We start from the raw sequence: 115,343 nt of genomic DNA on the forward strand, positions 1-115,343 counted from the left end.
ATCACGCCATTGAATAACCGCAACTTCCAATTCACTCGCAATGCATGGCGAAGTTGATCGCCCATCACTGCCCAGACGGCGACACAAGGCAGATTCAATAGCGCAAAACCGCTGACAATCAGCAAGGTGTGGCTGAGTGTCGCGCCTTCCCGTGGGGTGAATAAGATGGCGACATTCATAGCCATCAACCATGCTTTCGGATTGATGGCCTGAAACAGCGCTCCCTGAATAAACCCCATCGGCTGCTCGCCATCCCGTGAGTTGGGGCTACCGGCATGGTAAATCTTCCACGACAACCACAATAGATAGCCGCAACCCAGTGTCACCAGCGGCAGGCGAATCACTCCCACCCAACTGAGGATCAATGCCAGTAGTGTGGTCATTAGCGCACATTGCAATGCACAGCCAAAAGTAATCCCCAGCATCATTGGGAAGGTGCGGCGCAAGCCAAAATTAACGCCAGACGCGGCCAGCAGCAGGTTGTTCGGGCCGGGCGTGATCGACATGACGGTGACGTAACTGATAAAAGCGCTGTCTAACATAGTATGAACCCCGATTTTCTTATTTTTCAAAAAGCGTGTAGCCAAGAGATTCAGCATAAACAGCAATCCGTGATGGCGTCAGAAGCAGAAGTTATCTATTGTTACGGGTACAGTTTGAGTGTACCTAAACTGTACCCATTGATCCTGCGGAGAACTGTCACCATGTCCCTTGTTATGAATGAAATTCGCTACTTACAGGTGGCAGATAATTTAGCGCAAGCCATTAAGAACGGCAGTTTGCTGGCGGGGAGCCGCCTGCCCTCGGTGCGTGGCTATGCCCAAAGTCATCAGGTGAGCATCAATACGGTGGTGGCGGCGTATCGCACACTGGAAGATCGCGGCCTGATTGAGGCGCGTCCGCAGTCGGGGTTCTACGTCTGTAGCCCGTCAACGGCTGTGGTGCCGACGGCCACAGTGGGTAAGCCAGTCGATGAGGTGCTGGACTTAATTGATACGGTATTTGCCGCGCAACAAAATCCCAGTTTTACCAATATCTCGCTGGCCTGCCCGCAGACGGGCGATTTTTATCCGAGTGCTAAATTGGGGCGCATTATGGCCTCACTCCTGCGCCGCCAGCCGCAACTGATCAGCCAATATGCTTTGCCACCCGGCAGCCAGCGCCTGCGCCAGCAAATTGCCCGCCGCGCCATGACATTGGGAATGCTGGCCAATCCGGCGGAGATTACCATCACCCACGGCTGTATGGAGGCGCTGCAACTGGCGTTGCGAGTGACGACACGGCCGGGGGATTGTGTCGGGCTGGAGTCGCCCACCTATTTCTATCTGATGCCGCTGCTGGCGAGTCTCGGCTTGAAAGCGGTAGAGATTCCCACTGATCCGCAGCAGGGATTATCATTGGATGTGCTGGAGTTGCTGCTGAAAGAGGGGCGGTTGAATGCCCTGATCGCCATGCCCACGGTGCAAAATCCATTGGGCTATACCATGCCGCTGGCGGCGAAAAAGCGGTTGGCGCAGCTAATGAACCATCACCGAGTGCCCTTGATTGAAGATGGTTTATATGCCGAAATTCAATTTGGCTCGACCTTATCCCCGGCGGTCAAAGCCTTTGATCGCGACGGCTGGGTGCTGTTTTGCTCCAGTTTTACCAAAACGTTGGCACCGGATTTCCGTGTCGGCTGGATTGATGGTGGGCGCTTCGCTGAAGCCTTGCACAAGCTAAAAGCGGTCTCGTCGATGGCAGAATCGGCGCTGTTGTCGGAAACACTAGCGCTGTTCTTGGAGTCCGGTGGTTATGATCATCACCTGCGTAGCTTGCGCCGCCGCTATGCTCAGCAGGTACAGCAAGCCCAGCAACTGATTACCCGCAACTTCCCACAGGGCACCAAAGTGACCCAACCGGCGGGAGGGTTTGTATTCTGGGTTGAATTCCCAGAGACAGTTGATACTGTCGCGCTGTTCCATCAAATGCTGCAAGAACAGATTTGCCTGACGCCAGGGACGCTTTATTCGCCGAGCGGCCGCTATCGCAACGCCTTTCGCCTCTCATGTTGTTATCCATTCAATAGCCGCTATACCGGGGCATTGGAGCGGTTGGGGGCGGTGGCATGTGAAATCAGTGGCCTACCTGCGGGAATGCAGTGGCAGCCGGTAGAGGAGGTTGCTGCCGAAAGGCCAGCATCCTGATACACTATCTCTATCGATGCACAAATCAGTGCTATCCTATCTCCAACTTTAGCGAAATATCGTGCCCATCAGTGGCATGTACGGGCCAATACTATGAAAGAACATGCAGAAATCAAACGTCTAAGCGATTTGCTGGATGCGATGAACCACAAAGATCCTAGCGTTATCCAGCAGGGCAATGTGGATTTAATCGCGCAGCATATGAAAGAAAAAGAGAAATTGGCGGCTGAAATTCAGCGCTTGAAAGAAGTGCGGGTTAAAAACCTGAGCGTCGAAGCCCAGAAACTGGCGCAACTGCCCTTCAGCCGTGCGATTACCAAGAAAGAGCAGGCGGATATGGGCACCTTGAAGAAAGCGGTGCGCGGTATTATCGTCGTCCACCCAATGACGGCATTAGGCCGCGAAATGGGTCTGAAAGAAGTGACTGGCTACGCTAAAAAAGCTTTCTAATTACCTCGCCGAATCGATTTACCGTACCAAATAAATCCGGGTAGGAGGCATAGCCACCGCCCGGTTTTTTTATGGGTTTTATCAGTCAAAGAGTTCGGTGTGAGTCCCGATGCAGCCCCAGAAACCTATTTCATCCCCTTGACATATGCTAAGCATATGTTAGTGTTTTTGATAGCACTACTATCAGGAGAGAAAATATGAGAACTGTATCTATTTTTAAAAATGGGCAGAATCGGGCCATTCGTTTACCCAAAGATATGGATTTTGAAGGGGCCACAGAACTAGAAATAATTAAAGAAGGTGATAATATAATCTTACGCCCGATACGACCAACGTGGGTGTCATTTATGGATGAAGATAAAGCAGATGATGATTTTCTTGCCGAAAGACAAGATATTATCGAAGAGGGACGCTTCGAGTTATGATCAAAAAAATATATATGCTTGATACAAATATTTGTTCTTTTATTATGCGGGAACGCCCAGCTGAAATAATTATAAAATTACAACAATGTATTGAGCATCAGAATAAGATAGTTGTTTCAGCCATTACATATTCAGAAATGCGTTTTGGCGCGATTGGTAAGAAAGCCTCACCAAAACATACCTATCTAGTTGATGAGTTTGTGAAACGACTAGATGCTATTTTTCCGTGGGATGTTGCTGCTATTGATGCTACAACAAATATTAAAATAGATCTTGCAAAGCAAGGTACTCCAATAGGTGGGAATGATGCTGCAATAGCCGGACATGCTATTTCCACAGGCGCGATATTAGTGACTAATAATGTAAGAGAGTTTGAAAGAGTTAAAAAGTTGCGGATAGAAGATTGGGCTAACTGATCTTTATCCATAAGGTAAATGTATTCGGCAGGTAAAATATATTCGGAGTACTAATTGTCATCCTCTGGTGAGTGATTCTAGTCTTTTAGTCTAGATTGCCATCCTTGGCATTGGCCTCAATCGCCCTACTAGGATCTACTTTTTGGCATCATTATCATCAATGGTGTCAGCTAACTCTTCCCCAGCAAGCGGCGATTAAAATCCTCGATCTTCCCTTCGGTCATGCGCGTCAGCATGGTTTTGCTCCAACTGGCGGATAGCCCGGAAACCGCCAGCAAGCGGCGATACTGCTCTTCGTCGAACGGCATGTGCCACGCGATACCAATGGCCTCGGCGACGGAAATATCACTGGGGCGCGCCAGAAGTTCCAGCGGATGACTTTCGCTGACTTTGCCGGGTGAGATCACGCGATACAGCCAGCCGCAGTAACCAACTTGCTGCATCAGCACCGACATATCCTCGATAGCAAAATGGAAGTTGAGTTTGTAGCAAGGGGAACGGGGTTGGGTGACCTGAATAGTGGCCTCGCCCCAGCGGTAAATATCCCCCATGTAGACATTCTGTTCGGTCATGCCGAGGGTTGAGATATTTTCGCCGTAGGCTGGTGGCGAGAAGAGTTCGGCCTGCTCAGGAAATTGCTGCGTCCAGTAAGCATAATGCTCCCGTGGGTAGTGACATAACGCGCGATCCGGGCCGCCGTGAAAACGCTTTTCGGCTTGCTCATCCCCCTCCAATCCCAGTGAGGTGAGCATAATCCCACCCTCGACCTGACGTTTACCAATGGCGCTGGGGGAACTGCCGTCATAAGGCTCGATTTTACCGATGTAAACCTGTGGATACTTCATCTGCTCTCCTTGTCTGCGTTTGGAAGGGAGAGCCAGAATACCCTGCCTGATGGCAGGGTTCCAAGGTTTAGCGAATGACCAGAAGGTTCAGTGAGTGATCAGAAGGTTTCCCAGTTATCTTGCTGAGTCGCCTGATTGGCTTTGGGGGTTGACCGTGGTGTTGATGCGCTGGTCGCAGCAGGCTGATGCTGAACCGGTTGCGTCTCTGCTTCCGAGAGTCGGAACACCGCGACCGCTTGCGCCAGTAAGATAGCTTGCTCCGCCAGTGAATCCGCAGCGGCGGCAGACTCCTCCACCAAGGCGGCATTTTGTTGTGTGGTGCTGTCCATTTCGGCAATCGCCTGACTGACTTGCGTGATACCCCGGCTTTGCTCATCCGATGCTGAGGCGATCTCCGCCATAATATCGCGCACATGGGTCACTGACCGGACGATCTCCTCCATCGTCTGCCCAGCATTTTGCACCAGTGAGGTTCCGGCATTCACTTGGGAGACAGACTCGCCAATCAGCCCCTCAATCTCTTTCGCGGCTTGCGCACTGCGCTGTGCCAGATTGCGCACTTCGCTGGCGACTACCGCAAAGCCACGGCCTTGCTCACCTGCGCGAGCGGCTTCAACGGCGGCATTCAGCGCTAGAATATTGGTCTGGAAGGCGATGCTGTTAATCACAGAGGTGATTTCAGAAATCCGTTTAGAGCTGCCGGAGATATCATTCATGGTGCGCACCACATCGCTCACCAGCTTGCCACCCTGTTGCGCGGTTTGTGATGCCTCTGTCGCCAGTTGATTCGCGTGGTGAGCATTGTCGGCATTCTGTTTCACCGTGGCATTCAACTGCTCCATACTGGCGGCAGTCTCTTCTACGGCCGCCGCTTGTTCCTCAGTACGGGAGGACAAATCGGTATTGCCCGCCGCAATCTCGCCGGAGGCATGGGAGACCTGACTGACACCAATGCGGATTTCATCAATCATGGCGCGCAGGTTCTCATTCATCCGCGCCACGGCATTCATCAGCAAGCCTAACTCATCGGTACGATCGGAGGTGGCCGCTGCCGTTAAATCACCGGTGGCGATGCGCTCGGCCATCGCCAGTGTGGCACGTAATGGCACGGTAATTTGGCGAGTCATGCGCCATGAAATCAGCAAACCCAACAGCAGGGCGGCAACAGCGGCAATGGCTAACTGCAATTGCGCATTATTGATTTCGTCGTGGGTGCCTTGCAGCTCTTGGGTGAACAGGTGGGTTGCCAGTTTGTTCAGTTCATTGGCGCTGGTTTCCATCACTTTACCCACTTCCAGCTCTTGCTGATAAGCCGGTAAATAGGCCAGCACGTTGTCTTTATAGGTGCCTAGACTGGTGATAACCGGTGCCAACAGTCTTTGTTGATCTGGCGATAACACCGGCATAAAGGCATTTGCCGCGCTATTAGCGATATTGATGGAGGTAATCAGGGAGGATTCGGCCTCCTGATTGCGATCCAGCAACAAGCCCCGGGCGTTATAGCGCACGGTCATGAGCTTCTGATTCATCTCTGCGAGTAGAATTTGAGTGTTGGTGTCCGCGCCCTCATTGAGCAAACTTTGTTGTAACTCGTTGAGATTCTTCTGTGTTTCGGAGATATTCCAGCTTTTGCGCACATCGTCTTTATGTGCCACGGCATTAACAAAATTACTCTGCTGTTGCAGGTACTCTTCTACCACATCGGCGATGGCCCCGATGGTTTTGCGGTTACTTTCCGACCAGCTAAGAGTCTCGCTCTGGGTCAGCAGGTTTTTGATATTGTTGATGTGTTGCGAGTTTTCTTTGATGTATTGCAAATCATAGGTGCGCTCATATAGCGCACGATTGTATTTTGCCTGATTGGCTTCATCGTTAATTTTGTAGCTCAGATCGACTTTGTAAGCATGCTCTTCGATGACGGAGAAATGGTAAGCGGTGGTCCCAGCGATGATCCCAACCAACAGCAACATCAGGAAAAAACTTAATCCCAGCTTTTTACCGACTTTCACATTATCAAAATGACCCAAAATTTTGCTAAATCCTGCCATGTTATCTCCGTTATGCGGTGTCTCTGATGCAAATCAATCAGCGTAGGTGAGTGGGGTAGGTCTAATTATTAGAGGAATGAGGGCTGGACGCGGGGAGGCCTTGGCAAGAGTGCTTTTCCCAAACGTAATAACAGCTACATTCATAGATTTCGTCCATGAATGCCAGTCACCTTCTTGTACAATCTATCGGCAGGATTTGGCTAAACTTTAGCAATAAAAATGTCAGAAAATAGCAATAAAAAATGCCAGCAAAGAGAACCTTGCTGGCATCGATTGAGTCCCGTAGACATGCGTTTTAAGGCATGTGCGCGGTTTTGGCTAACTACTTAGCTTGAGCGAAACGCGCGGCTGCTTCGTCCCAGTTAACCACGTTCCAGAATGCTTTGATGTAGTCTGGGCGACGGTTTTGGAATTTCAGGTAGTAAGCGTGTTCCCACACATCCAGGCCCATAATTGGGAAGCCTGATGCACCAGCAACGGCTTCACCCATCAACGGGTTATCTTGGTTAGCAGTAGACACCACCGCCAATTTGCCGTCAGCTTTCAGTACCAGCCAAGCCCAGCCAGAACCGAAACGGGTGGCTGCCGCAGCTTCAAATGTGGCTTTGAAATCATCAACCGTTTTGAAGTCGCGCTCGATAGCAGCTTTCAGATCACCCGTCAGGGTGGTGCCCAGTTTCAGACCCTTCCAGAACAGGCTGTGGTTAGCGTGGCCGCCCGCATTGTTACGCATAAAGGTGCGTTTTTCAGCAGGAACTTTGTCCAGATCTTGGATCAGCTCTTCAACACTCAGTTTAGTCAGCTCAGGAAAGCTCTCCAACACCGTGTTTGCATTGTTAACATAGGTTTGGTGGTGTTTGGTGTGATGGATTTCCATCGTCTGCTTATCGAAGTGAGGTTCTAAAGCGTCATAAGCATAAGGCAGGGATGGCAGTGAGTAACTCATAATCATCGTCTCCATAGTGTAGGGCGGCACAAAAAAAGTAAGCACCGCGTAAGCGTTCGGATCATTATAGTTAATTAAATGATATTGAAAATGATTATCAATGCCTTGCTAATTATGTGGTCTTTCTACTCACGAATCCGCTGTGGATGAGTATACACCGTGGCTCTACCGGGTTTACTGAAGCCGACCAAGGTCAAATTGCAGCGCTCGGCGACTTCAACCGCTAAGGTTGTGGCAGCAGAAACAGCAAATAAAATTTCTGCGCCGCACATGGCGGTTTTCTGCACCATCTCATAGCTGGCGCGGCTAGAGACCAGCACCGCGCCTTGCTGCCACGGCTGTTTGGCCCGAATTCCCAGCAACTTATCCAGCGCCACATGGCGGCCAACATCTTCGCAGCCGCCCAATAATTCACCCTGTGGATTGATCCACGCGGCGGCATGGGTACACCCCGTCAACTGACCCACGGTTTGTACCTGTTTGAGTTGCGCTAGGGCGCGGTCCAACTGAGCCAGATTAAAGGTTTGCGTGAACGGCAGCGGGGTGATGGGGCGGAAGATATCCTCCAGTTGCTCGATGCCGCAGACACCACACCCCGTGCGGCCTGCCATCGCCCGACGGCGCTCTTTCAACCCGGCAAATCGGCGGCTCGATAACTCAATATTCACTTCGATGCCGTTGCAGTTGGGGGTGACCTCAATGGCATAGATCTCTTGCGGGGCGCTAATAATGCCTTCCGACAGCGAAAATCCCAGTGCGAAGGCCTCCAAATCCTTCGGCGTCGCCATCATCACCACATGGGAGATGCCGTTGTAGACCAGTGCTACCGGCACTTCTTCCGCCAGCCAATCCCATTGTGGTGCTGTCATTTGATGGCGCTGTAGCACGCTAAGTTGCTTGGCACCGCAGATTTCGGTGGAGAGGTCATTTCCTGAAGGTTTGATCTGGCTCACTATGCGGTCCCGAAAGTTATAACCCATAATCACAATGTGGTAACATTCACATTAAGAATAGTGTGGCTACATATCGTTATTTCAGAAATGTATCCCACACGGTAAAGCGTGATATCGCGTAAGCGATTTTAGCGCCTCCCGTTTTGTTGTGGGAAGCGCGAACTGAATTTTAAATTTCATACCCAAAATAATTCGAGTTGCAGGAAGGCGGCAAGCGAATGAATCCCGATGAGCTTACAGCGGTAAGTGATTCGGGTGAGTGAGCGCAGCCAACGCACATGTGGCTCGAAGTATGACGGGTAAAACAATGTGACAATGTAAGGAGAGACCCATGCAGGTCAGCAGAAGGCAGTTCTTTAAGATCTGCGCTGGCGGTATGGCGGGAACCACGGTCGCGGCACTCGGCTTTGCGCCGTCAGTGGCGCTTGCGGAGACGCGCAATTACAAATTGCTGCGTGCCCGTGAAACGCGGAATACCTGTACATACTGCTCTGTCGGTTGCGGGCTTTTGATGTATAGCCTCGGCGACGGCGCGAAAAACGCCAAAGAGAGCATTTTCCATATCGAAGGGGACCCGGACCATCCGGTCAACCGTGGCGCACTTTGCCCTAAAGGGGCTGGGCTAGTGGATTTCATCCACAGCGAAAGTCGGCTGAAATACCCTGAATACCGCGCGCCAGGTTCAGACAAATGGCAGCGAATCACTTGGGATGATGCTTTTGATCGCATTGCCAAGCTGATGAAAGAGGACCGGGATGCGAACTTTATTAAGACCAACGACGCGGGCGTGACCGTCAACCGTTGGCTGAGCACCGGTATGCTGTGTGCTTCCGCATCCAGCAACGAAACGGGTTATTTGACCCAGAAATTTAGTCGCGCTCTCGGCATGCTTGCCGTAGACAACCAAGCACGTGTCTGACACGGACCAACGGTAGCAAGTCTTGCTCCAACATTTGGTCGCGGTGCGATGACCAACCACTGGGTTGACATTAAGAACGCGAATTTGATTATCGTCATGGGCGGTAATGCGGCAGAAGCGCATCCGGTGGGGTTCCGCTGGGCGATGGAAGCCAAGATCCACAACAATGCCAAGCTGCTGGTGATAGACCCGCGCTTTACTCGTACGGCTTCGGTGGCTGATTTCTACACGCCAATCCGCTCCGGTACGGATATTGCGTTCCTGTCTGGCGTCTTGTTGTACCTGATGACCAACGAAAAAATTAACCGTGAGTACGTCGAAGCGTACACCAACGCCAGCTTGCTGGTGCGGGAAGACTTTGCCTTCGAAGACGGTTTGTTCAGTGGTTATGACGCCGAAAACCGCAAATACGACAAAACTAGCTGGAACTATCAGTTGGACGAGAACGGCTTTGCCAAACGGGACGTCACCCTGCAAGATCCGCGCTGCGTGTGGAACCTGCTGAAAGAGCACGTCAGCCGCTATACGCCTGATGTGGTATCCAACATTTGCGGCACGCCAAAAGAAGATTTCTTGCAGGTTTGCGAATATCTCGCCGAAACCAGCGTGTCCGATAAAACCGCCACATTCCTGTATGCCTTGGGCTGGACACAGCACTCGGTTGGCGCACAGAACATCCGCACCATGGCGATGATTCAGTTGCTACTGGGTAACATGGGGATGGCGGGCGGCGGTATTAACGCCTTGCGCGGTCACTCCAATATTCAGGGATTAACCGACCTTGGCTTGCTGTCACAGAGCTTACCGGGTTACCTGAATCTGCCATCAGAAAAGCAGCCGGATATTGAGACCTATCTGAAGGCCAACACGCCAAAAACGCTGCTGCCGGGCCAAGTGAACTACTGGAGCAATTACCCGAAATTCTTCGTCAGTTTGATGAAAAGTTTCTACGGTGATAAAGCCCAGAAGGAGAACGGCTGGGGCTATGACTGGTTGCCGAAGTGGGATAAAGGCTACGACGTCTTGCAGTATTTCGAGATGATGTCGCAGGGCAAAGTGAATGGCTATATCTGCCAAGGCTTTAACCCGCTGGCGTCGTTCCCGAATAAAAACAAAGTGGTCGCCTCACTGTCGAAACTGAAATTCTTGGTCACTATTGATCCGCTCAATACGGAAACCGCGAACTTCTGGCAAAACCACGGTGAATTTAACGATGTCGATCCATCGAAAATTCAAACAGAAGTGTTCCGCTTACCGTCTAGCTGCTTTGCTGAAGAGAACGGCTCGATCGTTAACTCCAGCCGCTGGCTGCAATGGCACTGGAAAGGCGCTGATGCACCGGGACAAGCGCTGAATGATGGCGCGATTCTGGCGGGCATCTTTATGCGTCTGCGTGAGCAGTACCGCCGGGAAGGGGGCGCGGTGCCAGAACAGGTGCTCAATATGACCTGGGATTACCTGACGCCAGACAATCCAGAGCCAGAAGAGGTGGCGCAGGAGAGTAATGGTCGTGCGCTGGCGGATATCACGGATGCCGATGGCAAAGTGCTGGTCAAAAAAGGCGAGCAGCTCAGCACCTTCGCGCACCTGCGTGATGACGGCACCACCGCCAGTGGCTGCTGGATCTTTGCCGGTAGCTGGACACCCACCGGCAACCAGATGGCCCGCCGCGATAATGCTGACCCATCGGGCCTCGGCAATACGCTGGGCTGGGCGTGGGCATGGCCGCTTAACCGCCGCATTCTGTACAACCGCGCCTCCGCTGACCCGCAAGGCAAGCCGTGGGATCCGAAACGTCAGTTGCTGGAGTGGGATGGAGCCAAGTGGGCGGGGATTGATATCCCAGACTACAGCGCCGCCGCACCGGGCAGTGATGTTGGGCCGTTTATCATGCAGCCTGAAGGGATGGGCCGCCTGTTTGCCATCGACAAAATGGCGGAAGGGCCATTCCCGGAACACTATGAGCCATTCGAAACGCCGTTGGGCACCAACCCGCTGCACCCGAATGTGATATCCAACCCGGCCGCTCGCGTCTTTAAAGACGATTTGGCCGCGATGGGGTCTCATGAGCAATTCCCGTATGTCGGCACCACTTATCGTCTGACCGAGCATTTCCACTACTGGACCAAACATGCGCTGCTTAATGCCATCGCACAGCCGGAACAGTTTGTGGAAATTGGCGAAAAACTGGCCGCGAAGAAGGGCATCAAGCAGGGAGATACCGTAAAAGTCAGCTCCAACCGAGGCTATATCAAAGCCAAGGCGGTGGTGACCAAACGTATTCGCACACTGAATGTCCACGGACAAGAAGTGGACACTATTGGTATCCCGATTCACTGGGGATTCGAGGGCGTCGCGAAAAAAGGCTTCCTGGCTAACACACTGACGCCGTTTGTCGGTGATGCCAATACGCAAACGCCAGAGTTTAAGGCGTTCTTGGTCAACGTGGAAAAGGTGTAACGGAGAGAACCTATGTCACTGCAAACTCAAGACATTATCCGGCGCTCCGGCACCAACTCCCTTACGCCGCCGCCACAGGATCGTAACCATCAGGAAGAGGTGGCGAAACTTATCGACGTCACCACCTGTATCGGCTGCAAAGCCTGTCAGGTGGCGTGCTCGGAGTGGAACGACATCCGCGATGAAGTGGGCCATAACGTCGGGGTGTACGATAACCCCGCCGACTTGACCGCCAAATCCTGGACGGTGATGCGCTTCTCTGAAGTTGAAGATGAAGAGAGCGGCAAGCTGGAGTGGCTGATCCGTAAGGATGGCTGTATGCACTGTGCTGATCCGGGCTGCCTGAAGGCTTGTCCGTCGGAGGGGGCTATCATTCAGTATGCGAATGGTATCGTCGATTTCCAGTCAGAACACTGTATCGGTTGTGGCTACTGCATCGCCGGTTGCCCGTTTGATGTGCCGCGTATGAACAAAGATGACAATCGGGTGTACAAATGTACCCTGTGCGTCGATCGTGTGGGTGTGGGTCAGGAACCGGCCTGCGTGAAAACCTGCCCAACGGGCGCGATTCATTTTGGCACCAAAGAGGCGATGAAAGAGGTGGCGGCTGGCCGCGTCGAGGAGCTGAAAACTCGTGGCTTCGATAACGCCGGGTTATATGACCCAGCGGGCGTGGGCGGTACTCACGTGATGTATGTGCTGCATCATGCGGATAAGCCTCAGCTCTATCATGGCTTGCCGGACAACCCGACTATCAGCCCGACAATCACCTTCTGGAAGGGCATCTGGAAACCGCTGGCGGCGATTGGCTTTGCCGCCACCTTTGCCGCCAGTATCTTCCACTACGTGGGGGTCGGCCCGAATCGGGTTGAGGAAGAGGAGGAAGAGGGCGATAAGCCGGATGCCACCCCTACCGAAACCACCGATAAGGCACCAGAGGCCACCACCGCTGAGCACTCAGACGACGGGGAGACGCGGAAATGAAAAAAGAGAAACGGATCCAGCGCTACAGTGCGCCGGAGCGCATCAACCACTGGATAGTGGCCTTCTGCTTTATGCTGGCGGCGATCAGTGGTTTGGGGTTCTTCTTCCCGTCATTTAACTGGCTGATGAATATTTTTGGTACGCCACAGCTGGCGCGCATCCTTCACCCCTTCGCCGGGGTGATTATGTTCGCCGCCTTCCTGATCATGTTTTTCCGTTACTGGAAACACAACCTGATTAACAAGGAAGATCTGGAGTGGGCTAAAAATATCCATAAAATCGCCATGAATGAGGAAGTGGGCGATACTGGACGCTATAATTTCGGACAGAAATGCGTGTTCTGGGCTGCTATTATCAGTCTAGTTCTGCTGCTGGCCAGCGGCGTGGTGATTTGGCGGCCTTACTTTGCGCCCTCTTTCCCCATTCCGCTGATTCGTCTGGCACTGCTGGTGCATTCGCTGGCGGCGGTAGGGCTTATTCTCGTGATTATGGTGCATATCTATGCCGCCCTGTGGGTGAAGGGCACCATTACCGCGATGGTCGAGGGTTGGGTGCCAGCGGCATGGGCGAAAAAGCACCATCCGCGCTGGTATCGTGAGGTCAATGCCAAACGGCAACTTCAGAAAAAACAGGAAGAGAAACCCTGATGAGTATTCGCATTGTTCCTAAAGATCAGTTGGGAAAACAAAGCGAAAAAGGTACAACGGCGGGGAATATCCCGCCGTTACTTTTCGCGAATTTAAAGAGCCTGTATACCCGGCGCACTGAACGTTTACAGCAGTTGGCGCTGGATAACCCGCTATCAGATTATCTGGATTTCGCGGCTAAAATTACGCAGGCGCAGCAAAAGGCGCTGCATGACCACCCGCTGGTGTTGGACATGAAAGCCGAGCTGGAGCAGTCCGCTGCTAGCGGTAAGCCGCCGCTGGATTTGAGTGTTTTTCCGCGCACCGAACATTGGCGCAAGCTGCTCTCCGCGCTGATTGCCGAACTGCGCCCTGATGCGCCAGATCATATTCTGGCGGTGCTGGATAATCTGGAGAAGGCGTCAGTCCATGAGCTTGAACTCTATGCCGATGCACTGTTAAATCGCGAATTTGCGCAGATTGGCAGCGAAAAAGCGCCCTTTATCTGGGCGGCGCTCTCACTGTACTGGGCGCAGATGGCCAGCCAAATTCCCGGCAAAGCGCGCGCGGAATATGGCGAGCATCGCCAATTCTGCCCGGTGTGTGGCAGCATTCCGGTCTCCAGTGTGGTCCATATCGGCACCCACAATGGCTTGCGCTATTTGCACTGTAATTTGTGCGAAAGCGAGTGGCATGTGGTGCGGATTAAGTGCAGCAACTGCGAGCAGACCCGTGATTTGAACTACTGGTCACTGGACAGCGAAAATGCAGCGGTGAAAGCGGAAAGTTGCGGTGATTGTGGCACTTACCTGAAAATTCTGTATCAGGAAAAAGACCCGCAGGTCGAAGCGGTAGCGGATGATCTGGCCACGCTTATCCTCGACGCCAAGATGGAAGGCGAGGGTTTCGCGCGCAGCAGTATCAATCCGTTTGTGTTTCCCGGAGAATAACCTATTCCCCAGATTTGGCGACCTGCGTGACTATGAGCACTGAACCACACACTCTTTACAGCCAGTTACCGGCCATTGACCGCCTACTACGGGAGCCAGCCATGGCCCCGTTACTGGCAGAATATGGCCCCGCGCTGTTAACCGATACTCTGCGCCAGATGCAATCTGAAGCCCGCGAATACATTAGCCAGTTTCATTCGCTGGCTGATTGGTGTGCGGACTGGCCTGCGGCCTTGCGTCAGCGGCTAAATCAACGTCAGCCCGCGCTAAAACCCGTCTTTAACCTCTCCGGCACGGTACTGCACACCAATTTGGGACGTGCGGCACTGGCGGAATCTGCTATTGCGGCGGTGAATGATGCCATGCGCGGAGCGGTCACCCTTGAATACTCCCTGAGTGGCGCGGGCCGTGGGCATCGTGATCGGGCGGTGGCGGATCTGCTCTGCGAACTGACAGGCGCGGAAGATGCTTGCATCGTCAATAACAATGCCGCTGCGGTGTTTTTGATGCTGACGGTGATGGCGACGGGCAAGCAGGTGGTCGTGTCGCGTGGTGAGCTGGTGGAGATTGGCGGCGCGTTTCGCATCCCTGATGTGATGCGGCAGGCGGGTTGTGAGCTGGTGGAGGTCGGCACCACTAATCGCACTCACCTGAAAGATTACCGTCAGGCGATCAATGAGCAGACTGGCCTGCTGATGAAAGTGCACACCAGCAATTACCACATTGAGGGCTTCGCCGCAGCAGTGGCCGAATCGCAACTGGTGGCTTTGGGGCAGGAGTTTGCCATCCCCACTGCCACTGATCTCGGGAGTGGTTCGCTGGTGGACATGACCCGCTACGGCTTACCGGCAGAGCCGATGCCACAACAGTTAATTGCCGCAGGGGTGGATTTGGTCACCTTCTCCGGCGACAAACTGTTGGGCGGGCCGCAGGCGGGGATAATTCTCGGCAAAAAAGAGTGGATCGAACGCTTACAGCAGCATCCGCTCAAGCGGGCACTGCGGGCGGATAAAATGACGCTCGCCGCGCTGGATGCCACTTTGCGCCTCTATCAGCAACCCGATCGGCTCACTGAGTTGCTGCCCACCATGCGGCTACTGACCCGTCCGGCGCAGGCCATCGCGGAGAGCGCTCAGCGGGTGCTGGCGGCGCTGAGTGATCGCTACAGCGCTGACTTTACCTTGGCGGTGGAACCCTGTTTATCACAAATCGGTAGCGGCTCATTACCGGTTGACCGCTTACCCAGTTGGGCCGTAACCTTGACACCTAACGATGGCAGTGGACGCACGCTGGAAGCACTCACCGCGCGCTGGCGTGGATTGGCTAAGCCAGTGATTGGCCGCGTGGCTGATGGGCGTCTATGGTTAGATTTGCGCTGCTTGGAGGATGAAGCCGCGTTGCTCAGGGAATTGGCACCATGATTATTGCTACAGCAGGCCATGTTGACCATGGCAAAACCACACTTTTGCAGGCGATTACTGGGGTTGATGCTGACCGCCTGCCGGAAGAAAAACAGCGCGGGATGACCATTGATCTCGGCTATGCCTATTGGCCGCAACCTGACGGCACCCCTCTTGGATTTATTGATGTCCCCGGTCACGAGAAGTTTTTAGCCAATATGCTGGCAGGCGTGGGCGGTATTGATCATGCCTTGCTGGTGGTGGCGTGTGATGATGGCGTGATGGCGCAAACTCGCGAGCATCTGGCGATTTTACGGCTCACAGGCCGCCCGACCCTCACCGTCGCGCTGACCAAAGCGGATCGCGTTGATGATGAACGCATCGCGCAGGTCCATCAGCAGGTGATGGCAGAACTGGCCGCACAAGGCTGGCCGCCAGAGCAGGTGACCCTGTTTGTGACTGCCGCCACCGCCGGCCGGGGCATCAGCGAATTGCGCGAACATCTGGCGCAATGCCATCAGCAAGGCGCGGAGCATGGCCGATTACAGCGCCGTTTTCGCCTCGCGATTGACCGTGCATTTAGTGTCAAAGGGGCCGGTTTGGTGGTCACGGGCACGGCACTGGCGGGCAAGGTGGCGGTGGGTGACACCCTCTGGCTCACGGGCAGTGACTGCCCAGTGCGGGTGCGCGGCATTCATGCCCAAAATCAAAATACCCAGCAGGCGCAAGCGGGCCAACGTATTGCCCTGAATATCAGCGGCGATATCAGCAAGGCGCAGATCAATCGTGGCGACTGGCTGTTAGCGCAGCAACCGCCTGAGGCGGTGGATCGCGTGCTGGTGGTGGTCGATGCCGACGTGCCGATACAGCATTGGCAGCCACTGCATCTACACCATGCCGCCAGCCACATTACCGGACGTTTTTCGCTACTGACGAATCCATCATCTCCTGACGATATCTCCCCCGGCGGAAAATCTCCCGTGATTCTGGCCGAGCTATTGCTGGATAACCCGTTGTGGCTGGCCGAGAATGACCGCCTTATTCTGCGGGATATTGCGGCGAAGAAAACCTTAGGCGGCGCGCGGGTGATCCATCTGGCGGTGCCGAAACGCGGTAAACGTCAACCAGCCTATTTAGCCTGGTTAACGGCGCTAGCGCAGGCCAGCACTGACCGCGAGGTGCTGGATTTGCATTTAGCGCAAGGGCCAGTCTCTTTGCGTGGCTTCAGTTGGGCGCGTCAACTGGCTGAATCGGAGATGGCGGTGTTGCTGGCGGGGACCGAGAGTGTGGTCGCCGGAGATATCGTGCTGTCGCAGCCTCATGCTCAGCAAGCGCAGCAAACCCTGCTGCATGTCTTGTGCCTCTATTATCAGCAGCATGGCGATCAGTTGGGGTTAGGGCGCGCGCGTTTGCGGCGTATGGCACTGCCGACGCTGGATGAAGGGCTGGTCTTTCGGCTGATTGATCATCTGCTGGCGCAGGGGGCGTTAAAAAACTGCCGTGGCTGGTTGCATCTGCCCGCGCATGGGCTGGAGTTTACCGAGCAAGAACAGGCACAGTGGCTGCAAGTCGCCCCCTATTTTGCCGATGCCCCTTGGTGGGTACGTGATTTAGCGGCTGAGCTGCACATGGATGAAGGCGATATGCGCGTGTTGCTCCGTAAAGCGGCGCAACTGGGCTACATCACGGCCATCGTGCCGGATCGCTACTATCTGAGTCAGCGCATTGAGCAGTTCGCCGATTTGGTCCGTGAGTTGGACGCCACTCAGGGCAGCGCCTGCGCCGCAGACTTCCGCGACCGACTGGGTGTGGGCCGCAAACTGGCGATTCAAATTCTCGAATTCTTTGACCGCAGCGGCTTTACTCGCCGCCGAGGCAATGACCATTTACTGCGCGACCGTGGGCTATTTTCAGCTACGAATTGAGATATTTCTTGACCCACCCCAATCCGGCCAAGGTGTCGGTTTTGGGGTGATATTCACAGCCGATCCAGCCTCGATAGCCAATCTTATCCAGTAAATCGAACAGATAAGGGTAGTTGATCTCTCCACTGTCCGGCTCATGGCGATGGGGGACCGAGGCTATCTGGATATGGGCGTAGCGCCCGGCAAAATGCTCAATAATCTGCGTTAGGTTACCGTCCACCAACTGTGCGTGGAACAAATCCAATTGCATAAAGACATTGCCACGGTCAATTAATGACAGCAGATCGTGGGTCTGATATTGGCTGGAAAACAGATAGTGGGGTTTCACCTGCGGGCTGAGCGCTTCAATCAAAATGTTAATCTGATGTGGGGCGCACTGCTCTGCCGCGTAGCGGATGTTGCTGATAAATGTCTGTTGATAAGCGGCCCGATCGGCAGTGGGCGGCACAATTCCGGCCATCACATGGATTGAATGGCAGTTTAAGGCGAGGGCATACTCCAGTGCCCGATCGATATCTTGCCGCGCCTGCACCTCTCGACCCGGCAGCGCCGCCAAACCCCACTCGCCACTCTGTGGCTGACCAGGCGGGGTATTAAACAGCGCCAAATGTAAGCCGTGCTGTCGCAATTGAGCGGCTAATTGGTCAGCGGGATAGTCATAGGGAAACAAAAACTCCACCGCCTTAAAACCGGCATCGGCAGCGGCTTTAAAGCGCGCCAAAAATGGCACTTCAGTAAACATCATCGATAAGTTAGCGGCAAACTTGGGCATGGTTCAACTCCGTAATTCGGCAACTTCGTCATCGGTTAGATAGCGTATTTTGCGCTCGCCGAGGGTGAAAATCAGCTTGGCGGTCTCTTCCAGCTCTTCGGTATTGTCTGCCGCCGCGCGCAGGTCTTTGCCGATCACCACCGAGCCATGATTAGCCAACAAAAAGGCGGTGTGATGAGGGGCCAGCCGCGCCAGATCCTCACCTAAGCGCTTATCCCCTGGGCGATAATAGGGCACCACGGGCAGTTTGCCGACCCGCATCACCAGATAAGGGGTGAAGGGCTTGATGGCATTGCGCGGGTCCAAATCTTGCAGGCAAGAGAGGGCTGTTAGATAGGTGCTGTGCAGATGAACCACGGCTTTGCATTCAGGGTTGTTATGGTAGAGCGCCAGATGAAAACTCACCTCTTTCGACGGTTTATCACCCGATAGCCACTCCCCCTGTAAGCTCACCCTCGACAGCCGCTCAGGCAGTAACTCCCCCAGACAAGAACCGGTGGGGGTCGCCAGAATAGAGCCATCCGCCAGTTGTAAAGAGAGATTACCTGCTGATCCGGTGGCATAACCGCGCTGAAAAAACGAGGCACCTAAACGCACCAAACTGTCACGCGCCTGCTGTTCATTGAGGGTGGAATCTTCAATCGTCGTGGAAAGGTCACTCATACCGGGAACTCCCATTGTGCTCTGGCGAAAAAGTCCTCGTCGCCAAAATTACCTGATTTTAACGCCAGTGAAATTGGGGTGTTGGGGTTGATGGACTTCACCCAAGGTACGCCGGGGGAGATGCTGGGGCCAATGTGGAAGGCGTCGATTGCCAGTGCCTGACACACCACGCCAGAGGTTTCGCCTCCCGCAACAATAAAGCGCGTGAAACCCGCCTGCTGTAAGTGCACCGCCAGTAGCGCAAATAGCTGTTCAATGCCCTGACTGGCTATCTCCCTGCCATACTGCTGCTGAATCTGCTGTAACACAGCGGGTTGGGCGGTGGCGTAGACCAGCGGGGCGAGAGTGTCTGCGTCTTGGGATTGCACCCATTGGCTGAGCTGTTCGGCATAAACCGCTCGCTGTGCTTCACTCCCGATGCACTGGGCGATGTCGATGGCTTTGGCGGGGGCTTGCTGCTGATACGCTGCCACTTGTTGGTTGGTCATGGTAGAGCAGGAACCCGACAGCACCACAGCTCGTCGCCCTTGCGGATTGCCCGCCGCCGTGGCGGAGGAGGATGGCGGGGTGGTGGTGGCCCAGTGGTGGGCCAGACCCATCGCCAGCCCAGAACCGCCCGTCACCAGCTTCATATTGTGCAGCGCCCGGCCTTGGGTCAACAGATGTGACTCATTCAGGCAATCCAGTACTGCGTAACTGACGCCATTGTCATACAACTGTTGTAGCTGCTGAGCAACCGCCTCTGCGCCCAGATCCATCACACTGGCAGGCACCAGCCCTGCGCGACCTTGTGCTTGCGCTTCAATCAGCCGCAGCAGATGGCTCTCTTTCATCGGCGTCACGGGGTGGTTTCTCATCCCTGATTCAGCCAACAACTGATCCATCACAAACAGGTAACCCTGATAAACAGTGCGCCCATTCACGGGCAGAGCAGGAGAGATCACGGTGTGGCGCTCCCCGAGGGCGGCCAACAGCGCATCAATCACCGGGCCAATATTGCCCTGCGGGGTGCTGTCGAAGGTGGAACAGTATTTGAAGTAAAACTGAGTGCAGCCCTGTTGTTGCAGCCACTGTAAGGCGGCCAGCGATTGCGACACCGCCTGATCCACCGGGCAAGAGCGAGATTTCAGACTGACAACTCGCGCTTGAGCATCCGCTTGCGGCGGGTTCTCAGGGATACCATTGAATTGGATCGCCGTCATCCCATTATTGACCAGAAAACTGGCAATATCTGTGGCACCGGTAAAGTCATCAGCAATGACCCCTAATCTCATATCCCCCCCTCACGTTTGTTAATTTTAGTTGCCATTTGTTCTTATGTGTTAAATGTAAGGGCTTTAACCTGTAGGTACGGTGACCAATATCACAGTTATTAACATTTAAAGATAGCTTAAATTACGTACAAGGCTATTTTTTGGATGAGAAAATCGTGATAATTTGCTGTTTTATCTCATTTTATTGTGGTTTTTGTCGGCAAGGGAAAAAATGTTAACTTTGCCAAAAACACCCTAACCCTGTGATGTTGCGAAAAAATTCACCCCTCATTTGTGAAAATTGACGTAAAATCACATTATTTACCACTCTGAGCAAAGCAAGAGGTCATCGTGATACCTGTTGAACGGCATCAACAAATAGTGGCGCTGGTGGCTGAACGTGGCGCAATCAGCATTGCCGAACTGACTGAGCGCCTGCATGTCTCCCATATGACCATCCGCCGCGATGTGCAAAAACTGGAGCAACAAGGGATGGTGCTCTCGGTTTCCGGCGGGATTCAGTTACCGGAAAAACTGGTGTTTGAGCCTTCTCATCAAGATAAAGAGGGAATGTACAGCCGCCAGAAAGCCGCGATTGGTGAGTTGGCGTCCCAGCAAATACCGGATAATAGCTGCATTTATCTGGATGCGGGCACCACCACTCTGGCACTGGCACGGCATTTGGCGGAGCGGCAGGATCTGCTGGTGGTCACCAATGATTTTGTGATTGCCAACTACCTGATGGAGTCCGGCCAGTGTGAGTTGATTCATACCGGTGGGCGGGTGTGCCGTGAAAACCGCTCCTGCGTGGGCGAGGCGGCAGCACAGGCGCTGCGGAATCTGTCGATAGATATTGCCTTTATCTCGGCCTCTTCATGGAGTATGCGCGGCCTTTCAACGCCCAGCGAAGATAAAGTCGCGGTAAAAAAAGCCATTGTGGAAGCCAGCCGTAAGCGGATGTTACTTTGCGACACTTCAAAATACGGCAAGATAGCCACCTATCTGGCGCTGCCGATGACGGTCTTCGACACCATCATTACGGATGAGGGCTTGCCGGTTACTGCCTTGGAAACCCTTGAGCAGACTGGGATCAATCTGCTGATCGCCAAAACTCCCACACCGTGATTTCTTAGCGTGCTACCGGCCAATGCAGTGCTGTTTTCTATTGCATTGGCCCTGTTATTCCCCCTCTTATTGATGCCTGCGGCGGTTTAAGGCAGGTTATCCCCTCGTCAATGTTGCTTTTCGTGAATGCCTCTAAGTTTAAATAACATTAATAATCAGTGCATTAACGAATATCAAATTATTGACTGTTAATATTTGTGAGTTAACTCGCATTTACTTGTGATCCAATCCCTTAGATTTAACTTTATCAAACATTAAATAACTAAATTTAACATTTTACTTTTATCCAACACCTGCAGCTATAGCCCGAAGGATTATCGCTGAACCTTGTTCCCTACAAATAATTAAAAATGAGGCTCTATCATGTCTGAAACCACCACTGAACCGACAGTGATACCGACGGTGCTACCGGCAGAGAATCATGCCTACCGTAAGGCGGCATGGCACATTTTACCCCTACTGATGCTCTGTTATGTCGTCGCTTATCTGGACAGGGTTAATGTCGGTTTTGCCAAACTGCAAATGGCCGATGACTTACAGTTCTCCGAGGCGGTGTATGGCTTTGGTGCCGGTATCTTCTTTATTGCCTACTTCTTTCTGGAGATACCCAGCAACCTGATGCTGCATCGGGTCGGGGCGCGGCTGTGGATTGCGCGTATTATGATCACTTGGGGCATCATCTCGGCGGGGATGGCTTTCGTCACCACGCCAATGTCATTTTATGTGATGCGCTGCTTATTGGGGATTGCTGAAGCGGGTTTCTATCCGGGGGTGATTCTTTATATCTCTTATTGGTTCCCCACTAATCGCCGTGGTCGGATGTATGCCCTATTCGCCACTGCCGTGCCACTCTCTGGCGTGATAGGTGCACCGTTATCCGGTTGGATCATGGATGCTTTTAATGGCTTCCACGGCTTTGCAGGCTGGCAATGGATGTTTATTCTGGAAGGTATTCCCTCGGTATTAATCGGTATTTTGGTGATTTTTAAGCTGACGGATCGCATCAGCCATGCCAAATGGTTAACCGCCGAAGAGAAAAAAATCCTACAAACCAATATTGATAACGACACTCAACATCACGTCCACAGCAGCTTGAAAGAGATCTTCCTGCAACCGCGTGTTTGGCTGTTAACCCTGATCTATTTCTGTCTGATTGCTGGTTTTTACACCATTGGCTTCTGGTTACCTACCCTGATTAAAGATAGCGGTGTCACCAGTATCTTAAGTATCGGCCTGCTGAGTGCCATTCCTTATGCTGCCGCTGCGGTGACCATGATTGTGGTATCGCGCAGTGCTGACCGCTTGAGGGAGCGGCGCTGGCATTTAGCCCTCACCGCCACACTGGGTGGGCTTGGGATGATTATCTCCGCCAGTTTCAGTGACAATATCGTCATCGCCATGATTGGTTTAACCATGGGTGCGATGGGCGCATTAAGTACTTTGCCGCTGTTCTGGAGTTTACCGACCGCCTTCCTCGGCGGCACAGCGGCAGCGGCGGGTATCGCGCTGATTAACTCTTGGGGCAACCTGGCGGGCTTTGTCGCACCTTACATGATGGGCTACCTGAAAGATCTGACGCAAAGCACCACCACCGGAATGTTGATTATCTCCACCATGCTCTTTATTGGCGCAGCACTGGTCTTTTTAGTCCCCGCCAAAACAGTGAACCGCTAACGGCACAGAAAACAAGGATAAAATAATGAACATAATGGTCACCGGAGCCGCAGGTTTTCTGGGTCGCCGCTTGATAGAGCGCTTACTGACTCTCGATTATCTGGCGGACAGCCAAGGTCATCAGCGCAGCATCACGAAAATTATCGCCTGTGATGTGGTGCCGCTGAGTGGTATCGCGGATGAGCGGGTAGAGGTGATTTGTGGTGATATCTCGGACGCCCAATGGCTCGCCACGGTTTTTGATCGGCAGGTCGACACGGTTTTTCATCTGGCGGCAATCGTCTCCAGTCAGGCCGAGGAGGATTTTGATCTGGGAATGCGCGTCAATTTCGATGCGACGCGCAACTTATTTGAGCAGGCGCGTCAGTTAGGTCACTGCCCGAAAGTCATTATTACCAGTTCGGTAGCGGTGTTTGGCGGGGCATTACCGACTGTGGTGCCCGACGAACAAGTGTGGTCGCCCCAAAGCTCTTACGGCACACAAAAAGCCTTAAACGACCTATTACTGGCCGATTATAGCCGCCGGGGATTTATTGATGGCCGCAGTTTGCGGATGCCCACCATTGTGGTTCGCCCCGGCAAACCGAACCGCGCCGCCTCCAGTTTTGCCAGCGGCATTATCCGTGAGCCGCTGCAAGGCATTGAGGTGATCTGCCCTGTGAGTCTGCAAACACCGCTGTGGTTGCTGTCGCCGAAAATGGCGATTAACAACCTGATTCTCGGTCATCAACTGAGCGCCAGCCAGCTTAAATCTGGTCGGGTGATTAACCTGCCGGGCTTGTCCATCAAGGTGCAGCAGATGATTGATGCCTTGCGACGTATCGCCGGAGATGAAGTGGCGGATCGGATTACGGTGCAGCAAGACCCCTTGATTGAGAAGATCGTCAACTCATGGCCGGGGGATTTTGAGGCACACTACGCCAAGGAGCTCGGCTTTATCAGTGATAAGGATTTTGACACTATCATTAATGACTTCATTCTCGGCGAGTTGCCGGATCGGGTGGTGCGATTGGTGGGGAATCGACACTAAAACGCGGTGATTCCCCTCGGATTATCATGGTATTCCGAGGGGATAACTCACACGGCACTACTCTGCTATCACTGTTTCTGGTTGGCGGCGAATAAATACCATCACCAAGGCCAGCCACAGCAAGCCACTGATCAAGTTGAACAAATTGAAGATACCGCTGTTGCCCCACAGGTAGGCCAATTTGGCAAATTCAATGCCGAAGGTGAAGACCATCATACTGATCATCCCCATCGCCGCAGAGACAGTCCCTTTGCTGATATCGCTGGCAAACAGGGTCAGCCGCACCAAACCGGCATTCGCCAAACCAATACCAAAGGCATACAAACTCAGCCCCGCCGTCATCCACAGATAAGCATGGGATGAGTAGAGTGTGGAGCCAGCCGCAATCAGCAGGCCGACAATCATCGGGCCAGCGCCATAGCGGATCAGCCGTGGAATGCTGGTTTTACCGCTCAATCTCGCCAGTGTCAGGTTGCCTATAATCAGCGCGCCAAAAATCGGCACCTGCAACACGCCATACCCCACTGTGGATAGCCGCTCGCCGCTGATCAAAATAACGGGCGATTGCGCAATCCACGCCAGCAATGGCAGGCTAGCGAAACCCAACGCCAGTGAACCGCACAGGAAACGGCGGTTGGCGAGCACTTGCTTATAGTCACTCCACATGGCCGCGACTGACAATTTCTCACCTTTCAGTGACGCGGTTTCCGGCATGGCACGCCACAAGCCGACAAATGAAATGGCACCCAGTGCGGCAAACAGCACAAACATTGACTGCCACGGCGCGACGTGAATCAGGGCTGCACCCGCCAATGGCCCTAGCAACGGGGCAATCAAAGCCACATTCGCCATCAGCGCGGTGATTTTGATACACACTGCTTCCTCGAATGACTCCTGAATCGTGGCGTAACCGACCGCGCCAATAAAGCACAAGCCAATCCCTTGCAGGAAGCGCATGGCGATAAACTGTTCAATGGTATTGACCAGCAAAATGGCAAGGCAGGTGACCACAAAGAACGCCACACCGACCAACATCACCGGACGACGCCCACGGCGGTCTGACAGCGGACCAAGCAGCCATTGCAGAAACATCCCGCCCGCCAGATAAGCGGTCATGGAGGTCGGCACCCACTCTTCGCTGGCATTAAAATCGGCCACGACCGCCAGCATACCCGGTTGAATCATATCGTTGGCGATATAAGCGGCAAATTCGAATAATACCAAACAGAGCGGAAATAAAAGCGCCCGTCGACCTAAACGTGTCGCGGGTGAAAATGAAGTTTGCATAGATTAAGCTATTAATTATAAACGTAAAAAAAGGGAAGCACTCAGGCAGAATGCCAGTCAGAGCGCGTCAGGTCGGCTATTTTGCCGCCAATATAACGTTATGGCAACAATTTATACCTCCAGAGGGGGTCAGCTTAGCTTGGATCTGATTTTTGTTGAGATTGGATCTAGTTTCGGTTGATATTCGCTCGGTGCTCACTTGGCCTCCCCAGCCTCAACCGAGTCGGGCCGCAGGGCGGCGGCCCAACACCCGCGCCTTGCGCGAAATATTGCCCTGCGGGTAAACCTCCCACGTCTTTCGGGCTGACGAGCCAGCGCGATGGGCATCCTTGCTCAAGCGCACTTTTCGCGGGCGTCCATGCCCGCTCACTCTACCCTCCCTCCTCGTCGGCAATATTCCTAATTGCGCCTAAGTTCAAAAGAGAAAGTCAAAATCAAAACTGTGGTTTTGACCTTGAAGTTAAAAGCACATTTGAGCTGCCGAGTGAAGAGAGTAGGCAAGGAAAACGGGCAGGACGCCCGTTTTAGGCGTCGCGCGGAGGGACCCGCGTAAAGCCGTCCGTCAGCCGAAACGATGAGCGAGGGTACCCACGAAGTGGGCAAGCGATACGTGCGAAGCGCGGGATTCCACAAGGGTGCGCGCTCGCACCCTTTGGCGGTTGAGGCATAGGAGGTTAGGTGAACACTGAAGCTTTGACAACCGAACCAATCACTTGCCCCCTCCTGTGTATCTCCCCCCAAACTTACGTTACTATTTGTGAGGTAACTGTTTTTCAGACTCATATTAAGGCGATCGAGAGTATGCATGACCAATAAGATTGGCTGGATTGATAATCTGCGGGCTGTGGCTTGCATTATGGTGGTGATGATCCACGCCACCACCTATTACGTGACCAGTGGTGCGCGGGTGGGGGAAGTGAACTGGGATATTGCCAATCTGCTGAATTCCGCCTCTCGTGCCTGTGTGCCGCTGTTCTTTATGATCTCCGGTTACCTGTTTTTGGGTGAAAAGAGCGCCAAACAGAAGCACTTTACCCGCATCGGGCTGTGTCTGCTGTTCTATAGCGTGGTGGCACTGATCTATATTTTGACCCTCACCCCCATCGACGGCTGGGCCTCGCTGAAGAATATCCTGCAAAAACCGGTGTTTTATCACCTGTGGTTTTTCTATGCCATTATCGTGGTCTATCTGGTTTCACCGCTGATTAACGTCAAACCGGTGTCGGGCCGCTATCTGGCGGTGATCATCCTGCTGCTCGCGGTCCTTGCCAACCCACAGGCCAGTAAATTTTCGCTGGGCGGTTTTCATCTACTGCCGATCAACCTCTATATCTACGGCGATACTTTCTATTATTTGCTGTACGCGCTTTTGGGGCGGGCGATTGGGATGCTGGAAACTCAGGGGCGAATCATCAGTTGGAGCGCGGCTATGCTGTTTATCCTGAGCGTAATATTGATTGCTATCTCAACGGAAAAACAAACTCGGATTAATGGTAGCTTTGCCGATACGTTTTACATGTATTGCAGCCCGCTGGTCTTTGTGGCGGCGGTATCAATGCTGGTGTGGTTCAAAAATTGCCTCAACCAGCAAATTGGCTGGCTGAGTTGGCTGGCGGGTCATTCATTGGCAATTTATGGTTTTCACGCGCTGATTATCCATTTTATCCGCACCCATCATTACGATTTCACTGCTTATCCGGTGCTGGATATTTTCTACGTTTTTGCGCTGGCCCTCGCATTGAGCACCTTGCTATCGATGGGATTGCAGCGCATTGATCGACGGCGTTGGGTCAGTTAATCCCCGCCAACCCGCGCTGTTGCGCGCGCCGTAGCTGGCGACCGGAGGAAAATCCGGCAGCCAGCGCGGCTTTCTCCAGATTAAGCCCCTCTTGCAGCCGCACTTCGGCCACCGCCACCCGCAGTTGTTCGTGAAACTCGCGCACGCTGATGCCCACATGTTCGCGGAACAAGCGAGTTAAATGGCGGCTGCTGACGTGGGCTTTCTGCGCCACCTGAAGCAGTGACCATTCAGCTTGTGGTTCCGCTGACATCACATCCTGTGCGCGGTGTACGGCGGGATGGAGATGATTGCGATAGCGTAACCAAGGGGAGAGTTGTGGGTCATCCCCCGAGCGACGGAAATAAACCACCATCTCCCGCGCCACTTCCAGTGCGATTTGCGGGCTACAATAGCGGCTGATCAGATGCAACGAGAGATCAATCCCCGCCGTGATCCCCGCACTGGTATAGACCCCGCGATCTTCAACAAAAATACGATTTTCTTTGGTTTGCGCTGCGGGTGCCTGTTGGCGTAACCGCTCAAGCACATGGTGATGGGTGGTGCATTGATAGCCGTCTAGTAACCCTGCTTGTGCGGCCAGCAATGCACCTGAGCAGACACAAACCAGTATCGTTTTTTGCTGCGCGATGGCGGTTTTCTGCTGCTGTAACCACTGGCGCGCCACTGCCGCGGTTTCGGTCGCAAAGTAGTGGCGCGAGTCGCTCACACCCGGCACTACCAGTAAACTACCTTCCGGTAACTGTGCAGGCAGTGGTTGCAACTGGCCCAGCAGCATTTCGGTGGAGGACATCACTTCCGGTAGTGGGCTGATATAGCGAAGATTAAACGATCCCGCCAGCCGTAAAGTTTCAGCAGGGCCAGTTAAATCCAGCGACAGCACGCCGGGCAGCAAGAGAAAATAGACATTTCGTTGCATGGTTAACCCACAGTTACCGCCAGATGACGGATCAGATAAGCCGGAATATCCGGCATATGGGGTAGCAAAGTATCAACAAAAGCGCGGCGCTCAAAGCGTATCCAGTGCTTCCAGTGCTTCAGCCACGGTGCGGATAGTGGCAAAACGGTCGGCCAACACGGTTTCAGTGTGCAACTTTAAGGCTTCGCTGCTAAATGCCATGCCATTAGGATGAGTCATGGGGAAGGTCATGGTGGCTTCCGTGACAAAGGTGACCTGATAGCCCAGATCTGATGCCACACGGGCGGTCGTCTCGCAGCACTGTTCAGTGCGCAGTCCGGAAATAATCAGGTGATTAATCTGCTTCTCTTTTAGCCATTGATCCAACCCTGAGTCGGTCAGCGCGTTATGTATCCGTTTTTGCACGGTCACATCCGCTTGATGGGAAACCAGCGACATGGGCTTAACATAGCCGGAAGCCAGCGAGAATGGCCCTTCGGGTGAGACATGGAACACATCGACCAGTGCGACACCTCGCTGTTTGCAGCCAGTGATTAACTGGTTTAGCGCCGCTGAGAATGCCGGTAAATCTTGCTGCTGCCAATAAGGTCTATGCTCGAATGATTGTTGAACATCAATGATCAGTAGTGCGCTATGAGTCATTTTCGGCCCTCCGCCGTGTGGGTGTAGAGCCATCATGCGCGGGTTTAAAGCCGAACGGAATGCCAAATCAGGCCATCATGGGGATTAAACGGGACTCATTTTTAATCAGTCCCGATGAGGCTACTCGGTGAGTGGCTGCAACTGCTGATAGAGCTTTTTAAAGATGATGCGGCGCGTGGCGTAATCTTGATGGCGCTGCGCATCCGGCATATGGGTCTGTTCCAGTGGCAGTGCGGGTAAGAGATCCGCCAGTGGCCGATGCGGATTCAGTGCGATTTGCGCCAGCCGCGCCGCGCCTAGCGCCGGACCCACATCGCCTCCGGTGCGATACTCCAGTGTTTGGCCGCTGATATCTGCCAGCATCTGCCGCCAATAGGCACTGCGCGCACCGCCGCCAATCAATGTGACCGATTTTGGCTGTAATCCGCTGGCATGTAGGGCATCCATCCCGTCCGCAAGGGCAAAACCGACCCCCTCCAGCACGGCACGGGCTAAATCGGCTCGGCCATGCTCATGGGTAAAGCCCCAGAATGCCCCTTTGGCATTAGGATTATTGTGGGGCGTGCGCTCGCCAGAAAGGTAGGGCAGGAACCATACCGGTGTCGTGGCGGCAGGGGTGTTTTCCACCTCACTGATCAGGGCGGGGACGGTATCGACCCCGGTCAGTTGGCAAGCCCAATCCAGACAGGAGGCGGCACTGAGCATCACTGACATCAAATGCCAGCTATTTGGTAATGCATGGCAGAAACTGTGAACTGCACTGGCCGGATTGCTGAGAAAGCCGTCACTCACCGCGAAATAGACGCCGGAGGTGCCCAGTGACAGCATCGCCTGACCGGTTTGGTACAGGCCAACCCCGATCGCCCCGGCGGCATTATCGCCACCTCCGGCAACCACAGGTAGGGTGTTGATGCCCCAGCGCTGGGCAATCTCCGCGCTAACATGACCGGTAATTTGGCTGCCTTCGAATAGGGCGGGCATCTGTTGGCGGGTCAGATCGCAGGCGGCCAGCATCTCATCACTCCAGTCGCGTTTCGCCACATCCAGCCACATTGTTCCGGCGGCATCGGACATATCACTGGCGAAATCACCACTGATCAGAAAACGGAGATAATCTTTGGGTAACAGCACCTTATCGATACGACTGAACACCTCCGGCTCATGTTCCGCCAGCCATTTCAGTTTAGGGGCCGTAAAGCCCGGCATCATCAGGTTGCCAGTAATTTGGCGTGATGTAGGCACCGCGTGTTCCAGCGCCTGACACTGGGCAAAACTGCGGCCATCATTCCATAAAATGGCGGGGCGCAGCACCCGATGCTGTTTGTCGAGTAGGGTTGCCCCGTGCATTTGCCCTGTTAGCCCTAGAGCCTTTACCGACTGTAAATCATGTGCTGCGGCTAGCGCTTGCATGGCCTGATCAGTCGCCTGCCACCAATCGGCAGGGTTTTGCTCTGACCATAAGGGGTGAGGGCGAGAGACAGAGAGAGCAGCACCTTGGCTGGCAATCACTTGCCCGTTTTCGGCCAGCAGAATGGCTTTAACGCCGGAGGTGCCTAGATCGATGCCAAGGTACATATAATCTCCTTTATTATGAGGTTATTTTTCTACCACTGTTATCAGCCAAAGATATAGCGATTCACCCGATTCTCCAGCAACTCCTGATGACCACTCTGGTGATGCGGATTCAGATTGTGCTGGCCCGCATAGTGCGCCAGATCTTCCAGCGACATTTTACCTTTCAGAATCTGTTGGCCCAGCTCGGTATTCCAACCGGCATAGCGTTTGGCAACCCACTGATCCAATTCACCCTCTTCAATCATTTTGGCGGCAATTTTCAGGGCTAATGCCATGGTATCCATCGCCCCAATATGACCATAAAACAGATCATATTTATCAGTGCTTTGGCGGCGCACTTTGGCATCAAAATTCAGCCCGCCAGTGGTGAAACCGCCCGCTTTGAGGATCTCAAACATCACCAGCGCATTCTCTTCCACACTGTTCGGGAACTGATCGGTATCCCAGCCCAACTGTGGATCGCCACGGTTAGCATCCACGGAGCCAAAAATGCCCAATGCAATGGCACTGGCAATTTCATGATGGAAAGAGTGCCCAGCCAGTGTGGCGTGGTTGGCTTCAATGTTCACTTTGATCTCTTTTTCCAGCCCAAACTGCTTGAGGAAACCATAAACCGTCGCGACATCATAATCATACTGATGCTTGGTCGGCTCCTGCGGTTTGGGTTCAATCAGCAGTGTGCCTTGGAAACCGATTTTATGTTTATGCTCAACCACCATCTGCATAAAGCGACCAATTTGCTCGCGCTCTTGGCGTAAATCGGTATTTAACAGTGTTTCGTAGCCTTCGCGCCCGCCCCATAACACATAATTTTCGCCGCCAAGTTTTTGTGTCGCATTCATGGCAGTAAAGACTTGGGTCGCCGCCCAACTGAAAACTTCGGGATCCGGATTGGTGGCTGCGCCTGCACCATAGCGCGGATGAGTGAAACAGTTTGCTGTGCCCCATAAGAGTTTGACGCCACTGCTCGCTTGCTTCTCCGCCAAGACATCGGTCATGACCGCAAAGTTATTCAGGTACTCTTTTAACGACGCGCCTTCCGGTGAGACATCCACATCATGGAAGCAGTAATAAGGCACATTCAGTTTATGGAAAAACTCAAAAGCGACATCTGCTTTGTGTTTTGCCAAGGCGAGTGCATCGCCAGAGTGCTGCCACGGGCGCTCGAAAGCATTGGCGCCGAACATATCAGCCCCACCCCAGCAGAAGGTGTGCCAGTAGCAAGCCGCAAACCGCAGGTGATCGGCCATTCGCTTACCAAGGATAATTTCATCCGGATTGTAGTGATGAAACGCCAGCGGATTAGCGCTTTGGCTGCCTTCGTAACGCACTTGTTCTAATTCATCAAAATAAGATTGCATGCAATACTCCTTGGAAGCTGGCCCGCATTATTGGGCGGGTGAGCTTTTATCTTCGGAGTTGTTTGCTATTCTCTCAATTACGTTATTTCACACTCAAATTCAGAGAATTATTAATTGTGGTGTAGATCTCATAAATAACCGATTAATTATAAAAACGCGCTAATACTTATCGTGTGGATAACATCTCTCTGTGGAATTATGCATTCTTCTGGGGAGAAAACATGATCGTTATCATAAAATTAACATTAAACCAAAAAACATAATTGGCGGATGAAAATCTGTAATTGCTGATGTGCAAATAAGCGTCAACAATCCTATTGCAGTTGATGTTTACCGTTTCTCTTACCCTGCTTGCACAATAAGAAAGGTACCGAAAGATGAAATTTAAGAACATTTTACTCTCCGCATGTGCCGCACTGGTGATGTTTAGTCAGCCAGGATTCAGTAAAGAAATTAAAATCGGCATGGCGATAGACGATCTTCGTCTTGAACGCTGGCAGAAAGATCGCGATATTTTTGTTAACAAAGCTGAATCTCTCGGCGCTAAAGTATTTGTTCAATCAGCAAACGGCAATGAAGAAACACAAATGTCGCAGATTGAGAATATGATTAATCGTGGTGTGGATGTGCTGGTTATTATTCCTTATAACGGGCAAGTATTAAGTAATGTGATCGCCGAAGCTAAACGGGAAGGGATAAAAGTATTGGCGTATGACCGCATGATTAATAACGCGGATATCGATTTTTATATCTCGTTCGATAATGAAAAAGTGGGTGAACTACAAGCCAAAAGCTTGGTTGAGCGGGTGCCACAAGGCAACTACTTCCTAATGGGTGGCTCGCCGGTGGATAACAATGCCAAGCTGTTCCGACAGGGACAAATGACGGTGCTTAATCCATTGATAAAAGAGGGTAAAATTAAAATTGTCGGCGACCAGTGGGTTGATGCTTGGTTACCTGAAAATGCCTTAAAAATCATGGAAAACGCGCTAACCGCCAACAATAACAAAATTGATGCTGTTGTGGCGTCGAATGATGCCACCGCAGGCGGTGCTATTCAGGCATTAGCCGCACAAGGTCTGGCAGGTAAAGTGGCTATTTCCGGGCAGGATGCTGATTTGGCAGCCATAAAACGGATTGTTGCGGGTACGCAAACCATGACGGTATATAAGCCCATCAGTAAATTAGCCAATGATGCCGCAGAGATTGCCGTGAGCTTGGGTAAAGGCGAACAACCCAAAGCAAACAGTCAATTAAATAATGGCATAAAAGATGTCCCAGCCTATTTATTAACGCCGATTCAAGTCGATAAAAATAATATTGATAGCACTATTATTGCTGATGGATTCCATAAAAAATCAGATATTTATTGATTAAATTAACTTTGGGTTTTAATTGCTAATTTTAATAATCGGTGAGTTTTTCAGCCTATTAAATTAGCGGCAATTTCATATATTCCCTAAATAATTGAAGTTGCAGCCCACAAAGCTGCAACTTCAATGAATAAAGGTACAGGAGGGATCAATGGCCTACCTGCTAGAAATGAAAGAGATTACCAAGCAGTTTGGCGTCGTTAAGGCAGTTGATAATATCAGCCTGACACTGGAGGCTGGGCAAGTATTATCATTATGCGGCGAAAATGGCTCAGGGAAATCCACACTAATGAAAGTGTTATGTGGTATTTACCCCACAGGTTCCTACCAAGGGGAAATAATTTTTGCAGGTGAAACGCTTCAGGCCAAAAATATTCGTGAAACAGAGCAAAAGGGCATTGCGATAATTCATCAGGAATTGGCCTTGGTGAAACAGATGTCAGTGCTGGAGAACATGTTCCTAGGCTCAGAGTGGGGCCGCTTTGGCATTATGGATTATGACGCCATGTATTTGCGCTGCCAACGGATGTTGGCGCAGGTCAAGCTGGCGGTCGATCCCCATACACTGGTCGGTGAGTTGGGTCTGGGGCAGCAGCAGTTAGTCGAAATCGCGAAAGCGCTGAATAAACAAGTGCGGCTACTGGTGCTGGATGAGCCAACGGCCTCACTGACAGAGAGTGAAACGGCTATTTTGCTGGATATTATCCGTGACCTGCGAAATCACGGCATTGCCTGCATCTATATCTCGCACAAATTGAACGAAGTGAAAGCCATATCAGATTATATCTGTGTAATCCGCGATGGCCGCCATATCGGCACTCGCCCTGCGGCGACCATGAGCGAGGATGACATTATCGCCATGATGGTGGGCCGTGAACTCAAAGAACTCTACCCCCACGAGGCACACCATATCGGCGAGGAGATTTTGCGGGTAGAAAATCTCTGCGCTTGGCATCCGGTAAATCGGCATATTCGCCGGGTAGATGAGGTCTCTTTCTCATTGAAGCGGGGCGAGATCTTGGGGGTGGCCGGGTTGGTCGGCTCGGGCCGAACAGAGACGGTGCAATGCCTGTTCGGTGTCTATCCGGGGCGCTGGCAGGGCGAGATATTTATTGATGGCAAAGCCGTCACCATCAGCAATTGCCAGCAAGCCATGAAGCTGGGTATTGCGATGGTGCCGGAAGACCGCAAAAAAGATGGCATTGTGCCGGTGATGGGGGTAGGGGCCAATATCACACTGGCGGCACTGGATGACTTTACGGGTGCTTTTAGTGTGCTGGATGATGCCAAAGAACAGTCGACAATTGTGCACTCTCTGGCGCGGTTGAAAGTGAAAACCTCCTCTTCCGAACTGGCCATCGCCCGCCTCAGTGGCGGCAATCAGCAAAAAGCCATATTGGCGAAATGCCTGCTACTCAATCCCCGGATTTTGATCCTCGACGAACCGACGCGCGGCATCGATATTGGCGCAAAATATGAAATTTATAAACTGATCAACCAATTGGTCCAACAGGGGATTGCGGTCATTGTGATTTCCTCTGAACTGCCGGAGGTCTTGGGATTAAGTGATCGTGTATTGGTCATGCATGAGGGGCGCATCAAAGCCGATCTCATTAACCAGAACCTGACTCAAGAAAAGGTCATGGAAGCCGCACTCAGGAGTGAAACCCATGTCGCAAGCTAATCAATCTGAACTTAACACGCCAGAAAATGGCGATAAAAAGCCGCTATTTCGGCTAAAGTCCGTTAATTTGCAAGTTTTTGTCATGTTAGCGGCGATCGCCATTATTATGCTGTTTTTCACTTTCACCACCGAAGGGGCCTATCTTAGCGCCAGAAATATCTCGAACCTGCTGCGCCAGACGGCGATCACCGGCATCCTCGCCGTGGGCATGGTCTTTGTCATTATCTCGGCAGAAATTGATCTCTCTGTTGGCTCGATGATGGGATTGTTGGGCGGGATCGCCGCGATTTTTGATGTGTGGCTCGGCTGGCCACTGCCGCTGACCATTGTGGTCACACTCGGTTTAGGGCTGGTACTTGGGGCATGGAATGGATGGTGGGTAGCCTATCGCAAAGTGCCCTCATTTATTGTCACCTTGGCGGGGATGCTGGCGTTTCGCGGCATTTTGATTGGCATCACCAACGGCACCACCGTCTCACCCACCAGTAGCGCGATGTCGCAGATTGGTCAAAGTTATCTGCCCAATGGCCTTGGATTTGGCATTGGTGCGATTGGCCTGATGCTGTTTGTGGCCTGGCAGTGGCATCGTCGGAGTCACCGCATTCGGCTCGGTTTACCTGTCGCCGCGCCGCAAGGGGATGTGACCCGTCAATCTATTACCGCCATTATTGTTCTTGGTGCAATATATTTATTGAATGATTATCGCGGTGTGCCTACTCCGGTATTGATTCTTACCGCGCTGATGCTGGCGGGGATATTTATGGCAACCCGCACGGCATTTGGCCGTCGGATCTATGCCATTGGCGGCAATATCGATGCAGCTCGTCTCTCTGGGGTCAATGTTGAGCGCACCAAATTGGCGGTGTTTGCTATCAATGGATTGATGGTCGCCATTGCCGGCTTGATTCTCAGTTCGCGACTGGGGGCGGGTTCACCTTCGGCGGGGAATATTGCTGAATTGGATGCCATTGCCGCCTGTGTGATTGGTGGCACTAGCCTTGCCGGTGGGATCGGCAGTGTGGCCGGTGCGGTAATGGGCGCATTTATCATGGCTTCTCTCGATAATGGGATGAGTATGCTAGATGTCCCGACATTCTGGCAGTACATTGTCAAAGGCGCGATTTTGCTGCTGGCTGTATGGATGGATTCCGCCACCAAACGCCGGGTTTAGCCCTCTCCCTGTGCAGAGAGTTCAGTGCCATACTGCATTGATCTCTCTGCGGATTCTGTTTTGAATCCCCACCCCTTTCAGGAGCCACTCCCATGTTTGAGAAACGCTACCGGATAACTTTGCTGTTTAACGCTAACAAAGTGTACGACCGGCAAGTGGTGGAAGGTGTCGGCGAGTATTTACAGGCTTCGCAATGTGACTGGGATATTTTTATCGAAGAGGATTTTCGCTGCCGCATTGATAATATTCGTGATTGGTTGGGCGATGGTGTTATTGCTGATTTTGATGATCGGCAGATAGAGCAACTGCTGGTCAATGTCGATGTCCCCATTGTCGGCGTTGGCGGTTCTTATCATCAGGCGGAAGACTATCCGCCAGTTGATTATATTGCGACCGACAACAGAGCCTTGGTCGAAGCTGCTTTTATGCATCTGAAAGAGAAGGGTTTAAACCGTTTTGCTTTCTATGGTCTACCCGCCAGCAGTGATAAGCGCTGGGCGCAAGAGCGGGAGTATGCATTCCGCCAATTAGTGGCGGCTGAGCAATACCAAGGGGTGGTTTATCAAGGCATGGCCACCGCGCCCGCTAACTGGCAATACACCCAAAATCGGCTGGCAGATTGGGTACAAACCTTGCCGCATCAGACAGGGATTATTGCCGTGACGGATGCGCGGGCGCGTCATTTGCTGCAAGTGTGTGAGCATCTGGATATTGCCGTACCCGAAAAACTGAGTGTGATTGGCATCGATAATGAAGAGTTAACTCGCTATTTATCGCGGGTGGCACTCTCGTCGGTGGCACAAGGGACGCGGCAGATGGGCTATCGGGCGGCTAAGTTGCTGCATCAGCGCCTCAATCAACGGCAGAAACAGCAAGATACCCCACCGTTGCAGCGCATTCTGGTTCCTCCTGTAAAAGTGATTGCCCGCCGCTCAACGGATTTTCGCTCGCTACGCGATCCGGCTGTCATCCAGGCGATGCACTATATTCGTCATCACGCCTGCAAGGGGATTAAGGTGGAACAGGTGTTGGATGCGGTAGGCATGTCGCGCTCGAATTTGGAAAAGCGCTTTAAAGACGATATCGGGCAGACGATTCATGGTGTGATTCATGAAGAAAAACTCGATCGGGCGCGCAACTTATTGGCCGCTACCTCGCTACCTATCAATGAAATCTCGCAAATGTGTGGTTACCCGTCACTGCAATACTTCTATTCAGTATTCAAAAAAGGCTATTCCATCACCCCGAAAGAACACCGCGATAAATATGGCGAAGTGAGCTATTAACCCTTTCTGCGCCACTGATCACTTATCTTAACTCCACCGAGGTAGGTGATTTATTCATCATCTCTATCGAATGGATAGCGCCATACAATAAACGCGCTATAATCACCGGCTTAGATCACTCATATCTATGGAAGATCATCGTCCCCGGTGGGGCGGCTGGACTTCAAATCCAGATGGGGCCGCCAGCGGTCCTCGGCAGGTTCGACTCCTGTGGTCTTCCGCCAAAGCTCTTCCGTATTACTCCCCAAAAGTCCTAAAAACCCCAGTAAAACCAATAGATAGAGCGTTTTATTGTCCGTAGGTGTCCGAGCTTATCTCTCTAAATCCGTAACAATTGTGTATAGTAAAGGGTATAGAATTACCCTATACCTTTTTGAGCTATACACATGCCACTTTCCGATATCCAGATTCGCCGTGCTAAACCACAAGAAAAAGCCTATACCCTGAGTGACGGGCAAGGGCTATCACTCTTAATTGAACCTAACGGCAGCAAAGGGTGGCGCTTTCGCTATCGTTTTGCCGGTAAGGCCCGATTAATGTCATTAGGGACTTATGACTTGATATCCCTTGCTGAAGCTCGCTCTAAGCGAGATGTGGCACGTAAACAGGTTGCAGATGGAACAGATCCCGCAGAGGTGAAAAAGGCTGAGAAGTTGGCGCAGCGGCTTTCATCGGAAAACTCTTTTGAGGCTATTAGCCGTGAGTGGCATAAAGCCAAAGCCGATCGCTGGTCATTGGGCTATAGGGAAGAAATCATGAGTACCTTTGAGGCGGATATATTCCCGTATATTGGTAAACGGCCAATTGCAGAAATCACACCGCTGGAGTTACTTGATGTGCTTCAACGTATCGAAAAGCGTGGAGCGTTAGAAAAAACGCGTAAAGTACGGCAGCGCTGCGGCGAAGTATTTCGTTATGCCATTATTACTGGTCGGGCTGCATATAATCCTGCCCCTGACCTTGCCAGTGCATTAAGCACACCAAAGAAACAGCACTACCCGTTCCTGTCTGCCGAAGAGATGCCATATTTTATTCGTGACCTAGAGGGTTACACCGGCAGCATCATAACCAAGAACGCGGCAAAGATACTTATGCTAACGGGTGTGCGAACTAAGGAAATGCGTTTTGCTACTTGGCAGGAAATCGATCTTGAGAACGGTTTATGGGAGATTCCCGCAGAACGAATGAAGATGCGTCGCCCTCATATCGTGCCGTTGTCTACGCAGGTTATAGCGCTATTTAAACAGCTCTTACCTATCACCGGACATTATCCTTATATTTTCATTGGACGAAATGACCGTAAAAAGCCTATAAGTAAAGAAACAGTCAATCAGGTCATTGAATTACTGGGTTATAAAGGCCGTGCGACGGGTCACGGATTTAGACATACCATGTCAACGATATTGCATGAACAAGGCTATGATAGTACATGGATAGAGCTACAATTGGCTCACGTTGATAAGAATAGTATTCGCGGTACTTATAATCATGCACAGTATCTTGAAAAGCGAAGAGATATGTTGCAGTGGTATTCAACTTTATTATATTCATTTTTACTATAAGTCATCGAGGTACCCGATGTTATGCTATAAATACCGATCAGTAAATCAACAAACTTTAGAAATGCTCATAAATAGGGAGGTGTACTTCGCTTCTCCTGATCAATTGAATGATCCTTTAGATGCTAAAATAGACATCAATGCACATTATCAAAAAATAGTTAGAAAATACGATCCTAATATAAGTGAGGAGTTTAATAGAAAAGCTTTTCTTTTGAATTTACTTAATTCAAAAAAAGTTACACTGGAAGATGGAACTGAAAAAAGGCTTAATGATTTAGTACAAGAGTTTATCACTAGTTTAGGCATATTCTCTTTGTCTAAGACTGCTAGTGATGCATTATTATGGTCTCACTATGGCGGGGCTCATAAAGGATTATGTTTGGAGTTTGAAAGTGATGAGATCTCTTCTAAAGACGTTTTTAGTAGAGGTGAAATAGCTTATAAACAGAAACCAATTTATGAGGAAGTTTTTGAAGAACTATTACTTGATTTTGGGAATTTTGTTAAACCTTGGGAAAAAGATAGCTCTTACTCTGATGAAGTGGCAGATAAATTTTATACTAAACAACTGAGCGATTTAATAGACGCAAACCTATATGTAAAGTCTGAAAAGTGGAAATATGAGGAAGAATATCGACTGGTAAGTAATAAGGCTGGAAAAATAAAATTCAATGCAAGCGCTCTAAAAAAAATCATTTTAGGAATACACACTTCCTCATATGATATAAACACTATTAAAAATATACTTACCCACCCACAGTATGAACACGTAAAACTGATGAGAGTTTCTAAAAATCCTAATGGTTTTGATTTTAATATTGTCGAGATATAAATCATTTTTTAATGTTAATTATAAAATATCAAAATCATAAAAAGGGCCAGTCGGCCCTATTGTAAATTAAGAATATTCCCCCCAATCCCTTTCAATAAACCAATTTGTTTTCCAAGAGATAAATTCACTAGGAGAGAAAATTGAATCTAAAATATCGATAGAATGAATAGATTCTGGAAGCAAACTCAAGACATGATTTTTTTGATCACTTTCATAATCCCAGAAATGATACCTTTCACTCTTATTGTGGGATCTACGGCTTGGCCCAAAATCCATCGGGGCAGTTAACCTAGTAATCAAGCAATTATCTTCTTTTGAGAAAAAAATAAGTCTTATCTTTTGGCGATTATGGATTGCACTTATGAAGTTTTCTTTCATAAAATCTCCTAGAACTATGTAGAAGTATCATATAGAAGTAATGGTAATAATCCGTGATGACTGTCTAATCATTAAGTTTTTTTGAGGGCACCTAAATAAGATTATTAATGAATAAAGCGCTCCGCGCGCAATGGTCCCCCGCCTACGCGCTCTGACTTTATCATGCACTTTTCATGCATGACATAGGGAGCCTACAAGCCCTTGTAGCGCGGTGTTTCAGCTATTTTGATGCTGGGGTGTTGCATGCAAATTCATGCACTATATGCATGCAGTGCTCATTTTGGCAGGCTAGCCAGAGAAAAAGCCCTTAAACGGCAAGGGCGTAGTGGCGAGGGCGGGGGAAAAACCCCGCCTTGAAAGGTTACAGGCGGAGTTAGATTATTAATGAATTCGTGCGTTAGAACCGTAGCGATTTAATACTTTTCGTTCTGGTAGAATAACCTCTGGTATTATTTCAGGCTCTTTAATCGGAGGGCGGGTAATTATTTTATCCACACTCTCAATCGATTTAAAGGTACAAGAACATTCTATATTCTGACACTGATAATACGCCTCTTTGGTTTGCTCAGATAAATAGCGACTGGCGCGAGTATGAGACGCATGTTTACATACCGGACAACGCATCATAATTATTGCTCCCCGGCTGGGTTGAGTTTTTTCCTTTTTGCCTTAATTGCTTCAGTTAGCCGTGTTCGTGTTATCGGGCTATTGTTCAAATCAGAATCCACGTAACCCGGTTGTGGCCGCTCTAAGGTGAGTTCTGCCAGTATGGTCTCTTTTGCCATATTTAAGGGATACAGGGCGGCGGCGGCAGTGGCGGCGGCAATCAGTATACCCAGCATACGTTCCGGTGATTCATTACCGTAAATCTCGTTAACAACCATTTTAATTTTTACCGCTCGCATGATTTCTGGTGACAAGGTATACAACGCAGCCATCATTTCCTTATTAGCGTAAGCCGTTAGAGCTTCCCGATGCGTATCTTTATAGGGTTTTGCTGACGCGCACAGTTTTAGCAGAGTGCTATTTTTATCCAGCTCGAGTTCTTCAATCAGATGGCCGAATTCCTGCGCCAGCTCCCGTTGTGAAATCCGGCGGATATGTTCGGTTTGCAGTTCCTCGGTCATTTCACCGCGCAGGCTGCGAAACAGTTTGCGCCAAGTGCCGTCAGCCTGTTGGCTCTGGTTTTCGGCGTCGCGCTGCTTTTGCTGACTGCGAGCAATGGACGCAATAATGTCTTCGTAGGTTGCTTCATTCTTCAGATGTTGCGCTTTCGCCGCTTTGAAGCTTTCAAGGGCGGGTGTAATCGGGTGTGGGGTTGTTTGGCTCATCTAGTTATAACTCCGTCTCAGTCAAGGTGGAGTCATTTTGTAAGCTCTCACACAACGTCTCAATCAATGCCCGTTGTACCATCCCCCATACAACACACTCTGCACATCAAGCTAAAAATGCCATAAAAATAATAGTTTTATAAAAACTATTCACTACTCTTCACTTTAAGAAAAAAGTATTAATAATCAATAAATAAAAGGGTGAACAGTTCACTTGAAACTATTCACCAAGTGTTCACTACTGTTCACTTAGTTGAAAAGAGCTTTTTCTCTGGCTAGCTTAAAATGCAGGCAAAAACCTCACTATTGTGTTCAACTACCACCACTCTTTTTAGAGCATTTTAATATCAATCAATATCTTTTAATTCTTTTTAGCTTTAATGCCTCAGTACGAAAAAACACCTTCCCCATACATTTACCCGAATACACCCACATAGACCCAGAGAGTCAAATACCGTCATTTTTACGCGAGTTTGTTGTGGCTAATCACACAACAACGGCTTGTTGCATCAGGTAAAAATATTCTCACAATAGGGGGCTACCCAACTGAATCCCAGCAAACCCGGCGGTATATGGCCGGACAACTACAAGGTAGCTTTACATGCTTGCAATGACACAACAGGCTTTATCCAATACTCCTCCACCGATGGCAATACACTACCCGCGTGACCGTTTTATGCGCCTGCCGGAAGTGATTAACACCACCGCCTTATCCCGCTCAACCATTTATGAACTGATTAGCCGTGACCACTTCCCCGCACAGATTTCCCTCGGCGGTAAGAACGTCGCGTGGCTGGCCTCTGAGATTGAGGGCTGGATGGCAGAGCGTATTGCTAACCGTCAGGGGGTATCAGCATGATCACTCTAAAAATCGGCGAGCAATTCTTCACTCTGAATGATGGAGACGTGCAGTACATCGCTGAGGCGTTCCAGATTGCGCAGCAACAACCCGGCCTTGCTTTACCCAAGTACCGCAGCCAGCTAAACGGCGAGGTGCAAGTGATGTCGGGCAATGCGGCAGGCACGCCAGCACAGGCCAATTTCTATTCCCGTGCTCCCGCACAGCCCAAGCCTGATATTCAGACTGATTGTTAAACCAATGACCCTCATCCCGCAAAAAGGGCTTTTCTCTGGCTTGCATCTTTTGCAGGCCTTGCGTTATAGTCACCGTGCTGCCGCAAAATCGGCAGTCGGGCGTAGGAACCCGTGTTACTTATTGGCGACTCAACACGCGCCATGCGTGTTTTTTTATGTCGTGGCCTCGGCCTACCAGTTTTTTACGCAGTGGTTTCTATACCGCTGTCGTTATCGAGCAATGGTGGCCCAGGCGGGGCAGCCTTCGGGCTGGCCGGTTTCCAATAAGGCCGGTATTCCTACCCCCGTCTGGGCTACCACCCATAAGTGTAGGAACTTCGGTGGTAGCAATAACCAATACTTATTGGAGGCTGCCACTATGGCTACATCCCTCACCCCGTTACACCCGCAATTTATCTATCTGTTTGCTGTTGTTCGCCGTACTGAATTAACGGCGCGTCCCTGCATGTTGCGTACCACTGCCAGCAGTGAGAAGAATGCTCGCCTGCGTTTAACCCGTGACTACATCCTGTCGTTTGCTGGCCGCCTGCCACTTGGGGAGGTCGCATGAATACCCTTGCCGCCCGTTATGACCGTGATACGCAGTACAGCATCCCTCACGCTGATTTTTTACGCCTCCAGCATGCGCACAATGTCGGCGTGACGTTCCTCGATATGTTGGAAACACAAAGCAGCCTGTTGCATGGCATTACCCCACCGTCGCCTGAATCGTTCGCCTCAATGGTGGCGTTACTGACTGACCAGCTCGGACAGGTGATGAACACCTGCGAATCACAAATCTTATCCCGCATGGAGGCACCTATCGTATGAATACCCTGAATAAATCCTGTCTGCCCGTTGAAGTCCGTACCGCTGTTTATCGCCGTGCGTTAGCCCATGCCTATCTGGATACCTGCGTATCTCACGGGGTGAGCCTTGGTTACTCGCTGGATGAATTACAAATGACCATTGCGATGGATATTGAGGGCTACTTTGTGCGCCAGCACGGGCCAGAAGCCGGTATGGATATGGCCTGTACCATGCTCAGTGACATGGTTCAGCCGGATATTTTGCTGGCTCCGCCGCGCCTGACAGTATTAGGGCAAAAAATGATGGATGAGCTTTGCCAAGCGCAGATAACCACAACCAGTCAAACCACCCTGCACTGAGGAGAAACAGACAATGACAACATTAAACGTTTCAAAAACCTCACGTGCAGCCACTGGCCAGTGGCCGGTATTGCTCCCGGCGCTCGGTATTCATATCAGCGCCGGAGGGCGAGCGCAGCCCTGCCCGATGTGTGGTGGTAAAGACCGTTTTCGCTTTGATAACCTGCAAGGGCGTGGCACATGGTTTTGTAATCAGTGCGGCAGCGGCGATGGCCTGAATCTGGTTGAAAAGACGCTGGCGGTCACGACCAAGGAAGCCGCCTGCAAAGTGGCCGAGGTGTTAGGGGAACCATCGAACCCGCTATTACCGGCACACAATGCCGAACAGGAAACGCAGGAGAAAGCACAAGCCCGGCAGCGGGCCGCAGAACGGGCTAAACAACTGCTGACAGCAGCGAGACTACAGACCGGGAACGCCTATCTGACCGCCAAAGGCTGGCCGGAGTTGGAGACGCTGACATTACACGATAAACCGTTGTGTGTTGGGGGGATTGCCTATCAGCCCGGCGACCTCCTATTCCCCCTGACCGACAGTAGCGGTGAGGTGGTTAACGTTCAGTTAATTAACGCCAACGGTGACAAGCGCACGCTGGCCGGAGGGCCGGTGAAAGCGGCCTGTCATTTTTTGGCCGGACAGGATAACACCGTTATCTGGCTGACCGAGGGCTATGCTACCGGGCTAACGGTGCATCACCTGACCGGGGAAACTGTGTGTGTTGCGCTCAGTGCGAACAATCTGCCCGCACTGGCGCAACAGTTGCGAACCCACTACCCGGATGCATTGCTATTGTTGGCCGCCGATAATGACGAGAACGGCACTGGCCAGATCCGTGCAACAGAGGCCGCCCAATTGAGCGGCGGTAAGCTGGCGTTACCATCGGTTGTCGGTGACTGGAACGATGTTTATCAACAGCAAGGCAAACTGACTACTCTGACCCAGTTACAAGCATTCAATCAGCCGCAACAGCCCAGCCCGTTTGATACGCTCAGTGACGCCGACCTGAAAGCCATGAGCGCCAGTGAAAAAGCCGAACTATTAGCCGAGCACTATCAGCACTTATTGGCTGTGCCACAGGTGGGTGAAGACCTGTGCCGCTATGAAAAAGGGGCGTGGCAGGTGCTGCCATATCGGGTTCTCAGTCGAGAGATTGCCGCCCTGTTCCAGAAAATCCGCGCCCCATTCTCAGCGTCAGGGATTAATAGCGTACTCGATACGCTCAAGCTGATGGTGCCACAAATGGGAACACCCGCCCGGCACTTGATAGGTTTTCGTAACGGGGTATTTGATACCACTACCGGCCAGTTCAGTGCACACCAGAAAACGCACTGGTTGCGTACGGTAAACAGTGTGGATTACACCCCGCCCAAAGCCGGGGAAAATCTGTCCGACCATGCCCCGCATTTTTGGCGCTGGTTAACGCGGGCCGCCGGGCAACAGCATGAGAAACAGGAGCGTATTCTCGCGGCGCTTTATATGGTGTTGGCGAACCGCTATGACTGGCAACTGTTCCTTGAAGTGACCGGGCCGGGCGGCAGTGGTAAAAGCGTGATGGCCTCCATCGCCAGCTTGCTGGCCGGTAAAGACAATACTACCTCGGCCACAATCGATACGCTGGAATCGTCGCGGGAACGTGCCTCCGTAGTGGGGTTCTCTCTGATTATCCTGCCAGACCAAGAGCGTTGGAGTGGTGATGGGGCTGGCATTAAAGCCATCACTGGCGGCGATGCCGTTGCCATAGACCCGAAATACCGTGATGCCTATTCCACCCATATCCCGGCGGTGATTCTGGCCGTCAATAACAACCCGATGCAGTTCAGTGACCGCAGCGGAGGCGTATCTCGTCGCCGGGTTATTCTGCCGTTCCCGGAAGTCATTCCGGCTAACGAGCGTGACCCGCTATTACTGGCGAAAATTACCGGGGAGCTGGCGGTGATTGTACGCCACCTGATGCAGTGTTTTACCGCCCCCAATGATGCCCGTGCGCTACTCGAAGCACAGCAGAACTCGGATGAAGCGCTGGAGATTAAACGCGGTGCTGACCCGCTGGTTGATTTTTGTGGTTATCTGCTGGCGGTTAATACGCCCAATGGCCTGTATATGGGGAATGCCAATATTATCCCAGCTAACCCACGTAAATACCTGTATCACGCTTACCTGTCATTTATGGAGGCGCGCGGCCATCAACGGCCAATGAGCCTGACCGCATTCGGGCGCGCTGTGCCGCAAACCCTGAGTGAATATGAAATAGCCTTGTTGAAGCGAAAGACGAACCAAGGGATGCAAACCAACCTGATATTAAGTGAAGACTGCGAGGCCGACTGGTTGCCTAAATGTGAAATTCCATAAGATTATGAAGATAAAAACCGAACCGGCTCAGGCCGGTTTTTTCTGTTTTCATATGAGTATTTATCCAAAATTGAGAGCTTTTCTTTATTAAGATATAGTTATTGATATGATTAACATCATGTTTTTAAATGATAAAGTCAAAAAACGAATCGAGTGGATAATTTACTTATAGATCTTTAAATAATCGTATTTTAAGGATATTATCTTCATACTCTACAGGCGCAGCGCGTTGGTTTTTTATAAATTGCTATTGAAAAGCGTTGTAAGTATTTATGTTGGTAACTCGGCATATAATATTTTTTATGATTAGGCTTAGATTATGACTACTGATAGTTTAGTTAACAAATCTTTTGATTTTATTGTGGCAGCAGCTCAAGCTATAGATAAGATAGGGCTTCAATCCAACAATTATGGCTCCGTGCTTACAGCTATCATTGTTGCTATAATATTATTTTTTATTAAAGAGTTTGTCAGGTCACCACCGAAATTATCTGGAGTTTTCTACCTAAAATCAACAACAATAGAGTCATCTTATAATCCATTTAAAGGTATGGTTCTTTATCATACATTAATCATTTTCTCTGATGGGGTAATTATAGAAGGGACCTCTGAAAAAACGGCGGAGAAAGATATAAATAAAGGTGACTGGTTATTTGTTGGAAAAAATAGACCTAGAGGGAAAGTAACCGGAAGAATTGAGAGAAGATATTTAAGATCTCATAAAATAAATATACATATAGAGGAAAATGGCAATTTAAGAGTCTCATCACACTACATTTCTTTAAAAAGAAATAATTCTTTTCCATGGTTTTTTGGGCGAACAAGAACGACTAATACATTTTTGGGCGAGTTTTTTTCTAGCTCAGCAGATTCGAAAGGTACTATAATATGTCAAGAATCAAAATTTATAGATTATCCTTTGCAGTCTTCACCATCCCGATATTCATAATGATATTTTTTTTGAAACGTATCAATTATAAGCCATTAAATAAAGATTTAAAAAAATGCTTAGATCAAATTTTAAATTATCAAGCGAATGAAAATAAATTAATTACAAGTCAATTGTTAATAGCTTTAATTGTCTCAGAGGATCATAGGAATCATCTTCATTTTGGTGTCGATCCTCTAGCAATGATACGCGCTATAAAATTACGTATTTTTGATGGAAAACATCAAGGAGCAAGTACGATAGAACAGCAGTTTGTTAGAACAGTCACTCAGCGTTATGAGAGAACTATAAGAAGAAAGATAAGAGAACAAATTTTGGCTGTTATGTTAAATCAGTTGGTAACTAAAAAAATAATATCGATAAGTTATTTAAATTGTGCATTTTATGGAAGCGGTATGATAGGTGCTTTAGGAATTGAGAAAATAAAAAATACTACAGAAGATTTCTTTGAATCAAAATGTATTGCATACCTCAAGTACCCAAAACCAATTATTGAGGGTGGTTTACATTCAAAAAAGCACACAGCAAGGCATAAGCATATAGAGGATTTATTACTAAAGAATAGTTTTTTTATTGAAAAAAACTTACTCAAATAAATATTCTAAAAAGAACTGTATTGAGCATTTACTTAGCCACAACTAGTATTTTTCTCCGGCTCCGGCTAAGTTATAAAGAAAAATCTTATTTGTTACGAAACAATTTGAAGTCAAATCAAAAAAACAGTCAGACAGTCAGACAGTCAGACAGTCAGACAGTCAGACAGTCAGATTGTTTACCTATATGTGAAGCACATTGAATAAACAGCTTCACGATCGTTTCTACCGATCAATATGCTGTTATTGATCTGCCTAACCCATTGGACGCTATCAGTTACGACACTTATAGTTGCGTTGTACAAACCTCATACATCCAACACCGGGGAGCAATGTATCAGTGTGTACTCGGGCCTGCTTGCAGGCCTTTCTTTTATCCCCAATTCGTCCCACATATCTTGGCACCTCAAAAATAATCACACCGGCCTAGGCCGGTGTTTTTGTATTCAATGGCCGACTGTTCACAGCAAGTGACCAGTTTGTATAAACTCGTCACTAACTCATCACCACCTAATGCATTGTATTTAAATAATTAAATTAAAAAGTGAACAGTGTGAACAGTTTTTCTATAAATCTTTTTTCTCGGCTGATTTGAATATATGTCTAGTGAGTTATCACCCCAATAGTTGCTCAAAATATCACCGCATTAATTATTGTGTATAGGAAAGTGTATAGAATCATACTTCCATTTTTATATTTTTCTTATATATCAGTATTTAATGATATTTTAGGTATTCCTGTGGTCTGCCAAAACCAGTCTTACAAAGTCATCTGCGCTGTCCAGCACTTATAAATCACTGCTAACTTTTCTCTGGTTTTCTTCTGTGGGTAGGAATCTACGGCTTCCCATTGAGATACAGCGGATTGCGTGGTGCCAAGCCGTTCTGCTATTTCATATTGTGAAAACCCACGGTAAATACGACATGCTGCCAGTAAACTGACACCTTCAATAACCGTGATTTTCAAATAAACCCTACCGCAGGAAAGCATGGGCCAGTATTTATGACGACGGTGAACTTGAGCAAAAAGCAACCTGTAAGTCTTTCTTACACGTTCGGCAGGAAGAAGCTCGGTAGGTAAGTCACAACATAATGCATTACAACTTATCGGTAATAATTGCTATGGGTTATCGGATTTGCTCAGTTTGAGAGATCTTTGGTTTTCGCGGCCGACCATCAGCTTTCATTGCAAGAGACGACTCGTTTTTCCACGTCATCCAGAACAAATGGCACTTTTCCTACGTAGCTGACCGGGTAATAATTTTGTCGAGGCTTTTAACTGTCTTAAAGATGCAGGAGCAATAAAGGTTATAGCACTGGTAGCAGGTTTCTTGGGTCTGTTCCGACAGATAGTGTTGGTTATAGGGATAAATTATCCCCGATTTTGTTCTGTGCACTGTTTTACTTGCACTAAAATCTCCATTTTTTGCTCTGGAGATAATGCCAGGAAAATAAGCATCATTTCGGCCAATGCATCGTCGGCGGTATAGAAATAAGCTAACGGTACTTCTAACACCTGCGCCAACTGGTTAGCTGTGGTTATGCTGACTTCATGTACGCCTTTCTCGTAACGGTTTATACGCGTGCTTGCCACAAACTCATCAAGCCCAGCAGCAATGCCTAGCTTCTTCTGAGACAATCCTTTGGCAAGTCGAGCCTGCTTAAGTCTTTGACAAAAAACATTATGGTAATTAGGTCTTGTATTCATAGCTACGATAATCGTAGTTTTCCCTTGAAGCAGATACTACGAATAACGTAGTATCTATTGTGTATGTTCCTTTACAACTAAATTGTTAGGTGAGTGGTATGAAAAATGATTGGCACCGGGCGGATATTATTGCCGCTTTGTGTAAACAGGGCACATCACTAACTGCACTTTCTCGTTCTATTGGGCTAAGTTCATCGACACTGGCGAATGTACTGGTTCGACCTTGGCCTAAAGGTGAATGGTTAGTTGCCGAGGCGTTGGATATTCATCCCGCTGAAATCTGGCCGAGTCGTTACTATGATAAGGAGGGCAAATTAATAGATCGTAAAATCAGAATTAGATAAATAGATTAAATGATTGTGTAATCTATTAAGGGTTTAGCGATTTCATCTCTAATGATTTAAGTAACGCGGTTTGTTGCGATAGCGGTAACTCAGAAAATATCAGAATAAGCTTCGCCAGATTATCATCATCTGCATAAAAATAGGCTAAAGGGATATTTAAAGCTTCCGCCAAGTGCTTAGCCGTCACGAGATTGGCCTCATGTACACCTTTCTCATAACGATTAATACGCGCACTGGCAACGAATTCATCAATGCCAGCGGCAATGCCCAACCCTTTCTGGGACAGCCCTCGAAGCAAGCGGGCATCCTTAAGGCGTTGACTAAAAATATGTCGATTTTGTTGTTCTGAGTTCATGACGACGATACTCGTAGGTATGAACTGATCTAGATACTACGAATAACGTAGTTAGATTATTTAAATAAGAGCGGCAGCCAATTAAATAGAAAAAGCCCGCTAATCTGCGGGCCTTCTGGTTTTATTCGTTCTGATGATAGCTTGCGAGACTTGAATCTGTTTGTAGAGTCGGTGGTTTTGAGCCTTGCTGTTAGTGGATTTTGGATAATGCGTTTTTTATTTAGGTGCATTCATGTGTCAGATCAAGTCGCGACTAATACACATTAAGACTGTTTTTTGCTCAGTTTCTTGGTGGCTGTTTCAATTTGCTTGATACTCTGCTCAGGTATTGGGAGATTCTCTGGCATTGTTCCTCCAAGCTCCTCGATCGTTTGTCTTACCTTCTTGCCAACATCGAAATGTGTCTGGTTTGCCTGTTGCTTCGAATTAATCTGATCCCTACGCAGTTTCTCTTCTGCTTGGGTTGCTCTAAATAGATTTGCCGCCAGTTCTGTTGACCCCATATGGTCGAGTATTCTCTGGCTCTTTTTTAATCCTTTACGTTGGTGAATAGCCTTCTGGTCTAAGCCGCCATATAAACCCTGATAACCATGATTTTGGAAAATAGCAAAATCTAAGTGTGTTTCAACGCCTGCCTGCTGTGCTACTTCTACCAACTGCTTATTGTGTTCTTTCAGTTCATTTCGGAGAAACAACCGCTTCTCGTCTTCGCGTAACCGCTTGAACGTTTCATCATCAGCAAGCTCTTGCCTACGTGTTTGCATTGCAAAGTAGGTTTGCCCTGCGGCTATAACCGGCTTAGTTGGATCGCCATTCTGTACAGTTAGATAGCAAGCGTACCTCGATAACTTGATGTCTTTGAGCTTTCTGCTTGCCCCTGAACCAATTTTGACCATATCGAGGACGTCCTCGAAATGGTCTTCAATATTGTGCCCGCTTTTGGAACAAGCCTCTTTTGCTTTATCAATAACGGGGGTGAAGTGCCGATATTCTGAGTAATCCAATGTTTTTGCCAGATCTCTAGCTGACCAGTATTCGATGCCATCAGCATCAAGTTGCTTAATTTCTTCAATGGGTTGGTGATGTTCGTTCATCGCTCACTCCATGTATTCTTCGTGGTTATGAGGTAATAGCTATCATTGGCATAGCTGCTGGGTGATGGCTATTACCTCATATCTTCCTTAATCGTAGGATAAGATGTGCGTGGAAATCATGCAGTTTCTTGATTCCTTATGCTAGCTAATGACAATAAAAAAACCCGCAGTTACGCGGGTTTGTTGGTCTCATTCGTTCTGGTGATAGCTTGCCAGAAGTTACTCAATGTTCTGAATCTGTTTAATTTTTATCTGCCTAATATATTGTTTTTGTTGGTTTTTAGCTTAATTTTTTATTTTTTGGTACACTTTTTGGTACAGGGTGTAAAGTGGTTATTTCTCTTGGTAGTGGCGACGCAAGAACCTATTATTCTTAGTTAGAGATACACGTCTATATAAGTCGATATCAAGTTTTAATTTTTCTTTATCGATATCATTAATTTTATCACTATTTAGCGTCAAAATATATTGTGAGTCTTTAAGACAACTTGACTTTTCCGATAAATAATTCAGACTTTTTATTAAGGTATCTTGATCTACATCGAATATATTATCATGAATTAATAGGCGAGGATGACGGATAAATGTATCATGCGTAAGTAAAAGAGTTAGATCATAAAAGAACACTTTCTCCCTTTCATTACTATGACTACCATCATCATAAATTCTTAAATCTATATTTATAACTTCTTTATTATCATTTGATTTTATATCAAAATGACACTTTCTATTTCCCATTACAAATTCATGAATGGAGAATATTGTTTCTTGAAACTCTTTAATTACTTCCTTTCTATTTGATATAGATAAATCAAGATCTAAATTTTTACCTATTTTTTCAGCTTTTTTAGTTTTCCATTTTGAATCATAGTCATCGTATTTTTTTATAAATGAAGATAACTGCGAGAAATCATGCAATTTCTTCTCATAAGCAAGAAAAAGGAATTTTATATTTCTTAGCTTTCCAGACTGCTTTAATATAGCAGTTTTTGAATGTAGTTTTTTGGAAACTTCATATATAGACTCCGATAACATATCTAACTCTCTAGTCAGAGACTCTCTTCTTGATTCAATCAATACTCGTTGAAATTCATCAATTTTCTTTTTAAAACTAATAACTTCATTAAGTTCTTTTTCTATGGCATCACCTAAGCCAGATTTTATTTTATTATATAAATCAATCACTTCAGATTCATTTATGTAATTATCACCAATGAATAGTTGTATTTTACTTAACTCTGATTTTAAAATAGCTCTTTTATTTCTAAACTCATCTAGCTTATTTTCATAAGTAGTAACTTCATCTTGTATTAATTCGTAGGTACTCTCACCCTCAAGGGATTCCATTTCCTTTTTAATATTGCTCAATTGAAATTCTAAATCATTTATTTCTGAACGTGCGCTAGCTAATTTCTTACCTGTTACTGATTCAATGTCATCTTTTAATTTTCTTTTTAATAGAGCTAAATCACTTATTTCTTTTTGTAGTTTCTTTATGTCTTTATATATTGATATATCTATTCCGAATAGATAAAGATGAGGTGTATAGTCTGTAGGTATTTTTAATTTAGTATCGTAGCAGTCTACTATAGATTTAAACTCAGAGCTTTCATCTCTTATTAATGGCCCCATCATTACTCTAAATGACGGATGATTAATATATTTTTTATCCATAAATAATAGATTTGTTAAAAACGCATTTGCATCATCAATACTTGAGAAGTGTTTAGCTACTCCGTCGACAATGAGTAGTGGATTATTCTCTCCTGAGATTGATCTTTTAGATACTATCTTTTTTTGATTAATACAAAAATCCAGACATACATCTATATCTTCAGGGAAATCTTTTTTTGGTATTTTAGATAATCGGCTATGCTTAAAGTCCTTCATGAGGGCAAAGTTGATAAACTCAATAAGAAGCGATTTTCCTACGCCATTAGTTTTGTTTGAAGTATGATCTTTTTCACCAAGAATCAAATTTATACCGGCCTTAAACTCAATCGGTTCAAAAAAGAATGGCTCGCTATATAACTTATTAATTATTATCATTTTTTAACGTCACGTAAGGTTCATTAAATTCTATCAAGTCCAGTGTATAAAGAAAAATCATTCCATAATAGATTGATCTAACACCAAGAGTTTTATCCTTTTTTAATTCTCTTGCAAGGGAAAAAATGCTAATACTCCCATTCTTGCTTTCACTTAGTAACTTTAATACTGATGCGCCAACTATAGGAGCTGATTTACTAATTTTCTCATCCTTAGAAAAGAGATTTAGCATACGGTTGACACCTTTTGTGGAAAGACGTTGCAACGAATCATATTGTCAATTAGGTAGTATTGAATCGCAGCATCATCGTAATCAATACCATCTTGACCAAGTTTGGATGCATAATATTCCGTCATTTTATCTAGAGCACTTACTGGATCACCATTACAATTGTCTAATATACTGTTACTAAATCGCTTAAGATACACAGATGTTTTATTTATATTAATCGTGCCAATATCACTTTGTGTCTTTATCTCTTCGAGTATTGCTGCGTATGTACTGATTAATGATGTATAAATATCCATAAGATAATTAGAATAATCAGAAAAACGCTTATAAATCTTACCATTAGGGTCTGGTTCATCAACAAAACCGATTCCTAACATAGGGTGGTCTTCACTACTAAGAATTTTTATCATACCTAAAATTGTTACTACTTCCTTAGGTGCTTTTTCAACATTCTTCTCAACTATATTTTTATCTAAATAATCACATACTTGTATTATTTTTTCTAATTCTAGGCCGTTAATAATCCTAACAAGATCTGTATAATCTAAAACGTCATCAGAAATTGTTATTTTGAATTTAGAGCCATATGTTTTGGCTTTATATCGTATTTTCTTTGTTAAAATCAAAATAATTAATCTGTCTATCTTGTCTACATTCTTTGTCTCAATAAACCCATCAATGGTTTTTCTTATTTTTACGAAGTCTGATGTTGACGTTACTTGTATTGCTATTCGAGAATCTAAATCAATAAGATCTATAGACTTAGCATTCTTTTGTATTATATTCGCATTAACAAGTGAATAACTAAAAATTAAATTTAGTAATCCGCAGAAAAAAGACTCTGAATGAATATTAATATCAGTTAAGTTTAGGGACGTTTTTATCTCTACTTCATGAGCTAGGATGGCAAGCTTATTACTAATCTTTTCCATGTATACTTGTCTCTCAAGCATGTTCCTAAACCCCTGTTAGTGATCAAGATTTTTTTAATAGTGGCTACTAAATAATAATATTATAAAGAGTAACATATCTAAAGGATTCTCCCGCTACTTTAGTATACTTTTAGTGCAATTGCATTAATGCATGAACACAATATGTCGCTATATGCATCAGATAGAAAATTAGTGTTTTCATCCTCTGCGCGCAATGCTATCCCCTCCACGCCTGCGCGCTTTACAGGTCGCTTTTCATGCAGTTGCATGCATACCCCTAAACCGCGCCAGTACTGGGGCTGCACAGGGTTTTAAGGGGGGTATTCTGCATGCAGATCCATGCACTCTAGGCATGCACACCCCTTTTTAGTCTCGCCAGCCAGAAATAAAACCTCAAACGGTGAACTCCATCACTAAATTGCAGACAAAAAAAGCCCCGCACGAGGGCGGGGAAAGGTTGCCATGATTCTGTTATCCGTGTCTGAATGCGTCGCCATATCGTCCTAGGGTATGGCGTTTTACCGGTGGGGGGATCACCACCGGGGCGGGGATTTCCTGCGCCGGTGGCCGGGTAATAATTCTGTCGAGGCTTTCAACCGTCTTAAAGGTGCAGGAACAATCAAGGTTCTGGCACTGGTAATAGACTTCCTTGGTCTGTTCCGACAAATAGCGGCTGGAACGAGTATGAGAAGCATGTCTGCATACCGGGCAACGCATCATGTTGACGGCTCCCCGGTTGGGTTCAATTTTGCTCGTTTATCTCGAATGCGCTGCCCTAATAACCCCCGTTTCAGCGGGCTGTTGTACAGGATGCTGTCTACTCTGTCAGGTTGCGGTCTCTGGAAAGTCAATTCTGCCAGTACGGTTTCTTTCTCCAGATTAAATGAATAGAGTGCGGCAGATGTAAGTACCCTGGTAATAAGCGTTCTCAGTGCGTCCTCCGATGATGCATTACCGTAGAGTTTATTCGCGGCAACGTTGATTTTTGCTGCCCGAATGATTGCCGGAGACAGGGTTTTCATGGCGGCCTGCATTTCCATATCTGCATAAGCCATCAGGGCGTCCATATGTGTTTTTTCATACGGTTTTGCGGAAACGCATAATTTCAATATGGTTTCACTTTTATCCAACTCCAGCTCTTCAATCAGATGCCCGAATTCTTGTGCCAGCTCCCGCTGTGAAATCCGGCGAATATGTTCGGTTTGCAGCTCATCCGTCATTTCACCGCGCAGGCTACGAAACAGTTTGCGCCAACTGCCGTCAGCCTGTTGGCTCTGATTTTCTGCATCCCGCTGCTTTTGCTGGCTGCGGGCAATGGACGCAATAATGTCTTCGTAGGTTTCTACATTCTTCAGGTGTTGGGCTTTGGCTGCTTTATAGCTGTTCAGTGCTGGGGTGATGGGGTGTTCTGCTGTCTGGCTCATGGTCGTACTCCGTTCTCATCGGGATGTCGCCATTGTGCAAATCCACACACAACAGCTCAACCGATACCCGTTGTCCCGGCGCTGACACAACAACACGCCGTTGTGCCATTCATCGATTACGACACAATAGCGACTCTGATTAACAGGAGAAAACCATGATTAATGTGACCGTTGGAGAGAAGTTTTTCACACTGGAACGCCATGAAGCACAATTCCTTTCGGACGCGCTACTGTCAGCCCTGAGTAACCCCACTGATAAGGCAATACAGGGATTCAGTCAGCGGGCCGGAACCTTGCAGGTGACTGCTTCACCAGAAGAAGTGACGTTTACGGGAAATAAGCAGCATTTCAGCCAACAGGCTCCCGCGATACGCACCCATACTTTGACGGACTGCTAACTGACCGGCCAGCCAGAAAGAAGCCCTGAACTGACCTGAATGAGAAACATTGTATCCCTTTGGGGGTGTAACAGGTGTAACGGGTGTTACAGTATTGATATATCAGTATTTTTCTAAAATCATCAGGTGTAACACCCGGTGTAACGTGGTGTAACACCACCGTTATCGTGTCGGTTTGTTACACCTGTTACACCGACAAAAGAAAAAGGTGTAACAGGCTTTTCTCAATGAAATCAGCGTTGTTACACCTGTTACCCTTGTTACACCTTAAAGATAAGACTCACGTAAAGGATTAGCCCACCACCTCGCTGTTAAAGACGTATATCCGTTTGGGATTCATCTCTGGCAGGCGGACGGTGGTTTGTGTCTTCCCGTCTTTCGATGCCAGCAGATACCCCGCCGTGACACACAGTTGCGCGACTTTCTTGGCATCAAACCCCTTGCACACCTCTTTCCAGCCCGACGGCAACACATAGAACGTAGTGACGGCCTCACGGGTGTTATTGCCCTTGTCTACCTTACGAAAACCCACCATGTTCGAGGGCCGGTTGCGCTCGTCATGCCAGTCCGCAAAGCGGCTGTACTGATTGGCGGTGAAGAAACTGCGTATTTGCTCGAGGGCGGCGGCGTCTTCCTGATTGGCACTGTGACCGCGCTCCCCTATCCATGCCTGCAAACACACACGGGTGGCCCGCAAGGCTTCCCCCTCCGGCCAGCCGGTCAGGCCGCAGCGGGTCGCCATCTCGCCCGCCATCGCAATCAGGGCGAAACGGTTAATGGCCCGGCCTACCTGATTACCGGCCTCTACAGGCATCAGCTCACGGGTGTAGGTTTTGAGTAGGGCTTTCGCCTGTGTGGTCATGCCGTTCAGGTCTTCGGTCAGCGCCTTGAGCCATGCCCGGAACGGCGTACCGTAGAAACTGGCTGTTGCCCCCTCAAAATGTTCGGCCAGCTCTTTACCGCTGCCAAAGCCGTGTAACGCCTCAAAGACGCCAAACTTGCCTGAGTCACTGGGGATTTGGATCATCCGTACTTCCATCCCGGCAAAGGTGCGCTCACCGGCGCGGGCAGCATGTTCGGTCAGTGACAGTTCGCCGGTGGAGAAGAACAACATACGCCACTGTTTGCGGGCGCGCAGTTCGCCGTCAGTCCCAGCCCGGCCTTTGCCCTGTCCGTTTGCCAGCATATAGGCAATATTACCCGCCTCACGACCATCCACCTCGCGTATTTCATCGAGCATCATGGCGGCATCGTTGCGACGGCTGGCGGTACCCTCCAGTGCGTTACCTGTTGAGCGCCATGTGTGCCAGTAATCCGGCCCGCCACACACGGAAGTGGCCGCTTTCATGGTGGTGGTCTTGCCGTCTGTGGATTCGCCTTTCAGGTGATAACCGCCGCCGTCCATCCCCACCAGACGCAACAGCGGAGCCGCAAACGCCAGACTGACCGCAAAGGCCACGCGGGAATTACCGATACAGTAGCGCCCGATATGCTCGCGCCACTCATCAAGGCTGCCCGCTACCCGAAAATCCCGCCCCTGTACGCTGGCCGTCTGCAATATTACCCCGTCGGCCCCCTCACCAATCACCTCGTCCTGCAACACATACACCCCGCCATGCCAACCGGTTTTGTTCACACAGGTGACTTTGCGCTCTGGTTTACACAGAGAGATGTATTCCATTAGCCGGGCGCGGGCCTCGCCGGTGGTGCTGATATACGACAGACCGTTGACCAGCAGCACCCGCCGCAGCTCTTCGCCGCTGCCACTTAACATTTCCATCGGCATCGCCCATTTACGGCAAATCCCGTAAGTGTCCTCCCATTCCAGCAGGCGGCCAAAGTTCCCTCCGTCCGCGTCGCAGGTAATGGCCGACACCTTGAGCGGGTTACAGATTTTGATATTGCGGATTTCCGTATCGCCGTCTGATTTTTGTACCTGCTTATCGAACCACAAATATTCCTGCGTTAGCCGAAAGCCTTGTGGCAATTTGGCCTTGTCTTTCCCCAGTTGCACCAGTTCTTCCCGGAACGCTTCTCTGGCCCGTTCGGTGCCGTTATCCCGCTGATAGTCATTCCAGTCGGCTTTAAAGCGGGTCGGGGGGAGCGTCACCCAACCGTCCACGGCTTTCGCTGCTTTCTCAGCCCACACTTTGCCGGTGTTGACCTTGCCATCATCAAAATCATTGTCTCCGGCTAGAATGATGCGCGCTTCTGGCCACTTCGCCCGGATAACCAACGCCACGTTTAGCAGGTTACTGGCGGCAATACCCGCCATCACCATGCCGTCAGTGAGTTGTGCCACGGTCAGGGCGGTAGCATAGCCCTCGGTGATAACGACCTGTGGCGGGCTGTCCAGCTCGGATTCAAGGGCAATAAATGCCCCTTTGAGCACCGTACCCGGCAACAGGCGCTTGTCTCCCAAGGGGGAAACCAGTTGCGCGCCGGTCACGGTGCCACTGATATCGGTCAGGGGCAGCACCAGTGAGCCGGGCGGGAAATCAATCCCACCGCTTTTCTTCAATTGCGTGGTCAGGCGGTGAGGATGTTCTAACAACCCTTTACCGGTCAGATAGTCACTTTCACCCCGCACACAGCCTGCCAGCAAGGCCGCAACAGTCTCGGCTACCGGTTGTATGGGTTTGGCTGCTTCTTTTCTGGCGGGCGGCTGTTGGCTTTGGGGTAATTGCAGCGCCTGTGCCACCTCATGGGCCGCTTTACCGGCCGTCAACCCGTTGACCAGTTTGACCAAATCTAGCCCGTCACCGGCCCCGCACTGGTTACAAATCCATGTCCCGCGCCCGTCCCGATCATCAAAACGAAAACGGTCTGTACCGCCACAGTGTGGGCAAGCGCCGTGTTGACCATGGGCCGGAACGACAATACCCAGCAAGGGCAGGACAACCGGCCAGCGCGTATGGGCGGCGGCGGTAATATCCGATACAAAATTCTGTGCCATCATGTCCCCCTCAGTGCAGTGTGACCGGCATATTGGCCGTTTTGATGTACGCCCGGCACAGCTCATCCATCATGGTTTCCCCCAGCAGCGTCAGGCGGGGGGCCACATTCAGAATGTCCGGCAACACCATGTCTTCCAACATGCAGCAAGCGGCTTCCATCCCGCTCTCAGGGCCGTGGCGTGTCATAAAATAGACTTCCACGTTTTCGGCTATCACCATTTGCAGCTCATCAATATTCATAGTGAGCGCTACGCCGTAAGACACACAGGCATCCAGATAGGCTTGCGCCACGGCACGGCGATAAAGCGCGGTACGTACTTCGAGGGGAATACAGGAGGTATTATTCAGGTTCATGATGGCACCCCAGCAGACAGTAATGCACAGCTTTGGGTGACGGCTATCAGGTCTTCATACAGATAATCGACCATAGCGGAGACTTCTTTCACCGGTAACATGCCGGGAAAGGCAGATGAATCAAAATGGTTCGCCAGTAGGGCGGCTAATAATGCGCTGGCATTCTTGGCGCGGGTTAATTTAAAGAAATCATCTTCCGGTATTCCGTAGGCCAGATGATTATTCAAAACCTGATTTTCAGATAAAGGGCGGCCCTGAGCAGCGTTATGCTCATATTGTTGCATTGTCATAATAGAGTCCGTTTTAGAAAGTGAGAATTCGTTACCGCTATTTATGCCGGTTAGAGAAAGTGTGAATAATGTTCCTCGCTCTTTTCCGCCGGACGGCGTTCTGAATAAGGTTTTTTCGGGTAAATATATTTAACGGACTTGTGCAGCAATAACCCTTTACTGGTATTGAGTGTTGTTATCGGGTCACGTTCCGGCGCATTGGCTATTTTGCTATACACCTTGGCGAACCACGTTAACGGCATGGAAGAATATCGCGTAGTAAGGTCATAATTAAAAATGACTTCATAACGGAATTCAGGGTTTTGGCGCTGGGTCTGCTCGGAAGCCAGTTTCAGGTTCACGATACGCACCGTCCAGCCCTCTTTATGGCGATAACGTTCGCCGTACTCAGGGAGTTCAGTCATGGGAGCCTGCTCTTACCGGCAAACGGCCAGCAAACAGTAAGATATAGTCACTGGCCAACTGGCGGCGGGCGGTAGTCTCATTACAGGCGGTGATCCGCAGCATGAGCGGGCGTATTTTCCGTTGTGTGCGGTTGATTGCCGCAAAGATGTAGGTACACTTTGATGTAGCCATGGCGTTGCTCTCTGTTTCGTTAATGGTTAAGCCTCAATTGGTACTGCGAATACTGATTGAGGCTGCTTTTTTTTTAGGGGACATCATGGTAAGGTGGCCACCTAACGAGTTAACAGTAATCCAATAGGTGGCCACTTGTCAACAGTTACAACGAGAGATAGAAGCCCTAAAGGGGGCGGTCAATCTCCACAGTTCAAAATGCGAATTACGCCTGAGCTTAAAGAACAATTAGAAGCTGAGGCAGGTAAAGATAATGTTAGTCTCGCCAATTGGATAAAAGATCTCGCAAGGCAAGAATTAAAGCGGCGAGGTATCGAACCAAAAGGCTAAACATTATTATTTAGATTTTATTTGTATATTATATTGGCGATCTAATTGGTCGCCTTTATTACATTATTATTAATGATGTTGTTGTGATTCAATCCATTCCCAAATTTCATCTACTTTCCATGCTGTAATTCTGGTTGATATCTTTACTGGTTTAGGGAATGTACCCGCTGATACCCGTCTCCATAACGTTGCAGGAGAAAATGGTAAGCAGGGCATCAATGCCTTTTGCCGGACAAACCCTGCTGCGGGTAAAGAGCCATGTGTTGTATTTTCATGTCTCATCAATCTTGTAACTCCTTGATGGGTAAGCGATGAGGTGAGATTACCTGACACAATCTTAGTTTTCCATCAAGAATGGAATTCCATTAAATTGATACATTTTCCATTTAAATATTCAGAATTCCATCAAGATGACTGTCATTTTGTTTTTTTTAACTAATTGAATTTATTTAATTAATCGTTACTAACGAAGAATGTTGATGTTATGGGGGGCTTAGAGAGGTTATAAGGGGCAGTCAGAGGCTAAAGGAGGCTAATTTTGGGCATTGTTTTTGAAAATAGCTAAACCTCCTTAGACGTCTAGCTAAGGGATTACTAGTCATGTATGGCTTTTAAAGCCGATGAAATTTTTGCTCGAAGAGAGGATGCTCGTAGACCATCGGTTGATATATGATTCTCTTGAATATACAGATCAATCATTTCTTTGATATGTTCGACACAAATAACATCACCCTTTTTCATCCATTTTGCGTTGTTTTGCTCATGTTTTTCTTTGGCCAATAAAGTTAACGTTATTCCAAGTAATTTATTTACATTAAATAGTTCTTCATCTTTTTTATATACACCCCTGTTGTTTTTTATTATTTGGAGGCCAAGTTTTTCTGCTTCACCACCAATAAAAGAGAGTAGCTTATTGTTTTTATTGCTTATTGCAATGTTTTGCACAGCCATACAGCATCTTTCAATTATAGCTTCAGGGGTTTCATCAGTATCAAGACAATTATATCCAATTGAGAAAATAAGATCTGATGAGATCTTTTCACTGTCATCTACGGGGTGCGGAGAAGCTATATAATCGGTATATTTTGTTATTCTCTCTATTTTATTGGATTTGAATACTTCTTCTAAGGTTCTTTTAAGTCTCATTTTTATATGAGAAATAACTTCTAGTTTTTCTGTATCTATATCTCTTCTTAATAAGGTCGGAGATAGCCCAACCAGACACTTAGCTATTTCATCGATAGTGATTGAGGGGAGAGTTGCAACCCTTTCAAACTCATTCATTTTTTGGAAGCTTTTCATTTGCTATCTCGTTCCCTCGATTCTAATTTCACTAGTTTATCTGCCCATAAAGTTAAGGCTTTTCTACGTTCGTCCAAATACTGATGTCTATTATAAATCCCTTCCACGCCTTTAATTCTATGATTTAAACATCTTTCTGCAACGATAGGATCAACACCTAAAGATGCCAGATGAGTCCGGGCTGTTCGTCGGAAGTCATGGACAGTAAAGTTTTCTACACCCTGCATCTGTGTTTTTACTTTGGCTAAGGCTACAGGCAACGTGCTTTCTGCTATGTGGGGAATCATGCGGTTTTGCATTTTTCGGGCAGGCAGAACCCACTCACTATTAAATGACATATCTTTAAGCTGTTGGAACCATGTTATGGCCACTGGAGGGAGTGGAATATCGATAGCGTCGCCGTTCTTGGTGCCAGTTAGGTGCCATATGGCATTTTCTAAATCAATATCTTCCCACCTAGCTGCACATAGCTCCATCTTCCGGCAGCAGAGTAATAAGAGTAATTTCATTGTTAGCTCATTTTGGATACTGAAACCCTTTGCTAGCCTCATTGCAGCAAATAGCTGCTCTAGCTCACCAGTATCTAAATAGCGCTCTCTGGCCTTTTCCTGCCCGCCAGCATCGGATATATCAAAGGCAGTTGTGGGGTTCACTTCAAGGATATGGCGCTTAATACCATAGTTAAATATTCGTCGCGTCCAGCGTAGTACATCGTTGGCCACTGTTGGCGCACCTCTGGCTAGGATGCTTTGCAGCATATCGTCAATATGGCGGGGTTTTACTTCATCGGCTTTTAAGTGGCCAATGTTCGGATTAATGTCTTTATCAATCCGACGGCGGAGGATATCAGGGTGTTTCCATCTGCCTAATATCTGACGTTCAAAGTATTCCGTAGCTAAATGAGAAACCAACAACGCATTCTTATCAGACTCGATTTTTGCTAGTGCGTCAGCCTTACGCTCTTTCTTTTCTCCGGCCACGTCGTAACCCAAAGAAACACGAGCTGACAGTAACTTAATTGTTTCACGCGCTTTTGCCAGTGATAGTTCGGCATAAGAACCGATCCACATAGCCCGTGCTTTACCTGCGAAACGGTAGCGGAAACGCCATTTAGGTGAGGCGAAACTCTCTCGGTAGCAAAGATATAGTCCATTGCCGTCTGAGCGGCCCTCAAAGCGTTCTCCAGCCTTTAACCATGCTTTGATTTGTAAATCTGTTAACTTTCCCATGTATCCACACTGAGCCTTTCCTGTGTACCAAATACAGATGTACCAAAGAGTGAAATGGTACATGTCTTGGTACAGGGATTTAGTGAAATTTCATGGAATGATATGTGATGTGCTGAGATAAAGAAAGCCCGTAAGTTACGGGCTTTAAAGGAATTTTGCGACGCACTGAAATGCGGTGAGAAGTTACTCGATATTCTGAATCTGTTCGCGCATCTGCTCGATGAGCACTTTTAGCTCGATGGCTGAGTTAGTGACTTCGGCATTGATCGATTTTGATGCTAGCGTATTCGACTCGCGGTTGAATTCTTGCATCATAAAATCAAGGCGGCGGCCGACGGCCTCTTTCTTCTTCAGAATATTGTGCGTTTCTTTGACGTGCGCTTCGAGGCGATCCAGCTCTTCGGCGACATCAACACGCTGTGCCATCAGCACTAACTCTTGTTCCAGACGGGTATTTTCCAGCTGAACTTGGGCTTCTTCCAGCTTGTTTAATAGCCGCTCACGTTGCCACTGCAAAATATTTGGCATGTGTGCACGCACTTTAACCACTTCCGCACTCACGCCATCAAGGCGCTGTTCGATCAGTGTTTTTAATGCCGCACCTTCGGTCTCGCGGGAAATGATAAAGTCATCAAGGGCCACATCCAGCGCTTGCATCAGCTCTGTGCTGATGGCGTCCAAGTCTTGCTCTTCTGCCGACATCACACCCGGCCAGCGCAAAACATCAAGCGGGTTGACCTCGCCTTCATCACTTTGCATTTTGACCCAATTCGCCGCTTCAACCAGCTGTTTAGCCAGTTTTTCGTTTAGGATCAGCGAACTTTGTGCCGTGGCGTCCAGTTCAAAACGCAGGCTACACTCAATCTTGCCGCGCGTCAGGCGGCTGCGGATACGTTCGCGGATCACCGGTTCCAAGCTGCGGAACTGTTCTGGTAAGCGAATATAAGTTTCTAAATAGCGTTGGTTAACGGAACGCAGCTCCCAAGCTGCGCTGCCCCATTCACCCTTAATGTCACGTCGAGCGTAGGCGGTCATGCTGCGGATCATTGTGCGTACCCGTTTTAATCAAGAAAAGATGCAGGGATTATAGCCTCCGAGGCGCAGGCAGGATAGGCATTACATCACTAAGGCCGTATAATGCGCGACCAATATCGATTTAAAGCCGGAGAAAGCCCATGCGTCCAGCAGACCGAGCAGCACAACAAGTCCGCCCATTAACCCTAACCCGTAATTACACGAAACACGCTGAAGGTTCCGTGTTGGTTGAGTTTGGCGATACCAAAGTCTTGTGCACCGCCACGGTTGAAGAGGGTGTTCCGCGCTTTCTAAAAGGCCAAGGCCAAGGCTGGATTACCGCTGAATATGGCATGTTGCCGCGTTCTACCCATAGCCGTAATGCCCGCGAAGCCGCAAAAGGCAAGCAGGGCGGCCGGACATTGGAAATCCAGCGCCTGATCGCCCGTTCTTTGCGTGCGGCAGTGGATTTGAAGAAGCTGGGCGAGTTCACGATTACTTTAGACTGCGATGTTTTGCAGGCGGATGGAGGCACTCGTACCGCGTCAATCAGTGGGGCGTGTGTGGCTCTGGCTGATGCGCTGAATAAGTTGGTTGCTAGCGGCAAATTAAAAGCTAACCCAATGAAAGGACTAGTGGCGGCGGTTTCTGTCGGTATCGTGAAGGGCGAGGCCCTTTGTGATCTGGAGTATGTAGAGGACTCTGCGGCAGAAACGGATATGAATGTCGTCATGATGGAAGATGGCCGGATGATTGAGGTGCAAGGCACCGCAGAAGGCGAGCCGTTCAGTCATGAAGAGTTACTGGCGTTGCTGGCATTGGCTAGAGGGGGGATAGAGACTATCTTCCAGGCGCAGAAGGCGGCGTTAGCGGAATAATTGATTTAGGCGGCTTGCTAGTCGCCTTTTTTTTGCCTGCAATTTGAGGCAGCTAAATTATAAACCCAGTGATTAACGAAAGCGGTCACAATCTGGAGAGGAGAAGTCCCCATGAAAGCCTATCAGCGCGAGTTTATTGAGTTTGCGCTTAACAAGCAGGTGTTGAAGTTCGGCGAATTTACCCTGAAGTCTGGGCGAATTAGCCCCTATTTCTTTAATGCAGGATTGTTTAATACCGGGCTTGATCTGGCAAAACTCGGGCGTTTCTACGCCGCTGCATTAATGGATTGTGGCGTGGAGTTCGATCTGTTATTCGGGCCAGCCTATAAAGGGATTCCGATTGCGACTACTACCGCTGTTGCTTTGGCGGAACACCATGAGCGCGATGTCCCTTACTGCTTTAACCGCAAAGAAGCAAAAGGCCACGGCGAGGGTGGCAGCTTGGTGGGTAGCCCGTTACAAGGCCGAGTCATGCTGGTTGATGATGTCATTACCGCTGGTACTGCAATTCGTGAATCAATGGAAATCATTAATGCGCAGGGCGCGACACTGGCTGGCGTCATGATTTCATTGGATCGTCAAGAACGTGGCTGTGGTGAAATCTCAGCAATTCAAGAAGTTGAACGTGATTATCATTGCAAAGTGATCTCTATTGTTACTCTGGGTGATGTGGTCAGTTATCTGGAAGAGAAGCCGGAAATGGCCGATCATCTGGCGGCGGTACATCGCTATCGCGAGCAGTATGGGATCACGCTTCCTCGTTGATCATCAGTCGTCACGGCTGAGTCTTGTGCCGCACTTCTCCTTTTGGGAGCGGTGCGGCACGATTTTTGGCTTCTTTGAGATTTACCCCCCAAAAATGCGAGTCATCTCTGTTATTGATTGAAGAAATCGTGCAACAAAACGCCCGTCCTTTCCCCGCGTCCCCTGTTAATTGCCGTTTTTTTATCCATCCTCATCGTTAATCATTTTGGGTTAATTGTCTGGTTGATCTCACTGCCTTTCTCTTGTTGCGTCCGCTTGAAGCGTTTCAGTTCTTAATTTCGAGCGAAGGGTGCAATCCAGTGCAACTAATAATTTCCATATTGTTATGAGGGTGTTATTTTCCGCGCAAGCACGGATAAAAAAGAAGTGTCACTCAATCATCACCGAGAACAAAGCGACAGGCTGCCGTGTATTTCTCCAAAAGGACATAGTTATGAAAGCGTCAATATTTAAAAGTCTTTATTTTCAGGTGTTAACGGCGATTACTCTGGGCGTCTTGTTAGGTCATTTCTACCCTGATCTCGGCGCTCAGATGAAACCACTGGGTGATGGATTTGTTAAACTAATTAAAATGATTATCGCACCCGTGATTTTCTGTACTGTTGTGACGGGCATCGCGGGCATGGAAAGTATGAAGGCGGTTGGCCGTACCGGCGCGATAGCCTTGCTCTATTTTGAGATTGTCAGCACCATCGCACTACTGATTGGTCTGGTGATTGTAAACGTGGTGCAACCCGGTGCCGGTATGAATATCGACCCGGCGACACTGGATGCCAAAGCGGTTGCACTCTATGCCGAGCAAGCCTCGCAGCAAGGGATTGTGCCGTTCTTGCTTGATATCATCCCCGGCAGTGTCGTGGGAGCTTTTGCCAGCGGCAATATCCTGCAAGTATTACTGTTTGCTGTGTTGTTCGGCTTTGCCCTGCACCGTCTGGGTGAGAAAGGCCAGATCATCTTTAATGTTATCGAGAGCTTCTCCCGCGTTATTTTCGGTATCATCAACATGATCATGCGCTTAGCGCCAATCGGTGCCTTCGGGGCGATGGCCTTTACCATCGGCAAATATGGCGTGGGCAGCTTGGTGCAACTGGGGCAGTTGATCATTTGCTTCTACGCCACCTGTATCCTGTTTGTGGTGGTCGTGCTTGGCTCGATTGCGAAATTTAACGGCTTCAATATCTTCAAGTTTATTCGCTACATCAAAGAAGAGTTGCTGATTGTGTTGGGCACCTCATCTTCTGAATCCGTACTACCGCGCATGTTGGATAAGATGGAGAAGGCGGGCTGTAAGAAGTCCGTGGTGGGGTTGGTTATTCCGACCGGCTACTCATTTAACCTTGATGGCACCTCTATTTATCTGACCATGGCGGCGGTATTTATCGCGCAAGCCACCAATACCCATATGGATGTGATTCATCAGGTCACATTATTGGTGGTGCTATTGCTCTCCTCGAAAGGAGCAGCAGGGGTGACAGGCAGTGGTTTTATTGTGTTAGCCGCCACCATTTCTGCGGTTGGGCACTTACCGCTGGCGGGCTTGGCGCTGATCCTGGGTATCGATCGCTTTATGTCAGAAGCCCGTGCGCTGACTAATTTGGTGGGTAATGGTGTTGCAACCATCGTGGTTGCCAAATGGTGCAACCAGCTCGATAACGATCAGTTGCAAGCCGTGTTATCCAATAAAACACCCCCGAATAGTGAGATGAAGAGCAGTATTTCTTCTTCTTGATCGACGCGAAACAAAAATTCAGACATTTCACATAAAAACTGCCAGTGGCTCGCTGTCACTGGCAGTACCTTCACAAAATAAGTCCCCGATCCCCGTTTTCTTGTATTAATTACCCTTTAGATACTATTTTTTACTCTGATGAGTGACATCCGCAAAAGCATGCGGTCTAACAGAATGGTACACTCCTATCGCTGGTTTTTACGGTGACGTTGACCATTGATTTTTCACTCAATAATGATGACATAGCGATGGGTTTTTAAACGCACGAGTGGCTTATGTGAAATTGTATCGTTTTAAAATTGGATAGATTATTAAGTAGGGGTTCACATGCAGGGCACCAGAATTCGTCTTATAGTTGGTGGATTATTGTTGGCTGCCGCCAGCAGTAATGTGCAGGCTGAAGCACTACAACCCGATCCCGCATGGCAGCAGGGGAAGCTAGAAAACGGGTTTTCATGGCAGTTGCTGGCGACGCCGCAGCGCCCAAGCGATCGGATCGAGTTACGTCTGGTCGTCAATACTGGCTCATTATCAGAAAGCACGCAGCAAGTTGGCTTTGCCCATCTGTTGCCGCGTCTGGCATTAATGAGCAGCGTGAGCTTTACGCCCGCCCAACTTCAGTCGCTGTGGCAGCAAGGGGTCGATAACGAGCGCCCGTTGCCACCGGCCATTACATCTTATGATTTCACCTTATACAGCCTTAGCTTGCCCAATAACCGCCCTGACCTGATGAAGGAAGCGCTGGCCTGGTTATCTGATACCAGCGGCAAACTGGCTGTCAATGAACAAACGGTTAATGCCGCGCTGAATAGTGCGACCGACCCTATTGCCACTTTCCCGCAAAATATTCAGGAACCTTGGTGGCGTTATCGGCTTAAAGGCTCCTCATTGATTGGGCATGATCCGGGCCAGCCCGTGGCACAACCCGTTGATGTCGAGAAGCTAAAACAGTTTTATGAGCAGTGGTACACCCCGGATGCCATGACGTTGTATGTGGTAGGGAATGTGGATAGCCGCAGTATCGCTGCTCAAATCAGCAAAACATTCTCGGAGCTGAAAGGGAAACGCACGACACCTGCGCCAGTGGCGATGTTAGCGCCATTGCCGCCAGAACCGGTGAGTCTGATGGGCGAACAGGCCACGCAAGATACATTATCGCTGATGTGGGATACCCCATGGCATCCGATTCAGGACTCCATCGCGTTAAGCCGTTACTGGCGCAGTGATTTAGCGCGTGAGGCACTGTTCTGGCATATCCAGCAAGTGCTGGAAAAAAGTGATCAGAAGAACCTGAAGCTGGGCTTTGATTGTCGGGTGCAATATCAGCGCGCTCAATGTGCTATTCACTTGAATACGCCGACAGAGAACCTGACACCGGGGATGACTTTTGTGGCCCGCGAACTGGCAGGATTACGCACCAATGGCCTGAGTCAGGCTGAATTTGATGCATTAATGGCGCAGAAAAATGATCAGCTCAGCAAGCTGTTTGCTACCTATGCCCGCACGGATACCGACATTCTGATGAGCCAACGTCTGCGTTCACAGCAGAGTGGCGTAGTGGATATCGCCCCAGAGCAGTATCAAAAGCTCCGGCAGGCATTCTTGTCGGGTTTGACGCTGGCAGAGTTGAATCAGGAGTTGAAACAGCAGTTATCGCAAGATACCACACTGATTCTGACACAACCGAAAGGCGAGCCGGAAGTGAATGTGAAGGCGTTGCAGGAGGCGTATAACGCGATTATGACGCCGCACACTGTGGTGCCTGAGGATGCTGTGCCAGTGGCAAGTGCAGCGGAGACGGCACCGCCGACACCTACGACAGCACAGTAATTAAATCGCCCGGACGCGGTATGCTCCGGGCTTATTGCTGTCATTGCTGAGTCAATCAGACCGCAGGCATGGCCGCCAGTGGGATGATGGCACCACGATACTGAATCACTGTGCTGGCGGTTAAATGGCCACGCACAGCTGCGTCGTGGGCGCTGCCACCGGTCAGTCGAACCGCCAGATAACCGGCACTGAAGGAGTCTCCGGCTGCCGTGGTATCCACTACTTTCTCTTTCGGTAGTTTGACCGCCGGAACATCGTATTGCTGGGCTTCAAAGCCCTCTTTGACCCAGACGATGCAAGAGTCTGCGCCGCGCTTGATAATAATCTCACTCACACCTAATGCTTGAGTGCGATCAATCACCTGCTCCAATGGCTTCTCGCCCCACAGCATATCTTCATCATCTAGGGTCAGGAAGGCGATATCCGTACAGGCCAGCATGTCGCGGTAGGCTTCCTGCGTCTCTTCTTTGCTCTGCCACAGACGCGGGCGGTAGTTGTTATCAAAGATAACTTTGCCGCCATTTGCACGACAGGCGCGCAGCAACTTCAGTAAACGTTGGCGTGAAGCGCTGTCCAGAATCGCCAAACTGATGCCGCTGAGATAGAGATAATCAAACTTCTCCAAACGCTGACAGATCTCATCCGCCGCCGGGCTAGTCAGCCAGAAACGGGCGGCAGCATCATTGCGCCAGTAATAGAAGGTGCGCTCACCAGTGCTGTCGGTTTCGATGAAATAGAGCCCCGGTAACTTATTATCCATGCGCTGAATCAGGTCGGTGTGGATCTTCTCCTGCTGCCAAGCGCTCAGCATCTCTTCGCTAAAGCTGTCCGTGCCCAGTGCAGTGACGTAATGCACATTCAAGGCTTGCTCTGAAACTTGACGGGCAACATACACCGCTGTATTCAGCGTATCACCGCCAAAACCTCGGCTAAGGTCGGAACCTTTTTGTGATAGTTCAATCATGCATTCGCCGATAACGGCAATATTTTTGCTGGTCATGGAGAGCTGGCCTATTCCTGAATGTGTGTCTGTGATGGGAGTGGTTTAGGCTAGTCTCACTGCTGGCTAAGCTAGAGTCAATAGTATTAAAACGACGTTTTAAATTTTTTATGATGTAGGTCGGGAAACTGACAAGTTTCCCGCTGTTCCGAGCAGAATTATGACGATTTTCGCAGGTCGGTGACACTCTGACCACCCACACCCCAGTTGTCGGTCTCCACTTCATCAATCACCACCACAGTCGTCGCCGGGTTTTTGCCCAAAGTATCGACTAACAGTTGTGTGACGCCCGCGATCAGCTGTTTTTTCTGTTCCGCCGTCGCCCCTTCGCGAGTAATTTTAATATTTACATAAGGCATATTCATCTCCATTAAGAGTAATGGCATTATTGAGTTAAGTAATATAGATGGCTTAAATGTGCCGCGCCAGTGCGTCAAGGAGCAATAATCTGTCATGCCGCAATATAAAGTTCTGGTCACACGAGTCGATAACATCTCCAGAAGGAATCACCTTTACCACAGAATGTCTGCGGATTGGCGGCAATACACACTGCCATTACTGTCTGATGTCCTGAAACATGGCGAATAAACTGATGATGACTAATAAAGTATCAGGTTTACTTGCGCCATCCTTTGCCGCCATTGATCGTAATAAAGGACAGAGCTTCTGGCGGCAATGTCAGCGTCGGTACACTTTTCAACCTATCTATCGCACCTCCGGGGCACTGCTGGCGATTGAGTTGCTCACGGCTGTTTTTCACCCCTCATCACCGGACACCCGTCTGAATCCAGAAGATTACTTCAGTTCTATCAGTATCCGCGACCGTTTGGATGTGGTGCTGGAGCAACTGAACATGATTAAGCAGTGGCACGCGATATTTGTTCATCACTCAGTGCTGGTTTCGATCAATATCGATGGTCAGGCGCTGATGGCGATGCAGGATGACAGGCAGGCCAAGGTGCTCATTGACGCCATGCCCTACATTCGTTTTGAATTGCTCGAGCACGTTGATACCTCCCTTGATACCCCCTTTGCGCGCATTGCCGAAGCCGACCGACTGTGGCTGGATGATTTTGGTAGCGGTTTAGCGAACTTCACTTCATTCATTAGTTGGCGCTATGAGTACATCAAAGTCGCCAGAGATCTGTTTATCGTATTGCAAGAGAGTGACGTCGGGAACCAACTGTTCTTCACGCTGGTCACGCTAATGGACCGCTATAGTAAAGGTGTGATTGTGGAAGGTGTCGAAACCTCGCAGGAGTGGGCCATGGTGCAACGTTCTGACGCCGCAGCGGCGCAAGGTTATTACCTCTCCCGTCCCACCTCATTTGATCGATTACAGACCTTACCTATGCTGTTTTGTGGCTAATATTTTTGGGCCGATAAATCAGCACTTCTCTCCTCCATCCCGCCTCTTGCTTCATTCTCGACTATGGTTAAAGTACTTTTTAACTCGCGCAATTAACATCATGAGTACTGGCATGGAGCTGTTATGACCAAAACCGGAAAAGTGCTGACGGGCATTGGCGGCGTTATTCTGCTGCTATTGGTCGTCGCAATCGTATTCATTATGACTTTCGACTGGAATCGACTAAAACCGACGATTAACGATAAAGTCTCCGCTGAACTACAACGGCCTTTTGCTATCCGAGGCAACTTGGGTGTCGATTGGTCGCGAAAAGGCGATGAGCCGGGTTGGCGCGGTTGGGTTCCTTGGCCGCATATTCATGCTGAAGATCTGGTGCTGGGCAACCCGCCGGAGTTGGTCAGTGATAAATCGACCGATGATAAAAACGTCGATGATAAAACTGCATCCACGGCGTTTCCCGCAGGCGAAATGGTCACTCTAAAACGGGTCGATGCCAGTATCGCCCCCTTGGCCCTACTGGCGAAAGAGGTCTGGATACCCCGCATCTGGCTGACACAACCGGATGCCAACCTACGGCGGCTGGCAAATGGCAACAATAACTGGACATTCAATCTGGCTAATAGTCCGAAGGAGGGCGAGCAGCCCTCTTCTTGGTCGGTCAATATTGACGATATCGTCTTTGATCGTGGCGAGATACGTTTGAACGATGCCATTCTGAAAGCGGATCTACGCGCCGTGATTGACCCTCTGGGCAAGCCCTTACCCTTTGCCGAGGTGACTGGCGCGCGCAATGAGAAGAAGGGGCAATCACCTGCGGATAGCGCACAAAGCAACACGGCAGACTATGTTTTTGGCTGGAAGATTGACGGTAAGTATCAGGGCCAACCATTAGTCGGCAGCGGTAAGATTGGCGGCATGTTGTCGATGAGTGATGCGAGTCGGCCATTTCCATTACAGGCTGATCTGCGCTCGGGGTCCACTCGAGTGGCAGTGGCGGGCACCTTAACTGATCCCGGCAATCTGGCGGGGTTGGATATGCAATTGAAATTCTCGGGAGCCAGCTTAGATAACCTCTACCCGCTGATCGGCGTGTTACTGCCTTCCACTCCGCCTTACAACACTGATGGCCGTTTAGTCGCGAGCCTCAAGCAAGCTGGCGGCGCGGTTTATCACTATGAAAACTTTAACGGTAAAATTGGCGACAGCGATATTCGCGGCAATCTGACCTATACCGCCAGCCAGCCACGACCAAAATTAACCGGCAATATGTCATCAGAGAAATTGCGCTTTGCTGATTTAGCACCATTGATTGGTGCTGATTCTAATCAGGAAAAAGCCCGTCGTGGCGAGAAAAATCGGCAACCGGCGAATAAAGTATTGCCGGACGAAAAGTTTGATACCCAAAGCTGGAGGGTGATGGATGCCGATGTTACTTATGCTGCTAAACGTATCGAGCGGGATAAATCATTACCCCTAAATGATCTGTCGACCCACGTAGTACTGAATAATGGCGAATTGTTGCTCGATCCGCTGCGTTTTGGCATGGCGGGCGGAAACCTGAATGCCACGCTACGGCTGAATGGCAACAAAGATCCCATGCAGGGCAAGGTAGATTTACATGCTCGTCGGCTGCAATTGAAAGCGCTATTGCCTGAGGTGAAGTCGATGCGCAACAGCTTAGGACAGTTGAATGGCGATGCATCATTTACTGCAACGGGTAATTCGGTGGCCGCGCTACTGGCAACCAGCAATGGCAACCTGCGCTTGCTGTTGAATCAAGGGTTGATTAGCCGCAGCTTAATGGAGTTGCTCGGCCTGAATGTGGGTAACTATCTGGTGGCGAAGTTATTTGGCGACGATGAAGTGAAGATTAACTGTGCGGTGGCGGATATCCAGTTGCGCAATGGGCTAGCAACACCGCGCCTGTTTGTGATTGATACTGAAAACGCCATTATCAATATTACCGGTAATATTAACTTCGCCACCGAGCGGCTGGATCTCTCTATTGACCCCGAAAGCAAAGGGCTGCGCATTCTAACCCTGCGCTCCCCGCTCTATGTCAGAGGCACCTTTAAGCAGCCGGATGCGGGCGTAAAAGCGGGGCCATTGCTTGCTCGAGGCGCAATTGCCGCCGTGTTAGGGGTGGCGCTGACACCTGCTGCGGCACTGCTGGCGCTGATCTCCCCCAGTGAGGCAGAGGAGAATCAGTGCACGCCCTTCCTGCAAAAAATAAAGCAGAAAAAATAATCAGCTAGTGCGCCGCTGGTGGGGGAAGCAGTTTACACTCGTGATCCTGCAACTCCTCCACTGAGGCACGGTGTACTTTCGCCAGGCTCGCTTTACTGGCTAACAGCAAAAACTCCCCGTTCGGTAAGGCAGTCATGGCTAGACCATAACTGCCCATTTGGCCTTTTGCCCCTGTGACTTCATCGGCGAGCAGGCGAAACGCGCCTAGATGCTGCAATTCCGTCGCCGTGGTGCGGCGCACCAGATAATCATGGCCCAACAGGCCATCGGGTAAAGGTTGCCATTGTGGGCGGAAATCTGCCTCATGTGCCGCCAGTGCTGCTTTCACCTGTGGTTTCAGGCAAGAGATATGAATATGTAATTGATTTTGAGAGCGACCATATTTTGAATTAATGGCGAGCGAGATATTTGTATCGTCAATAGGCGCGCCATACTTATCGGCCATAAAGTGGCGCGCTTGCCAAGCCTCCAGAAAGAAGTTTGGGCTGCTGGCAGCTAATATCTGCGGGCTTTCTATGCCGCTGATTTTCGCTGTGGGCATGAGCAGATATTGCAATGGCCCGTGTATGTCCTTGTACACCACAAACCCAGCTTGTGTATCGACCTGAATGCAAGGCTGTGGATCATGATGGGCTTCCATATTGGGCACGCATTGTTGGCTAACAATTTTCCACAATGCATCGCCGTGGCTGAAGCGCGATTGGCACGCCACGATCAGCGCGATAACCGCCAGTAGCCCCAATATTATCCATCTAAATCTAGCTTTTTTAATGTAGCGTGACATGCGTGATCCTTCACTTTCGATGATGGGCCATCAGTGTAATGATAAATCAGAGGCAGGGGCAAACCCCATAATCCTTATTTATCATTATGGGGTGTTGACCTGATATGGCGACAGATTAGCGTGCCTCTTCACCCGGTTTTTGCGGTAAGGTTTTGTCCTCAGCATACTGGGCGGTGGCTATCCAAGCGGCGCAGAATAGGGTCAGGCGAGCGAAGAAGTAGAAAAAGGCCATCAGACCAATAACAGAACCAAAAGCCGCACCGGAAGGCGAGCTGGCAAGACGCGGCAGCATCATGGTCATGACAAACTTGATGATCTCAAAGCCGATGGCGGCAATCAGGGTGCCACGTAGCAAGGCTTTTTTCTTCGGCTTATGCCGTGGCAAAATCCAAAATATCCACAAAAATAACAGATAGTTAGCCGCGATAGAGATCGACATTGCAATCAGTGTCATCGCGGGCCGCAACCACTCAATATCCCCCAGCCCTAATGCGTTGACGATTGCCGACTGCGCCGCCCCCGCGATTGAGGTCAGTGAAAGCGTGATAATTAGCGCGACAACCAATCCGATGAGCGAAATAAAATCCCGCGCATAGCGATAATAAAACGCCTCCTGATCCTGCGGGTTGCGCTCCCACACATCCCGCGACTGAGCACGAATAGCTTCACGCAGATTACCCATCCAGCTAACACCAGAATAGAGGGCAATCGCTAGACCGGTCAGCCCGACGGTGGTGCGTTGCTGAATGGCGGTATTCACGGTGTTTTTAAGGGTGGCGGCTAATGCAGGATCACTGATGGTATTAACAATTTTGTTAATTAATTCAGCCAATAAGTCAGGATTTGATGCCAGAACAAAACCGACAGCGGCAAATGAAACCATCAAAATAGGGATCAGCGATAGAAATGAAAAATAAGTAATGGCCGCCCCGAACTGGCTGCCCAATCGGTCATTAAAGCGATCTGTCGCGCGGATAATATGGGCGACAGGGGGATAAGCTTTCACACTGTTACTTATTCGTGTCATACAGGAAATGGCTCTCTTTCCGGTTTTAATCCCCGCAGCCAGTGGCGCTGAGCTGTTTTTCGGTGCGTTCGGCATAATTCTCCTTAATTGCGTTAATCCATGCCTTATGCAGATGATTCTTCTACAAAATACGACATAAAATGGCGAGTAATCTGTTGATGATAGCAGAGTCGATAGCTATCACAAATGCAGTGGGTAAATCCCCGCATTTATAGCACCCAATTTGTCTTCAATATTTTGATTAAAATAACCTTAACGTCTTGATTAAGAACTAAACCCTCACCACTGTAGGAAATATCCCACAAGTGAGGTGGTGTGGTCTCATATTAAATATATTTATAAGGATTATATTGTCCATAGACTGGGTTAATTATTATTGAATAATAAAATCTGGCGATAAATATAATTTATATAAAACAAAAAAATAAACAGATTAAAAATTCTTCTTTATTTAGATTATCTTGTAAAACATCAGGTCGTTAATATGAATATAAATAAAATAAGGCTATCGCTTTGTTTTCGAAAAACACTATTGGCTAGTTTGTTGCTTCCTCTGCTTAGCCCGCTTTATTGCTGGGCGGCACAAACTATCAGTGTAACTGATGGTAGCTCCGTTCCTATCTCTGGCGACTATGGTACAGACGATGACTACCAACCTGCTGTGGTGGTGAAAGGTGCGGGCAGTACCGTCACGGGGGCTGCCGATCTCTCCATTTATACCACGGGTCGAGTTGCCAATGGCGTCGAAGTCTCTAATGGCGGTGCGCTGAAATTGGAGGGTTCCGCCATCAAGACCGAAGGGGTCGTTGCCTATGGTATTCGTAATAATAATGGCACGGTGAATTTGCAGGGTGGGACGATAATGACGTCCGGCTCAAGTGGCAATGGTATTTACTCTTCTGGAGTGGGAAGCCGGACGGATATTAATGGCACAGTGTTCAATATATTAGGTGGGCTTGCCAATGCTGTTTCAGGTTATGATGGCACGGCATTAACGCTGAATAATACGACGATAAATACCAGTGGTGGATATGGTATTTATCTGAGCGATGTCGGCAGCACATTAACCGGTGCTAATAACGTCATTAATAATACCAGTTCGGCTAGCGGCACCGGCGTTTATATCTCCAATGGCGGTTTAAATGCCACATTGGATAACACGACGTTTAACATGACTAACGCTTATGCCGGAGTGGGGGTGGGTAAAGACTCTACTCTGACGATGAATGGCCTGACGGCTACGGGTAATATTAGTAACGTATTTGAGATCAATGGTAACGCTAATATCACTAATGCCAATATTGACTTAGCTTCTGGCTCGGTATTGCGGGCCATGGGGCACAGTCTGACCAACAAAGCCGTTATTGTATTCAATAACGTCAATGCCCTCTCGCGCAGCGGAAATTCTGCGCTGGTTAACGTGAATATGAACGCCGATGTCACCATTAATGGCGGCTCTTACCACTCCCAAGGCACTTATGCCATGGGGATTTGGGTGCCGGATAACACTTCGTCGGTACGTGTGAACAATGCCACAGTGATCACCGACGGAAACAATGCGACCGCCATCGAGAATCGGGGAACGGCGATTGTCGACCATACGACGGTGAAAACCACGGGTAATAGCTCTCACGGTATTTATTCTCAATCGATTTTCAACGCCACCCATATGGCTATCTCAACGGCGGGTGTTGGCAGTATTGGGGCGACAGCAGCGCGGGGCGGTAATTTGAATCTTGATGGGGCGACGATTGATACGACCGGAGCTTCTGGCATGGTGCTGGGCACATTCATCGGATCATCAATCAGTGCCAAAAATGTGATCGGCACATCTACAGGTGCCAGTGCCTATGCGCTGTGGATGAATACCCAAAGCATTATTTTACTGCAAGACAGCCGGATCACCACGACCGGAATGAATGCGGGCGGTATTTATGCCGCAGGTGCCGACACGATTTATAGCCGAGCCACGCTGGATAATGCTCAAGTTATCAGTGAGCAGGGGGCAGGTGTTCGGGCCTACGGGGCCAATATTAATATTGATGTGAAAAATGGTTCGCAACTCAGTGGTGGCAACGGGCTGCTGGTGAATGCCAGCACTAATGCTGGCACCGCGACTGCGCCGCTGAATATAATCAGCAACGTCAATTTGAATGCCGACAACTATTCTACTCTGGTAGGGGATATTCAGGCCGATGCCGATAACAATGTCAGCCTAGCGCTGAAAAATAGCTCGGTTTGGACTGGGGCGGCGCGTAATGCCAACAGTATCGAAATCGACAACAGTAGTATCTGGAATTTGACCGGGAATTCGGATGTTGGATCAATAAATGCTCTGGGCCAGATAAATTTCATTCCCACCGCCAGTCGCTTGGGTGCAAGGCTGCCGAACAGTGACTTCAGTACCTTAACGGTGAATGGTAACTTAACCGGCAAGGGCCGTTTTGTCTTTAATGCGCAATTGGGCGACGATAACTCACCCACGGATAAGCTGCATGTGACGGGGAATGCGACGGGTGAACACTACGTAAAAGTAGTGAATCAAGGAGGGCTGGGCGCGTTAACCACTGGCTCAGGGATCAATCTTATTCGGGTGGAGGGTGATGCTCTCTCCAGTCAATTTTTGATGAGTGACTTAGTGACTGCGGGGGCTTACCGCTATTTTTTATACCAGACGGATGAACATAGCTGGAATTTACAATCCTATCTGGCCCCAGTTGACCCCACCGATCCGGGCAAACCCACGGTGGTTGAACCTACACGGCCAGTGATCGCTTATCGTGATGAAGTGCCGGGCTATATTGCGGCACCTTGGCTCAATGCCTTTTACGGCTTCACAACATTGGGGCGTTTGCATGAGCGTCGAGGTTCGGCAGATGGGGGGGCAAACGGCTTTAATCAGGACTCTTGGGGCCGGATAAGCGGGCAGCGTAATACCTTCGACACAGGACGTTTTCGTTACGACTCAGATATCTGGTTCGCTCAGTTGGGCCATGATCTCTATCAGGCTGAAAATGGGGCCGGAACGCAGGCCACGGCGGGCGTGATGATAACCCTTGGTAAGCAGGAAACGGATACGCAGGATAAAGCACGGGCAGTACGCACGGATTTATCAATCGATACCGGTAAAATCAAAACTGATGCTTATGGTTTGGGGGGCTATTACACATTAATGACGCAACAGGGCGGCTATGTTGATCTCGTCGGTCAGGGGACGCTATACCGCAACAGCTACCAAAGTCAGCATGATGCTAAGCAGAATGGCTATGGTGTAGCCATGTCTGCCGAGGTCGGACAAGCATATCCGGTCGTGGGCAGTTGGAGAGTAGAACCCCAAGGGCAGTTGAAATATCAATATCTCAATCTGAATAGTTTCAGCGACGATATTTCTGGGATTAATGGCACCTCATACTCTGTCGGGCAGGCCCGCGCGGGTGTGCGAGTATTCAGTGAGGCGACGAAGCAACAAACGGTTAAGCCCTATTTATCTGCTGATGCCCTCTATCAACTCGGTGATAACCCTGAAGTGACCATTGATACCGCGAGTCTTCGCCCTGAATTCAGTAAAACTTACTGGCAAAGTGGTGCGGGTATTAATGCGAAAGTGAATAACAACGTTGATATCTATGCGGATGTTAAATACCAAAGGGCCTTTGATGGCAAGATGGAGGGTTACGCGGGTAACTTGGGGGTGAAAGTCAGCTTCTGAGGGATAACAGTGAGTTAGAAAACGACGAAGCCCACCGTTGGTGGGCTTCTAAACTCGCTTTGCCTATTGCTTAGCGCATTGTCACAAACTCTTCGGCAGCCGTTGGGTGGATAGCGACAGTGTTGTCGAAATCTTTCTTGGTTGCGCCCATCTTCACGGCGACGGCAAACCCTTGCAGGATTTCATCCATCCCGAAGCCGATGCCGTGGATGCCAACAATCTTCTCTTCCGCACCCACGCAGACTAACTTCATCCGGCATGGCTGGCGGTGCTGAGTGACGGCGCTGTACATCGCGGTAAATGACGATTTGTACACTTTCACTTGATCGTCGCCAAACTTCTCGCGCGCTTGCGGCTCAGTCAGACCAATGGTGCCGATAGGGGGGTGGCTGAATACCACGGTTGGGATATTGCTGTAATCCAGATGCTCATCCGGCTTGTTATTGAACAGGCGCTCAGACAAACGGCGGCCCGCCGCCACCGCCACAGGGGTCAATTCAACCGCACCGGTGTTATCACCGACGGCATAGACGCCCTGAACGTTAGTGTTCTGGAACTTATCAACCTCGATGTAGCCTTTGTCATTGGTTTTGACACCGCTGGCGGCCAGATTCAAGTTGTCAGTGGCGGGTTCACGGCCAATTGCCCAAATCAGGTGATCGACAGTCACTTCGGTGCCGTTTTCCAGTTGCAGCGTTAGGCTGCCATCCGCATTTTTGATCACCGCTTTCGGTACTGCTTCGGTGTGCAGTGTTGGCCCTTCAGTGTTCATCACTTCCAGCAGGGTCTCCACAATCAGCGGATCAAAAGTACGCAGTGGTGCATGTTTGCGAACAAACAGATGTGTTTCAGTGCCTAACCCATTGAGCACGCCCGCGATCTCTACCGCGATATAGCCCGCACCCACGACGGCAACACGTTTTGGCATTTCGTCCAATTCAAAGAAACCATCGGAATCAATACCGTATTCAGCGCCTGGAATATTCGGGTGGCTCGGGCGGCCGCCAGTGGCGATCAGGATGTGGTCAGCAGTGATTTTCTCACCATTAACTTCCACAGTATGCGCATCAATAAATCGCGCAAAACCCTGAATCACATCAACTTTGTTATTGCCTAAGCCACGCTCATAAGATTGATGGATACGATCGATGTAAGCAGTACGATTGGCAATCAGCTTTTTCCAATCGAAATGATTCACTGTGGTGTCAAAACCGTAATCTGGGCCATACAAATGAATCGCTTCCGCAATTTGCGCGGCATGCCACATCACTTTTTTCGGCACACAACCGACATTCACACAGGTGCCACCGAGCTGTTTAGCTTCGATTAGCGCACATTTTTTGCCGTACATGGCAGCCCGGTTGATCGACGCAATCCCGCCACTGCCACCGCCAATTGCTAGATAGTCGTAATGTTTGGTCATCAGGGTCGTTTCCAAGATATACCCGTCATACTTCAAGTTGTATGTGTGTTGGCTGCCTTCATGCACCCCAGTCACTTACTGATGTAAGCTCTTGGGGATTTATTCAGTTGCCGCCTTCCTACAACCCGAATTATTTAGGGTAGAGTTGTTAAAGTTTGCCTAAGAGTTTAACGCTTACCCGCATTTTGTCGCAAAGGTTGGATCAATGGCTCCGATAGGCAACTGGTATTATTCCGGCACTACCCATTTCACCAGTGTATGGCCATGACCTGATGGCACCAGTGCTTTGTGCAGCCACGGTAGCAACGTATTCATTTGCTGTTCCAGTTTCCACGGTGGGTTAATCACAATCATGCCAGAAGCCGTCATGCCGTGCTGGTCGCTATCGGGGCGAACCGCCAGCTCAATTTGCAAGATACGGCGGATACCTGTGGCTTCCAGATCCCGTAACATGCGCTTAATTTGCTGACGCAAAACCACCGGATACCATATTGCATAGGTGCCAGTTGCAAAGCGCTTATAACCTTCCTGAATACCTTTCACCACATCCTGATAGTCAGTTTTCATCTCATACGGCGGGTCAATCAGAACGAAACCACGGCGAGATGCAGGGGGTAACTGTGACTTAAGCTGTTGATAACCATCGGCACGTTGAACCTTAGCCCGCTCATCTTTTGCGAATTCATTGCGCAGCAGCGGATAATCGCTAGGGTGCAGTTCGGTCAAATGGATTTTGTCATCTTCACGCAATAAATGGCGTGCGATCAATGGCGAACCGGGATAATAACGCAACTTCTCGGCCCGGTTAAAATAATGGATAGCACTCATGTATGGGGCTAAATCATCAGGTAAATCATCGCGTTGCCACAGTTTTCCAATACCCTCAAGGTATTCGCCCGTGCGCTCGGCATGTTCGCCACTTAATTGGTAGCGACCTGCACCGGCGTGGGTATCCAGATAAAGGAAGGGTTTTTCTTTCTCTTTCAGAGACTCAATAATCAAGCTCTGAACAGTGTGTTTCAGGACATCGGCATGGTTGCCGGCGTGAAAACTATGGCGATAACTTAACATTTTATATTAACCAATTGATATTTATGATGAATATACTATTCACCGAAAATAGATGCTGTACATTGTGGCAGTGCTGTTTGCGGTTTATCTTTGTGGATGCTGCAAAACATCACCGTCAGAAGCCGTAGCCAGCACATTATGGCAACTAGTATAAACTGTCTGGTGAATAAAAAGTGAAAAGCATTCAGCCATTGATTTTCATGCCGACAGACCTCATGTTAATTATTCAACCATAAATATATGATCCGCTGCTGGACTGCTTCTAGCGGCGGCTATTCAAAACAATAATCAGGACTGCCCTATGACAAATCCGCTGTTGACCCCGTTCTCCCTGCCGCCATTTTCTGCGATTCGCCCTGAAGATATCGTGCCTGCGGTGAAATCCGCGCTGGATGAATGCCGTCAAGCGGTGGAGCGGGTGGTTGCCCAGCCGGGGCCTTTCACCTGGGATAACCTATGCCAACCACTGGCTGAATCAGATGACCGCTTATCACGCATCTGGTCGCCGGTCGGGCACTTAAATTCAGTGAAGAACAGCCCGGAATTACGCACCGCTTATGAACAAAGTTTGCCATTGCTGTCGGAGTACGGCACTTGGGTCGGGCAGCACAAGGGCTTATATCAGGCTTATGTCAGTCTGAAAGAAGGGCCGGGGTTTGAGGCGTTGACCGCCCCGCAGCGCAAAGCGGTAGAAAATGCCCTGCGTGACTTCCAGTTATCCGGTATTGGTTTGGAGCCTGAGCAGCAAAAACGTTATGGCGAAATCGTGGCCCGCCTGTCTGAGTTGGGATCGACTTACAGCAATAATGTGCTTGATGCCACCATGGGTTGGAGCAAGCTAATTACCGATGTCGAGCAGTTGAAAGGGCTGCCGGAAAGCGCCCTAGCGGCGGCTAAAGCCATGGCAGAAGCCAAAGAGCAAGAGGGCTGGTTGCTGACGCTGGATATGCCAAGTTATCTGCCGGTGCTGACCTATGCGGATAATGCTGAATTGCGCGAAGAGATGTACCGCGCCTTTGCGACTCGCGCCTCTGATCAAGGGCCGAATGCGGGCAAGTGGGATAACAGCGAGATCATGGCTGAAATCCTCACACTCCGTCATGAATTGGCGCAGTTGCTGGGCTTTGACAGTTATGCGGATAAATCACTGGCGACCAAGATGGCTGAAAGCCCACAACAGGTGTTGGGCTTCTTAAACGATCTGGCGAAACGCGCCCGTCCACAGGCGGAAGAGGAGCTGGCGCAGTTACGCGCATTTGCTGAAAAACATTATGGTGTCAGTGAGTTAGCAGCATGGGATATCACCTACTACTCCGAGAAACAAAAGCAGCATCTGTTCTCCATCAGCGATGAGCAGTTACGCCCTTACTTCCCTGAACAGCGCGTCGTCGAAGGGCTGTTTGAGGTGGTTAAACGCATTTACGGTATCACCGCCAAAGAGCGCCGCGATGTGGATACTTGGCATCCGGATGTGCGCTTCTTCGAACTTTATGATGTGAGTGGCGAACTGCGCGGCAGCTTCTATCTTGATCTGTATGCCCGTGAACATAAGCGCGGTGGGGCTTGGATGGATGATTGTGTCGGCAGCCTGCGGTTGGCGAACGGCCAGTTGCAAAAACCGGTAGCGTATCTGACGTGTAACTTTAATGGCCCTGTCGGCGGCAAACCGGCGCTATTTACCCATAACGAAGTGACCACGTTGTTCCATGAGTTCGGCCATGGGTTGCACCATATGCTGACCAAAATTGATACAGCGGGTGTCTCGGGTATCAATGGCGTGCCGTGGGATGCGGTCGAGCTGCCAAGCCAGTTTATGGAAAACTGGTGCTGGGAGCCGGAAGCGCTGGCATTTATTTCCGGCCATTACGAAACTAATGAACCGCTACCACAAGAGATGCTGGACAAACTGCTGGCGGCGAAAAACTATCAGGCGGCACTGTTTATTCTGCGCCAATTGGAGTTTGGGTTGTTTGATTTCCGTATGCATTATGAGTTCGATCCGCTGACGGGTGCGCAGATCCTGCCGATCTTGTATGAGGTGAAAAAACAGGTCGCGGTTGTGCCATCACCTACATGGGGCCGCTTCCCACATGCCTTTAGCCATATCTTTGCTGGCGGTTATGCTGCGGGTTACTACAGCTATCTGTGGGCGGAAGTGCTCTCTGCTGATGCCTTCTCGCGCTTTGAAGAGGAGGGGATTTTCAATGCGGCAACCGGCCAATCTTTCCTCGACAATATCTTGTCCCGTGGCGGTTCAGAAGAGCCGATGACACTGTTCAAGCGCTTCCGTGGTCGTGAGCCGCAGTTGGATGCTATGCTGCGCCATTACGGTATTAAGGGCTAGAATGTGTCACAGGTAAGTATTTGTTTATTGTCTGAAGCAGGCGCCGATCCCGGCGCCTTGTCTGTTTTGGCCGAGCGTTGGGGATTGGTGTCTGACGAGCAGGCCATTATGGCGCTAGTGCTGACACCTGAACGCCTTGAGTTGCGCAAACGAGATGAGCCGAAACTCGGCGGCATTTATGTTGATTTCGTCTCCGGCACACTGGCCCATCGTCGCAAATTTGGCGGCGGGCGGGGTGAGGCAGTCGCCAAAGCGGTCGGCATCAAAAAAGGCTATCTTCCTCGAGTGGTTGATGCCACTGCGGGCTTGGGGCGAGATGCTTTTGTGTTGGCGGCGCTAGGCTGCCATGTGCAGATGCTGGAACGTAACCCAGTGGTGGCGGCTTTGCTGGAGGATGGTTTGCGCCGTGGCTATCAGGACGTCGAAATTGGCCCTTGGCTGCGGGAACGTTTGACGCTGCTACATGCTTCTAGTTTGACGGCATTGGCCGCGATTGAGCCTCGACCGGAAGTGGTTTACCTCGATCCCATGTACCCGCATCGGCAGAAAAGTGCGCTGGTCAAAAAGGAGATGCGGGTATTCCAATCGCTGGTGGGAGCTGATGAAGATGCCGATGGTTTGCTGGCACCAGCCCGTGCATTGGCAACCAAACGGGTGGTGGTTAAGCGCCCCGACTATGCCGAACCCCTGGCGGGAGTCGCAGCACAGGCAGCGGTGACCACCAAAAGCCACCGTTTTGATCTCTATACCCAGCTTGCTTGAGGTGGGTGGCAAACCCACTTATAGCCCGGTGAGTGGTGGGCTGATAATAAAGTTATTGAGTGTGAATTGATGTTTGCCAATAAGTTTTATCATCATATTGCACTCATACTGACGATTACTGATGCCGAAATCGATCATCAGAGAAGTTATTTCACTTATATCATCATAGTTTTGTACTATCAGCGGAATATTCCGGTTGCCAGATAAGAATGGCGATAAATCGATTTTATCTTTCTCTGCGTTAAAATCGTGAATAGTGTCAGCAGATATTGATGTAGAGTCACTGGGTTTGTCGTAGCGGAAAACATTATGGCCGTTTATACCCCATAATTGATCGGCTCCTGCACCACCTGACAAAATATTATTAGCATCATTGCCATACAATGTATCATTGCCACTGCCGCCGATAGCGTTTTCAATCACCACATCGGCGGCAATGGAGATATTCGCCGTGAGTCCACCGACATCAGAAAAACTAAGTTCCTTCAGATTAATATTTTGATCTTCGCTATAACCGGAAAAATCAAATGTATCCATACCACCTGCATCCCAGACACAGAATATCAGCTTATCTGTGGGGGCATTGGCGGTAAAAAAATCTCTCTCGCTATTGGAGTTAAAACCATAAATAGTATCACCTGTGCGAGTTTTCATATTTGCACCATAGAGATATTGAACCGCTGCTACATCATATAATTGTGGTGTGGAGACATTATCATCACAATAATCAGCATTTGATGATGATTCTGAGTAATAGCTCATTATGCTAACCTGGTGAGTATGTTTTTGATCTTTAATTGTATCTCCTGCATTGTGGGGGTGCTTTAATCCAAGGCTATGCCCTATTTCATGGGTCAACGTAAAACCGCCATAATTTGATTTCGTCGGCTTGGTATTTTCACCGAAAGAATGGTTAATATATACCCCGCTGAATCTTGAATAATTTGGATGAAAGGCAAATCCGGATCGGATACTTTTTTCTGAAAAATTATAAAAACCGATGTTGACGTTATCAAAATCAACTGCTTCAGTAAAAGAGATATTCGCTATATCAGCCCAGGCTTGCATGCTTTTCTTTGCTTGATTAACCTGAAATTGATTAAATGGGAAGAAATCATGAGGGCTAAGTCCATCAAGCATGTCATTTCTAACGGGTATATTAAATGAGTAACTCAGACTAATACCACGCCCATAATGACCTTCACCGTTCCATGAGTAATGAGTCACTATATTGGGTGCGATATTTTCTTTTATTTCATTTTTGTAATTTATGTGTGTTTTTTTATCTATTGATTTGTTGTATCTATTGTTGTGACGCATAACTAACCTTACCTTATAAACAACATTATATATGTGTGAGGGTTAAAAATAGGCAGGTATATTAACAATGAATACTTTTTTTTAAATGTTGATGTTCTTAAATTGTTCGCAAAATCATTATATGAAAAATTATAGGTCATAATATGTGAATACCCCATACTCTTTATTTATGCCACCTTAAAGAGTATAGGGATAGGGTCTTATTTACAGCACACCTTGGGCCAACATCGCATCTGCCACTTTGACAAAACCAGCAATGTTCGCGCCGTGCACATAGTGGGTCTGTTTACCTTCACCGCCGTATTCAACACAAGACTGATGAATATCCAGCATGATGTGGTGCAGACGAACATCCACTTTTTCTGATTTCCAGCTCATGCGAGCCGCATTTTGTGCCATCTCCAAGCCCGATGTAGCAACACCACCCGCGTTGGCGGCTTTGCCCGGCGCGAAGAGGACGCCAGCTTCAAGGAAAGCATCTGTTGCCTGAATGGTCGTCGGCATATTTGCGCCCTCGGCCACAGCTTTAACCCCATTGGCAATCAATTGGCGAGCAGCTGGCAGGTCTAGTTCGTTCTGTGTTGCGCACGGCAAGGCGATATCGACCGGTACACTCCACGGCTGCTGATCCGCCAGATAGACCAGATTACGTTCACGGGCATAATCTTCAACGCGGCCATAACGTTTGTTTTTAATCTCAGCCAAATGGGCCAGTTTTTCTGGGGTGAAGCCCTCTTCATCTACGACTGTACCGCCTGAATCGGAGGCCGTAATTACTCGAGCACCCAGTTCCATCGCTTTTTCAATGGTGTATTGCGCCACATTTCCTGCACCGGAAACCGACACTCTTCGACCTTCAAAACCTAAACCGTGGCGTTTTAGCATGGCGTCGGTGAAATACACCAAACCATAGCCGGTCGCTTCTGGGCGAATCAGGCTGCCGCCGAAGGATAATCCTTTGCCAGTGAAGACACAGGCGGTGTTATTCGACAGCTTTTTCATCATGCCGGACATAAAGGCCACTTCACGACCACCTACACCAATATCACCCGCCGGAACATCCGTATCTGGGCCAAGATGGCGGTACAGCTCCGTCATCAGCGCCTGACAAAAGCGCATGACTTCAGCCTGACTCTTCCCTTTCGGATTAAAATCAGAACCGCCTTTACCGCCACCCATAGGTAGTGTAGTCAGGGCATTTTTGAAGGTTTGCTCAAAACCAAGGAATTTAAGAATCGATAAGTTGACTGATGGATGGAAGCGCATCCCGCCCTTAAAAGGACCAATGGCTGAGCTAAACTGAACGCGCCAAGCACGGTTAACTTGCACCTTGCCTTGATCGTCAGTCCAAGCAACACGAAATTGAATGACCCGTTCTGGCTCGACTAAACGTTCCAGCAGGCTTTGTTCACGGTAATGCGGGTTTTGCTCCAGAAAGGGCCAAAGCGAGGTGAAGACTTCACGCACGGCTTGGAGATATTCAGGTTGGTTGGCATCACGTTGTTGTAACGATTCTAAAAACGACTCCAGAGAGATTAAATCATTCATTACTAATCATTCCTTGTACCAATTAAGACTCCCCAGACAATTATTTCTAACTATTATTTTTATAAAAATAATCTGGAGACGATGTTGTGCATCATCGACTATATCATTGGTTTATATTCATACAGCAAGGGATTTTGAGAAAAAGTTAGCAGGGTTATCAATGAGTGGCGACAGGGGCGATACCGGCAAAAGCACAATAAAAAACGCCCGCGAGAGGCGGGCGTTAGCGGTAACAACATTAAGTGGTATTGGACGAGCGTTTAATCGTCTTCGCCATTTTCGTCATCGCGCAGAGGCACGATCAGCATATCGACATGCACGGTGTTGATCAGTTGGCGTGCTGAGGACATCAACTTGCTCCAGAAATCTTGATGATGGCCGCATAATACTAAGTCCATATCATATTTCTTAATCGCATCAACCAGTACCTGACCCAAGTCGCCGCTACCACTCAGGGTTTGCTCAATCGGGTAGCCCGCATTCTGCGAAAGCTCAGTCAATGCATTGTGTGTCTCTTCAGAGATGCGTTTTTGCATATCGCCAAGATTAACGTCGATCAAGCCGGTATAGAGATCTGAGTAGTTAACATCGACATGGATCAAGGAAACTTTGGCATTGTACGGTTTGGCCATGGAGACCGCTTTTTCCACCAACACCTTACTTTCCGGAGATAGGTCAACCGCAATCAGAATGTGTTTGTAAGCCATAAGTAAACTCCTTCCATAATGTTAATTAATGGGTAAGCAAACATTCAACCAGTTGAACGGGTGCTACGCGATATCTATATAGTAGCATTATGACCCCTAACTGAAGTGTTTCACGGATCACAACACACTGTTTTGATGATGATCACTAAAGTCACCCTTTGTCGTTTCACCCCTATTTTCGCAGAGGAATGACTCAATTCTGCCGCTTATTGCCCGGCACATTATCCGGTCATTCGAATTTAGAGCAGATCATTCTCTTAAGTATAGCGCTGATAAAGCATTCGAATGAATGGAATTTCATATTTGTGATGCAAATATAATTTAGTAAAAGTAGTAGTCAAGCTTATCTAATTCAGTTAAGAAAGATTAATGATTAATCAATTTCCGTACGAATTTAACGCGCATCCAGCAAGTATGATTCAGTATAAGTTAGTGCAAATCGATACTTAACCAATGCCGAAATAGGCTTAATTTAGAGATTATCAGGCTATTTTTCATTTCATTTCCTACACTCTTAAAGGGAGTCCTACATGTTCGGATGTTGTGTCGAGCGAATAACACGTCGAACCACCATTAGAAAGCGAACGATAGGGGGTGGTTTTCAGGCCCTGGGGGTGTTTGTATCGACTAGAGTGAGCGATGGCGTAGAGGCTCAGGTAACTGACCCAATAGCAATATATCGCTGGGAGGATGATTATGATCAGTACCGTCGCGCTTTTTTGGGCTTTGTGTGTGGTATGTGTGATTAATATGGCACGTTATTATTCATCACTGCGTGCGTTGTTAGTGGTATTACGTGGCTGCGACCCGTTGCTGTATCAATATGTTGATGGCGGTGGATTCTTTACCTCCCATGGCCAGCCGAGCAAACAGATTAGATTAGTGGGTTATATTTTTACTCAACGCTATCTTGATCACCATGATCCGGAGTTTATTCGCCGCTGTGAGCGATTACGTGGGCAATTTATACTGACCAGCGCATTATGTGGTTTAGTCGTGGTGAGTCTGGTGGGATTAATCTTGTGGTATTAGCATGAATAATGGGCAGAAAAGTATTTAAAAAGGCGACCTGTTAAGGCCGCCTTTTTGCTTATCATCACCGTTCGGTTCTATATACCGCTCGGTATTATCATCGTGCTACACGTCGATGCACGGTGATAGTAAAACGTCTCGCTGGGCTTAAATAAACTTCAATGCGACCCAGTACAACCCACCGGAAAGAAGAATAGAGATGGGTAGGGTTAATACCCATGCCAACATAATGTTCTTAACCGTCTTGCTCTGCACACCACCGCCATCGACCAACATGGTCCCGGCAACAGCTGAAGAGAGCACTTGAGTTGTCGATACTGGCATACCGGTATAACTCGCAATCCCGATGGAAACCGCCGCTGTCATCTGGGCCGAAACCCCTTGTGCGTAGGTCATGCCTTTCTTACCGATTTTCTCACCGATGGTCACGGCAACACGTTTCCAGCCAATCATGGTCCCCAAAGAGAGAGCCAGAGCGACGGCAACGATAATCCAGGTCGGTGCGTATTCCACGGTTTCCAACAAATCGGTACGCAGATTGTTGAGGAAACGGCGGTCTTCAGCACTGGTTTCTGGCAGCTTGGCAACGGTCCCTGCGGTTTCTGCGACACACATCAGCAAACGACGCATGTGGCTGCGTTGATCAACCGTGAGGTCGTCATAGCTTTGCAGATTCGCCAGCAGCACCTGTGCATGTTCAATCGCTATCATGGCGCGTGAGCTATCACAGTGGAACTGTGCAGGTGTGTTTGGCAAGGCTTCTGGTGTTGGTACCAGTGGTTTCAGCGCGACAGCATGAGGCAGAACCTCAACATGTTGCTGATAATATTGTTGCAGATGAGTCACTGCATCGCGGGTGCGGGCAATATCATAACCAGTTGCATTCATATTCACGACAAAACCGGCCGGAGCCACGCCGATTAAAACCAGCATGATCAAGCCAATCCCTTTCTGACCATCGTTAGCGCCATGAGAGAAACTCACGCCGATAGCCGATATGATCAGCGCAGTACGAGTCCAGAATGGCGGTTTACGTTTACCGTCTTTCTTTTCACGTTCAGCAGGTGTCAGATGAATACGTTGCTGCTTCTTGGTTCCGTTCCAGTAACGACGTAGCAGGAACACCATCAATCCGGCAATAACCAGACCCACAATTGGGGATAAGATTAATGACAGGAAGATTTGAATCATCTTAGGAACGTTCAGTGCATCGACAACAGATGTACTGGTCATTAATGCATTGGTTAGCCCAATACCGATGATAGCACCAATCAGTGTATGAGAACTGGAGGCTGGGATACCAAAATACCAAGTGCCCAAATTCCAGATAATCGCCGCCAGTAGCATAGAGAAGACCATGGCCAACCCATGTGCCGAACTGACGTTTAACAGCAGATCCGTAGGCAATAAGTGAACAATGGCGTAAGCCACGCTCAAACCGCCCAGCATCACGCCGAGGAAGTTAAACACCCCCGCCATCACAACAGCAACTTGTGAACGCATGGCACGGGTATAGATTACGGTCGCAACCGCATTGGCTGTATCATGAAAACCATTAATGGCTTCGTAAAACAGCACGAACATCAAAGCAAGAACTAACATTAGGCCGGTATGGAAATCCAGGCCAGCGAAAAGATGTAGCATAAGCGTTACGCCAGTTTGTGGACATGAACGCGGCGCATTATCAGTGACAATGGGGGGTGGGGAAAAGGAAAATATGACCTTTTTTTGACATGACTGCGGATCAACTGCTCTTTTGGGGCAACATATGTATGTTATATCAGGAAGTTACTTAGTTTTACCGGGTGAGACATTTTCTTACTCTGGCGATCTTTCGGTGAGCGACTTACAATCCCCCGCCGCTAATTTGTCGGTTGAATGCCCTAAATAATATAAAAAGTAGCCAAATAGGGGCGATTTTGCAGCAATGATGATTTTACTCAATGAGGCCCAGTGTGGAACAGTTTGATGTGGTTGTGATAGGTGCGGGTGCTGCGGGGCTATTTTGTGCCGCTCAGGCCGGACAAGCAGGGTGTCGGGTGCTATTGGTCGATAACGGCAAAAAAGCGGGCCGCAAGATACTGATGTCGGGTGGTGGCCGCTGTAACTTCACCAATATGTATGCTGAACCTGCCGCCTATTTGTCACAGAATCCTCATTTCTGTAAATCTGCCTTGGCGCGATATACCCAATGGGATTTCATTGACCTGATGAATCGCCATGGCATCGCCTGGCATGAGAAGACTCTGGGGCAGCTTTTTTGCGATGACTCCGCACAGCAGGTGGTGGAACTTTTGCTGAAAGAGTGTGAGTTGGGTCAGGTGACGATCAGGTTGCGCAGCGATGTGCGATCGGTTGAAAAAAGTGAAACTGGCTTTTTGCTCCATATCAATGATGAGAAAGTGAGCGCCCACTCACTTGTTGTGGCTTCTGGTGGGCTATCTATGCCCGGTCTTGGCGCATCTCCGTTCGGCTATAAACTGGCAGAGCAGTTTGGTTTGACAGTGTTGCCAACCCGTGCGGCGTTGGTGCCGTTTACCCTGCATAAGCCGCTTTTGGAGCACCTGCAAACCCTCTCCGGTGTTTCAGTTCCGGCGGTGGTCACCGCAGAGAGTGGTGTCAGCTTCCGCGAGAGTATTTTATTCACCCATCGAGGGCTTTCTGGCCCAGCTATTTTGCAGTTATCAAGCTATTGGCAGGCTGGCGAGTATGTGAGCATTAACTTACTTCCTGACACGGATCTGGACGCCTTCCTCAATAACGAGCGGCAAGCACATCCCAATCAAACACTGAAGAACACCTTGGCTCAACTGTTACCCAAGCGTTTGGTGGAGTGTCTCCAAACATTGGAACAACTGCCGGATGTCACTCTGAAGCAATTAAATGCACCGCAGCAGGCTGCGTTGGTGGCCCATCTTCAGCAATGGCGAGTGCAACCCAATGGGACCGAAGGCTACCGAACTGCTGAGGTCACCATTGGCGGCGTAGACACTCAGGAGCTATCCTCCAAGACAATGGAGGCCCATAAAGTTCCCGGATTGTACTTTATTGGTGAGGTGGTTGATGTTACCGGCTGGTTAGGGGGGTATAACTTCCAATGGGCTTGGAGTTCAGCCTGGGCTTGTGCACAGGCATTGGCGGCGGTGAAGCAAAAATAGAGTTTGTACACAGTTCTCTACTTCACTCCGTAGCCAGCGCTGGGAGTGAATATCTTGAGCAAAGAGAGGGCCGCTAGGAACGCGGGCTGATTTTCAGCGAGCGCTTAGAAATCGCCATGGCCTATAAATTGTACTAGTGTAATAGGATTATGATGATCTCTTATATTTTAGTACAGATAAAAACAGGGAGGTTAAATGTTGTAAATACATAGCCATCTCCTTGCTGATAAATTCGGATGCGAAGACCTCGGTCTTTAAAAAGATAGAAATCAGGAACGAACGAAACCAGCATTCTAGCTTGGTCGTCGCTCAACGCTGAATTTGTGGATAACATCACAATCTCATTACCATTATGAGTGTAATTAAATAGTAATTGTTGCGATATTCTCTGGGTTCTTTCTCCTGGCCTGTTAAGTTCACCGACTACAGCAACTTCACCCTTATCACCATTAAAAGTGTACTTAACTTGTGCGTTGAAGTGGGTTTCATTATATATGAAGTTAATTCTCCCCCGGCAAGAGAAGTGATCTGAATGATAATCATAGACGATCTTCGCGATATAAGGAGAAAAGGCGATCACCATTAAAATAGCAAATAGAATGAGCGTCTTTTTAGCGTTCATTTTCACTCTCTATAATATATAATTTTGTTAAACAGGATGCAGTATTGCTCACGCTTTTATCACAAATATGGATGAGTGCGCGTGTTCTGAATATATTCATCGCTATGTAAGCTACCTGTCCGGGTTGACAAGAGGTATTTTTGTTTTTAACGAAATCTAAATATTCGCTACGTGGCCACAAAATAGATGTATTGCTGGCATAAACCTTACACTGGTTCACTTCGCCAATTAATTGATAGTTTGAAAAAAAATCTGTATTTTTATTCGTGTCTTTATGGAAGTTTAACAAAAGAAGAATGAAGATACTCAATAGACCTAATACAAAGAAAATTTTAATATACAACATTTTCTGACTGGAAAAAAAAGGCGCGAACGGGGGCTGCATTTTTACATCAATTACGTCGGGAGCCTGTTTATCTGCCGATGCTTCGTTGGCGATGTTCCTTGTTTCGTTCTCCGTCAGTTCAGCAGTAGATTCTGAATTGCTTTCATTGAGGTATGTTACCGTGCCCGTAAATCGGATACCTTCCTTTGGTACTGTTTTAATGATGCTTTCTTCAATGCCCGAAGTTTTCAACGCCTTACGTAATAAATGTATATTTTGAAAATAGGTGTTGGCATTAGCAAACTGCCCTTTACTTTCCCAAACTTCATAAACAAATTCACTCTGACTGATAACGCTTCCCTTGCGTTGCAGTAGCAATAATAAACATCGACTAACAGGCACGTTCAAGGAAATGGCAGATCCTTGCTCTCCCAATGGCTCTAATCGATGCTCATCAGAAAGAAAGCAAACTTTTCCATTAATAATAAACTTAGTGTGCATTTTTAACATCCTGATTAAAATAAATTATTCTTCCGTACGTACACTCTGCCTTATTGAAGTGTAATTCAATATTTTATAGCAAAGAGAAAATTTATTAATAAGCAATATTAACCTAGTTAAAACAAATGGTTAGCTTGGTTGATCTGAACGCCTCTCTCTATTGCTTCAGTAAGGAACCCGATGCCTTGCTGGTGGCTTCCTTCTGCCTATTAATTGACTGTGGAAAAACTTAAATAAACTTAAATAAAAAAAGTTAATTACGACAATTCCAGATTGTCTCTTAGTATTCATCTCACCCAATAAAACGACACAAAAATTGTTGCATGACAGGAGGTATAAGATAAATGCTGCCGCAGAATAAAATGCACTGTGTAAAGGATACTGTCTGTTAGATCAGATTATGTGTGATTTTTTAGCCTCATAGATTGATCATCCCATCAGAGTGCTAACAAAACACTATTAGTGATTAACACTGTGAATGTGAATTAAAATAACTTTTTATGCTAGCAAAAGAAATGGAGTGATTTTAAGATGAAAGAACTAATAATTTATACATAAATGAACAAATTAACTGAATAGTGAAAAATGATAACAAAAAACACTAAAGAAACTAAACTGACAATAAAATACTTTGCTATATGTATGTGATTGATTTGAGATGAAGATAACCTATATCATTAATAACCAATCGGAATGAAAATTGAAAGATATGCGTACTTGAATAGGGCTGTATGATTTATGGAAAACGGACTTTTTGGTTTTATTATTGATGATGATATTCAATTTGATATTGCCAATAAAAGATTAACAAGAGTCACTGCCGTGTTCCCTGAGCGCTCAATGATTGTGGGTGCTGTCGCTCTCAATGACGTGATGGTAAGATTTTTGAAATGTCTTTTAACTCGAGTCGCTAAAGGTGAACACACAGTTTCAAAGGAAATTTTCCTAAAGGAAGTTTGGGAAGATTACAACCTCGTTGCGTCTAGCCAGCAATTATGGAAAACGATACGAGAATTAAAATTTAAATTAGCCTCAATTGGATTGAATCAGGATTTTATTGTTAATGTTGGAAGGGTCGGTTACTCATTAAGAATCCATACTATTAGACCATTATTTTATCGCCTGGTTCTGTAGTACTTATGCCAACTTCCCGTTGGTTTTGAGAATTATCCTACAATAATTCTCTGGTGCAGATAAAAAACCATATAACCCATATTGGTTAGCTGGTAGTCATTTTTATCATGTCAGTTAATAATAAGTTTTAGTTAGATAGTAATGATAACAAAAATTTGAGGGTAATTTTCATGGCTGAGATTTTCTATTGAATCAGCTTGAAAATAAATTTTGTATTTTGCACGCATAAATATACGCATTGTGTGCAGAACTTTATCGAAGTGTATTAGAAAAACTCTTCGCTAATATAATGGTAGATCAAAAACAAAACAGAAGACTGCATTGTTTGAGATTAACTTTGTCTTATTTATCACCACATTAATACATAAAAGGCTTTAACATGAAAGTACATAATAAATCTCTAACACAGAAACTATTACCGTTCAGTTTCTTAGCACTGATTCCGCTGGCGGCTTCATCACTGGCTGCAGAAGTTGCGGGTGGAACTATCAATTTCAATGGTTCCGTTGTGACCACCGCCTGTGCCGTTAGCAGCAACAGCGCTAACATCAATGTTGAAATGGGGCAGGTGAGAACTGCTGCATTAAGTGCCGCAGCTAGCGAAGCACCGACAGCGAAGAAATTCTCCATTGTGCTAGAAGATTGTGATTCTTCTGTATTCAAGGATGTGGCCGTAACCTTTACTGGTACGCCAAATAACGATGACCCTAGCAGTTTGGCAGTAGGTTCAAATGGCGGCACTGGCACCGCACAGAATGTTGCTGTTCGTCTTTATAGCGAAGAGGGCACTGTCGTTAAATTGGGTGAAACCTCGAATGCTGTGACCTTACGTGATGGTATGAATACATTAAACTTTGGTGCGAAATACTATTCACCGAATGGCGGTGCGACTGCCGGTGATGCAAGCACAGTTGCTACTTATACCCTGACTTACTCCTAATTGACTGGTCCAGCAAGGATGTCTGGACCTTAAACTTTATCCTCACATCCAGGTATTTATTATGCGTTCTCTGACTCTCTTTATCTTGTTGATCACTTCTCTGTATGCATCTGTAGTATATGCAGGCGGAGTCGGATTAGGTGTCACCCGGATGGTTTATTCAGGTGTAGTCTCACAGTCGTTATTGGACGTTAGAAATACAGATACAGAATCATCTTTTCTTATTCAGTCATGGGTTGAAAACTCACAAGGGCAGCGCTCTAGTGATTTTGTCATCACGCCCCCTTTGTTTGTTCTGAAACCGGAAATGGAGAATGCGGTTAAGGTCATGTTTAATGGGAAGCAACTACCGCAAGACCGTGAAACGCTTTATTGGATAACTGTAAAAGCGATTCCACAGTCTGTTAAGCAAAGCAGTACTAATACTTTGCAATTTGCCTCTGCAAGCCGTATTAAGTTGTTTTACCGACCTGTTGAGTTAACAAAAAAAACCAATAATGAAGAGTGGAAAAGTCTCAATGGTGAATTTCATGATGGTAAAGTAAAGCTTATTAATCCAACTCCTTTTTATATTACGACTATTAATATGAAAGTGGACGGAAAAGCAGTAAAGCCAATAATGATCCCACCCAAAGATGCGGTGATACTTGAAGAGTCATTTAGTCATGCGCGCCAGCTTAGTTACCAGACTATCAACGATTATGGTGCATGGACCTCGGAAGTTTCTCTACCGTTAACAAAACGTTGAGCCGTGTACATTATAAGTCAATATAGAATAGATAAGAGTATATAAAGTGAGGATGAAAATAAGTTGTGTTCTGCTCTCCCCATTTTTATTTGGAAGCGTAGTTCACGCACAGAATGATATTCATTTTAATCCCGCATTTCTTAATGGCGAAAGTGATAGCGTTGCAGATCTATCTTGGGTTAATGATGGCCGTGAATTACCTTCAGGTGAGTATAATGTCAGTATATACGTGAACGAAAATTATGTCTTTACAGGAGATGTAAAGTTCGGCATTAACAATAAGAAAGATAAATCTGTACTTGAGCCATGTCTGACGTCAGAGCAGATGAAATCAATGCTAATTGATGTGACTCAGGCTCGGGGTGATTTATCCGCAGGTGATGACATATGTTATTTCCTCGGGAACTATTTCCCGGATACAGAGATCTCTTTTGACCAAAATAAGTTGTCACTTTATTTTAATCTGCCACAGCGATATATGTTGAATGTACCACGTGGTTATATCAACCCAAAGAGTTGGGATGAGGGTATTCATTCTGCCTGGTTGAATTACGTCGTTAATGGCTCTCGCAATGAGTACCGTCAAGAGAAACTGGAAATAGATAACCAAATGTTTATTGGTTTGAACAGTGGAATAAATTTTGGTCCGTGGCGTTTTCGCGATTATTCAACATGGACGAAAAATACGAATGATGGTCTGACGCATGTTCGAACTTGGCTACAACGTGATTTACCCGCATTGCAGTCTCAGCTCTATTTGGGCGAGACCAACACCTCCGCGCAGATTTTTGGTTCTGTGGGGCTGAGAGGTGTGGCAATCAATACTGACGATAATATGCTGCCAACGAGTCAGAGCGGCTACGCTCCTGAAGTACGAGGTATTGCTCGCAGTAGTGCCACTGTTACTGTACGTCAGAATGGCAATATTATTTATCAGACCTCCGTTTCCCCCGGAGAGTTTGTATTAAACGATTTATACCCTACCTCATCTGGTGGTGATTTATCCGTTACGATCCAAGAGGCCAATGGTACAGAAACACATTACACCGTACCTTTTGCTAGCGTGCCAAATTTGGTACGCCCAGGCCAATTTAAATATGCTGCCGGAGTGGGTTATTTCCGCTCGAATGAAAATCAGGATGCCCCTCTTATTATGCAAACAGAAGCATTTTGGGGTTGGGAATATGGTTTGACGCTCTACGGTGGTGCTCAGTTTTCGGAGAACTACACGGGCCTGGCAATAGGGGTCGGGCAAAACGTCGGACGTCTGGGGGCATACTCAATTGATGTAACTCATGCTCAAAGCGTGCTGGCTGACAGAAACAGTTATCGCGGTGATGCTTTGCGTCTGCGTTATACCAAATTGGTTAATGACTACGGAACAAGACTCAATTTAAATTCATGGTTTTTTTCATCTGATGGCTTCTATGAACTGAGTGATACCACCTACAAACGAATGCAAGGTGGAAATGTGGCTTTCATAACGGAGGCTGATGGTTCCGTCAGCACTAATTATGAGAATGTCTACAATCTGGCGTTGTCGCGTAAATCGAGAAATCAGGTTGTTTTGTCACAAAGCATGGGAGATGCAGGCGCACTCTCGTTGTCGTGGGATAAGCAGGCTTATTGGCATTCAGACAAATCTGCTGAAAGCGCTCAACTCGCATGGAATAACACATTCGGCCGTATCTCCTATGGTGTCAGCTACCAGCGGAGCACCAGCCTGTATGACAGTAAAAAAGATAATATTTTCTCATTGTCGCTCTCATTACCGTTAGGGGACTCAGCACAGTCTACGCGTGCCAACTACGCGCTGACGAATTCGGACTCATCAGGCACCATGAGTCATGTTGGTCTTAACGGATATGTGCCAGGGCAGGACAACTTATTTTATAGCGCCAGCCAGCGTTATAGCGCCCAGCAACAGTATGGTGGTGACCTTGCCCTTCGCTACCAAGGATCAAGGGGTGATTACAACCTCGGCTACGGTTATTCCGAGCACACTCGTAATCTAAGTTACGGTATGAGTGGTGGTGCAGTGCTGCATGAAGATGGCCTGACGCTAAGCCAGCCACTGGGAAATACCAATATTCTGATTAAGGCGGAGGGAGCAAGTGATGTCGCCATCCGTAGCCATCGAGGCGTTAAAACCGACAGTCGCGGCTATGCTGTGATTCCGTATGCAACCCCCTATCGTGTGAATCGGGTCGAAATGGACGTCACTACGGCCGGTGATGGTGTTGAGCTGGACAATACAATTTTGAGTAAAACACCGACTGAAGGCGCATTGGTGAGGGCCACAATCTCCACCAAAGTTGGTATGAAAGCAATGTTCTTCATTCGATATAAAAACGGCGTTCTCCCGTTTGGCACTATTGTCTCTCTGAATGACGGAAGCACAAACAGCGGTATCGTTGGTGATGAAGGGAGCCTTTATCTCTCTGGGTTACCGCAACAGGGGACACTGCGGGCGGTATGGGGAACAGGCAGTGATAAAGCCTGTACTGCACGTTATCAACTGGATAAAAAATATTACAACCCAAGCACGGGTCTCTATTCGCAGGAGTTGGTATGTCAATAAATTCAAGAGTGTCATTACTGACAATACTGGCGCTTTCGTTTTTACCGCCCCCTGTACTGGCCTACGATGTGCTGGTATCGGTCACGGGAAAATTGATTGGCAATACCTGTACTGTCTCGACTGATTCGAAAATGCTGACCGTCCCTTTGGGAAATATCGGCACACAACAGTTCGGCGTAAATCGCGGGGTAAGCAACATTAAAACTCCCTTTTTTATCAATCTGGAAGAGTGTGGACCTACATTTACGGGGGTGAAGGTCCGTTTTGTCGGTACGCCGGACGGTGATGCCACACATCTTCTTAAAGTGGATGGGGGGGGAGCCACGGGGGTTGCTGTTGAGTTACTGAATAAAGGTGAGGAGCCTCTTGCGTTAAATCGGCAAACAGAGGTGCTGGGGATACCCGGTGCGGATAGTGTTCAGATGAAGTTTCACGCACGTCTTGCTGCAACTGGCTCGCCAGTTAGCCCCGGACCTATCTCAGCCATTGCCACTTGGGTATTGGAGTATCAATGACACGATTATTTCTCACTATTATTTTTTCGCTCTGCTGCACAAGCAAGGCTTATGCCTTGGATTGGAAGTCAGACATTACATTGTCGCCACAGTCGATGAACTATTCTGGTCCTGCTGATTCAGTGAAGCCCGGCAATATTATTGGCTCCACTTGGAGTGCAACGGCATCTGTTCAGCAGGTATTCTGGTGCGGTTATATCTTTCACTGCACAAAAGGCACGATGACACCGGGCAGCGGTGCCATCTCTACTGGTGCATCGGTAAATGTCGATGGTGTCAATTACACCATTTTTGAAACCGGAGTGACTGGCGTGGGGTTTATCATTGGGGTGAAAGATTTCAATAGCTCCGTCTATATACCGCTTCAGGACGGACTGACCCAGACATACCCAGCACCAGGGACCAGCAGTTCCACTCCGGATTTGGGCTGGTCGGCGAAAGTGACGTTTATCAAAACAGGTCATACACTCACCTCTGGTGTGTACCAGACGCGCGCTATTGATGCCGCAGTATTGACGGCTTATAACAATGAGGTGAAAACGGCTCGAGTGATCATCAATCCGGTCACTATCACGGTGCAAGCATCAGGATGTACAGTTATGACCAAGGCTGCAGATGTGGATCTCGGTGTGATTGATGTTCGTACGCTACCTTCCGTCGGTAGCACATCCGCTTTTGGTAGTTTTAACATCGCTCTGGGCTGTGATGAAAACATTGCCGTGAATGCTGTAATGACAGATCAGGCTAATCCCGCGAATAGCTCTTCAGTAGTGTCATTAACCAGTGACTCTACTGCGGCCGGTGTCGGTGTGGAGTTTTTCTATAATGGTAATGGTCCGCTGATGTTAGGGCCGGACAGCTCTGCTTCAGGAACACTCAATCAATTTTTTGTGCAAACCACCGCTCAGGCACAAACACTGACACTGCCTTTTCAGGCGCGGTATATCCGCACAGGGGATTTACAACCTGGTACAGCCAATGCGCTAGCCAGTATTACGTTCTCTTATCAATAGACAAGAACGAATTAAGTATTGCAGCAATGTAAAAGGAGTCTAAGCCGAGCGGTTGAGGCTCCCTAAAATGAGTGTAAAAACGTTATTTTTGCTTCACTGCGGCAGTTTGGTTGGGCTTTGTGTTCCGGCCAGACTCGGCATAGCTTGGCGCATAATATCGAGAAATGCCCGCAGTCTGGCGGGGTAGAAGCTGGCATAGGGGTAAACCAGATATACTGGTAAAGGTAGCCCGTGCCAATCTGGCGTCAAATGCACTAACCGCCCCTGCGCAAGGTCATCGCTGATCACCCATGTTGAGGCAATACCGGCACCTAATCCGGCTAAGGCGGCGTTACGTAATGCATATAGGCTGTCGGTACTCAGTTGTGGTTGGATAGCCAGCCGAGAGATTTCACCATCCGTCTTGTGGCTCAGTACCACTTCATTACAGTAGAACGTATTCAATGCTAACCACTGAAAATCCTGTAATTGTTCAGGATGCGTCGGTATCGGTTTATCAGCCAGTAATTCAGGGGCGGCAACCACAATACGTGGCACCTCTGCCAGCAAGATCGCCACGACGGAAGGGTCGGTGACTGCGCCGACTTGAATGGCACAATCAATGCCTTCCGCTATAAAGTCAGGCCGACGGTCGTTGAGTATCCATTCAACACTCATTTTCGGGTAACGGTGCAGATACTCTTTCAGTGGCTTGATTAACTGGTCTTGCCCAAAAGCGTGCGGAACCAAAACCCGCAATAGCCCTCTGGGCTCATCCGTCGCGCTTCGCAGGTCATCCTCCATGATGTTCCAGCTATTAATCAATGCCTTAGCGTGGGTATAGCAGCGTTCGCCATCGTCGGTTAACTTCATGGTGTGCGTCGTGCGTTGTAATAGTTTAAGACCCAGTAAGCGCTCCAGTGTCTGTAGCCGACGGCTGATGGTTGGCTGGCTGATACCCAGACGCACTGCCGCCCCGGATAAACTCCCCGCCTCGACAATACGAATAAATGTTTGCATCAACTCTATACGGTCGGTGCTTGCTAAATTAGGCTCTATCATGCGTTAAGCGTATAACAGTTTTACTCTCTAGGCGACTACCAAGATAGGGCTACGCACGCAAAAATAGCGGCTCAATATCATTACAGGTAGCCATCATGTCAGTTATTCAAACCACATCCAGCCATACAGAAAGCACCCTTTCCGGCCGCACCGTTCTGATGTTGGCAACTGGGGCTGGCCTCAGCGTAGCATCAATTTATTACAGCCAACCCCTGTTGGGTGTCATGGGTACTGACTTGCACGCTAGCGTCGGGGCTGTGGGCATGGTGCCGACATTGACACAAATGGGTTATGCATTGGGTATTTTGTTACTTGCCCCATTGGGTGATCGCCATGACCGCAGAATTATCATTTTGCTGAAGGGGATTCTGCTGACCGCCGCACTATTGTTCAGTGGTTTTGTCTACAGTATCAGCGACTTATTGGTCACGAGTTTTGTTATCGGGGTGGCGGCTACAATGGCGCAGGATATCGTGCCTGCATCTGCTACGTTGGTTTCAGCAGCACAACGAGGGAAAACGGTCGGAACGGTCATGACAGGTTTGCTATTGGGCATATTGCTGTCTCGAGTGTTAAGTGGTTTTGTCGCCGAATACTTCGGGTGGCGGTCATTGTATATGGGGGCATCGCTGTCGGTCATAGTGATTACTCTCGTGATATGGCGCTGCTTACCTCGGATGGCCGCTACCTCGACACTGAGTTATCCAGCACTGTTCGCGTCAATGAGCCATTTATGGCTTCAGTTTAAAGATCTGCGTCGGGCCGCGCTGTCACAGGGCTTACTCTCCGTCGGGTTCAGTGCATTTTGGTCAACGCTGGCCGTGATGTTACAAGACACATACCATCTTGGCAGTGCAGTCGCAGGTGCATTTGGTCTGGCTGGTGCTGCGGGTGCACTGGCTGCTCCTCTAGCGGGCACATTGGCAGACCGCCGTGGGCCACAAGTCGTTACTCTTATTGGCGCGGGTCTGGCAACACTATCCTTTGCTGCTCTTTTCCTTTTACCGCTGCTACCGCTTCAGCTTCAAATTGGGCTTATTGTGATCAGCGCAATTGGTTTTGATTTTGGTATTCAGGCAGCGCTGGTGGCACATCAAACCATTATTTACAGTCTGGAACCTGCGGCCCGCAGTCGGCTTAATGCTTTACTATTTACGGGCGTCTTTGTGGGCATGGCTATGGGGTCCGCCTTGGGGAGTTTGATGTTGGAACAATTTGGCTGGATTGGGGTTGTTGCTCTGATTACTTTGGCCGGTGCCGCGAGTCTGGCTGTTCGATGGGGTGGTCGCAGCACCCAATAGTCGAAGCACTGATGGAAAAAGGGCAATAAAATCGTATCCCAATGGGTTTGCATCATCTGATCTGTGTCCAATATCGTCAGTATTACCCAAGATAGTCAGTATTGCGGGGTGCCTGAATTAGCAGGCATCCCGAAAATATTGTTTAAATTCTGCTATAACACGCCAAAAAGCGCCAAACCAGACCTTACTCTTCAATCCTATTATCTGTCGGCCTATTCGTTGGTTTATTAATTTTGCAAATAAGCAATGCTCTGGCGAATCTCTCTTTCAATATTGGCTTCTGACCAAGTATTCAACTGTGAAGAGAATGGCTCAAACGCATATATTCCCTGATAACCCAAGCGCTCGAGATTATTTACCTGCTGCTTGCTGTTCAATTTATCCTCTTCACTCAGCATGATGCGGTCTTCGTCGGTCAATGTGGACTTTAATCTTGTCTCTTCGACGCCTGAAAGATGCACCAGTCCAATAGTATTGACTTCAATGAGCGCATCAAACTCAGCTTGAGCGATATCACTCAGGTAGTAGTGAAAGGTATCCAAGACTATTTTGTAGGGAGCGGCTGATTTGCGGATGATGGATTGCGCCAGCAGATGAGAGCGTAATGAGCTGATGCCGAATCCTAAAGGTTCCACCAAGCCGGTGATCTGATATTTTTTAAATAGTGGAGCGAGTAGCAGTAGGGCATCCAGCGTGTCCTGCTCTTTTTGCTCGGCAGAACGTCTATCATTGGCGCTACAATTTGGGCACAGAATAACTCCGTGGCAATGAATTTCTTGCGCCTGTTTTAGCATCTCTTCTGTCTTTTGTAGCAGTGCAGAACGGTGCTCAGGCAGGTTGAAAGATTGCAAAGCATTGATGGTGACAATCTCAATCTCAAATTCATCTGCCAGTGTATTCAGTTGTGCTGTGGTCAACTCATCAGCCACTTTCCCACTCGGCATATCATTGCGTAATTCAACCTTATTTAAGCCGCATTTATTAACCAGACGGAAAAAGCTTTCAATACTTAGGTGGGGGGCAATTTTGCGATTAATACAGAAACGATTTTGTGCGATGGACATGATACTGGCTCCTGCAATGGTGAATATTTGAGCGATATTTATTTTCCGAGCCGCGAAACCCAGAGAATAACTGCTCGATAAATATGGCCCGATAAAAAAGTTTGCTTGATAAAATATATTATTTACTTTCGCTGGGAAGCGCTGGCACAGGCTCTGATAATGATGTTTTCGATCGTTTTGCCAGCATGGCTTCTTCCATGTGTTCTAGTGCCACCCCTTTGGTTTCAGGTACAAACCGACAGATAAACCAATAACTGAATAAACAGCAGATAGCGAAAATCCACATTGGGAAAGCACCGTGGAATTGTGATGAAAGATAGCCGAACAAGATGCCACCGAGAGCGGCGATGCCGCAGATCCGCAACACATAGCCAGTATTCCTTTTTGCTGATATGCCATAAAAACTCCGTTTAGTGTCCCTTGTCGCCAACCTGCTGCATTAACCTGTTGAGATAAATGATCAGGGCAAGAGTTGGATTGAAGTAACGTGCATACTGACTCAAATAAGAACATTTATTTCATTTATATAAAACAACGGAACATTGGTTTTTCGATTCAGCTCAAAAATCAAGCTGAAAAAATATTACAAAGGCAACTTAAGGCGACAGAAAGTCAACTGTCGGCGTTTGTTTTTTTAACACTAACAGCTTAGTAAAAACTAAAAGATGAGAAATTGTAGATAGATGAAAGTAATGCGGAGAGGATCTAGACATCCTGATGATTGCTTGGAAAGCTTGCAGGAACTTGCGAGGCATCGCACAAAACAAAATTTCCAAAGAAAGTTATTTGAAACTTTTTTTTCAATAGAATAGAGTCTGCATATCGGCTGGCTTTTCGTCTTTCTGGCGGTGGGTCGCCTTGCGGGCTATCTTGGCACTAAGACGAGATAACCCTTACTGATTGAGTGCATGGTCCGTTAGGTGTCCGGCATACAGCCATTTTCAATGACCCTTGCGATAGCCGCTATGAAGAAGAGGGTGAGACATGAAAATCGTGAGTAACTTTATTGGCGGGAGGAATTCTCTGAGTTCCAGCAATCAGACTGTCGATATTCATAATCCAGCCACCGGTAAGGTTGAAGGTCAAGTGACGCAAAGTACGGCTGAGGAAGTTCATCAGGCAATCGGGGTTGCTCATCAGGCGTTTGCCGACTGGTCACGTACGACCCCTCTGCGCCGCGCCCGCATTATGTTCAACTTTAAAGCTCTGATTGAACAACATCGTGATGAGCTGGCTGAATTGATTGTTCGCGAGCATGGCAAAGTCTATTCGGATGCATTGGGTGAGATCACTCGCGGCTTGGAAGTCGTCGAGTTCGCCTGTGGCATCCCGCACTTATTGAAAGGGGAATACTCGGCAGATGTCGGTACGGGTGTTGATAGCTTCTCAATGATGCAACCACTGGGTGTCGTGGCTGGCATAACGCCATTTAACTTCCCGGCAATGGTGCCTATGTGGATGTTCCCCGTTGCATTAACTTGCGGCAATACTTTTATCTTGAAACCACCCGCATTAGACCCTTCTGCTTCTGTTCGTTTGGCTGAGTTATTAACTGAAGCTGGATTACCGGACGGTGTGTTTAATGTTATTCATTGTTCAAATGAAAGTGCTGCCCAACTCTGTACTGACCCACGAATTCAGGCCGTAAGTTTTGTTGGATCGTCTACTGTTGCCGAACATATTTACACGACGGCCAGTGCTCACGGTAAGCGTGTACAAGCTTTTGGTGCCGCAAAAAATCAGGCAATCATCATGCCGGATGCTGATCTGGATGCCACGGTAAATGCATTGATGGGGGGCGCATTTGGATCCGCAGGTGAACGTTGTATGGCACTGCCTATCGCTGTTGTTGTCGGCGATAGCACCGCAGATAAATTAATTGAAAAACTCAAACCACTTATTGCTCGCTTGCGTGTCGGCCCAGGAATTCAACAAGGCGGGGAAGAAAATGAGATGGGGCCGCTCATTTCAGCAATTCACCAGACAAAAGTCCTTGGTTATATTGATCAAGGAATTAAAGAAGGTGCGACGTTAGTCACAGATGGCCGTAATTACAAAGTTGCCGGCTATGAGCAAGGATATTATGTCGGTGGCACATTGTTTGACCATGTCACCCCAGATATGAAAATCTATCGGGAAGAGATCTTCGGCCCAGTGCTGGGTATTGTCAGAGTTCCTGATTACCAGACAGCAATTGATACCGTGAATAACCATGAATTTGGTAACGGTAGCGCCATTTTTACCAGCAACGGCCATTATGCTCGACAGTTTGTTCATGAAGTTCAGGCTGGGATGGTGGGTGTCAATGTGCCGGTTCCAGTTCCGATGGCATTTCACAGTTTTGGTGGGTGGAAGCGCTCTGTATTCGGCGCATTAAATGTTCACGGTACTGATGGTGTGCGTTTTTACACGCGAATGAAAACAACCACAGCCCGTTGGCCAACGGGGCAACAAACTGTTTCAGAATACAGTATGCCAACGCTGGGTTAATGCTACCTGAGGGTATTCGTTAGAGTAATTTCATGCCCCTAATAGGAGGTTCATCATGTCTTCACTGCTTGCCAAATGTCTGTCGCCGGATGCGAATGGGCGCATTCAACATATTTCGCCAGAGAATGCGGGCTGGCGTTTTGTGGGGTTTGATGTCTATCGTATCGAGGCAGGTAAGGCATTAAATTTGGACTGTGGAGACAATGAACTCTGCTTGGTATTGGTGGCGGGGATTGCTTCAGTTTCAACACAGCGAGCTGAATATCCCCATATTGGCAAACGCATGAGTCCGTTCGAGAGAACACCTCCTTATTCTGTTTATGTCCCTCATCATGATCATGTGAAAGTCGTGGCAGAGACCGATCTGGAATTGGCGGTATGCCGTGCTCCCGCAAGAGGGTATGTGCCTTCTCGATTGATTACACCTGCTGATGTCGGTGTTGAGCGGCGCGGAAAGGGGCGTAACCAGCGGTTGGTGCATAATATTTTACCTGACAGCGAGCCTGCGGACAGCTTGCTGGTGGTTGAAGTCTATACCGATGAAGGGAATACCAGTTCATACCCGAGTCATAAGCATGATCAAGAAGATGCAGCAGATGAGACTTATCTGGAGGAAACCTATTATCACCGATTGAATCCAGAGCAGGGTTTCTGTATGCAACGAGTTTATACCGACGACCGTTCGCTGGACGAATGTATGCCAGTCTATAACCGTGATGTGGTGAAAGTACCCAAGGGTTATCATCCTGTGGCAACCTTGGCAGGCTATGACAACTATTATTTAAATGTGATGGCTGGGCCAGTACGGCTATGGAAATTTACTTGGGAGAAAGATCATGCTTGGATCAATAGTGATCAGTATCCGGTAACAAAAGGCTAAGTTACGGTTATTAGAATAAATTGAATGGGTAGAAAGAGTTCTACCCATTTAGGGATCGACTGAGCTCACTCACAAGCTGGGGTAGCGAGAGAGCCACGCGTTAGTACTTATTCTTTCGCGTTGTTCAGCGCCAATGAAACCGCCAGTGTTTGTGCCAGACACATAGAGGCAACTTGTGAGCGGAATCCGTCAACCTGAGCTTCCCGTACCACAAAGCAGACGTCGCTAAAAGCAGCTAGCGGGCTGACCTGACTATCCGTAATCGCAATCTGCTGAGCGCCACTTTTAGCGCCCAATTCCACCAGTTCTAATGCTTCTTGCGCATAAGGTGAATAGCTGATGGCAATAACGACATCTTTAGGTTTCACCATACTCAACTGTTCAGCAAACATACCCCCTAATCCATCTATCAAGAAAGCGCGCCGTTCCAAATGACGTAACGCATAGGTCAGGTAAGATGCGACGCTGAAAGAGCGACGCAAGCCAATGACATAGATATTTTCGGCGTTATTCAGCAATTCAACGGCTCTATCCAGCTGTTCTGCACTGGTTTGTACTGCCAATTGTTGCAGAGCTTGTGCATTTACCATGGTAAATACATTCAGTATTTCCGAGGGTTTCTCTGGAGCAGTATTACCATCCGTTGAGGTTTGGCGGAATAACCGAGCACGTTCGGTATAGTTAACCGTCTCTTCCATCAGATGTTGGCGGAATACCTGTTTCATTTCATTAAAGCCACTGAAACCAAAGGCATTGGCAAACCGAATTAAAGTCGAAGGTGGCACACTGGCTTGAGCTGCAATGGAAGCCACCGTATCAAAAGCAATACTATTACTATTATCCAATATATAGCGAGCAACCTGTTTTAAGCGTTTGCTTAACGTCTCATAACGATGACGAATTTGGTCTTGTAATAATGAAAGTTGGGTAGGGTTATTATTCATCCATTCGGCTCACGGCAGAGGAAAATTAAAGAGCTATCTATCAGGCATTCTAACAGATGGTTGGAAAATTTCATTTGCTGATATTGGCATTTGATTTTATTTCATTGCAACTTAAATCAGTTCACAAATCTATCTTAAAGGAAATGAGCGTAACCTAAAGAGATTACTTTGTTAAGTTTGACAAAAATCAGGATTTTTTCAGACGAATAAGGAATAAATGGTGTAGATAGCAGCATAATGGCACCGACGTATTCGAACGGCAGCGCCTATAAAGCAGAGTTAAATTCAGACTGTTGGGCGGTAGTTACGCCAATACCCAATTAGCGTTTGGTAATTTTGTTTCACTTGAGCAATCAGCTCGGCATCATTCAACTCACCCTGTAGCCAGTGGCGCGATGCTAGCCCAAAAATGGTCCGGCCGACAGCAAATCCCTTAACCCAAGGTGCTTGTGCCGCTGCGGCAAAACCTGCTTTTAATATGGCTTCTGGGGAGTCTAGGCCAAGAATCAGCACACCACGGCAATACGGGTCTTGAGCTTCAATCAATTCGCCAACTTGTTGCCAGTTTTCGGCACTGAGTGGTGGTAGTTTCCACCAATCTGGCTGAATACCGAGTTGATAGAAATGCGCCATGATTTCAATATAATAGCGCTCATCCCTATCATCATTATCTTCGGGCAAGATCACTTCTAATAGCAGCTCATGCCCTGATTTACAGCATCCACGATAGATATCAATAATCAGTTCATCTTGCTGCTGGCGTAGCTTTGTACTGTCTTTGGGATGATAAAAAATCAGGCACTTCACAACATGTTCCAGTGGCCAATCGATAAGTTGCGAACCAATATTGCCATGTTCGAGCTGTAATGGTCTTGAACTGGGTAGCTCAATCGGCCGCCCTATCCACCATCCTTGGCCGGTGATGGTATTGAGTGCTTCTTGACCATAAGTGGTATCAGCTAGAATGCCGCTTTTATGCTCTAAGCCAGACTCCTGAACCGCCTGTTGCGCAGCCTGTAGCAGCAATGTCTTGAGTTTGGGGATTCGTTCTTCACCAACGCCAGCTTCGCGCGCCATATCAGCCAGTTGTTTACGATGATCAAAGGCGAAGACACAAAGCTCAGGCCATTGCTGTTTACGTGTCGTCACCCGATGTAAATGATTAAGACGGGTATCACGATCAGGGCGTGGAACAGAAGTTTCACGGCGAAGATAATCGTCTAATTCAATTTTAGTTGGCATCGCTGGCGCGCAACCATGACGCGAAACAACCAGAGCACCACTGGCATTAGCATAGCGGCAAGCCTGCTCCCAGCCTTCATCATTAAGGTATCCACGTAACAGGCCAGACATAAATGCATCGCCAGCGCCCAGAACATTGAGCACCTCGACACGAACACCTGAATGCAGTTTTACGGCCGCCCAGTTTGCAGGGATTTCCCCTTCAAACACGGAACAGCCTTGTGCGCCGCGTTTGCAAACCAGTGTTGCTTGTGTGGCCTTGCGCACATTTTGCAGTGCTGTCAGGGTATCGGTGCTGCCCCCTGCAATGTGGAATTCTTCTTCCGTGCCGACAATTAAATTGAAATGATGCAGCACTTCCTGCAATTCCTGAGTCACTTTTTGCGACTCAATGAAACGTGTTTCACCATCCCCCAGTGATGTCAGACCCCATAATACGGGTCGATAATCAATGTCCAATGCTGCTCGTAAATCATGCTTATGCGCATATTCCAATGCTTTTAGCACTGCTGCTCGCGTGTTTGGGTGCGAAAGATGTGTACCGGTAATTGCCAATGCCTTTGATGAAGCGATATAAGATTCGTCAATGTCTTCCGGAGTCAGGGCCATATCCGCGCAGTTCTCACGGTAAAAAATCAGCGGGAAAATCTCTTGATCTTTGATACCTAGAATGACCAACCCAGTCAGGCGTTGTTTATCAGTAATAAGAAAACGAGTATCGACCCCAACACGCTGTAATTCCTCGCGTAAAAAACGGCCCATATGTTCATCACCTACACGTGCCAGCATGCCTGACTTCAAGCCCTGAATCGCCGTACCATAAGCAACGTTACCTGATGATCCGCCTAAATATTTGGCAAATGTACTGGTATCTTCCAGACGAGCACCAATCTGTTGCCCATAAAAATCGACGGCAATACGCCCGATACATATGACATCCAGCACTTTGTGTTGTGTACCCATCCCCATTTCCTTCTGTATTAAACCCAGCCCCGACAATGACCGATGAAATGACTCTGCAATGGTTTTTCTAAAATCAGTATGAGGAATAAAAATTTCAAACTCAAGGTTAAATGAAATTTAAATCCCAGTTATGTGACTTGGATAAAAGCCTCATATAACCCAAGAATATGGGACTTGGGCCGAGTCATTGCGCAAGTTATTAATGGTTATTTTAGTGAGTAGAGTTAGCGATAGAATTGACATATAAATTAATAATATCAATGTAATATAAACTTATTTCGATGGATCAAGATAAAGCTATAGTGTACGGATGTGAGAGGATCGGTTGTTTCATTGTTTACCTGATTATATGATCTTCCTCGCATAATGAAATGTTTCTTCTGTAATGTTATTTTATGAAAAAAATATTTGTTTATACTCCCTGTTATGTTTCAATTCACTGCCGCCAGCTTAGTGGAAGCCACCCGATCTGCTTCCTCTTTTGGCTACGTATCCTTAGGGGCTGGGGCGTATTTCAGTCACCAGGGTGTCGCGCAAACAGAGCAAAGGATGGATAAATGAATAAGATTCGGCTAACCACTGCACAGGCATTAGTCCGATTTTTGGACAATCAATACCTGCAAGTTGATGGTCAGGAAATCAAATTTATCAAAGGGATTTTTGCTATTTTTGGCCATGGTAACGTACTGGGAATTGGGCAGGCACTGGAACAAAATTACGGTGGCTTAGTGGTTCATCAGGGGCGAAATGAGCAAGGAATGGCCCATGCTGCGATCGGTTTTGCCAAACAAAAATTACGTCAACAAATCTATGCCTGTACCTCATCTATCGGGCCAGGCAGTGCCAATATGATTACTGCCGCAGCAACGGCAACGGCTAACCGCATCCCACTATTATTACTTCCTGGCGATGTATTTGCATCGCGTCAGCCTGACCCCGTGTTGCAACAAATTGAACAGTCTCATGATCTTAGTATCAGCACTAATGATGCATTTAAGCCGGTCAGTAAATACTGGGATCGCATAACGCGGCCAGAACAGCTGATGAGCGCGTGTATTAATGCCATGCGGGTACTGACGGATCCGGCTGAAACCGGTGCTGTGACACTTTGCCTGCCGCAAGATGTGCAAGCAGAAGCTTACGATTATCCAGACTATTTCTTCCAAAAACGTATCCATCGCCTTGACCGGCGTCCTGCCAGTGCTGCAATGCTAGCGGACGCCATTGCTTTGTTGACCTCAAAGCGTAAACCGATTCTGGTGTGCGGTGGTGGGGTGAAATATTCGCAAGCGGGTCCGGCGTTGCAACGATTTGCTGAATGTTTTGGTTTGCCATGGGTAGAAACGCAAGCCGGTAAAGGCTCTATCAGCTCCGAACATGAATTGAATCTCGGTGGTATCGGTGAAACAGGCTGTTTGGCTGCGAATACATTGGCGAAACAGGCTGATTTGGTGATAGGTGTTGGCACGCGCTATTCCGATTTCACGACATCATCAAAATGGTTATTCCAGAACCCCAGTGTTTCTTTCCTCAATATTAATGTTAGCGCTTTTGATGCTGGCAAACTGGATGGTTTGCAATTGTTGGCTGATGCACGTGAAGCATTGTCAGCATTACACCAACAGCTTAATAGCACCCATTATCAAGCTGGCTGGGGGGGTGAAATTGCCCGGATGCGTACTGAGCAATTAGTAGAAACGCAACGGGTTTATCAGGTGGAGTATCGTACTGAAGATTTCATTCCTGAAATCAATGACCATTTTGATCGTGAACAGGTTTTTGCTGAGTTTATCAAGAAAACCGGCTCATTCTTGACGCAGAGTCAGGTGCTGGGCGTACTGAATGATCAATTGCCTCAAGATGCTGTCATTGTCGCGGCAGCAGGGAGTTTACCCGGTGATTTGCAGCGGGTTTGGCGCACGAAAGGGAGTAATGGCTACCACGTTGAATATGGCTATTCCTGTATGGGTTATGAAGTCAGTGCTGCATTGGGGGTGAAACTGGCCGAACCGAATCGTGAAGTCTATTCGTTGGTCGGTGATGGCGCTTTCATGATGCTGCATTCCGAGCTAGTTACCTCTATCCAAGAGCGTTGCAAAATTAACGTCGTATTGTTCGATAACATGACAAATGGCTGCATCAATAATCTCCAGATGGAGCATGGCATGGATAGTTATGCCACCGAATTCCGTTTCCGTAATCAAGAGACCGGTCAACTGGACGGTGACTTTGTTCCGGTAGACTTTGCCATGCTGGCGGCGGCCTATGGATGTAAAACATACTCTGTTTCCACCGAGCAGCAATTGGTGGATGCATTAGCCGACGCCCGTTTGCAGACAGTTTCTACTTTGATAGACGTAAAAGTACTACCAAAGACCATGGTACATAAGTACCTGAGTTGGTGGCGAGTAGGGGTTGCTCAGGTTTCTGAAAATGGAAGGACAGACACAGTCGTCCGTGTACTAGAACAAAATATTGCCAAAGCCCGCGACTATTAGTGTTAGTGAAATGAGTTATGAAAGCTCAGCCCTAATCGCATTTGATCTGGGTGTGAAGTCGTAAAACAAACAGGGATTATCTGCAAACCGAAACTTCATGAGGAGAATAATATGACGTTAAATATTGGCGTGATCGGAACAGGTGCAATTGGTCAGGATCATATTCGTCGTTGTAGTCAGGTTTTGCAGGGTAGCCGCGTGGTGGCTGTGACTGATATCAATCGTGAACATGCCACGAAAGTCATTCGTGATCTGGGTATTGAAGCTAATGTTTACGCAGATGGCTATGAAGTCATTAATGCAAAAGAAGTGGATGCGGTATTAGTCACCTCTTGGGGGCCGAGCCACGAAGAGTTCGTTCTGGCAGCTATTGCTGCGGGTAAATACGTATTTTGCGAAAAACCTTTGGCGGTAACTGCTGAGGGCTGTAAACGCATTGTTGAAGCTGAAGCCGCACAAGGTCAGCGTTTGGTTCAGGTCGGCTTTATGCGACCTTATGATCAGGGGTATCGTGCGCTGAAAAAGGTGATTACTAGCGGGAAGATTGGCGAGCCATTGATGCTGCACTGCGCCCACCGTAACCCGACTGTGGGTGATAACTACACGACTGATATGGCAATTACGGACACATTAATCCATGAAATTGATGTATTGCGCTGGTTGCTCGATGATGACTATGTCTCCGTACAGGTTGTTTTCCCACGTAAAGCCAAACATGCCAAAACACATCTGAAAGACCCGCAAATCGTGCTATTTGAAACGGCGAAAGGGACTCGCATTGACGTCGAAATCTTTGTGAACTGCCAATATGGCTATGATATTCAGTGTGAAGTTGTGGGGGATATCGGTATTGCAAAATTGCCGGAGCCATCGTCAGTGCTGCTGCGCAGTGAAGCGCGGCTGTCGCATGAAATTCTTACTGATTGGAAAGATCGTTTTATCGATGCCTATGACATTGAGCTGCAAGCTTTTATTAATGATGTTTTGGCTGAAAAACTCACCGGGCCTTCTGCTTGGGATGGCTTCGCTGCCGCTGTGACTGCGGATGCCTGTATTGCCGCTCAGCTTAGTGGTGAGATTGTTCCTGTTGGTTTGCCACTACGGCCTGCTTTCTATAATAAATAACATTGATATCAGTTGTCTGTGCGTCAGTCCTGATGCCGTTATTCATCAGCATGTGGGAATGACTTTTAAATAAAACCCTTTCTTGCATTAAAGGATGGCAATTAATCACTTTTTAATTGTATTCATCTGTATAAATTGGATGTATCACCGAGGTTTATCATGAATAAAGATCGTGTGAAGTTGGCAATCGCTCCTATTGGTTGGACGAATGACGATATGCCAGATTTAGGCAAAGAAAATACTTTCCAGCAATGTATTAGTGAGATGGCATTGGCCGGATTTACTGGCAGCGAAGTGGGCAGTAAATACCCACGAGATCCTAACGTATTGAAACCTATGCTTGAACTGCGTGGCATACAGATTTGTAATGCCTGGTTTAGTACTTTCTTTGCAGATGATCAACGCGCCAAGACCATAGATGAATTCACCAATCATATGAATTTTCTCCATGCTATGGGGGCGAAAGTGATTGGCTGTTCGGAACAAAGCAAGAGCATTCAAGGAACGACAAAAGCGGTTTTTGAAGAGAAACCCTACTTTACTGATGTGGAGTGGCAACGTGTAGCAGAGGGTTATAACGAGTTAGCCAAAATTGCTGCAACCAAAGGTATGCAAGTCTGTTTACACCATCATATGGGGACCGGTATTCAAACTAGTGAAGAAATAGATCGCTATATGAGTATGGTTAATGATGATGTTTATCTGCTATTTGATACGGGTCATGCCTATTATTCCGAAGGCAGTC

At 48.3% G+C, this 115,343-nt stretch carries 104 protein-coding genes, 1 tRNA gene and 3 pseudogenes (2 of these 108 only partly in view); 56 read left to right on the forward strand and 52 right to left on the reverse strand.

Going from position 1 to position 115,343, the window contains the following annotated elements; translation table 11 throughout:
* Window positions 1-542: the 5' portion of a LysE family translocator gene (locus tag HRD69_RS05800; RefSeq protein ID WP_032815081.1), read on the reverse strand. It extends 67 nt beyond the left edge of the window; only the first 542 of its 609 coding nucleotides appear in the window; it begins with the start codon at window positions 540-542; the stop codon falls past the left edge of the window.
* Window positions 543-704: 162 nt separating this feature from the next.
* Between HRD69_RS05800 and HRD69_RS05805 the strand changes: the two genes are divergently transcribed.
* The 4 genes from HRD69_RS05805 to HRD69_RS05820 all read left to right on the forward strand — a co-directional run bounded on the left by HRD69_RS05805 (window position 705) and on the right by HRD69_RS05820 (window position 3,477).
* On the forward strand, window positions 705-2,186 hold the full coding sequence (locus HRD69_RS05805; protein WP_032815071.1) for an aminotransferase-like domain-containing protein: 1,482 nt from the start codon (window positions 705-707) through the stop codon (window positions 2,184-2,186).
* Between the two features lie 93 nt (window positions 2,187-2,279).
* On the forward strand, window positions 2,280-2,636 hold the full coding sequence (locus tag HRD69_RS05810; RefSeq protein WP_004876172.1) for a YibL family ribosome-associated protein: 357 nt from the start codon (window positions 2,280-2,282) through the stop codon (window positions 2,634-2,636).
* Window positions 2,637-2,833: 197 nt separating this feature from the next.
* Window positions 2,834-3,061: a type II toxin-antitoxin system VapB family antitoxin gene (vapB, locus tag HRD69_RS05815; RefSeq protein ID WP_004876171.1), complete on the forward strand. Its 228-nt coding sequence runs from the start codon at window positions 2,834-2,836 to the stop codon at window positions 3,059-3,061.
* A complete protein-coding gene (locus tag HRD69_RS05820; protein WP_072099547.1) occupies window positions 3,058-3,477 on the forward strand; it encodes a type II toxin-antitoxin system VapC family toxin in 420 nt (139 codons plus the stop codon). The genes vapB and HRD69_RS05820 overlap by 4 nt, the downstream gene beginning before the upstream one ends.
* A gap of 170 nt (window positions 3,478-3,647) precedes the next feature.
* Here HRD69_RS05820 and yiiM read toward each other — a convergent pair whose 3' ends face one another.
* From yiiM to fdhD, 4 genes are all read right to left on the reverse strand, one after another.
* On the reverse strand, window positions 3,648-4,322 hold the full coding sequence (gene yiiM, locus HRD69_RS05825) for a 6-hydroxyaminopurine reductase (protein ID WP_004876169.1): 675 nt from the start codon (window positions 4,320-4,322) through the stop codon (window positions 3,648-3,650).
* Between the two features lie 98 nt (window positions 4,323-4,420).
* Window positions 4,421-6,370: a methyl-accepting chemotaxis protein gene (locus HRD69_RS05830; protein ID WP_004876168.1), complete on the reverse strand. Its 1,950-nt coding sequence runs from the start codon at window positions 6,368-6,370 to the stop codon at window positions 4,421-4,423.
* A 322-nt stretch (window positions 6,371-6,692) separates the two neighbouring features.
* Complete coding sequence (gene sodA / locus HRD69_RS05835; RefSeq protein ID WP_032815070.1) at window positions 6,693-7,316, reverse strand: superoxide dismutase [Mn]; 624 nt, start codon at window positions 7,314-7,316, stop codon at window positions 6,693-6,695.
* A 125-nt stretch (window positions 7,317-7,441) separates the two neighbouring features.
* Window positions 7,442-8,296, reverse strand: a complete 855-nt coding sequence (gene fdhD, locus HRD69_RS05840) for a formate dehydrogenase accessory sulfurtransferase FdhD (RefSeq protein ID WP_032815068.1) — start codon at window positions 8,294-8,296, stop codon at window positions 7,442-7,444.
* Window positions 8,297-8,600: 304 nt separating this feature from the next.
* Here fdhD and fdnG point away from each other — a divergent pair, with 304 nt between their 5' ends.
* Genes fdnG through selB form a run of 6 tightly spaced genes read left to right on the forward strand, consistent with a single transcriptional unit; the run spans window position 8,601 to window position 17,533 of the window.
* Window positions 8,601-11,648 carry a formate dehydrogenase-N subunit alpha gene (fdnG, locus tag HRD69_RS05845; RefSeq protein ID WP_086020015.1) on the forward strand — a complete coding sequence of 1,016 codons (3,048 nt, stop codon included), beginning with the start codon at window positions 8,601-8,603 and terminating at the stop codon, window positions 11,646-11,648.
* Window positions 11,649-11,660: 12 nt separating this feature from the next.
* Window positions 11,661-12,632 (forward strand): formate dehydrogenase subunit beta, encoded by a 972-nt coding sequence (gene fdxH, locus HRD69_RS05850; RefSeq protein WP_004876163.1) that lies wholly within the window; start codon window positions 11,661-11,663, stop codon window positions 12,630-12,632.
* A complete protein-coding gene (gene fdoI / locus HRD69_RS05855) occupies window positions 12,629-13,279 on the forward strand; it encodes a formate dehydrogenase cytochrome b556 subunit (protein ID WP_032815066.1) in 651 nt (216 codons plus the stop codon). Before fdxH ends, fdoI begins: the two co-directional genes overlap by 4 nt.
* Window positions 13,279-14,208, forward strand: a complete 930-nt coding sequence (fdhE, locus tag HRD69_RS05860; protein WP_004876162.1) for a formate dehydrogenase accessory protein FdhE — start codon at window positions 13,279-13,281, stop codon at window positions 14,206-14,208. Before fdoI ends, fdhE begins: the two co-directional genes overlap by 1 nt.
* A 32-nt stretch (window positions 14,209-14,240) precedes the next feature.
* A complete protein-coding gene (gene selA, locus HRD69_RS05865; protein WP_004876161.1) occupies window positions 14,241-15,629 on the forward strand; it encodes an L-seryl-tRNA(Sec) selenium transferase in 1,389 nt (462 codons plus the stop codon).
* Complete coding sequence (selB, locus tag HRD69_RS05870; protein ID WP_032815065.1) at window positions 15,626-17,533, forward strand: selenocysteine-specific translation elongation factor; 1,908 nt, start codon at window positions 15,626-15,628, stop codon at window positions 17,531-17,533. The genes selA and selB overlap by 4 nt, the downstream gene beginning before the upstream one ends.
* On the opposite strand, the gene otnI is transcribed toward selB, so the two are convergent.
* From otnI to otnK, 3 genes are read right to left on the reverse strand one after another with little or no spacing between them, the layout of a single operon-like run.
* Window positions 17,523-18,305 (reverse strand): 2-oxo-tetronate isomerase, encoded by a 783-nt coding sequence (otnI, locus tag HRD69_RS05875; RefSeq protein ID WP_032815064.1) that lies wholly within the window; start codon window positions 18,303-18,305, stop codon window positions 17,523-17,525. The two genes, selB and otnI, sit on opposite strands and share 11 nt — an antisense overlap.
* 3 nt (window positions 18,306-18,308) lie before the next feature.
* Window positions 18,309-18,968 (reverse strand): 3-oxo-tetronate 4-phosphate decarboxylase, encoded by a 660-nt coding sequence (gene otnC / locus HRD69_RS05880; RefSeq protein WP_032815063.1) that lies wholly within the window; start codon window positions 18,966-18,968, stop codon window positions 18,309-18,311.
* A complete protein-coding gene (gene otnK, locus HRD69_RS05885) occupies window positions 18,965-20,242 on the reverse strand; it encodes a 3-oxo-tetronate kinase (protein WP_004876158.1) in 1,278 nt (425 codons plus the stop codon). The genes otnC and otnK overlap by 4 nt, the downstream gene beginning before the upstream one ends.
* A 330-nt stretch (window positions 20,243-20,572) precedes the next feature.
* Between otnK and ygbI the strand changes: the two genes are divergently transcribed.
* The 3 genes from ygbI (at window position 20,573) to denD (ending at window position 24,050) form a co-directional block, all read left to right on the forward strand.
* Complete coding sequence (gene ygbI / locus HRD69_RS05890; protein ID WP_004876157.1) at window positions 20,573-21,346, forward strand: DNA-binding transcriptional repressor YgbI; 774 nt, start codon at window positions 20,573-20,575, stop codon at window positions 21,344-21,346.
* Between the two features lie 363 nt (window positions 21,347-21,709).
* On the forward strand, window positions 21,710-23,020 hold the full coding sequence (locus tag HRD69_RS05895; RefSeq protein ID WP_004876156.1) for an MFS transporter: 1,311 nt from the start codon (window positions 21,710-21,712) through the stop codon (window positions 23,018-23,020).
* Between the two features lie 25 nt (window positions 23,021-23,045).
* On the forward strand, window positions 23,046-24,050 hold the full coding sequence (gene denD, locus HRD69_RS05900) for a D-erythronate dehydrogenase (protein WP_032815062.1): 1,005 nt from the start codon (window positions 23,046-23,048) through the stop codon (window positions 24,048-24,050).
* A gap of 57 nt (window positions 24,051-24,107) precedes the next feature.
* Here the strand turns inward: denD and HRD69_RS05905 are convergent, their stop codons facing one another.
* A complete protein-coding gene (locus HRD69_RS05905) occupies window positions 24,108-25,337 on the reverse strand; it encodes an MFS transporter (RefSeq protein WP_032815061.1) in 1,230 nt (409 codons plus the stop codon).
* Window positions 25,338-25,551: 214 nt separating this feature from the next.
* The gene (locus HRD69_RS05910) at window positions 25,552-25,707 is read right to left on the reverse strand and encodes a hypothetical protein (protein WP_172984578.1); all 156 of its coding nucleotides are present in this window, start codon (window positions 25,705-25,707) and stop codon (window positions 25,552-25,554) included.
* A gap of 435 nt (window positions 25,708-26,142) precedes the next feature.
* Between HRD69_RS05910 and HRD69_RS05915 the strand changes: the two genes are divergently transcribed.
* The gene (locus HRD69_RS05915) at window positions 26,143-27,135 is read left to right on the forward strand and encodes an acyltransferase (protein ID WP_004874981.1); all 993 of its coding nucleotides are present in this window, start codon (window positions 26,143-26,145) and stop codon (window positions 27,133-27,135) included.
* Here HRD69_RS05915 and HRD69_RS05920 read toward each other — a convergent pair.
* The 4 genes from HRD69_RS05920 to xylA form a co-directional block, all read right to left on the reverse strand.
* Window positions 27,128-28,054, reverse strand: coding sequence for a GlxA family transcriptional regulator (locus HRD69_RS05920; RefSeq protein ID WP_032814195.1), 927 nt, complete (start codon window positions 28,052-28,054; stop codon window positions 27,128-27,130). The two genes, HRD69_RS05915 and HRD69_RS05920, sit on opposite strands and share 8 nt — an antisense overlap.
* 90 nt (window positions 28,055-28,144) lie before the next feature.
* Window positions 28,145-28,696, reverse strand: coding sequence for a cysteine hydrolase family protein (locus HRD69_RS05925; protein ID WP_032814193.1), 552 nt, complete (start codon window positions 28,694-28,696; stop codon window positions 28,145-28,147).
* Between the two features lie 120 nt (window positions 28,697-28,816).
* Entirely contained in the window at window positions 28,817-30,271 is a 1,455-nt protein-coding gene (gene xylB / locus HRD69_RS05930) for a xylulokinase (RefSeq protein ID WP_004874979.1), read from the reverse strand.
* A gap of 41 nt (window positions 30,272-30,312) precedes the next feature.
* Window positions 30,313-31,632, reverse strand: coding sequence for a xylose isomerase (gene xylA, locus HRD69_RS05935; protein ID WP_004874978.1), 1,320 nt, complete (start codon window positions 31,630-31,632; stop codon window positions 30,313-30,315).
* Window positions 31,633-32,009: 377 nt separating this feature from the next.
* On the opposite strand from xylA, the gene xylF reads away from it, so the two are divergent.
* The 7 genes from xylF to HRD69_RS05970 all read left to right on the forward strand — a co-directional run bounded on the left by xylF (window position 32,010) and on the right by HRD69_RS05970 (window position 39,540).
* The gene (gene xylF, locus HRD69_RS05940; protein ID WP_004874977.1) at window positions 32,010-33,005 is read left to right on the forward strand and encodes a D-xylose ABC transporter substrate-binding protein; all 996 of its coding nucleotides are present in this window, start codon (window positions 32,010-32,012) and stop codon (window positions 33,003-33,005) included.
* A gap of 151 nt (window positions 33,006-33,156) precedes the next feature.
* A complete protein-coding gene (locus HRD69_RS05945; RefSeq protein ID WP_004874976.1) occupies window positions 33,157-34,689 on the forward strand; it encodes a xylose ABC transporter ATP-binding protein in 1,533 nt (510 codons plus the stop codon).
* Window positions 34,676-35,860, forward strand: coding sequence for a xylose ABC transporter permease XylH (gene xylH, locus HRD69_RS05950; RefSeq protein ID WP_032814190.1), 1,185 nt, complete (start codon window positions 34,676-34,678; stop codon window positions 35,858-35,860). The genes HRD69_RS05945 and xylH overlap by 14 nt, the downstream gene beginning before the upstream one ends.
* 92 nt (window positions 35,861-35,952) lie before the next feature.
* Entirely contained in the window at window positions 35,953-37,146 is a 1,194-nt protein-coding gene (gene xylR / locus HRD69_RS05955) for a D-xylose utilization transcriptional activator XylR (protein ID WP_004874974.1), read from the forward strand.
* Between the two features lie 129 nt (window positions 37,147-37,275).
* Window positions 37,276-37,370, forward strand: a tRNA-Sec gene (locus HRD69_RS05960).
* Between the two features lie 162 nt (window positions 37,371-37,532).
* Window positions 37,533-38,708, forward strand: coding sequence for a tyrosine-type recombinase/integrase (locus HRD69_RS05965; RefSeq protein ID WP_004874973.1), 1,176 nt, complete (start codon window positions 37,533-37,535; stop codon window positions 38,706-38,708).
* 16 nt (window positions 38,709-38,724) lie between these two features.
* Window positions 38,725-39,540: a DUF2971 domain-containing protein gene (locus tag HRD69_RS05970; protein WP_004874972.1), complete on the forward strand. Its 816-nt coding sequence runs from the start codon at window positions 38,725-38,727 to the stop codon at window positions 39,538-39,540.
* 66 nt (window positions 39,541-39,606) lie between these two features.
* On the opposite strand, the gene HRD69_RS05975 is transcribed toward HRD69_RS05970, so the two are convergent.
* From HRD69_RS05975 to HRD69_RS05985, 3 genes are all read right to left on the reverse strand, one after another.
* Entirely contained in the window at window positions 39,607-39,918 is a 312-nt protein-coding gene (locus HRD69_RS05975; RefSeq protein ID WP_032814188.1) for a hypothetical protein, read from the reverse strand.
* A 381-nt stretch (window positions 39,919-40,299) separates the two neighbouring features.
* On the reverse strand, window positions 40,300-40,545 hold the full coding sequence (locus tag HRD69_RS05980) for an ogr/Delta-like zinc finger family protein (protein WP_042817718.1): 246 nt from the start codon (window positions 40,543-40,545) through the stop codon (window positions 40,300-40,302).
* A 2-nt stretch (window positions 40,546-40,547) separates the two neighbouring features.
* Complete coding sequence (locus tag HRD69_RS05985; RefSeq protein ID WP_004874970.1) at window positions 40,548-41,249, reverse strand: hypothetical protein; 702 nt, start codon at window positions 41,247-41,249, stop codon at window positions 40,548-40,550.
* Window positions 41,250-41,850: 601 nt separating this feature from the next.
* Here HRD69_RS05985 and HRD69_RS05990 point away from each other — a divergent pair.
* The 8 genes from HRD69_RS05990 (at window position 41,851) to HRD69_RS06025 (ending at window position 47,384) form a co-directional block, all read left to right on the forward strand.
* Window positions 41,851-42,108, forward strand: a complete 258-nt coding sequence (locus HRD69_RS05990; protein WP_004874969.1) for a helix-turn-helix transcriptional regulator — start codon at window positions 41,851-41,853, stop codon at window positions 42,106-42,108.
* The gene (locus HRD69_RS05995) at window positions 42,105-42,344 is read left to right on the forward strand and encodes a hypothetical protein (RefSeq protein ID WP_230676062.1); all 240 of its coding nucleotides are present in this window, start codon (window positions 42,105-42,107) and stop codon (window positions 42,342-42,344) included. Before HRD69_RS05990 ends, HRD69_RS05995 begins: the two co-directional genes overlap by 4 nt.
* 4 nt (window positions 42,345-42,348) lie before the next feature.
* Window positions 42,349-42,894 carry a host cell division inhibitor Icd-like protein gene (locus HRD69_RS06000; protein ID WP_032814185.1) on the forward strand — a complete coding sequence of 182 codons (546 nt, stop codon included), beginning with the start codon at window positions 42,349-42,351 and terminating at the stop codon, window positions 42,892-42,894.
* Complete coding sequence (locus HRD69_RS06005) at window positions 42,891-43,154, forward strand: hypothetical protein (protein ID WP_032814182.1); 264 nt, start codon at window positions 42,891-42,893, stop codon at window positions 43,152-43,154. The genes HRD69_RS06000 and HRD69_RS06005 overlap by 4 nt, the downstream gene beginning before the upstream one ends.
* Window positions 43,151-43,492, forward strand: a complete 342-nt coding sequence (locus HRD69_RS06010; protein ID WP_004874966.1) for a DUF5375 family protein — start codon at window positions 43,151-43,153, stop codon at window positions 43,490-43,492. The genes HRD69_RS06005 and HRD69_RS06010 overlap by 4 nt, the downstream gene beginning before the upstream one ends.
* A gap of 13 nt (window positions 43,493-43,505) precedes the next feature.
* Window positions 43,506-45,839, forward strand: a complete 2,334-nt coding sequence (locus HRD69_RS06015) for a primase-helicase zinc-binding domain-containing protein (RefSeq protein WP_004874965.1) — start codon at window positions 43,506-43,508, stop codon at window positions 45,837-45,839.
* Window positions 45,840-46,158: 319 nt separating this feature from the next.
* Complete coding sequence (locus tag HRD69_RS06020) at window positions 46,159-46,788, forward strand: hypothetical protein (RefSeq protein WP_152412089.1); 630 nt, start codon at window positions 46,159-46,161, stop codon at window positions 46,786-46,788.
* A gap of 11 nt (window positions 46,789-46,799) precedes the next feature.
* On the forward strand, window positions 46,800-47,384 hold the full coding sequence (locus tag HRD69_RS06025) for a transglycosylase domain-containing protein (RefSeq protein ID WP_161597831.1): 585 nt from the start codon (window positions 46,800-46,802) through the stop codon (window positions 47,382-47,384).
* Between the two features lie 756 nt (window positions 47,385-48,140).
* Here the strand turns inward: HRD69_RS06025 and HRD69_RS06030 are convergent.
* Window positions 48,141-48,335 (reverse strand): annotated as a pseudogene (locus HRD69_RS06030) (helix-turn-helix domain-containing protein); the annotation flags it as partial.
* A 41-nt stretch (window positions 48,336-48,376) separates the two neighbouring features.
* Here HRD69_RS06030 and HRD69_RS20870 point away from each other — a divergent pair.
* A pseudogene (locus HRD69_RS20870) lies at window positions 48,377-48,523 on the forward strand (virulence RhuM family protein); the annotation flags it as partial.
* A gap of 229 nt (window positions 48,524-48,752) precedes the next feature.
* Here the strand turns inward: HRD69_RS20870 and HRD69_RS06035 are convergent.
* Window positions 48,753-49,088, reverse strand: coding sequence for a helix-turn-helix domain-containing protein (locus HRD69_RS06035; RefSeq protein ID WP_032814179.1), 336 nt, complete (start codon window positions 49,086-49,088; stop codon window positions 48,753-48,755).
* Window positions 49,089-49,186: 98 nt separating this feature from the next.
* On the opposite strand from HRD69_RS06035, the gene HRD69_RS06040 reads away from it, so the two are divergent.
* The gene (locus HRD69_RS06040; RefSeq protein ID WP_004874963.1) at window positions 49,187-49,432 is read left to right on the forward strand and encodes a helix-turn-helix domain-containing protein; all 246 of its coding nucleotides are present in this window, start codon (window positions 49,187-49,189) and stop codon (window positions 49,430-49,432) included.
* A 25-nt stretch (window positions 49,433-49,457) separates the two neighbouring features.
* Here HRD69_RS06040 and HRD69_RS06045 read toward each other — a convergent pair whose 3' ends face one another.
* The 7 genes from HRD69_RS06045 to HRD69_RS06075 form a co-directional block, all read right to left on the reverse strand.
* The gene (locus tag HRD69_RS06045; protein ID WP_004874962.1) at window positions 49,458-49,787 is read right to left on the reverse strand and encodes a helix-turn-helix domain-containing protein; all 330 of its coding nucleotides are present in this window, start codon (window positions 49,785-49,787) and stop codon (window positions 49,458-49,460) included.
* Between the two features lie 263 nt (window positions 49,788-50,050).
* Entirely contained in the window at window positions 50,051-50,881 is an 831-nt protein-coding gene (dinD, locus tag HRD69_RS06050; RefSeq protein ID WP_004874961.1) for a DNA damage-inducible protein D, read from the reverse strand.
* A 333-nt stretch (window positions 50,882-51,214) separates the two neighbouring features.
* Window positions 51,215-52,930, reverse strand: coding sequence for a DUF2326 domain-containing protein (locus HRD69_RS06055; protein WP_004874960.1), 1,716 nt, complete (start codon window positions 52,928-52,930; stop codon window positions 51,215-51,217).
* Complete coding sequence (locus tag HRD69_RS06060; RefSeq protein ID WP_032814178.1) at window positions 52,917-53,162, reverse strand: ABC-three component system middle component 6; 246 nt, start codon at window positions 53,160-53,162, stop codon at window positions 52,917-52,919. Before HRD69_RS06060 ends, HRD69_RS06055 begins: the two co-directional genes overlap by 14 nt.
* Window positions 53,156-54,115, reverse strand: coding sequence for an SMEK domain-containing protein (locus HRD69_RS06065; protein WP_004874959.1), 960 nt, complete (start codon window positions 54,113-54,115; stop codon window positions 53,156-53,158). The genes HRD69_RS06060 and HRD69_RS06065 overlap by 7 nt, the downstream gene beginning before the upstream one ends.
* A 450-nt stretch (window positions 54,116-54,565) precedes the next feature.
* Complete coding sequence (locus HRD69_RS06070) at window positions 54,566-54,814, reverse strand: ogr/Delta-like zinc finger family protein (RefSeq protein ID WP_071984837.1); 249 nt, start codon at window positions 54,812-54,814, stop codon at window positions 54,566-54,568.
* On the reverse strand, window positions 54,811-55,518 hold the full coding sequence (locus HRD69_RS06075; protein WP_004874958.1) for a hypothetical protein: 708 nt from the start codon (window positions 55,516-55,518) through the stop codon (window positions 54,811-54,813). Before HRD69_RS06075 ends, HRD69_RS06070 begins: the two co-directional genes overlap by 4 nt.
* 155 nt (window positions 55,519-55,673) lie before the next feature.
* On the opposite strand from HRD69_RS06075, the gene HRD69_RS06080 reads away from it, so the two are divergent.
* On the forward strand, window positions 55,674-55,916 hold the full coding sequence (locus HRD69_RS06080) for a hypothetical protein (protein ID WP_004874957.1): 243 nt from the start codon (window positions 55,674-55,676) through the stop codon (window positions 55,914-55,916).
* Between the two features lie 292 nt (window positions 55,917-56,208).
* On the opposite strand, the gene HRD69_RS06085 is transcribed toward HRD69_RS06080, so the two are convergent.
* From HRD69_RS06085 to HRD69_RS06105, 5 genes are read right to left on the reverse strand one after another with little or no spacing between them, the layout of a single operon-like run.
* Entirely contained in the window at window positions 56,209-58,872 is a 2,664-nt protein-coding gene (locus HRD69_RS06085) for a TOPRIM and DUF927 domain-containing protein (protein ID WP_032814202.1), read from the reverse strand.
* A 10-nt stretch (window positions 58,873-58,882) separates the two neighbouring features.
* On the reverse strand, window positions 58,883-59,227 hold the full coding sequence (locus tag HRD69_RS06090; RefSeq protein ID WP_005175984.1) for a DUF5375 family protein: 345 nt from the start codon (window positions 59,225-59,227) through the stop codon (window positions 58,883-58,885).
* A complete protein-coding gene (locus HRD69_RS06095; RefSeq protein WP_032814176.1) occupies window positions 59,224-59,517 on the reverse strand; it encodes a hypothetical protein in 294 nt (97 codons plus the stop codon). The genes HRD69_RS06090 and HRD69_RS06095 overlap by 4 nt, the downstream gene beginning before the upstream one ends.
* Before the next feature lie 50 nt (window positions 59,518-59,567).
* Window positions 59,568-59,921 carry a hypothetical protein gene (locus HRD69_RS06100; protein ID WP_004874953.1) on the reverse strand — a complete coding sequence of 118 codons (354 nt, stop codon included), beginning with the start codon at window positions 59,919-59,921 and terminating at the stop codon, window positions 59,568-59,570.
* Window positions 59,914-60,093 carry a host cell division inhibitor Icd-like protein gene (locus HRD69_RS06105; protein WP_032814173.1) on the reverse strand — a complete coding sequence of 60 codons (180 nt, stop codon included), beginning with the start codon at window positions 60,091-60,093 and terminating at the stop codon, window positions 59,914-59,916. Before HRD69_RS06105 ends, HRD69_RS06100 begins: the two co-directional genes overlap by 8 nt.
* A 135-nt stretch (window positions 60,094-60,228) precedes the next feature.
* On the opposite strand from HRD69_RS06105, the gene HRD69_RS06110 reads away from it, so the two are divergent.
* The gene (locus HRD69_RS06110) at window positions 60,229-60,423 is read left to right on the forward strand and encodes a toxin-antitoxin system HicB family antitoxin (protein ID WP_025380023.1); all 195 of its coding nucleotides are present in this window, start codon (window positions 60,229-60,231) and stop codon (window positions 60,421-60,423) included.
* A gap of 69 nt (window positions 60,424-60,492) precedes the next feature.
* Here the strand turns inward: HRD69_RS06110 and HRD69_RS06115 are convergent, their stop codons facing one another.
* The 4 genes from HRD69_RS06115 to HRD69_RS06130 form a co-directional block, all read right to left on the reverse strand.
* Window positions 60,493-60,705 carry a helix-turn-helix transcriptional regulator gene (locus HRD69_RS06115; protein WP_050879328.1) on the reverse strand — a complete coding sequence of 71 codons (213 nt, stop codon included), beginning with the start codon at window positions 60,703-60,705 and terminating at the stop codon, window positions 60,493-60,495.
* A 312-nt stretch (window positions 60,706-61,017) separates the two neighbouring features.
* The gene (locus tag HRD69_RS06120) at window positions 61,018-61,725 is read right to left on the reverse strand and encodes a hypothetical protein (RefSeq protein ID WP_032814171.1); all 708 of its coding nucleotides are present in this window, start codon (window positions 61,723-61,725) and stop codon (window positions 61,018-61,020) included.
* The gene (locus HRD69_RS06125) at window positions 61,722-62,954 is read right to left on the reverse strand and encodes a tyrosine-type recombinase/integrase (RefSeq protein WP_032814168.1); all 1,233 of its coding nucleotides are present in this window, start codon (window positions 62,952-62,954) and stop codon (window positions 61,722-61,724) included. Before HRD69_RS06125 ends, HRD69_RS06120 begins: the two co-directional genes overlap by 4 nt.
* Window positions 62,955-63,137: 183 nt before the next feature.
* Window positions 63,138-64,001 carry a YicC/YloC family endoribonuclease gene (locus HRD69_RS06130; RefSeq protein ID WP_004874950.1) on the reverse strand — a complete coding sequence of 288 codons (864 nt, stop codon included), beginning with the start codon at window positions 63,999-64,001 and terminating at the stop codon, window positions 63,138-63,140.
* Window positions 64,002-64,129: 128 nt separating this feature from the next.
* Between HRD69_RS06130 and rph the strand changes: the two genes are divergently transcribed.
* The 4 genes from rph (at window position 64,130) to HRD69_RS06150 (ending at window position 69,170) form a co-directional block, all read left to right on the forward strand.
* Window positions 64,130-64,846: a ribonuclease PH gene (rph, locus tag HRD69_RS06135; protein WP_004874949.1), complete on the forward strand. Its 717-nt coding sequence runs from the start codon at window positions 64,130-64,132 to the stop codon at window positions 64,844-64,846.
* Between the two features lie 111 nt (window positions 64,847-64,957).
* Window positions 64,958-65,611 carry an orotate phosphoribosyltransferase gene (gene pyrE, locus HRD69_RS06140; protein ID WP_004874948.1) on the forward strand — a complete coding sequence of 218 codons (654 nt, stop codon included), beginning with the start codon at window positions 64,958-64,960 and terminating at the stop codon, window positions 65,609-65,611.
* A 433-nt stretch (window positions 65,612-66,044) separates the two neighbouring features.
* Window positions 66,045-67,340 (forward strand): dicarboxylate/amino acid:cation symporter, encoded by a 1,296-nt coding sequence (locus HRD69_RS06145; protein ID WP_004874947.1) that lies wholly within the window; start codon window positions 66,045-66,047, stop codon window positions 67,338-67,340.
* A 327-nt stretch (window positions 67,341-67,667) separates the two neighbouring features.
* A complete protein-coding gene (locus tag HRD69_RS06150; protein ID WP_004874946.1) occupies window positions 67,668-69,170 on the forward strand; it encodes a M16 family metallopeptidase in 1,503 nt (500 codons plus the stop codon).
* 55 nt (window positions 69,171-69,225) lie between these two features.
* On the opposite strand, the gene kdgK is transcribed toward HRD69_RS06150, so the two are convergent.
* Together kdgK and HRD69_RS06160 are read right to left on the reverse strand one after the other, a co-directional pair.
* Window positions 69,226-70,170, reverse strand: coding sequence for a 2-dehydro-3-deoxygluconokinase (gene kdgK, locus HRD69_RS06155; protein WP_004874945.1), 945 nt, complete (start codon window positions 70,168-70,170; stop codon window positions 69,226-69,228).
* A 158-nt stretch (window positions 70,171-70,328) separates the two neighbouring features.
* Window positions 70,329-70,529, reverse strand: a complete 201-nt coding sequence (locus tag HRD69_RS06160) for a 2-hydroxymuconate tautomerase family protein (protein ID WP_032814167.1) — start codon at window positions 70,527-70,529, stop codon at window positions 70,329-70,331.
* Window positions 70,530-70,747: 218 nt separating this feature from the next.
* Here HRD69_RS06160 and pdeH point away from each other — a divergent pair, with 218 nt between their 5' ends.
* Together pdeH and HRD69_RS06170 are read left to right on the forward strand one after the other, a co-directional pair.
* Complete coding sequence (pdeH, locus tag HRD69_RS06165) at window positions 70,748-71,539, forward strand: cyclic-guanylate-specific phosphodiesterase (RefSeq protein WP_004874943.1); 792 nt, start codon at window positions 70,748-70,750, stop codon at window positions 71,537-71,539.
* Between the two features lie 123 nt (window positions 71,540-71,662).
* Window positions 71,663-73,786: an AsmA family protein gene (locus tag HRD69_RS06170; protein ID WP_004874942.1), complete on the forward strand. Its 2,124-nt coding sequence runs from the start codon at window positions 71,663-71,665 to the stop codon at window positions 73,784-73,786.
* A gap of 4 nt (window positions 73,787-73,790) precedes the next feature.
* Here HRD69_RS06170 and HRD69_RS06175 read toward each other — a convergent pair whose 3' ends face one another.
* Window positions 73,791-74,570 carry a CDP-diacylglycerol diphosphatase gene (locus tag HRD69_RS06175; RefSeq protein WP_032814165.1) on the reverse strand — a complete coding sequence of 260 codons (780 nt, stop codon included), beginning with the start codon at window positions 74,568-74,570 and terminating at the stop codon, window positions 73,791-73,793.
* 115 nt (window positions 74,571-74,685) lie between these two features.
* On the reverse strand, window positions 74,686-75,672 hold the full coding sequence (gene yhjD, locus HRD69_RS06180; RefSeq protein ID WP_004874940.1) for an inner membrane protein YhjD: 987 nt from the start codon (window positions 75,670-75,672) through the stop codon (window positions 74,686-74,688).
* A gap of 409 nt (window positions 75,673-76,081) precedes the next feature.
* On the opposite strand from yhjD, the gene HRD69_RS06185 reads away from it, so the two are divergent.
* On the forward strand, window positions 76,082-79,306 hold the full coding sequence (locus HRD69_RS06185) for an autotransporter outer membrane beta-barrel domain-containing protein (RefSeq protein ID WP_004874939.1): 3,225 nt from the start codon (window positions 76,082-76,084) through the stop codon (window positions 79,304-79,306).
* Window positions 79,307-79,376: 70 nt separating this feature from the next.
* On the opposite strand, the gene gorA is transcribed toward HRD69_RS06185, so the two are convergent.
* Window positions 79,377-80,729 (reverse strand): glutathione-disulfide reductase, encoded by a 1,353-nt coding sequence (gorA, locus tag HRD69_RS06190; protein ID WP_004874938.1) that lies wholly within the window; start codon window positions 80,727-80,729, stop codon window positions 79,377-79,379.
* 228 nt (window positions 80,730-80,957) lie between these two features.
* Entirely contained in the window at window positions 80,958-81,800 is an 843-nt protein-coding gene (locus HRD69_RS06195; protein WP_004874937.1) for a 23S rRNA (adenine(2030)-N(6))-methyltransferase RlmJ, read from the reverse strand.
* 301 nt (window positions 81,801-82,101) lie between these two features.
* On the opposite strand from HRD69_RS06195, the gene prlC reads away from it, so the two are divergent.
* Entirely contained in the window at window positions 82,102-84,144 is a 2,043-nt protein-coding gene (gene prlC / locus HRD69_RS06200) for an oligopeptidase A (protein WP_004874935.1), read from the forward strand.
* A 3-nt stretch (window positions 84,145-84,147) separates the two neighbouring features.
* Window positions 84,148-84,906 (forward strand): 16S rRNA (guanine(1516)-N(2))-methyltransferase RsmJ, encoded by a 759-nt coding sequence (rsmJ, locus tag HRD69_RS06205; RefSeq protein WP_032814162.1) that lies wholly within the window; start codon window positions 84,148-84,150, stop codon window positions 84,904-84,906.
* An 18-nt stretch (window positions 84,907-84,924) separates the two neighbouring features.
* Here rsmJ and HRD69_RS06210 read toward each other — a convergent pair whose 3' ends face one another.
* From HRD69_RS06210 to uspA, 3 genes are all read right to left on the reverse strand, one after another.
* Window positions 84,925-86,226, reverse strand: a complete 1,302-nt coding sequence (locus tag HRD69_RS06210; protein WP_004874933.1) for a M10 family metallopeptidase C-terminal domain-containing protein — start codon at window positions 86,224-86,226, stop codon at window positions 84,925-84,927.
* Window positions 86,227-86,430: 204 nt separating this feature from the next.
* Entirely contained in the window at window positions 86,431-87,774 is a 1,344-nt protein-coding gene (gdhA, locus tag HRD69_RS06215) for an NADP-specific glutamate dehydrogenase (protein ID WP_004874932.1), read from the reverse strand.
* A 260-nt stretch (window positions 87,775-88,034) separates the two neighbouring features.
* Entirely contained in the window at window positions 88,035-88,481 is a 447-nt protein-coding gene (uspA, locus tag HRD69_RS06220; RefSeq protein WP_004874931.1) for a universal stress protein UspA, read from the reverse strand.
* 696 nt (window positions 88,482-89,177) lie between these two features.
* Between uspA and uspB the strand changes: the two genes are divergently transcribed.
* Window positions 89,178-89,513, forward strand: coding sequence for a universal stress protein UspB (gene uspB, locus HRD69_RS06225; protein WP_032814160.1), 336 nt, complete (start codon window positions 89,178-89,180; stop codon window positions 89,511-89,513).
* A 147-nt stretch (window positions 89,514-89,660) separates the two neighbouring features.
* Here uspB and pitA read toward each other — a convergent pair whose 3' ends face one another.
* Entirely contained in the window at window positions 89,661-91,157 is a 1,497-nt protein-coding gene (gene pitA / locus HRD69_RS06230; protein ID WP_032814157.1) for an inorganic phosphate transporter PitA, read from the reverse strand.
* Window positions 91,158-91,468: 311 nt separating this feature from the next.
* On the opposite strand from pitA, the gene HRD69_RS06235 reads away from it, so the two are divergent.
* A complete protein-coding gene (locus tag HRD69_RS06235; protein ID WP_004874927.1) occupies window positions 91,469-92,671 on the forward strand; it encodes a BaiN/RdsA family NAD(P)/FAD-dependent oxidoreductase in 1,203 nt (400 codons plus the stop codon).
* Window positions 92,672-92,831: 160 nt separating this feature from the next.
* Here the strand turns inward: HRD69_RS06235 and HRD69_RS06240 are convergent, their stop codons facing one another.
* Complete coding sequence (locus HRD69_RS06240; protein WP_032814154.1) at window positions 92,832-93,293, reverse strand: hypothetical protein; 462 nt, start codon at window positions 93,291-93,293, stop codon at window positions 92,832-92,834.
* Window positions 93,283-94,119, reverse strand: a complete 837-nt coding sequence (locus HRD69_RS06245; RefSeq protein ID WP_032814152.1) for a winged helix-turn-helix domain-containing protein — start codon at window positions 94,117-94,119, stop codon at window positions 93,283-93,285. Before HRD69_RS06245 ends, HRD69_RS06240 begins: the two co-directional genes overlap by 11 nt.
* Before the next feature lie 738 nt (window positions 94,120-94,857).
* Here HRD69_RS06245 and HRD69_RS06250 point away from each other — a divergent pair.
* From HRD69_RS06250 to HRD69_RS06275, 6 genes are all read left to right on the forward strand, one after another.
* Complete coding sequence (locus HRD69_RS06250) at window positions 94,858-95,253, forward strand: winged helix-turn-helix domain-containing protein (protein WP_004874924.1); 396 nt, start codon at window positions 94,858-94,860, stop codon at window positions 95,251-95,253.
* Window positions 95,254-95,632: 379 nt separating this feature from the next.
* On the forward strand, window positions 95,633-96,193 hold the full coding sequence (locus HRD69_RS06255; protein ID WP_004874923.1) for a fimbrial protein: 561 nt from the start codon (window positions 95,633-95,635) through the stop codon (window positions 96,191-96,193).
* 61 nt (window positions 96,194-96,254) lie between these two features.
* The gene (locus HRD69_RS06260) at window positions 96,255-96,941 is read left to right on the forward strand and encodes a fimbria/pilus periplasmic chaperone (protein WP_004874922.1); all 687 of its coding nucleotides are present in this window, start codon (window positions 96,255-96,257) and stop codon (window positions 96,939-96,941) included.
* Between the two features lie 52 nt (window positions 96,942-96,993).
* Window positions 96,994-99,522 (forward strand): fimbria/pilus outer membrane usher protein, encoded by a 2,529-nt coding sequence (locus HRD69_RS06265; RefSeq protein WP_004874921.1) that lies wholly within the window; start codon window positions 96,994-96,996, stop codon window positions 99,520-99,522.
* Entirely contained in the window at window positions 99,513-100,037 is a 525-nt protein-coding gene (locus HRD69_RS06270; RefSeq protein ID WP_032814151.1) for a fimbrial protein, read from the forward strand. The genes HRD69_RS06265 and HRD69_RS06270 overlap by 10 nt, the downstream gene beginning before the upstream one ends.
* On the forward strand, window positions 100,034-101,050 hold the full coding sequence (locus tag HRD69_RS06275; RefSeq protein ID WP_032814150.1) for a fimbrial protein: 1,017 nt from the start codon (window positions 100,034-100,036) through the stop codon (window positions 101,048-101,050). The genes HRD69_RS06270 and HRD69_RS06275 overlap by 4 nt, the downstream gene beginning before the upstream one ends.
* Before the next feature lie 93 nt (window positions 101,051-101,143).
* On the opposite strand, the gene HRD69_RS06280 is transcribed toward HRD69_RS06275, so the two are convergent.
* A complete protein-coding gene (locus HRD69_RS06280) occupies window positions 101,144-102,091 on the reverse strand; it encodes a LysR family transcriptional regulator (RefSeq protein WP_032814148.1) in 948 nt (315 codons plus the stop codon).
* Window positions 102,092-102,186: 95 nt separating this feature from the next.
* Between HRD69_RS06280 and HRD69_RS06285 the strand changes: the two genes are divergently transcribed.
* Window positions 102,187-103,392, forward strand: coding sequence for an MFS transporter (locus HRD69_RS06285; protein ID WP_004874917.1), 1,206 nt, complete (start codon window positions 102,187-102,189; stop codon window positions 103,390-103,392).
* A 227-nt stretch (window positions 103,393-103,619) separates the two neighbouring features.
* Here HRD69_RS06285 and HRD69_RS06290 read toward each other — a convergent pair whose 3' ends face one another.
* Window positions 103,620-104,456 (reverse strand): TIM barrel protein, encoded by an 837-nt coding sequence (locus tag HRD69_RS06290; RefSeq protein ID WP_004874916.1) that lies wholly within the window; start codon window positions 104,454-104,456, stop codon window positions 103,620-103,622.
* Window positions 104,457-104,574: 118 nt separating this feature from the next.
* A pseudogene (locus tag HRD69_RS06295) lies at window positions 104,575-104,775 on the reverse strand (MFS transporter); the annotation flags it as partial.
* 665 nt (window positions 104,776-105,440) lie between these two features.
* Here HRD69_RS06295 and HRD69_RS06300 point away from each other — a divergent pair.
* Window positions 105,441-106,946, forward strand: coding sequence for a CoA-acylating methylmalonate-semialdehyde dehydrogenase (locus tag HRD69_RS06300; protein WP_004874914.1), 1,506 nt, complete (start codon window positions 105,441-105,443; stop codon window positions 106,944-106,946).
* A gap of 55 nt (window positions 106,947-107,001) precedes the next feature.
* On the forward strand, window positions 107,002-107,826 hold the full coding sequence (gene iolB / locus HRD69_RS06305) for a 5-deoxy-glucuronate isomerase (protein WP_004874913.1): 825 nt from the start codon (window positions 107,002-107,004) through the stop codon (window positions 107,824-107,826).
* Window positions 107,827-107,933: 107 nt separating this feature from the next.
* Here the strand turns inward: iolB and HRD69_RS06310 are convergent, their stop codons facing one another.
* Both HRD69_RS06310 and HRD69_RS06315 read right to left on the reverse strand, forming a co-directional pair.
* Window positions 107,934-108,770, reverse strand: coding sequence for a MurR/RpiR family transcriptional regulator (locus HRD69_RS06310; RefSeq protein WP_004874912.1), 837 nt, complete (start codon window positions 108,768-108,770; stop codon window positions 107,934-107,936).
* A gap of 285 nt (window positions 108,771-109,055) precedes the next feature.
* Window positions 109,056-110,975, reverse strand: a complete 1,920-nt coding sequence (locus HRD69_RS06315) for a bifunctional 5-dehydro-2-deoxygluconokinase/5-dehydro-2-deoxyphosphogluconate aldolase (RefSeq protein WP_032814146.1) — start codon at window positions 110,973-110,975, stop codon at window positions 109,056-109,058.
* A gap of 557 nt (window positions 110,976-111,532) precedes the next feature.
* On the opposite strand from HRD69_RS06315, the gene iolD reads away from it, so the two are divergent.
* The 3 genes from iolD to iolE all read left to right on the forward strand — a co-directional run.
* Window positions 111,533-113,473, forward strand: coding sequence for a 3D-(3,5/4)-trihydroxycyclohexane-1,2-dione acylhydrolase (decyclizing) (iolD, locus tag HRD69_RS06320; RefSeq protein ID WP_004874910.1), 1,941 nt, complete (start codon window positions 111,533-111,535; stop codon window positions 113,471-113,473).
* Between the two features lie 111 nt (window positions 113,474-113,584).
* The gene (iolG, locus tag HRD69_RS06325) at window positions 113,585-114,598 is read left to right on the forward strand and encodes a bifunctional inositol 2-dehydrogenase/D-chiro-inositol 1-dehydrogenase (protein ID WP_004874909.1); all 1,014 of its coding nucleotides are present in this window, start codon (window positions 113,585-113,587) and stop codon (window positions 114,596-114,598) included.
* Window positions 114,599-114,757: 159 nt separating this feature from the next.
* Window positions 114,758-115,343: the 5' portion of a myo-inosose-2 dehydratase gene (gene iolE / locus HRD69_RS06330; protein WP_004874908.1), read on the forward strand. It continues 311 nt past the right edge of the window; the window shows 586 of its 897 coding nt (coding positions 1-586); the start codon lies at window positions 114,758-114,760; its stop codon lies off the right edge, out of view.

The sequence above is a fragment of the Yersinia mollaretii ATCC 43969 genome (assembly GCF_013282725.1).
GTDB lineage: Bacteria > Pseudomonadota > Gammaproteobacteria > Enterobacterales > Enterobacteriaceae > Yersinia > Yersinia mollaretii.

Excerpts from the sequence above, each read along its gene's own strand:
- HRD69_RS05805 (WP_032815071.1), top strand. The coding sequence starts at position 705 with ATGTCCCTTGTTATGAATGAAATTCGCTACTTACAGGTGGCAGATAAT.
- HRD69_RS05810 (WP_004876172.1), top strand. The coding sequence starts at position 2,280 with ATGAAAGAACATGCAGAAATCAAACGTCTAAGCGATTTGCTGGATGCG.
- vapB (WP_004876171.1), top strand. The coding sequence starts at position 2,834 with ATGAGAACTGTATCTATTTTTAAAAATGGGCAGAATCGGGCCATTCGT.
- HRD69_RS05820 (WP_072099547.1), top strand. The coding sequence starts at position 3,058 with ATGATCAAAAAAATATATATGCTTGATACAAATATTTGTTCTTTTATT.
- yiiM (WP_004876169.1), bottom strand. The coding sequence starts at position 4,322 with ATGAAGTATCCACAGGTTTACATCGGTAAAATCGAGCCTTATGACGGC.
- HRD69_RS05830 (WP_004876168.1), bottom strand. The coding sequence starts at position 6,370 with ATGGCAGGATTTAGCAAAATTTTGGGTCATTTTGATAATGTGAAAGTC.
- sodA (WP_032815070.1), bottom strand. The coding sequence starts at position 7,316 with ATGAGTTACTCACTGCCATCCCTGCCTTATGCTTATGACGCTTTAGAA.
- fdhD (WP_032815068.1), bottom strand. The coding sequence starts at position 8,296 with ATGGGTTATAACTTTCGGGACCGCATAGTGAGCCAGATCAAACCTTCA.
- fdxH (WP_004876163.1), top strand. The coding sequence starts at position 11,661 with ATGTCACTGCAAACTCAAGACATTATCCGGCGCTCCGGCACCAACTCC.
- fdoI (WP_032815066.1), top strand. The coding sequence starts at position 12,629 with ATGAAAAAAGAGAAACGGATCCAGCGCTACAGTGCGCCGGAGCGCATC.
- fdhE (WP_004876162.1), top strand. The coding sequence starts at position 13,279 with ATGAGTATTCGCATTGTTCCTAAAGATCAGTTGGGAAAACAAAGCGAA.
- selA (WP_004876161.1), top strand. The coding sequence starts at position 14,241 with ATGAGCACTGAACCACACACTCTTTACAGCCAGTTACCGGCCATTGAC.
- selB (WP_032815065.1), top strand. The coding sequence starts at position 15,626 with ATGATTATTGCTACAGCAGGCCATGTTGACCATGGCAAAACCACACTT.
- otnI (WP_032815064.1), bottom strand. The coding sequence starts at position 18,305 with ATGCCCAAGTTTGCCGCTAACTTATCGATGATGTTTACTGAAGTGCCA.
- otnC (WP_032815063.1), bottom strand. The coding sequence starts at position 18,968 with ATGAGTGACCTTTCCACGACGATTGAAGATTCCACCCTCAATGAACAG.
- otnK (WP_004876158.1), bottom strand. The coding sequence starts at position 20,242 with ATGAGATTAGGGGTCATTGCTGATGACTTTACCGGTGCCACAGATATT.
- HRD69_RS05895 (WP_004876156.1), top strand. The coding sequence starts at position 21,710 with ATGTCTGAAACCACCACTGAACCGACAGTGATACCGACGGTGCTACCG.
- denD (WP_032815062.1), top strand. The coding sequence starts at position 23,046 with ATGAACATAATGGTCACCGGAGCCGCAGGTTTTCTGGGTCGCCGCTTG.
- HRD69_RS05905 (WP_032815061.1), bottom strand. The coding sequence starts at position 25,337 with ATGCAAACTTCATTTTCACCCGCGACACGTTTAGGTCGACGGGCGCTT.
- HRD69_RS05915 (WP_004874981.1), top strand. The coding sequence starts at position 26,143 with ATGACCAATAAGATTGGCTGGATTGATAATCTGCGGGCTGTGGCTTGC.
- HRD69_RS05920 (WP_032814195.1), bottom strand. The coding sequence starts at position 28,054 with ATGCAACGAAATGTCTATTTTCTCTTGCTGCCCGGCGTGCTGTCGCTG.
- HRD69_RS05925 (WP_032814193.1), bottom strand. The coding sequence starts at position 28,696 with ATGACTCATAGCGCACTACTGATCATTGATGTTCAACAATCATTCGAG.
- xylB (WP_004874979.1), bottom strand. The coding sequence starts at position 30,271 with ATGTACCTTGGCATCGATCTAGGCACCTCCGGCGTTAAAGCCATTCTG.
- xylA (WP_004874978.1), bottom strand. The coding sequence starts at position 31,632 with ATGCAATCTTATTTTGATGAATTAGAACAAGTGCGTTACGAAGGCAGC.
- xylF (WP_004874977.1), top strand. The coding sequence starts at position 32,010 with ATGAAATTTAAGAACATTTTACTCTCCGCATGTGCCGCACTGGTGATG.
- HRD69_RS05945 (WP_004874976.1), top strand. The coding sequence starts at position 33,157 with ATGGCCTACCTGCTAGAAATGAAAGAGATTACCAAGCAGTTTGGCGTC.
- xylH (WP_032814190.1), top strand. The coding sequence starts at position 34,676 with ATGTCGCAAGCTAATCAATCTGAACTTAACACGCCAGAAAATGGCGAT.
- xylR (WP_004874974.1), top strand. The coding sequence starts at position 35,953 with ATGTTTGAGAAACGCTACCGGATAACTTTGCTGTTTAACGCTAACAAA.
- HRD69_RS05965 (WP_004874973.1), top strand. The coding sequence starts at position 37,533 with ATGCCACTTTCCGATATCCAGATTCGCCGTGCTAAACCACAAGAAAAA.
- HRD69_RS05970 (WP_004874972.1), top strand. The coding sequence starts at position 38,725 with ATGTTATGCTATAAATACCGATCAGTAAATCAACAAACTTTAGAAATG.
- HRD69_RS05975 (WP_032814188.1), bottom strand. The coding sequence starts at position 39,918 with ATGAAAGAAAACTTCATAAGTGCAATCCATAATCGCCAAAAGATAAGA.
- HRD69_RS05980 (WP_042817718.1), bottom strand. The coding sequence starts at position 40,545 with ATGATGCGTTGTCCGGTATGTAAACATGCGTCTCATACTCGCGCCAGT.
- HRD69_RS05985 (WP_004874970.1), bottom strand. The coding sequence starts at position 41,249 with ATGAGCCAAACAACCCCACACCCGATTACACCCGCCCTTGAAAGCTTC.
- HRD69_RS05990 (WP_004874969.1), top strand. The coding sequence starts at position 41,851 with ATGCTTGCAATGACACAACAGGCTTTATCCAATACTCCTCCACCGATG.
- HRD69_RS05995 (WP_230676062.1), top strand. The coding sequence starts at position 42,105 with ATGATCACTCTAAAAATCGGCGAGCAATTCTTCACTCTGAATGATGGA.
- HRD69_RS06000 (WP_032814185.1), top strand. The coding sequence starts at position 42,349 with ATGACCCTCATCCCGCAAAAAGGGCTTTTCTCTGGCTTGCATCTTTTG.
- HRD69_RS06005 (WP_032814182.1), top strand. The coding sequence starts at position 42,891 with ATGAATACCCTTGCCGCCCGTTATGACCGTGATACGCAGTACAGCATC.
- HRD69_RS06010 (WP_004874966.1), top strand. The coding sequence starts at position 43,151 with ATGAATACCCTGAATAAATCCTGTCTGCCCGTTGAAGTCCGTACCGCT.
- HRD69_RS06015 (WP_004874965.1), top strand. The coding sequence starts at position 43,506 with ATGACAACATTAAACGTTTCAAAAACCTCACGTGCAGCCACTGGCCAG.
- HRD69_RS06020 (WP_152412089.1), top strand. The coding sequence starts at position 46,159 with ATGACTACTGATAGTTTAGTTAACAAATCTTTTGATTTTATTGTGGCA.
- HRD69_RS06035 (WP_032814179.1), bottom strand. The coding sequence starts at position 49,088 with ATGAATACAAGACCTAATTACCATAATGTTTTTTGTCAAAGACTTAAG.
- HRD69_RS06040 (WP_004874963.1), top strand. The coding sequence starts at position 49,187 with ATGAAAAATGATTGGCACCGGGCGGATATTATTGCCGCTTTGTGTAAA.
- HRD69_RS06045 (WP_004874962.1), bottom strand. The coding sequence starts at position 49,787 with ATGAACTCAGAACAACAAAATCGACATATTTTTAGTCAACGCCTTAAG.
- dinD (WP_004874961.1), bottom strand. The coding sequence starts at position 50,881 with ATGAACGAACATCACCAACCCATTGAAGAAATTAAGCAACTTGATGCT.
- HRD69_RS06055 (WP_004874960.1), bottom strand. The coding sequence starts at position 52,930 with ATGATAATAATTAATAAGTTATATAGCGAGCCATTCTTTTTTGAACCG.
- HRD69_RS06060 (WP_032814178.1), bottom strand. The coding sequence starts at position 53,162 with ATGCTAAATCTCTTTTCTAAGGATGAGAAAATTAGTAAATCAGCTCCT.
- HRD69_RS06065 (WP_004874959.1), bottom strand. The coding sequence starts at position 54,115 with ATGCTTGAGAGACAAGTATACATGGAAAAGATTAGTAATAAGCTTGCC.
- HRD69_RS06070 (WP_071984837.1), bottom strand. The coding sequence starts at position 54,814 with ATGATGCGTTGCCCGGTATGCAGACATGCTTCTCATACTCGTTCCAGC.
- HRD69_RS06075 (WP_004874958.1), bottom strand. The coding sequence starts at position 55,518 with ATGAGCCAGACAGCAGAACACCCCATCACCCCAGCACTGAACAGCTAT.
- HRD69_RS06080 (WP_004874957.1), top strand. The coding sequence starts at position 55,674 with ATGATTAATGTGACCGTTGGAGAGAAGTTTTTCACACTGGAACGCCAT.
- HRD69_RS06085 (WP_032814202.1), bottom strand. The coding sequence starts at position 58,872 with ATGGCACAGAATTTTGTATCGGATATTACCGCCGCCGCCCATACGCGC.
- HRD69_RS06090 (WP_005175984.1), bottom strand. The coding sequence starts at position 59,227 with ATGAACCTGAATAATACCTCCTGTATTCCCCTCGAAGTACGTACCGCG.
- HRD69_RS06095 (WP_032814176.1), bottom strand. The coding sequence starts at position 59,517 with ATGACAATGCAACAATATGAGCATAACGCTGCTCAGGGCCGCCCTTTA.
- HRD69_RS06100 (WP_004874953.1), bottom strand. The coding sequence starts at position 59,921 with ATGACTGAACTCCCTGAGTACGGCGAACGTTATCGCCATAAAGAGGGC.
- HRD69_RS06105 (WP_032814173.1), bottom strand. The coding sequence starts at position 60,093 with ATGGCTACATCAAAGTGTACCTACATCTTTGCGGCAATCAACCGCACA.
- HRD69_RS06115 (WP_050879328.1), bottom strand. The coding sequence starts at position 60,705 with ATGAGACATGAAAATACAACACATGGCTCTTTACCCGCAGCAGGGTTT.
- HRD69_RS06120 (WP_032814171.1), bottom strand. The coding sequence starts at position 61,725 with ATGAAAAGCTTCCAAAAAATGAATGAGTTTGAAAGGGTTGCAACTCTC.
- HRD69_RS06125 (WP_032814168.1), bottom strand. The coding sequence starts at position 62,954 with ATGGGAAAGTTAACAGATTTACAAATCAAAGCATGGTTAAAGGCTGGA.
- HRD69_RS06130 (WP_004874950.1), bottom strand. The coding sequence starts at position 64,001 with ATGATCCGCAGCATGACCGCCTACGCTCGACGTGACATTAAGGGTGAA.
- rph (WP_004874949.1), top strand. The coding sequence starts at position 64,130 with ATGCGTCCAGCAGACCGAGCAGCACAACAAGTCCGCCCATTAACCCTA.
- pyrE (WP_004874948.1), top strand. The coding sequence starts at position 64,958 with ATGAAAGCCTATCAGCGCGAGTTTATTGAGTTTGCGCTTAACAAGCAG.
- HRD69_RS06145 (WP_004874947.1), top strand. The coding sequence starts at position 66,045 with ATGAAAGCGTCAATATTTAAAAGTCTTTATTTTCAGGTGTTAACGGCG.
- HRD69_RS06150 (WP_004874946.1), top strand. The coding sequence starts at position 67,668 with ATGCAGGGCACCAGAATTCGTCTTATAGTTGGTGGATTATTGTTGGCT.
- kdgK (WP_004874945.1), bottom strand. The coding sequence starts at position 70,170 with ATGACCAGCAAAAATATTGCCGTTATCGGCGAATGCATGATTGAACTA.
- HRD69_RS06160 (WP_032814167.1), bottom strand. The coding sequence starts at position 70,529 with ATGCCTTATGTAAATATTAAAATTACTCGCGAAGGGGCGACGGCGGAA.
- pdeH (WP_004874943.1), top strand. The coding sequence starts at position 70,748 with ATGGCGAATAAACTGATGATGACTAATAAAGTATCAGGTTTACTTGCG.
- HRD69_RS06170 (WP_004874942.1), top strand. The coding sequence starts at position 71,663 with ATGACCAAAACCGGAAAAGTGCTGACGGGCATTGGCGGCGTTATTCTG.
- HRD69_RS06175 (WP_032814165.1), bottom strand. The coding sequence starts at position 74,570 with ATGTCACGCTACATTAAAAAAGCTAGATTTAGATGGATAATATTGGGG.
- yhjD (WP_004874940.1), bottom strand. The coding sequence starts at position 75,672 with ATGCCGAACGCACCGAAAAACAGCTCAGCGCCACTGGCTGCGGGGATT.
- HRD69_RS06185 (WP_004874939.1), top strand. The coding sequence starts at position 76,082 with ATGAATATAAATAAAATAAGGCTATCGCTTTGTTTTCGAAAAACACTA.
- gorA (WP_004874938.1), bottom strand. The coding sequence starts at position 80,729 with ATGACCAAACATTACGACTATCTAGCAATTGGCGGTGGCAGTGGCGGG.
- HRD69_RS06195 (WP_004874937.1), bottom strand. The coding sequence starts at position 81,800 with ATGTTAAGTTATCGCCATAGTTTTCACGCCGGCAACCATGCCGATGTC.
- prlC (WP_004874935.1), top strand. The coding sequence starts at position 82,102 with ATGACAAATCCGCTGTTGACCCCGTTCTCCCTGCCGCCATTTTCTGCG.
- HRD69_RS06210 (WP_004874933.1), bottom strand. The coding sequence starts at position 86,226 with ATGCGTCACAACAATAGATACAACAAATCAATAGATAAAAAAACACAC.
- gdhA (WP_004874932.1), bottom strand. The coding sequence starts at position 87,774 with ATGAATGATTTAATCTCTCTGGAGTCGTTTTTAGAATCGTTACAACAA.
- uspA (WP_004874931.1), bottom strand. The coding sequence starts at position 88,481 with ATGGCTTACAAACACATTCTGATTGCGGTTGACCTATCTCCGGAAAGT.
- uspB (WP_032814160.1), top strand. The coding sequence starts at position 89,178 with ATGATCAGTACCGTCGCGCTTTTTTGGGCTTTGTGTGTGGTATGTGTG.
- pitA (WP_032814157.1), bottom strand. The coding sequence starts at position 91,157 with ATGCTACATCTTTTCGCTGGCCTGGATTTCCATACCGGCCTAATGTTA.
- HRD69_RS06240 (WP_032814154.1), bottom strand. The coding sequence starts at position 93,293 with ATGAACGCTAAAAAGACGCTCATTCTATTTGCTATTTTAATGGTGATC.
- HRD69_RS06245 (WP_032814152.1), bottom strand. The coding sequence starts at position 94,119 with ATGCACACTAAGTTTATTATTAATGGAAAAGTTTGCTTTCTTTCTGAT.
- HRD69_RS06250 (WP_004874924.1), top strand. The coding sequence starts at position 94,858 with ATGGAAAACGGACTTTTTGGTTTTATTATTGATGATGATATTCAATTT.
- HRD69_RS06255 (WP_004874923.1), top strand. The coding sequence starts at position 95,633 with ATGAAAGTACATAATAAATCTCTAACACAGAAACTATTACCGTTCAGT.
- HRD69_RS06260 (WP_004874922.1), top strand. The coding sequence starts at position 96,255 with ATGCGTTCTCTGACTCTCTTTATCTTGTTGATCACTTCTCTGTATGCA.
- HRD69_RS06265 (WP_004874921.1), top strand. The coding sequence starts at position 96,994 with ATGAAAATAAGTTGTGTTCTGCTCTCCCCATTTTTATTTGGAAGCGTA.
- HRD69_RS06270 (WP_032814151.1), top strand. The coding sequence starts at position 99,513 with ATGTCAATAAATTCAAGAGTGTCATTACTGACAATACTGGCGCTTTCG.
- HRD69_RS06275 (WP_032814150.1), top strand. The coding sequence starts at position 100,034 with ATGACACGATTATTTCTCACTATTATTTTTTCGCTCTGCTGCACAAGC.
- HRD69_RS06280 (WP_032814148.1), bottom strand. The coding sequence starts at position 102,091 with ATGATAGAGCCTAATTTAGCAAGCACCGACCGTATAGAGTTGATGCAA.
- HRD69_RS06285 (WP_004874917.1), top strand. The coding sequence starts at position 102,187 with ATGTCAGTTATTCAAACCACATCCAGCCATACAGAAAGCACCCTTTCC.
- HRD69_RS06290 (WP_004874916.1), bottom strand. The coding sequence starts at position 104,456 with ATGTCCATCGCACAAAATCGTTTCTGTATTAATCGCAAAATTGCCCCC.
- HRD69_RS06300 (WP_004874914.1), top strand. The coding sequence starts at position 105,441 with ATGAAAATCGTGAGTAACTTTATTGGCGGGAGGAATTCTCTGAGTTCC.
- iolB (WP_004874913.1), top strand. The coding sequence starts at position 107,002 with ATGTCTTCACTGCTTGCCAAATGTCTGTCGCCGGATGCGAATGGGCGC.
- HRD69_RS06310 (WP_004874912.1), bottom strand. The coding sequence starts at position 108,770 with ATGAATAATAACCCTACCCAACTTTCATTATTACAAGACCAAATTCGT.
- HRD69_RS06315 (WP_032814146.1), bottom strand. The coding sequence starts at position 110,975 with ATGGGTACACAACACAAAGTGCTGGATGTCATATGTATCGGGCGTATT.
- iolD (WP_004874910.1), top strand. The coding sequence starts at position 111,533 with ATGAATAAGATTCGGCTAACCACTGCACAGGCATTAGTCCGATTTTTG.
- iolG (WP_004874909.1), top strand. The coding sequence starts at position 113,585 with ATGACGTTAAATATTGGCGTGATCGGAACAGGTGCAATTGGTCAGGAT.